Genomic DNA, 94,411 nt, shown 5'->3' with positions numbered 1-94,411 from the left:
CATCCGCTTAAAGTTGATCAAGATTGCATCAAAGATAATCCGATCAGCAAGATATATTACATTCAAACTTTGTAGCAGCTGCCCATATAAAGAGGAATTCTACGAAACCTTTGAAAACATAAGGCGACTCCCAAAGTTTGAATAGCAAAAACAGTGAACCTTGGCAATTTCAAAACGGGAAAAATAACCCAAAAACAACTATTACGGGATAAGTCTACCCTTTTTTAGGAACTTTTTCCTTTATATAGATTTTTAAAACTGATAAAACTCAATTTTGAGGGTCTAAATTCATTTTTTAGATCTTCATGAATAATTCAGGTGGAATGCTCTATTTTCAAAATTTATACGGTTATGAGAATCAGTGATAATCTGGAAAAAAGTATTTCTTCCTTCTACGGAGAACTGCTGGGAATTAAAAGGATCGTTGAAGCTACAAAAACGGAAGGACAAGTACTTTTCCTACTGGATGAAATCTTTAAAGGCACCAATTCCCATGATCGCCACATGGGTGCTAAGCTGTTAATCCGGCAGCTTTACGATAATGGAGCCATTGGGTTAGTCTCTACGCATGATCTGGAATTGGGTGAATTAGAAAGGGAGAGTCATGGAGCAGTAAAAAACTATCATTTTCAGGAGCATTACAAGGACAATCAAATCTACTTTGATTATAAGCTGCGGCCGAGTATATCCACTACACGCAACGCTCTTTATCTCATGCGGATGGCAGGAGTGGAAGTTGAGGATAGAGAAGACTGGTCAGGAGAAAAGCATGGATCTAGGGGGCAGGCTGTGACGCCCATCGGTTGACAATAATGATTCTGTTGTGATAAATATTAAATAGACTAATGGATAATGCAATCGCAAACAAAAGGAGGACTTATGAATGTCACTCAATAGCTTTTTAAAATTAGTAGAGATTCAAACAAAGGCTGCCAGCATGATTCCATTTTCTCTGGGAAGCTTGTACGCATTATATCGGTTTCAGCAGTTTAACGGGAAGAACTTTCTATTGATGTTTATTTCCTTACTGGCCTTCGATATGGTTACCACGGCAATCAACAATTATATGGACTATAAGAAAGCCATTAAAACCTATGGATTTAACTATGAAAGCCATAATGCCATCGTAAAATACAAGCTGAAGGAATCCACCGTTATAGGGGTCATTGGCATTTTGTTAGCTATTGCCGTCATTATGGGTTTTCTGTTATACTTAAATACCAATATAGTGGTACTGCTGTTAGGGGTGGTCTCCTTTATGGTGGGCATACTGTATTCCTTTGGGCCGGTACCCATATCCAGGATGCCTCTAGGAGAAATTTTTTCCGGGCTTTTCATGGGCTTTGTCATCGTATTTGTTTCTACCTACATTCATATCTATGATCAGAACATCATCACGTTATTTTACAGCAATGGGATGCTGCGTCTGGAGATGAATATCATTGAACTAGTATATCTCTTCCTTATTTCAGTGCCTGCAATCATGGGGATTGCCAATATCATGCTGGCCAATAATATTTGTGATATAGAAGATGATATGGAGAATAAGCGGTATACGCTGCCGATCTATATAGGGAAGGAAAAAGCACTGAAGTTATTCAAGGCCCTGTACTATATTACCTATATAGATATCCTGCTGCTGCTGGTGGTAGGAGTAGAACCGGTCATTTCTCTATTGATGCTGCTAACATTGATGCCTGTCAGAAAGAATCTAAAGATCTTTGATGAGACCCAGACAAAAAAGGATACTTTTGCATTATCTGTAAAGAATTTTATCCTCATCAATGTGAGTAGAATTTTTGCCATTGGGACTGCTTTATTGATCAACTTTTTTCTAGTCCATTAGAAGGGATTGTTAATATGAGTAAAATTGTGGTGCTGGCAGAAAAACCTTCTGTTGGAAGGGATATCGCCAGAGTTTTAAATTGTACAAAGAAGGGAAACGGGTATTTTGAGGGAGAAAAGTACATTGTTACCTGGGCATTGGGACATTTGGTAACCCTGGCAGATCCGGAGGTCTATGATCAAAAGTATGCTGCCTGGAAAATAGAAGATCTGCCTATGCTGCCCCAGCATCTGAAGCTTGTGGTGATTAAGGAGAGCGGTAAGCAGTATCATATCGTTAAGGAGCAAATGAGCAGAAAGGATGTCCATGAAATCGTCATCGCTACCGATGCAGGGCGGGAGGGAGAGCTGGTAGCCCGATGGATCATCGAAAAAGCACAGATTAAGAAGCCCATTAAAAGGCTTTGGATTTCCTCTGTTACCGACAAGGCTATCCGGGAAGGCTTTCAAAAACTGAGAAAGGGAAAAGAATATGAGAATCTCTATGCTTCAGCAGTAGCCCGGGCAGAGGCTGATTGGCTGGTAGGCATTAATGCAACCAGAGCCTTGACCTGCAAATATAATGCTCAGTTGTCCTGCGGCAGAGTACAGACACCTACCTTAGCCATCATTGGGAAGCGGGAACAGGAGATTCAGAATTTCCAACCAAAGGTCTTTTATGGTATTACTGCAGATGCGGGGAAGCTGAAGCTGATCTGGCAGGATAGGCAGTCAAAGGACATCAAGAGCTTTGATAAGGAAAAGGTAGATAGAATACTAACGTCACTAAGGGGAAAAGATGCTCGGGTGGCTGAGGTGGATAAGGTTCATAAGAAAAGCTATGCCCCACAGCTTTATGATCTGACGGAGCTTCAAAGAGATGCCAATCGGATCTTCGGCTACTCAGCCAAGGAAACCCTTTCTATTATGCAAAAACTCTATGAGCACCATAAGCTTTTGACCTATCCGAGGACAGACTCTAGATATCTTTCATCAGATATCGTAGACACCTTAAAAGACAGGATCAAGGGCTGCAGTGTGGGACCCTATGCAGCGATAGGGGGAAAGCTCTTAAGACAGCCAATAAAGGTTAACAAAGGCTTCGTTGATGATAGTAAGGTTTCCGATCATCATGCCATCATTCCCACGGAACAGCCATCATTTCTGGGAGATTTGAATGATCAGGAGAGAAAGATATATGATCTAGTTGTAAAACGATTTTTGGCTGTGCTTTACCCACCCTTTGAATATGAACAAACCACGGTTAGGGCTGCAATCGGTGAAGAACGGTTTATTGCAAAAGGGAAAAGGGTGATTGCCCAGGGCTGGAAGGAAGTCTATGGAAATCAGTTTGAGGAAGAGGAGCAAAAAGAGGAGATTGCAGAACAGCTTCTGCCTGTTGTAAACCAGGGTGATCAGCTCCATATTACGAACCTTGCACAGACAAAGGGACAGACCAAGCCCCCAGCCCCCTTCAATGAGGGAACCTTGCTTTCCGCTATGGAAAACCCGGTAAAATATATGGCAGGAGAGGATAAAGAATTGATTAAAACCATCGGCGAAACCGGCGGCCTAGGCACTGTGGCCACCCGGGCGGATATTATTGAAAAGCTGTTTAATAGCTTTTTGATTGAAAAACGGGGTAAGGATATCTGGATCACCTCTAAGGGCAAACAGCTATTAGAGCTGGTACCGGAGGATCTTAAATCCCCAGCCTTGACGGCCCAATGGGAGCAGAAATTAGGTTCCATAGCGAAAGGGGCTCTGAAGAAGGATCATTTCCTTCAGGAGATGAGAGGTTATGCCAAGGAAGTGGTACAGGAGATCAAAAGCAGTGAAGAAAACTTCCGCCACGACAATCTTACCAAGACAAAGTGCCCGGAGTGCGGCAAGTACATGCTGGAGGTAAAGGGAAAAAAAGGGAAGATGCTGGTTTGCCAGGATCGGGAATGCGGACATCGAAAGCGTCTTGCCACCGTTACCAATGCCCGGTGTCCAAACTGCCATAAAAAGCTGGAGCTGCGGGGAGAAGGGGAAGGCCAGATATTTGTCTGCCCCTGTGGTCATCGAGAAAAGCTTTCGGCCTTCCAGGAACGGAAAAAGCAGGACAGCAGCAAGGTGTCCAAGAAGGATGTGTCTAAGTATCTGAACCAGCAGAAAAAAGCACAGGAAGAGCCGATCAATACGGCACTGGCCGAAGCATTGGCAAAATTGAAGTTAAAATAGATGATTGCCCCTTTTTATAAAGGGGTAATATTTTATGGGACATATAGAATGAACGTGTGCTGCATTGATTGATATATGCTATCTTTGTTCAATTCACCTTTGTTTTTTGAATTTCTTCATAGGCTTATTCCTATCTTAACTCCCTTTATAAGGATGATCTTCTTATACTGTTTCAGAGAATATTTTATCATAGAATTTATCTCCCCACTGCAGCATTAATTCCTACAATATATGGATAGAAAGCCCTTGTACTTTGTTCCCAAACCTATTCAATAATTTTTAACTCTTTACTGAACTGATTCAATACCTCGCAGCTATCCTCCGTGACCATTACCAAATCCTCGATTCGAACACCAAACTTTCCAGGCAGATAGATGCCCGGTTCAATGGAAAAGATCATTCCCGGCACTACAGGGTTGGTATTAACTGCAGAAACATCTCCAAAATCGTGGACCTCGATACCAATAGAATGGCCTGTGCGATGGGTAAAATATTTACCGTAGCCTTGTTCCTCTATGTAACTTCGGGCAGCGGCATCAATGTCACAAAAGCGTACTCCCGGCCTTACTGCAGCAATGGCCCGGGCATTGGCTTCTTTAACGATATGATAAACCTTTACTGCTTCTTCTGAGGCAGATTGATAGAAAACTGTTCGTGTCATATCTGCACAGTAGGAGGAGGCTTTACAGCCGATGTCGATAATAATGCTGTCACCTGGCTTTAGTGCAGCATGATCGGGACTGTGGTGGGGATCGGCCCCATTAGCGCCGTAGGCAATAATCGGATCAAAAGAGGGGCCTTGGGTTCCCAGCTGCTCGTATATTTCCAACAACTGCTGTGTCATTTGTTTTTCTGTATACTTTGGAGAAATGACTTTTTGGATGTTTGCCATTGCCTGATCGTTCAGGCGGGATGCCTGACGCATCCATTCTATTTCCTGAAGGTCCTTTACGGCACGAATACTATCGATAATAGGAGAACAGTTGACATAGCTGCAGTCGGGTTTTTGTTCCATCAGCTCCAGCAGAAATTGGGCTGGCCAGCTTTTGTCAATGCCTACCACATTTTCATCCATGAGATGCTGGGCCAGCAGGGAAATCGGCTGATCCGTATCCTTAAACCAGACTTTCTCTACTCCAAGATCCTCAAATACAGGAAAAAGTTCATTAATAAATAATTTGTGATTTCCTTCGAGATTTAGATAAAGAGCCAGCATACGCTTGCCAGGGTGAATCCATTTTCCCAGCAAATAGAATATGGATGCAGGATCTGTGATGACCAGCTGAGCTAAATGCTGCTGTTCCATTGCCGACAATACCTTTTTTATACGTTCTTGATGCATTTTCCTCAAGCCTCCTTAAGAATTTATAGAAAGGTTTTATCTTAGTTTTCTAGATAGATTTGAAATCTCCTTTAAAATGTTAGCAGCGATATTTCTGAGGGGGCTTCATTAATTTTATTTATGGGATAAATCCTTCAAAAACAGGTATATTTCTGTAAGAATTGAACATCCTATCTATTGATCTTATCCTGCTTATGTTGTAAAATATTACTAGTACAGAATAAAGGGGTTTATTTGATGAGTGAGTTTGTTCTTAACTAACAAATTCAATAGAGTGGTTGTAGAAGTGGGCAAAAGCCTGGAAGACCAGGTTTATTTGGCGTACCCTTCAACCGCTGTTAGTTAAAGAACACGAAATAGCCGCCTTTATGAACCGATGTTTTTGTCATTGGCAAATATGCGATTTCTACCGTGCTCTGCACGGTATTTTTATGTCTATAAATCCTACAGATATGATTAAGGCCGCGGGTGAACTGTGTTCATTTGCTGCCTTTTTCTATTTTCCTATTCAGTGGAGGTGTAAATATGTTGCCGGTGAGATAAAGGAGGAACCTGCATAAAAAAAGAATGGAGAGATTTAAAATGAACAAAAATGCTATGGAATTGATGGAATACGTAAAAATCAAAGAACAATTAAAAGGCTTTGCCCTTTCAGAGGCAGCGCAAGAGATGATTGATAAACTGCAGCCCTATGCAGATCTTCCAACCATTGAAAGACTATTAAGAGAGACAACGGAAGCAAGGGCTATTGTCAACATTACATCCAGCATCCCATTACACAGCCTAAAAGGTATGACAAAGCTGAGGGCAGGGTTAGAGAAGGGTGCTATTCTCTCTCCGGAAGAATTGGAGATGCTATCGGGCTTTATGCGGGAGGGCAGAAGACTTAAAAGATTTATGAAGGATAAGGAGCATGCAGGACCCAATATCAGCAAATATGCCCTGTCTATTGCGGAGCTTGAAGCGGTCACAGAGGAAATTGACCGATGCATAGTCCGAGGGCAGGTAGATGACCGGGCAAGCAGTGACTTGGCCAAGATCAGAAAAAGAATCACTCTTGTAGAAGGAAAAATCCGAAGCAAGCTGGATCATTACCTCAAAGGCAGCGCCTACAGCGGATACATGCAGAGTCAAACCGTCAGTCAAAGAGACGGCAGATATGTGATTCCTGTAAAAAGTGAATACAAGAGAAATATCGAGGGAAATGTGCTGGATACTTCGGGCAGCGGGTCAACGGTATTTGTTGAACCTGCAGAAGTCAAAAAGCTTCAGGATGAGTTGAATACCCTGCGCTTTGAAGAAGAAAAAGAAGTCTATAGAATTTTGGCTGCCCTAACCGGTTATGTATTTCAATACCAGCGGGAAATTTCCATCAATATGGAGACCATGATTCACTATGACTTACTCTTTGCCAAAGGTAAATTCAGCAAAGCCATCGATGGCAGAAGTGCTGCAGTCAACGATCATCAATTTATTCAGATCAATCAGGGACGCCATCCCCTTCTGGGAAACGATGCAGTACCATTGGACTTTACTATTGGAAACAGCTATCGAAGCCTCATTATTACGGGGCCTAACACAGGAGGAAAGACCGTGGTGCTAAAAACCGTCGGACTGCTTACCATGATGATCCAATCGGGGCTCCATGTACCGGTGGAGGAGGGCAGCAGCTTTGCAGTATTCACCGATATCCTTGCAGATATCGGTGACGGTCAGAGCATTGAACAGAACTTGAGCACCTTTTCCGCCCATGTCAAAAACATCATCAGCATCCTGGCCAAAGCCAATAAGCATACCCTGGTGATACTAGACGAGGTAGGGGCAGGAACAGATCCGGGAGAAGGGATGGGTATCGGTACTGCGGTGCTGGAGGAGTTGTACAGAAAGGAAGCAACCATACTGGCCACGACCCATTACAGTGAAATCAAAGACTTTGCCCTTAAGCAAAAAGGTTTTATCAATGGATGCATGGAGTTTGACATTAGAACCCTAAAACCAATGTACCGCTTAAGCATTGGGAAGGCAGGAGAAAGCAACGCTTTTCTGATCGCCTTAAAGCTGGGGATGGAAAAAGGATTGATTGAACGGGCCCATCAGATCACCTATAAAGAAGAGAAGAGCTATTCTCTAGAGGAATCAGATAGTACGCCTATGGTGGAAAGCAGTATAGCAACAGTTCGACAGGAGTCGGTCCAAGAAAGACTGGAGGAGCCGGGACACCGGGCCGCTGCCAAAAAGCAAGAAACCAGGCAGCGGTTCAAAGTAGGCGACTGCGTGTATGTCAGCACCATGGACCGTACAGGGATTGTCTGTGAAGCCGAAAACAACAGGGGCGAAGTAGTTGTAATGGTAATGAAGAAGAAGTTTAAGATCAATCATAAACGGCTGTCACTCTATATCGGCGGCGAAGAGCTGTATCCCGAGGATTATGATTTTGACGTCTTGTTGGAAAGCAAAGAAAACCGTAAAAAAAAGAAATTAATTGAGAAAGGGGCAGGGGAAGGCATACGAATAGAATATAAGGAGTGTTAGGGTAGAACCCCCGAGGTTAAGTTGACACCTCGGGGGTTCATTTAAATATCATTTTGCAGCAAAAGAGTGCCAATAAGCAATAGAGCTGCACCAGAAAAAATCATTACTGAAACAAGGGATAAGTGATTGAGTACGATACCGGAAATACCATAGGAAATAGGCAGCGTAATATTTCCAATCATCGAGGATATACTGAAAACTCTACCGGTCATAGAAGGCGGTGTATTTAGCTGAAGCAGGGTTTCCCAGTAAATAGAGGCATTTGCAATGAGAATGCCGATGCAAAATACTAGCAGCCCATAGGGGAAAAAGATGTGAAGATCTATGAATCGAAGCATACCCAGGAGCATGTAGCAAACACCGATTAGCAAAATCACCAGGAAAAGGGATTTGGTATGAATGATCTTCTTTACCTTTGCATGAATATAAACTGCACCGAGAAGCATGCCCAGTCCCAGCATCATCTGCAAGTAGCCCATATGCTGCAGCGGATTCCCCGACAACGCTTTTGCAATAAAGGGCAAAGAAACCTGTAAGCTGCCTACAAACAGATGGACAAGGCCAATAATATATACCACCAGCAACAGCTGTCTTTGCAGCTTGATAAACCGCAGTCCTTGCTGGAGCTCAGACAGAATCGAGTTTTTGTCTTTTGCTGCCATAGATTCCGCAGAAGGAACATGAATGAAGCTTTCAAAGAAAGCAGATAGAAGATAAGAAATGCCATTGATTAGGAAAACCAGAGTAAATCCCATATAATTTACAAAGACTGCACCCAACACAGGACCGAGAACCATACTTGAAGAGCTTACCATTTGACTGAGGGAGTTGGCCCGGGAAATATGTTCCTCAGGGACAATTTGGGGAACTACTGCCTGAACCGTCGGATCAAAGAAAGCGGAGGCAAGGGAGATCATGACAGCCGCCGCAAAGATCTGCCACACCCTTAGCTGATTGCAGTAAGATAGGTGGGCAACCATTAGGACAAGGATACCTCTCAGCACATCCGCCAGAATAATGATATTCCTGCGATTCCAGCGGTCGATAAATACGCCGGCGAAGGGGCCAATCGCTAAACCCGGCAGTACAGATGCTGCCATGAAAAAACCCATGATCATTGGAGACTGGGTCTTTTCCAAAAGCCACCAGGCCAAGGCGATGCCATAGAAGCGATCCCCTATTTGAGAGACGATTTTTCCCGTCCAAAGCAAAAAGAAATCTTTATTGATAAATAGCCGATGAAACATTGAATCTCATTCCTTTACTATAGAATTGATACAATGTCATCTTAAACTATAAAGCTGTAGTCAGGTCAACAGGATTTATGATTTTTCTGAAAAATTCTTTGAATAGGTTCGAATTTTTTTCTATTACTTCTATATATTCTTTGTCGTCCAGGATTCACAGTTCCAGACATCTGTAGTTACATCCCGATAGAATTCCGGCTCGTGGCAGATCAGCAAAATACTGCCTTTATACGCTTTTAAAGCTCGTTTTAACTCTTCTTTTGCATCTACATCCAAGTGGTTGGTAGGCTCATCCAGGATCAATAAATTGGATTCTTTGTTGATCAGCTTACACAGTCTTACCTTCGCCTGTTCCCCACCGCTGAGTACCAGAACCTTGCTTTCAATATGCTTCGTCGTGAGACCGCATTTTGCAAGGGCAGCCCTTACCTCATACTGGCTGTAGGCGGGGAAGTCCTTCCACACCTCTTCAATACAGGTATTGTAGTTAGCTTCCTTGATTTCCTGCTCGAAATAACCGATGTACAGGTATTCACCCAGCTCTACGGAACCGGATAGGGAAGGGATAAGTCCTAAAATACTCTTCAGTAATGTGGTTTTTCCAAGACCGTTGGCACCCGTTAATGCGATCTTCTGACCTCTTTCCATACGAAGGTTAAGGGGCTTTGTCAAAGGATCATCGTAACCAATTACAAGGTCCTTTGTTTCAAAGATCAGCTTTCCAGAGGCACGGGCTTCTTTAAAATTAAACTCAGGCTTCGGTTTCTCCCTTGCCAGTTCGATTACATCCATCTTATCCAGCTTCTTTTGTCGGGACATTGCCATGTTTCTTGTAGCTACCCGTGCTTTGTTTCGCGCTACGAAATCTTTTAACTCGGCAATTTCCTGCTGCTGCTTTTTATAGGCAGATTCCAGTTGCTGCTTTTTCGCTTCGTAAACCTGCTGGAAGTTGTTATAGTCTCCTACATATCGGTTTAATTCCTGGTTTTCCATATGATAGATCAGATTGATTACACTATTTAAGAAGGGGATATCATGGGAAATCAGTATAAATGCATTTTCATATTCCTGCAGATAACGCTTCAGCCATTCTACATGCTGTTCATCCAGGTAGTTGGTAGGCTCGTCTAACAGCAAAATATCCGGCTTCTCTAACAAAAGCTTAGCCAATAATACCTTCGTTCTCTGACCGCCGCTGAGATCATTCACATCCTTATCCAGGCCGATGTCCTCCAGGCCTAAACCTCTGCCGATCTCTTCTACTTTAGAATCGATAATGTAGAAATTATTATTATCCAAAAGATCCTGAATGGTACCCATGTCTTCCAACAGGCGTTCCAACTCCTCTGGAGAAGCATCTGCCATCTTGTCGCATATTTGATTCATTTCTGCTTCCAGATCAAATAAATACTGGAATGCACCCTTGAGTACATCCCGGATGGTCATTCCTTTTTCCAAAGCGGTGTGCTGGTCTAAGTATCCCACACGGACACGCTTTGCCCACTCAATTTTTCCCTCATCAGGTTCTAGTTTTCCCGTTACGATATTCATAAAGGTCGATTTTCCTTCACCATTGGCCCCAATGAGACCAATATGCTCACCTTTTAGTAGGCGGAAGGATACATTGTTAAAGATAGCTCGGTCCCCGAAACCGTGGCTAAGATTTTTTACGGTTAAGATACTCATTGCGGGCTCCTTTCCTTTTTATATATCAGTTGACTGTAAGATCAAATTACTTGAAAGTACATGCTGTGATTTTGTGAAAACATACATAATAGATTATATACGAGATAGCCGCCGATTCAAAGAGAAATTTGTTAAAAAAAACAGGAAAGTTCAGGGTAATCATTATGGAGGTAAAATGAAAGATATGAGCGTAAAAAAAGTTAAAAAAATATTAAAAATTTAGAGGAATTTTCTTAATTTTCTATAATATACATAGTATGGTTGTATTCAAAACCGATGCGAAGAAAGACTTCTAATTCAACTTACTAAAAATGGGGGTTATGTGTATGAAAAACTTGCATTATTGTATGGATTGCAGAAGGATCGCTGCTTTTAACGGAGAATGCAGTTACTGTCAATCAACGAATTTTAAAGACCTTGTCAAAAAAGCACCGGTAAATGTTATTGGAACAAAAATCAAAGGTAGAGTAATGAATGTAAAGGATCAAATGGTAGAACTGGTCTGTGTAGATCAGGGCAATATTAAGTCCTTAAAGCAGTTTGAAGCAGAAAAACTGAGAAAAATATTATAGGTCAGTTAGAAAACCAGCCTCTTATCTTCACCAAGATAGGAGGCTTTTATTTTGTAGTGAAACGAATAAAAGCAATACAAAAAACAGGAAAAAGTCAGCATATGTCCAAATAATCATACGATAGGGCGTTAATGGAAATACTACGCTGTGCAGGGAGTCAATTTGATCCTGAGATGGCTCTGTTGTTTGTAGAAATCATGAAGGATAGGCTGAATTAGCATTGAAGAGAAAATGAATACAGGAGGAGAGCCATGAAGGAAATGATTGCCATTGCAGAAGGAATCAGACAGTATATTTTTGTAGAAGACGAAGACAAGTCGCTGATGGATGTAAATATAACTGTGCTGGTAGATGGAAAACGAGCCTTGCTGATTGATACGGCGTATCCGGAGCAGGCAAGCAGGGTTTTGGAGTTGCTACATCAGGAAGGAATCACACCGGATGAGATCATATTGTCTCACTATCATCCCGATCATGCTGCCGGAGCCCATGTTTTTGAAAAAGCGAACCTGTCCTGTAGCATGCATTATGAAGAAAACTATCAAAAATGCAGTGAAATATGGGACCCGGAAAACACCTATCTCAAACCCAATAGATTGGTAAAGGATCAGAATGAACAGAATTTTGGCCCCTTTCATATTTCATTTTTTCATGCACCGGGGCATTGCAAATGCAGTCTGATTACGGTGATCAATAAGGAAATAGCCCATTGCGGGGACTTAGTGATGCAGGCTTCCGACGACAGACCTGCGCTGCCTTATCTGTGCAGGGATGGAGATTATCAGGAACATATAGACAGCCTTGAAAGATTAAAATTCCTGGATTTAAAGCAGCTGATCCTGCCCCATGGGAGGCCGATCCTAGGGAAAGACCAAATTCATCATGCCATCGATGCTAGAATCCATTATCTTAAGAAGGTACTGGAAAGCAAGGGAAAACTGGCGGTAGAGGAATGCTTATATGGAGAGGCTGAGGATTGGGCTTTCTTAAACTATCATAAGGATAATATTACTTTATTGGATAAAGTCTAAGACAATAAATAATAGCAGGGGATATAAATCGAATAGGATAGAAGATGACTTATCAAATCATTTTTTCCAAGGAGAATTTAAGATGCGTTGGATTGTGTTTACGATTAGTGCTGTGGGCGCTTACATTATTTTTTCCATTCAGTTGGGAAGACCGGGAGGACTGCTTGAAATCTCACTGAGTCTTTTGCTGGCCGGGGTATTCCATGTATCCAGGTCAAAGCTTCGCAGGGAAGCAAAGACATCACCTAAGGGAAAGAAGAAAAGAAAATGAAGCAGGATTAGAGATATTCATTCAGAGCGTAATTGAATAACAGAGTAGAGCTTGGAACCAGCCGATTGTGTATAAGACAATCGGCTGGTTTTTTATATAATAGGAAAGTTCTGCTTTCCTATTATATAAAAAGAGGGGTTGTAGGGGATGAAATCCCCTGCTGCTGTAAGAGGGGTGCTCAGGCTGCTTTGCAGCCGTCGAAGGGGAACTAGGTTCCCCTAGCGAAGCACATTGCGTGTGCTTTTTTAGTAGGCCACACAAAGGACAATATGGAGAAGCTAGGCTGACAACTGAACAGCAGCGGAATCACTGATAAAATAAATCTAATATTACAAGATTTCAAAAAGTATTGACAACTAAGAAAAAGATGATAAAATAAAAGCAAGTAATTACTTGCACGCATTGCATTGATAATGAGGTCATTTGTTAGTAGGGGGGATAACAATGGAAATAGAAAAAAATGTTGGAATTGTAGGGATTGGACTTTATATACCTAAAAATATCATGACTGCAAAAGAGATATCTGAAGCAACAAAAGGTGTATGGAGCGAAGACGCGGTCATACATAAGCTCGGGATCATCCGGAAAACGATACCAGGAGAAAGAGATGGAACACAAGAAATGGGGGCGCTTGCTGCTCTGGATGCTTTAAACAATTCAGATATCTCACCAAAGGATATTGATGTAATCCTATGCATGGGGGAAGAATGGAAGGAGTACCCCTTAACAACCTCTGCCTTATACATCCAAAATCGAATAGGAGCAGAGAATGCTTGGGGTATAGACGTGCAGAATAGATGCTGTACCACAGTTTCAGCTATGAAAATGGCAAAGGATATGCTGATCGCTGATGATGAGATTAATACAATCATGATTGTCGGGGGATACAGAAACGGGGATTTTGTAGATTACACAGATACGGACATGTCTATGATGTATAATCTGTCCGCAGGTGCAGGCGCATTAATTCTAAAAAAGAATTGCGGCAAAAACATATTATTGGAGTCTCATATCATTGCAGACGGGTCCCTTGCAAGGGATGCAGGCGTAGAAATTGGCGGGATTGCCAACCTCATAACAGAAAAAAATCTGGAACTGGCTTATAAATCCCTTCGTGTAATGGAGCCAGAGCATATGAAAAATAGGCTGAACGAAGTTTCACTGCCTAATTGGTTTACCTGCATAGATCGGGCTCTGGAAAAATCAAAAATGACTAGAAAAGATATTGATTATTTGGCCGTACTACATTTTAAAAGGTCAATGCATGATTATATGCTAAAAGAGCTGGGCCTAAAAGAAGAACAGTCAATATATCTCTCTTCTTATGGGCATATGGGTCAAGTAGATCAGATTTTATCTCTTAAGCTGGCACTTGATGCGGGAAAAGTAAAGGATGGTTCTGTTATCCTTATGATCGCAGCCGGAATAGGCTATGTATGGGCGGCTAACGTTATTCGTTGGGGGGAGTGGAATTAGATGTCGACTTTTTTACAATTGTTGTTCAGCAGTTTGGAAACAGGGAGTGTATATGCCCTTGCGGCGCTGGGAATTATTATTATTTTCAGAACCAGTAAAACCACGAATTTTGCACAAGGCTCGTTAGGTATGTTTAATGCCTTTGTGGCAACTATTTTTCTTATGTCAAACAATATTTCGCCATTAGTCGCTGCAGTCGTTGGTATGATCTCAGCTTTTACTACCGGTGTGGTAATAGACCTAATCATTATGAGAAGGGCAAAAAATATTTCACCCCTATCTAAGCAAATCATAACCTTTGGTCTTATAATGCTATTATCTGGAGTAGCACCGATGGTTTTTGGAACGAGCCCCTTATCATTTCCCCGGTTTATTCAATCCGGGACATTGGAGATGGTCAGTGCATCCATTACCCACAATGCATTTTTAAATATAGGTATAGGTATAGCGATTATGCTTTCATTATTTTACTTTCTACAGAAAACAAAATGGGGACTCGCAGTACGTGTTACAGCTTCAAATGAGCAGACCGCCAGACTAATGGGCGTACCTACCAAGACTGTAACCATGGGGGCATGGGCAGTTGCTGCGGCCTTGGGAACACTATCCGCGCTGATGCTGGCTCCGGCTATTACAGTAAATATTTCTATGATGGATAATGTCCAGATCAATGCGTTGATAGCCTGTGTATTGGGCGGATTTCAAACCTTCTATGGCCCGGTAATCGGGGCTTATATTATAGGGCTGAGCAAGAATATGCTGGTATATTATGTATCCTCTACATGGGGTGATGCGATCTTATATACTTTGATACTTGGGTTTATGGTATTCAGACCAAATGGAATTATTGGCAAGAGGATTATAAAGAAGGTGTAGGAAGGGGGAAGCGAAGCAGAATGAAAAACATGATCAATAGCGTTTATGGAAAATATATATTGTTTGGAATTGCACTATGCCTTACACCTATGCTCCAATCCTTTGGATTAATAAGCAGCGCTACGGTAACGATCTTTGGAACGATAATATTTTATGCAATAGTAGGTATTGGCTTAAATGTGCTGCTGGGATATTCAGGATTAATATCTCTTGGAACGGCAGGCTTTATGGGATTAGGAGCTTACATATCCGCTTACCTAACCAATGATATGAAGGTGCCCTTTATTATTTCGTTGATTGTATCCGTTACAATACCACTGGTTATTGGACTGATTATTGGCTTGATTTCCCTAAGGATAGAAGGTTATTACTTAGCCATTGCGACCCTAGGTGTTGCAGAAATATTTAGACAGGTATTTATTGAATTTGAAGTGATTACAGGAGGATTTTCAGGTAAAAGTGCAAGCTATCCTAAACTGTTTAATTTGATACAGCTGGATAGAGCCCTTACGTTTATACTTATGTCAGTAATTCTAGTCATTATTATGATTTTAACCAATAACTTCATCCATGCCCCTACAGGTAGGGCCTTACTCACCATGAGAGGAAGTGAAGCAGCAGCGCAAGCCATGGGCATAAATCTTCTAAAATATAAGCTGATAGCTTTTGCAGTAGCTACTCTGTATGCTGGACTAGGTGGTGTACTGTATGTTCACTTTATCAGATTTGCTTATCCGTCCACATGGAGTCTGACACTGTCTTTACAGGTTCTGGCCATTATTGTAATAGGTGGTATGAGAACCATAAGCGGATCGATTATAGGATCCTTTATTGTCTTCGGAATTCCTGAGCTGGTTTTAAAACGACTGCCGGTAATCGGCAACATAGACGGCCTATCATTTATATTCACTGGAATATTAATTATCACAGTAGTGTTATTCTATCCAAGGGGACTTGTATACTTCGGCAGTGATATAAAAAAAGCAATCCGCAGCAAAAAAGCAGCTGATGTGTCCTTTAAAAAATGAGAAGAAAAGGTGAACGAAGATGGATAAAAAAAAGATTTTAAGTGTTGAAAATTTATCAATAGCCTTTGGAGGGCTAAAAGCAGTGGATAATCTTAGTTTTTCTATAAATGAAAGAGAAATATATGGATTAATCGGCCCTAACGGAGCAGGAAAAACAACAGTATTCAACTGCATTACACAGTTTTACAGACCGAATGAAGGCCAGGTGCTTTTCACTAAAAAGGATGGGGAAGTACTGGATTTAGTTGGTAAAAAAACCCATGATATCATAAAGCTGGGGCTTGTAAGAACCTTCCAAAATGTTGAACTTATACAAGAGCTTAGCCTGATAGACAATCTGTTGATAGGGGCACATATAGAATTCAAAACTGGAATAATTTCACAGGCCCTAAGGCTGAGAAGTGCAGTAAAAGAGGAAACAGAGTTGAGGGCAAAAGCACTTGGCATTCTGGAATTTTTAGAACTAAAAGATAAGAAGGATGAGCTGGCCAGCGGACAGCCTTATGGGGTACTAAAAAAGATAGAACTTGGGAGAACGCTTATGGGACATCCAAAACTTATTATATTAGATGAACCGGCGGCAGGGCTTAATGACACAGAAACAAATAAACTGGCAGACCTTATTAAATTAATTAGAGATCAGTACAAGTGCAGCATCCTGCTAGTAGAGCATGATATGAGGCTGGTAATGGATATTTGTGATCGTATATGTGCAATTAACTTTGGTAAGAAGCTGGCTGAGGGTACTCCTAAAGAAATCCAATTGAATAAGGAAGTTCAGGAAGCATACCTAGGAAAGGAAGAGTAACATGGTGCAGATGGCATTAGATATTGAAAATTTAGAGGTATCCTACGGAAACATAAGGGCTTTAAAAGGGATAAATATTAAGGTTCCACCAGGAAGTATTGTAGCATTATTAGGGGCTAATGGCGCCGGTAAAACCACTACCCTGAAAGCAATCTCAGGTATCGTTGCTACCCGGGGAGGAAGGATAAAACTATTTAATAGTGACATTACGAATACTCCGGCAGAAAAGATTACAGCCTTAGGGGTTATACAGTCACCGGAAGGGCGGCAGGTATTTCCGGATTTGACAGTAGAAGAAAATCTGAGAATAGGGGCTTTTACTGTAAAAAGCAAGGCTGAGATAAAGCGAAATCATGAGAGAGTTTATAAGTATTTCCCCAGGCTCAAGGAAAGGGAAAAGCAGATGGCAGGGACCCTAAGCGGTGGAGAACAGCAAATGCTTGCGATTGCCAGAGCATTGATGGCAAGTCCAAAAGTACTTCTACTGGATGAGCCTTCGCTTGGACTAGCTCCGCTTATTGTACAGAATATATTTGAGATTGTTAAAGAAATCAATAAAGAGGGAACAACGATCCTTATAGTAGAACAAAATGCGCTGCAAACCTTAAAGATTGCCGACTATGCCTATGTGTTAGAGGTTGGAGAAATAAATATGGAAGGGAAAGCAAGTGAGTTGATTCAGGATAAAAGATTGATCGAAGCCTACCTGGGAGGGCATTAAAAATCGTTAATTATGTGTAACGCTGTTATACATAAAGCTAATAAAAAAAATATAAGAGGGGGAGAAAAATGAAAAGAAAGTTGTTGTTAATAATGGCAGCATTTTTAGTAGTTTCCGTATTCTTAACAGCATGTGGAGGAAGAGTGGAAACAGCACAAGGAGTAACAGAGAGTACAATAAAAGTAGGAAATAGTGCAGCTACGTCGGGACCTTTAGCCCCAGTGGGCGTACCTTTTAAAGCAGGAATAGAGGCATATTTTAAGATGGTTAATGAAGCTGGGGGAGTGAATGGCCGTAAAATAGAATACATACATCAGGATGATGAGTTTAATCCTGAAAAGGGTAAAGCTGCTCTGGATCGATTGATCAATGATGAGAAAGTATTTGCACTGGTGGGTCACTTCGGAACACCGATTGTAGGTGCTACACTAAATGATATTAAAGAAGCAGGCATACCAGCAGTATATTTTGCAACAGGTACAGGTATTCTTTATAATGAAAATGCTACAGGAAAAGATCGAGGAATATACCCTGTACAGCCGGTTTATCCAATGGAAGGGCGTATAATGGCGGCATGGGCAAAGGGAGAATTCAAAGGGTCAAAAGTAGGCGTTATTTATACAAATGATGATGCAGGAAAAGACCTATTAAAAGGTATCAAGCAAGAGGCTGAAAGCATGGGTGATTTGGTTGTAATTGAGCAGCAGGTTGCACCTGGAGCAGAAAACGTTTCAGCTGCTGTAACAAAGCTGAAGGATGAAAATGTAGACGTTGTTATTATTGCTGCAATTCAGGGAACTTTCCCACAAATAGTCAAAGAGCTTGCAAAACAGGGAATGGATAAACCAGCAATTACAACTTACGTTAATGTAGACCAACGTATGACAGAAGCTGTAAAAGCAGATATTGCCGGTAAATTTGATATCTTTGGAAATGCATGGGTAGATATGTCCAAGCCAGAAATTGAAAACTATAGAAAATGGATTAAGGAAACCTCTAAAGAAGATTTAAGCAGTAATGCATATGCTATGACCGGCTGGATAGCAGCTCATTTCTTTACAGAAGGCTTAAAGCGTGTTGACGGCGACCTAACTTGGGAGTCTTATATGAACGCTCTTGAGTCTGCTCCAATACAAAATCCATTTGGTGGTACAATTGATTTTTCAGAGGGAAAAAGACTAGGAACACAGCAAATGTCTCTTTCAAAAATGAACCCTAGTGCTGCCTCAGGATGGGAATCATATATCGGGTTTAAAGGCATCGATGAAATATTGGGTAACTAGTATTCATTAGGATTCATCAAATGATTGGGCTCGGCTGTTTTCAAAGCAGCCTAAAGCAAGATGCCCTTTGCAAACAGCCGGGCATAAGCAAAATTTGTAACAAGGGGGAGGGATTACATGGATTTTAGAGATAAAATTATTTCAGTTGAAACTGCTTTACAGAAAATTAAATCTAATGATATGATTGTAACGGGTTTAGCTGCGTCAGAAGCTAGAGAAATGCTGTCTAATCTGCACAAAATTGCAGGTGATGTGGAAAATATAACAGTAACTACGTGTTTACCCATGGCAGATGCAGAGTATTTTACAAATGCCCAGTATAAAAACACCTTTAACATGGAGGGATGGTTCTATACAGGTAATATGAGAAAGACACATAAAAATGGAAATATCTCATTCATTCCAAATCACTTGCATTTAGCAGCTACAAAGAGACTTGCATATACAAAACCAAATGTATATATAGGAAATGCGACGCCGCCGGATCAGCATGGATTTGTATCACTATCTTTAAGCAATGTTTATGAGAAAAGAATGATTGAAGCGGCAGATTTAGTAATACTAGAAATCAATCCAAAACTTCCCCGTACTTTTGGGGATGTAGAGGTTCATGTAAATGATATAGATTATATGATTGAAGTATCCTATGATGTACCAGAACTTCCAGATGCTGAGCCCAATGAAAAAGATTTAAAAATTGGTGCATATATCTCTGAATATATTCATGATGGTGACTGTATTCAGCTAGGTATTGGAGGTATACCAAATGCCGTTGCAGCTTCATTAATGAGTAAAAAAGACCTTGGCGTTCACACTGAAATGATGACTACAGGTATGATGAAGCTCGCCAAAGCAGGGGTTATAACCGGCAAACACAAGAATTTCAATAAAGGAAAGATTGTTGCTGCATTTGTATTGGGGACTAAAGAACTATATGATTTCGTAGATAATAATCCATCTGTAATGATTATAGATGGGCACTGGACAAATGACCCATATATCATAGGGAAAAATGATAACCAAGTCTCTATCAACACAACCATAGAGGTAGATCTTACAGGACAATGCGCTTCAGAGTCCCTAGGCTCAATTCAGTTTAGTGGGACAGGCGGTCAAGCAGATACTGCTATCGGTGCCCAGCGAGCAAAAAACGGACGCTCCTTTATAGCTCTTTATTCTACTGCAAGCATTAAAGATGGAGAAACAGGGAAACGAATGGAGATTTCTAAAATCGTACCCCAGCTTAAACCTGGTGCTGCAGTTTCTCTATCTAGAAATGATGTTGATTATGTTGTTACAGAATATGGGGTAGCATCATTAAGAGGGACATCTATTAGAGACCGGGTTAAGAAGCTCATCGATATTGCACATCCCGAATTTAGGGAAGCACTATATCGAGAAGCTGTAAAAATCGGATTAATTAATAAATAAGAGGTGATAAAATGCCAGAAATGCTGTATGGCGATAAGAAAATACATTATGAGATTTATGGTGAGGGAGAACCGCTTATATTATTAAATGGTATTATGATGAGCTGCTTAAGCTGGCAATTATTCATGCCTCAATTATCTAAAGACAAAAAAGTCATATTGTTTGACTTTTTGGATCAAGGGAAATCCTCTGCGCTCTCTGATAATGAATATACACACGAGCTGCAGGTAGAGGTGCTGAAGGCATTAATAGACCATTTAAATATTCAAAAAGCAAATATCCTTGGGATATCCTATGGAGGAGAAATAGCGCTGCAATTTGCTATAAAATATCAGAAGTACATCAATAAGCTTCTGGTATTTAATACAACAAGTTATACAACTCCATGGCTAAAGGACATCGGCAGAGGCTGGATAGGGGCTGCCAGAACTTTTGACCCAGAAGTCTTTTATCATGTTTCAATACCCTATATATACTCTCCATGGTTTTATACTGAAAACTATCAATGGATGGAGACCCGTAAAAAGGTACTGGGCAGTGTGTTTACAAGAGATTTCTTAGAAGCTATGATTAGACTCATTATTAGCTCAGAGGGATATGATATTAGGCAAAGGTTGTGTGAAATTGAAGCAGATACATTAGTAGTTGGATCAGATTATGACTATGTTACACCATGGTTTGAACAGGAATATATTCATAATCATATTAGAGGATCAAAATTTGTGGTAATAAAGAATTGTGGTCATGCCTCAATGTACGAAAAACCAAACGAATTTATATCACTTATCAATGGTTTTTTAAGTTTAAAAAAGAGCTTGTCAATAGTATAGGTAAACCCTATGTGGAAATTGGAAAATACTAAAAAATTTAATTAAATTTTAAAAAATGTAAATGGAAGGTAAAAGTTGATTCTTTAAATAGGTGATTAAACATGGATAAAAAGAATGATACAAGAACAAAGATTATGAATGTAGCTCTAAAGCTATTCTCTGAGCAGGGCTATGACTCGACCACTACAAGCCAGATCGCTAGTGAAGCAGAGGTAAATGAAGTAACCATTTTTAGACATTTTAAAACAAAAGAAAATCTATTTCAGGAGACTACGCAAAATTATGTACGAGAAATCCATCTTGATGAAATGATAAAACAGCTGGATGAAAATGACTTTTGCGGAAATGTACAGATACTATCTAGTAAATTCATGGAGCTGTGTTTTACGAATGAAAAGTTGTATAAAGTTCAGATGAAACTACCTGATGGAGAGACACAGTTTGTCAAGTTGAAGCTATCTCGTGAATTTCAAAAAGTAATAGCAGATTATTTTAGGGAATTGAAGCGAAAAGATATCATAAATGGTAATCCAGATTTGATGGCAGTGACACTTATCAATAGCTTGCTAGGAGCCTTCACCATATATGTTCTTACAGATAATACTTTCACAGACATACCCATAGAGAAAATGGTCGATGAGCATGCAAAACAGTTTGCGGCATTCTATAAAAAATAAAATGGAATGATGTTCATATAATTTAGGGAGATTTAGGGGGAAGGGAATAATTATCATGGCTGCTGTTTTAAGTATGGATGGACAAGTCCTACTATAAAAGTTTCCATGCAAACAGAAGGCAGTATATATCAAGAAAAGATAAAATAGATTGTTGACCTAATGGTAATGAACTGGAATAATCTATCCTAATAAAAATACCTCTTGGTAATTGACAAGAGGTATTTTTATTAGGATAGATTTTATTTTGGAAAAAATTTAACCCTAAGAAACATAATACGGTCATGATTGACAGATAATGGATAGCAGGGTACGATGGATTTATGATGAGCTAAAGACAGCAAGGGGAGGATATTCCATGAGAAAATTATTTTCATATCTAAAGCCCTATTGGAAGGCTGCATCATTAGCGCCGCTGCTGATGATGGTTGAAGTAATCACAGACCTGATTCAGCCTATACTCATGGCTAATATTATTGACCGCGGCATTGCTGCGGGAGATGTGGATTATATTATCAGGACAGGAATAGGGATGGTGGGTATTGCCATCATAGGACTGGCTGGAGGATTCGGGTGCGTTATTGCATCAGGGATCGCCAGTCAAAGCTATGGTGCAGACTTGCGATCAGCACTGTTTAAGAAGATACAGAGCTTTTCCTTTGCCAACCTGGATCGGTTTAAAACCTCTTCCCTCATTACCCGGATGACTAACGACGTTACCCAGGTACAGAATATGGTAATGATGTCCTTGCGAATCATGGTGCGGGCACCCCTTTTATCCATAGGCGGCATTATTATGACCGTGAGTATTAACCCCCGGTTAGCCAGTATTCTTTTTATTGCCATTCCGATTATGGCCTTCGTGCTGGTCATTGTGGCACGTAAAGGCTTTCCTTTGTTTTCTGCGGTGCAGTCCAGACTGGATCGTGTAAATGATGTGATGCGGGAAAATCTGGCAGGGATTAGAGTGATAAAGGCCTTCGTAAGGAGTGACTTGGAACAGGATAGATTTCGTACGGCTAATGAAGCATTGATGGACGTTACCGTAAAAGCATCACGCATTATGGCATCGACTATGCCTTTTATTATGCTGATCATGCATCTCAGCATTGTGGCCATTATCTGGTTTGGCGGCATTCAGGTGAATAATGGGCAGATGCAAGTAGGGGAAGTGGTTGCTTTTATTAGCTATATGACTCAAATTTTGTTTTCTCTCATGATGGTGGCCATTATTTTTATTATGTTTTCCAGAGCAAAAGCTTCCGCAGATCGTATTCAAGAGGTGCTGGAAACAGAGGTAGATCTGAAGGATCTATTTGTAGAAAGTCCAGGCTTTATTGAACAAGGAAGAGTAGTTTTTGAAAATGTCAGCTTTCGCTACAGTGATGCTAAAGGGGAACCTATATTGAAGAATATCAGTTTTACTGCGGAACCAGGACAAACCATTGCTATTCTGGGTGGGATCGGCTCAGGGAAAAGTACTTTGGTGAGCCTGATTCCACGCCTATACGATGCAACAGAGGGGGCAGTGCTGATTGATGGGCAGAATGTGCGCAATATTCCTCTGGAGCGATTAAGAAGTTCCGTGGGATTTGTGCTGCAGGAATCCATCCTGTTTACCGGTTCCATTCGAGAGAATCTGCGTTGGGGGAAAGAGGATGCGACGGATGAAGAAATGGAAAGGGCTGCACGGATGGCCCAGGCCCATGAGTTTATTATGAGTTTTCCCCAGGGCTATGACACATTGCTGGGACAAAAGGGTGTGAATCTTTCTGGGGGGCAAAAGCAACGCTTAGCCCTGGCAAGGGCTATACTAAAGGAACCTCCCATACTCATCCTCGATGACAGTACCAGTGCAGTAGATTTAGGCACGGAGTCAAAAATTCAAGCAGCCTTAAATCAAATGCAGAGAAAGCCGACGATTTTTGTGATTGCCCAGAGAATCAGTTCTGTAATGGATGCAGATAAGATTTTAATCTTAGAAGATGGCAGAATTGCGGCAGAGGGTATCCATCAACAGTTGTTGGAAACCAGTGAAATTTATCTGGATATCTATCAATCGCAAATGGGAGAGGGGGCAATCCAGCATGAGAAATAACAAGTCAGAAAGAGATTCCTCAGTGAGTGAAGGGAGATGGTCGGGAGCACGACCGGCAGGTATGGGCAATCGGCATCATGGTATGGTGATGGGTCCCATTGTAAAGGCTAAGGACATCAAGGGAACATTGAGAAAACTCTGGTACTATTTGGATCGGCAGAGGAGAACACTTATTATCGTATTTGCTCTTGTATGGATGGGGGCATTGTTAAACCTGGCAGGTCCCTATTTGATAGGCGTGGCCATTGACCGATATATACTGCCGGGAGATTTTGAGGGACTAAGATGGATTGCACTGCTGATGATGGGGATTTACGGACTCAATGCCATAAGTACATGGCTGCAGAATTACTGGATGATCGGAATGGCACAGCATATCGTTTTACATATGCGCAATGACCTGTTCGGCAAGCTGCAAACCCTACCGTTAAGTTTTTTCGACAGCAGGCCTCACGGGGAACTAATGAGCCGATTAACCAATGATATTGAAAACATCAGCAGCACCTTAAACACCAGTACAACCCAGGTTTTTTCCAGCGGAATTACCATTATAGGTACATTTCTATTTATGCTGTGGCTTAGTCCGCTGTTGACATTGCTCAGTGTTATTGTCATACCGCTTATGGCAATATGTACGAAGCTCATTGCAGGAAGGACCAGAAATTACTTTTCCGAACAGCAGAAAAATCTGGGGGAATTAAATGGCCTCATTGAAGAGACCATTTCAGGACAGCGGGTAGTAAAGGTATTCTCAAGAGAAAAAAATATCATAGAAAAGTTTGATGCCCATAATCTTCATTTGAAGGAAGCAGGGATAAAAGCCCAGGTCTTTTCTGGCTTAATTCCGCCCCTGATGAATGTACTCAATAACCTAAGTCTGGCCATTGTGGCCGGTGCAGGAGGCTGGTTGACAGTAAAGGAAATCATAACCGTAGGAACGATCGCCAGCTTTATCAGCTATGCCAAGCAGTTTACACGCCCTCTCAATGAATTGGCCAATCAGTTCAATATGATTCAGTCGGCGATTGCAGCGGCCGAAAGAGTTTTTCAGATTATGGATCAAGAGCCGGAAACAGAAGATTCACCAAATGCAATAAAGCTGGAAACCATTGCTGGAGAAGTAGACTTTGATCGGGTTTCTTTCGCTTATAAGGAGGGGGTTTTGGTGCTCAAAAACATCAATCTCCAGGTAAAAGCCGGTCAGACCATTGCTTTGGTAGGGCCTACAGGAGCAGGCAAAACCACGATTATTAATTTATTAATGCGGTTTTATGATGTAAATCAGGGATGTATTAGGATTGACGGACAGGATATCCGAAATATCAAGAGAGCAGCGCTGCGTACCTCCCTGGGTATTGTACTGCAGGATACCTATCTATTCTCAGAATCTGTGAGAGAGAATATTCGCTATGGCCGTCTGGATGCAACAGAAGAGGAGATTGAGAGAGCTGCCAGGTTGGCCAATGCCGATGGATTCATACGCCGATTGCCTCAGGGTTATGATACCATCCTCTCAGAGGAGGGCGGGAACTTGAGTCAGGGACAGAAACAGCTATTGGCTATTGCCCGGGCTATATTGGCAGATCCCGCCATACTGATACTGGACGAAGCCACCAGCAGTGTGGATACCCGTACAGAGGTACATATTCAGCAAGCCATGCTCAACTTGATGAAGGGTCGTACCAGTTTTGTGATCGCCCACCGTTTAAGCACCATACGGGATGCGGATAAAATCGTAGTAATCGATGGGGGAGAGATCCGGGAGCAGGGCACCCATGAAGAATTATTAAAGAAAAAGGGCTTTTACTACCGCTTATATATGAGTCAATTTCACCGTCAGGTTTCATAAGCACCATTCTCTTTTCAATGGCATAGGATGAAAATATATATTTTGCGAAAAGAGGGTGTAATATGAGCTTGATTAAAAACCCCGTTCAAGTGATTACACAGAGGATGGTATCAGCCAATCAACGACTAAAGATTGATTATCCAGTAATTGTAGGCATGGCCAATACTGCTGTGCAACAGCAGATGAATACAGCCATCCGCGGATTAGTAAGCCGATTGATTATTGATCAGGGCTACTATCAGAACCACCAAACCACAGTTAGCGGCTGGTATGAACTCAAAAATAATCAGCGAGGGATTTTGAGTCTGAACATCATAAACTATGCCTATGCACAAGGGGCCGCTCATGGTTTAACGGTTATAAAATCTCTTATCTTTGATATCGAGACTGGAAAAGCATATATCCTTGCGGAGCTGTTTAAGCCCGGCAGCAACTATGTAAAGGTTCTTTCTGACATTATCCGGAGGCAGATCAAAGCTAGAGATATCATTCTGCTGGATGAATTTAAAGGGATCAGACCGGATCAGGATTTTTATATTGCTGATAAATGCCTTGTAATCTACTTCCAGCTTTATGAATTGACAGCCTACGCTTTTGGATTCCCGATGTTCCCAATTTCAGTTTATGAGATACAGGATATTATTCGGGATGACGGCCCATTAGGGGTTATGGCTACCAATGACTAATAGCGGATCAAAATTGAAAACAACATTATATAAGCCGAGAATATCCCCATGATTCTCGGCTTTTTTGTTTATTGATCTCTACGCTTCTTTTCGAATATATTTAGCTTGCTAACGAGTAAAATAAGCATTTATGTCAGGTAGATTTCGTGATAACATAATATTAGGTAATCGAAAGATTGAAGAATCCAGACAAAAGAGGGATATAATGGACTTGATTATTAGTATGGGAATCGCATTTGCCGCATTGATTTATGGTGTATATAGTGGAATTTTTATTGGATATATTCTTATTGCATGTCTGTTTTTATTTGCTGTGGCAGCCTGGAGACGAGGCTTTACCATACAAAAGATTGTTGGGATGGCTTATGGCGGTGGGAAAAAGGCTCTGATTGTACTGCGAATATTTTTATTAATTGGGGCCATTACTGCAGCATGGATGGCATCGGGCACCGTTCCGGGAATCGTATATTATGGGATAAAGTTTATGAATCCAAACTATTTTATCCTATATGCATTCCTGATCAGTTCCATCGTTTCATTTCTATTAGGGACTTCCCTGGGAACCATCAGTACCGTAGGCATTTCTTTTATGATGATGGCCAAGGGCGGCGGCGTGAATACGGCAGCAGCTGCCGGAGCATTGATTGCAGGTGCTTATTTTGGAGACCGCTGTTCTCCCATGTCCTCTAGCGCCCATTTAGTGGCTAATCTAACGGAGTCAGATCTTTATATCAATATAAAAAATATGTTCAAAAGTGCGGGAATTCCTCTGCTTCTTGCTGTTATTTTTTTTGGAATCCTATCCTTTCAACAGCCCTTGGATTTTTCCGGTTCTTACATCGACCAAGAGATTTATAGGATATTTGCCATTCATTGGAGTGTACTGCTGCCCGCTTTGATCATCCTGATACTGGCGGCTTTTCGGGTGGATGTAAAAAAATCCATGTTCATCAGTATTATAACTGCTGCGGTACTTGGCATGATGCTGCAATCCTATTCAATGAGAGAAGTGCTTCAATATATTCTATTTGGTTTCCGGCTTTCCGGTGAAAGCGCGCTGCAGGGCATCATCAAAGGCGGAGGTGTTCTATCCATGTGGAAGCCCTCGCTGGTTGTAGCTGTATCCTGTGCTTTGGCAGGGATTTTCGAGGGAACAGAGATGCTGCAATATATCGAAAAATTCCTATTAAAAACAAAGACCCGGCACACGCTTTTCCTTTACACTATCCTGGTGAGTATGGCTACCGGAGCCTTTGGCTGCAGTCAATCCATATCTATTGTGCTAACAAATCAGCTTATGAAGAATTCTTATCGTGAGAAGGGATTGGACCGGCATCGGCTGGCCCTGGACATCGAAAATACCAGTGTGGTGCTGTCTCCTTTAATCCCATGGAATATTGCAGCCCTCGTGCCGACCACAACCATGGGTGTAAGCAGTACTGCCTATCTGCCTTTTGCCAGCTACCTTTATTTGATTCCCATTTGGAACTTATTATGCTATTGGATGTCAGAGCGGAAGTATCAGCCAGCAGCGAAAACTGGAGAAGTGTAAGACTGCATTTGAGTGGAAAATAAGAAAACGGGGTATATTGATATACAGAAGGATGAATCTGATAGGAAACTGTGACGGTTTCGAAAGGAGCTTTTATATGAAAGAAATAGTATTAGCGGGAGGATGCTTTTGGGGTGTAGAGGCCTATTTCTCTAGAATTGAAGGCGTGGTGGAAACAAAGGTAGGCTACGCCAATGGACATGTGGAAAACCCTACCTACAGACAGGTTTGTACTGCAGCTACAGGACATACAGAGTCCTGCTATATAAAGTATGACGAAAAAATCATCAGTCTGGAAAAACTTCTAAACCGGTTTTGGAAGATTATCGACCCTACCCTTTTAAACCGGCAGGGTCCCGATATAGGGCCACAATACCGGACAGGAATATATTATATTGATAAAGAGGATCTGGAAAGGATTCTGCAGACAAAAAAAGAACAGGAGAAGCTGTATTCTATGCCTATTGTGACAGAAATAGAGCCATTACAGTGCTTCTACCCGGCAGAGGAATATCATCAGAGATATTTGGAGAAAAACCCTGGGGGATACTGCCATATTGATTTAGATGCCCTGGGGGAATAAATCTGATATAATATAGGTAGTGGAATCATAAAGGGGATGGAACTAGTCTTATGGATGATTTTTTAACCAATGGAAGAACCCGGTCCAGGCGCACGCGGAAAAAAGAAAAAAAGGTTTTACCGTGGCTGACTGTTTTTATTGGCTTACTGGGGATACCCCTTCTTTCACCGCTATATGCATACTTCTACTGGACACCCCTTTATCTGGCAGGGCTTCTGCTCTCAGTCAAAGGCTGGCAAAACAAGAAAAATACCGTTAATTTAATCGGAATCCTATTAAACAGTATCTCACTGCTATGGACCTTGGTGGCCTGGGGATTGGTGATAAGCCTGTGGCTAGGAATATAAAGCGGCAGAGCAGCAGTCTCTGCCTTTTATTTTGGCAGTCTGCCAGCAACCGGCATATCTGCTGTATTGTGACATATATTTAGGATTAAACAATTTCATTCCCAATAAAACAGTATTGCAGGAGAAAACCAAGACCAATCAAATAGAAAGGAATTATAAAATGAGAATAAAAAAATCTTTTATTTCGGTTCCTTTGGTATTAGGTGTTATGATACTGGGGTTAGCTGTATGGATGATAGGAGGTCCTTTGCTGCCTGGAATCAGGGAAGGGCAGGACCGAATTGTACAGGCGGATGGAAGCACTGTCCAAGAGGAAGGTCTTCTAAAGGAGATCTCAATGTTGGAAGTACTAGAAAGGGACCAAAGTAAAGGGACGATCGAGGACTTGAAGGTACTGGCACAAAGAAAAGATGCAGTAGGCTACCGGGCTAATCTTCTGCTGGCAGAGAGGGCAATGGCCTTAAAAGAGGATTCTATCATCTATTACCGTCAGGCTTTGGATTTATATGAAACGAAGGAAGTACGTTACAAGTTAGCAAGGGAACTGTTGATTCAGGGAAAAAGAGAAGAAGCTGCGGAACAATATAAGCTGCTGCTTCCTGACGAAGAGGCTTATTTAGCCTTGCTTCAGATGGAAATAGAACCGGCTGCAATAGGAGAAATGTTGTTGGAACGTAAACAGTGGAAAAGCGCTGCTGATTTTTTAAAGCCTTATTTAGAGAAGGCAGGGGATCATCCGGGAAAATTAATGCTACAAAAGCAGTATGCAAGGGCATTGGGGGAACTGGGACTCTATAAGGAGACATTGCAGGCTTTAGAGCCTTTAATGGCTTCAAATCTATGGGATCAAGAGCTGCAGTGGTGGTATGGCCGGGGGCTGGAGGGGACAAATCAAGGGAAGGAAGCAAAAAAGATCTATCAGTCCCTGGGAGCCCGAGGCGCATATCGGTTGGGCTTGCTGCTGGAAAAGGAAGGGGCATTGGAAACAGCAGCAGCAGTTTTCAGCAGCAGCAATGAAAACCTGTCCCGGTGGAGAGGTGCCCGTCTTTGGGAAGAACTGGGAATGCGGGAAAAAGCGCTGGAGATATATCTGAAACTCTCGAAGGAACAGGATATCCATCAGGATGATGCAGCCTATCGGGCCTATATATTGATGGAACGAATGGGGAAAAAAGATAGGGATACTCTGCTTTCTTTCTTGAAAAAGCATCCTGCTTGGGCTGCCCGTTTGAATAAAAAAGCAGAATGGGAGACGATTCCCGTAGTATCCTATGAAAGACCTGAGTTTATTGACCGGGTAGAAGTCTACCGGGAGAGCGGCAGAGGGAAACTGGCAGATATTGAGTTGTCAATCGGAGAAAGACTGGCAGACAATTCAGCAAAGCTGGCCCTGGGTGATTGGTATCTGGAACAGGAAAGATATTATCAGGCAGTGCTTTGGGGAATCAGAGCCTTAAGAGAGCAGCCCAGCAAGAGGGCCTATGAGCTGGCCTATCAGCGCCCCTATGAGGAAGCCGTAAGAGCTGCTGCAAAGGAATTTAATTTGGATCCTAATATCATCTGGGCAGTGATGCGGGAAGAAAGTCATTATAGAGCCGAAGTATACTCTCCTGTAGGTGCAGTGGGATTGATGCAGGTTATGCCTGCTACTGGAAAGGATATTGCGGGACGGCTTAAGGTACCCTTTGAAGATGGGGATTTGTTAAAGCCGGAAGTGAATATCCGTTTTGGCGCATACTATCTGCGCTCGATGCTAAAAATGTTTGGAGACGATGAAGATAAAGCATTGGCGGCCTACAATGGAGGCCCGGGGAACGTACGGCGTTGGAGTGAAAGCAAGCTTGGAAAAACAAAAACTGACTTTCCTACCGCCATTACTTTCCAAGAAACCAGGGAATACATTACGAAGGTAAAGAATACCCATCATATCTACCGATGGCTTTATGAAAAATAGCATATGGAATAAAATAGGAAACAGCCAAAAATTGGCTGTTTTTCATATAATAGGAAAGTTCTGCTTTCCTATTATATGAAAAAAGGGGTTGTAGGGGATGAAATCCCCTGCCCGCATTTAGGAAGGTGCTCAGGCTGCCGCGCAGCCGTCGAAGGAAACCTAGGGTTTCCTAGCGAAAGCATCGAAGATGCTTTTTTACATATTCATAAACTTTTGCTATTAAATTCATGAGAAATGAAAGTAGGCCTAGATTGTAAAAGATTAGGGAATGTATTATGATAAATAATATACAAATTGTCGAAATTGTAAATATTGTAAAAAAAGTACAACAGAATAGACTTATCAGCAATAAAATGAGCAATACCCACCAAGGGGGAGAGGACTCTGTGAGAAAATATATTTTAATAACTCTGTGTACATTTATGTGTATATTTTTAATAGTAGGAGATGCCCTGGAAGGGGATCTTAAACACTCAGTAAAGTTAACAGATCAGGAGAAGCAATGGCTGCTGGAGAATAAGGGTCGTGTACTGATCATGGGGTTAGTGCCCTATTCAGGGACAGATTATTATCAGTATAACGGAGAAAATAGAGGATATCTGTTGGGACTGCAGAAATCCCTCCAAGAGGAATTGGGTTTAGTGATAAAAATAGAAGCTTCCAAAAACTGGGCCCAAATTTATCAGGGCTTGCAGGATGGGGATATCGATATCCTATGTGGGGCTAACGAAACCCCCGAGCGGAAAAGGTTTATGTCCTTTACCCGTCCGGTCCATAAGTATCCCTATGGGATTATTGGAAAGGCAAACAGCAATATCCATACCATTGGCGACATCGACGGTAAACGGGTGGGATTTATCGATGGCGATGTGGTAGCAGACTTATTGCCTCAAAAATATAAAAACATCAAATATGGGCAAAGAGACTTTGCCACTCAGGAGGAAGGCATCCAAGCTTTACTGGAGGATCGGATTGATGCTTTCATTATAACCGGCGGAGCGGTGATCAATGAATTTATATATCGTTATCCTGATCTAAAGCAGGTTGCATCTATTCGTACCATAACCTCGGATATGACCTTATCCACAAGAAAAGAAGATGAGATCCTGGCACGAATTCTGGATAAGAAAATTGCCCAGATGAATAACACTATACTGCCAAAACTTATCCATGAGGCAGAGGTAGGCTACTACAAAAAAATTATGAACCTCACACCGGAAGAGGTAGAGTGGCTAAAAAAAGATGGGGTAGCAGTTTACGGCATTACCAAGGATTATTTGCCCTTCGATTATTATAAAGACGGTCATTACATGGGCATTAGCGGACAAATCATTCGTGAAATTTCAAGGATTACAGGGATTCAATTTATCGGTAAATATGAAGATTTTGATGTGCTTTATGATCTGCTGGAAAAAGGGGAAATAGACCTCCTAAATATCGCTAAAACAGAAGAAAGAATAAAGCGATTTCATTTTCCGAGACCCTACAGCACAGAACGGGATGTGATCATCGGAAGAAAGGAAAGCGAAGACGTATTGGATGTATATGGTTTGGAAGGCAAAACCGTTGCCGTCATCAAAGGTTTTTGGCATGGAGAGCACCTGATCAAAAACCTTACAGATGTGAAGATTGTTGAAACCAATAATATTCAAGAATCCTTAAGGCTTGTACATAATAAAAAAGTAGACTATCTTATTGAGAACCCTACGGTTGCCCGATACTATATTGAGGACCTGAGACTCTATGATCTGACCGAGAAAGGAGTTACCAGTACAGACTCATACCTATATTATGGGGTTGCCCAAGGCCAGCCGGAATTGGCGGGTATTATCGACAAGGCAATTCCTCTGCTGGACATTGATGCACTTTTCAAAGAAGGATATAGAGAAGTACCTCACCGATACGACCCAGAATCCTATAGACGGCTCATTACACTCATCATAGGCCTAGGTGTGCTGTTGATTGCGGTCATACTCTTTGTCATCAAGCTGATCAATGACCTCATTAAAGAAAAGACAGAAACAGAGCTGCTGCGGCAGCGGGAGCAGTTCTTGTATACCGACGCATTGACAGGACTCTATAACCGAAACTATTTCAACCGGAAGGTTAAGGAGCAAATGGATCAGGAAAAGTATCCTCAGACCGTTATTATCTGTGATATTAATAACCTAAAGATCGTAAACGATCAGCACGGACATCATGTGGGGGACGAACTGCTAAAGACCTTCGCTGATTCTGTCAAGTCTGCCTGTCCTGAGGACAGCGTGATTATCCGGCTGGGTGGCGACGAGTTCCTTATCCTTTTAACCGCTGTAGAAGAAAAGGATATAGAGCAGATAATTGAGGAAATTAAGCAGCTTAATAACAATAAACCTATAACCACCGAAAAGAACAATCAGATTGTAGTGGAATCAGCCTTTGGATTTGCTGCCAGGTATTCTTCTCAGGTACACATAGAGGAACTCATTCAGTTAGCGGATAAAAACATGTACAGCGATAAGAGAAAAGAAAAGAAAAATTATATATAAATATTGACGATTTTGAATATTGTTCGTATAATAAAATTGAAAACAGAATAAGTAAAGCTTTAGGTGCCCCAAAATGTGGGAGAATAGGGAATCGGGTGAAAATCCCGGACGGGCCCGCCACTGTAAAGAGGGAGTAAATGCCAGGAAGCCACCTCACAAAGAGGGAAGGCGGCATAAGACGATGATCTTGAGTCAGGAGACCTGCCTAAAATGAACCAGTCGATTCGTGTGTAAAGTCGGCTCTGGTGAGGATGATGGAAAATCCACGCCTTTTATTGGTGTGGATTTTTTTATTTTTTATTGTATAAAAAAGGAGGCTGTATAATGGAAAGACTAAAACAAACCCTAGAAAAGATTCAACCATTAGACCAACAGGCAATGGAAGAAGCCAGAAATCGGATTGACCACCTGATCAAACCTCAAAGAAGCCTTGGAAAGCTGGAGGATATTGCTGTACAATTATCAGGGATTACGGGAAAGCTGCATCCAAAGCTGGACAGCAAGGCCATTATTGTCATGGCTGCAGACAATGGTGTATGTGAGGAAGGCATATCTGCAGCACCCCAGGTAGTGACACAGATGATGACAGGCTACATCGCCAATGGGGTGAGCGGTGTTTGTGCCTTGGCGGCTCAGGCAAGAGCACAAGTGGTTACTGTCGATATAGGTGTGGCAGGGGAATTATCAGATCCTAAAATTCTACATAAAAAAGTTAAGTTCGGTACGAATAACATTGCAAAGGGCCCTGCGATGACGAGGGAAGAAGCTATAAAGGCCATTGAAGTAGGTATTGAGATTGCAGAGCAGGAAATCCAAAAGGGTAGAAATCTGTTAGGCACAGGAGAAATGGGTATTGGTAATACTACCCCAAGTACGGCTATCCTGTCGGTGATGAGCGGTACAGACCCTGGAGAAATCACAGGTGTTGGCGCCAATCTGCCAAAGGAACAGCTGGATAATAAAATTGCAGTAATACGAAAGGCCATAGAGATCAACAAGCCGGACAAGAGAGATGGTATTGACGTGCTGGCTAAGGTGGGCGGACTGGATATCGCTGGAATGGTAGGCGTGATGCTGGCAGGAGCGGCCAATCGTGTACCTGTAGTGGTAGACGGATATATTTCTACAGCGGCGGCAATCATTGCAGTAACCATTGAACCTAAGGTTCGGGATTATTTGATCTGTTCCCATGCTTCTGAAGAAAAAGGTGCAGCAAAAGCTTCTGCTTTCCTGGGCTTTGAGCCAATGTTAAACCTTGATATGCGGTTGGGGGAAGGTACGGGTGCCGCCTTAGCCTTTAATATCATAGAAGCAGCAGCCTTTATGAGTGAAAAGATGATTACCTTCCAAGAAGCAGGGATTGGTGTAGTTTAAAATTGAAGTGAAATCACATGGTTAGGGGTGCACGTCACAAGCTTACCCATTACACCTGAGAAGGTATTGATGGAAATCATAAAGAAAAAATAGATGATTTGAAACAATAGAACGGGAAAACCGTCCTATTTTGCAATTTTGTAGATTTTTATCTATAGAGGTATAGAATATGCCATAGAATAGAAAAATAGTCACAGGAGGTGTTTTCTGTGACCATAAAAATAACATAGGATGAGGCAGACTGAGGCAAAAACCGTAGCAGTCTGTCTTTTACTATATAGATTAAGAAGGAATATCACAGGGGACTTGCGCATCATGTATACATTGTGTATTATTATAATAAGTTTATGCGAAATTCAAATATTTGATAGATAGATCATAGGAAATTCTACCTGGGGAGGAGTAAAGACATGAGTATGTCAAAGGAAGAACTGAACAGGAATAAAGGAGAGCAAGCAGAGGAAAACGGAAAATCCGGTTTTGTGCCCTCAACCAACTTTATTCAAAGCATTATCAACGAAGATTTAAAAGAGCATGTGTATGATCGTGTACATACCCGTTTTCCACCGGAGCCTAACGGATATCTGCACATCGGACATGCGAAATCCATCGCTCTAAATTTCGGTATTGCTGCTGATAACAAGGGGTTATGCAACCTGCGTTTTGACGATACCAACCCAAGCAAAGAGGAAGTGGAGTTTGTAGAATCCATCCAGGAAGATGTGCGGTGGCTCGGCTTTGATTGGGAAGAGAGACTTTACTACGCTTCCGATTACTTTGAGCAGCTATATGATTATGCGGTACAGCTGATTCAATCAGGCAATGCCTATGTCTGTGACTTGAGTGCACAGGAAATAAGGGAGTATAGAGGTACTTTGACAGAGCCGGGAAAAGAAAGCCCTTACAGAAATCGTTCCGTTGAGGAAAACCTTGACCTATTCCGGAGAATGCGTGCCGGGGAATTTCCTGATGGCTCAAGAGTACTTCGGGCGAAAATAGATATGGCATCACCCAATATGAATATGAGGGATCCTGTATTATACCGAATTATGCGTTCCCATCATCACCGTACGGGAGATGCATGGTGCATCTATCCAATGTATGACTATGCCCATCCGCTGTCCGATGCCATCGAAAATATTACTCATTCCATCTGTACCCTGGAATTTGAAGACCATAGACCTCTTTATGACTGGACGCTGGATACGCTGGGAATCAAACCAAGACCAAAACAAATCGAATTTGCCCGGTTAAACCTAACCAATACCATTATGAGCAAACGTTATCTTAGGGAATTGGTAGAGCAGAACTATGTAGATGGTTGGGATGATCCAAGGATGCCTACCATTTCCGGTCTGAGGAGAAGAGGCTTTACACCCGCATCTATTCGCGACTTCTGCGACCGGATTGGTGTAGCTAAGAGCAACAGCATTGTAGATGTGGCCTTATTGGAGCACTGTATCCGAGAGGATTTGAACAGCAAAGCCCCAAGGGTTATGGCAGTACTGCGGCCATTAAAACTCGTATTGACCAATTATCCAGCGGGTCAGGAAGAGCTGCTGGATGCGGAAAATAATCCTGAAAATCCGCAGATGGGCTCAAGAAAGCTGCCTTTCTCCCGGGAGATTTACATTGAGCAAGATGATTTCATGGAGGATCCCCCTAAAAAATTCTTCCGCTTGGCCCCAGGTCAAGAGGTGCGCTTAAAGCATGCCTATATTATTAAATGTGAAGAAGTCATTAAGGATGAAAGCACAGGAGAGATCCTGGAACTTCGCTGCACCTATGATCCTGAAACAAAGAGCGGTGGAGCCAACAGCGGCAGGAAAGTAAAGGGGACCTTACATTGGGTATCTGCTCTTCACGGTCTGCAGGCTGAAGTCCGCTTATATGACTATCTGATTTTAGATGAAGAACAAAAGAAAGACGAGGAAGTGGCTGATTGGAAGGAGCGATTAAATAAAAACTCCTTAGAAAAGCTGACAAACTGCTATGTAGAATCCAATCTTGCCGGTGCAGAACCAGGCAGCCGTTATCAGTTTCTGCGTCAAGGCTACTTCTGTGTAGATACCAAAGAATCCTCCAGGGATAAGCTGATATTCAACCGAATTGTTGGATTGAAGGATTCCTGGTCAAAAATTACAAAAGCATAATGCAAGATGCCCTTGGAAAATATTTTTCTAAGGGCTTTTTATATAAGAGGACTCAATTGTGGGCAGGCACAGAGACCTGCCCCTACAGTAAAGGCATGATAGGAAGACAATTATTTCACAGGCAGAGTGATTCGTACAGTGGTACCTGCCTGCAGAGTGCTGTCAATCTCAATTTTTCCCTCATGCTTGTCGACGATGAGCTTGGCAATGGACAATCCCAATCCATGTCCGCCGCTTTCCTTGGTCCTGGATTTGTCTGCGCGATAGAATCTGTCAAAGACATGAGTCAAATCCTCCTTAGGGATGCCCTGACCTGTATCGGTGACCTCAAGGATGAGCTGCTTTTTTCGCAGATAAGAAGAGATTTTGATGCTTCCATTTTCCGGTGTATATTTTACACTATTGTCTACCAGTATGCGAAGAGCCTGCTTTAACAGCTTTCGATCTGCATTAAGCCGCATATCATCAGCCACTGTGGTGTAAATCTGATGCTTGCTGTCAATCAATCGGGTTTCCTTGGCGATTTCCTCAATGAGTTCGCTCAGGAGAAAATCTTCTTTTTCCAGCTTCAACAAATTTTTATCATTTCTCGCCAGAAAAAGCAGCTTTTCTGTTAAATCCTTCATATTTTCTGACTCGCCCTTTATAGCACTGATAGATTCCTCTAAAACCTCCCGATCGTTTTTGCCCCAGCGGTCCATGAGACTGGCATATCCCTGTATGACTGATATGGGGGTGCGCAATTCATGGGAAGCATCTGAAACAAAACGGTTTTGCTGCTCATAGGAGGCTTGAATACGGTCAATCATGGCATTAAAGGTTTCTGCCAGGTCTTTTAATTCATCCTGTGAACCCCCTACATCCAAACGCATGTCTAAATCCTGAATGGTGATGGCCTTAACGGTTTCTGTCATCCTGGCGATGGGGCTGAGCATTCGTCTGCTGACCTTGGACCCTATCAGGGTGGTAATGAGGATTCCAATACCGTTGGTAAAGAGCAGTATTACAAAGAGAATGGCAATATAGCCATTTTCCCGGTCTAAATCCTTATAAACCTGTAGATAGACATTTTCTCCTTTCCATAGGATCTGCCGATTGGACAATATGATTTGTCCGGCTTCCAGCTTCAACAAAGAAGGCGAAACCGGGCCTTCTAAAAATCCCTTAGTATTCGCTTTTGATGTACTATTGTAGAGGGATTTTCTTTGAGGATCAAAGATGGAGATGGATGTATTATTGCGCCGGGCCAATTCCTCCAAGGGTGCCTGGGGGATCTCCTGATTTTGGTGAAGATAATCTTCCACAATCCTGCTGGTGGTATCTACCGATTGCCGTACCTGTTCAAATAGGAAAAAACGAAAGCCCAGCAATATCATAGTGGTGGATAAAAACAGCAGCAGTGCGATGATAAAGCTGTACACCACCGTGATCTTGAAGGTAATAGAGAAGCGAAACAGCTTTTTAAATTTTCCCAGGGCAGGACTTAATACCTTTCCCAACAGAGTGAAGATGCCCTTTAATAGGAAAGGAATAATTTTCAGAATGAATTTTAGCAGCAGCCAGAGCCAGATCAATAGTTGCTTAAGGAATCCTGATTTATTTTTGCGGTTCATCTTTTAAAAGATATCCCACCCCTCGTATGGTATGGATTAGTTTTTTATTATACTTTTCATCGATTTTGCTGCGCAGATAGCGAATATAGACATCTACCACATTGGTATCTCCTAAATAATCATATCCCCATACGGTTTCTAATATTTTTTCCCTGGTTAATACAATATTTTGATTTTCTATAAGGTACTGAAGCAGGTCAAATTCCCGTTTGGTTAGCTCAATAGGCTCCTGATTGAAGGTAACAAGGTGTTTATCCAAATCCAGCAGCAGACGGTTGCAGTGCAGTGCTTTTGTTGAAGCGGGGACTGCACGCTTTCTTTTTAAGGCTACACGGATACGGGCCAGCAGCTCTTCAATGGCAAAGGGTTTTGTAATATAATCATCGGCGCCAAGATCCAAGCCCATAACCTTATCGGTGATTTCATCTTTTGCGGTCAGCATAATGATCGGTACCTCAGAAGATTGGCGAATACGACGGCATACCTCCATGCCGTTTAAGCCTGGAAGCATTACATCTAAGAGCACTAGGTCGATATCCGGCTGCAGGGCTTTTTCTAAACCGCTTCTGCCATCATGGGCCTGTTCCACCTGATAGCCCTCATATTTCAACTCCAGCTCTATAAATCTGGCAATTTTCAATTCATCTTCTATCAGCAGTATTTTATAGGATTCCATTTAAATGCCCCCTCAGGTCGAAGGTTTTCTTTTTCTCAATTATAACGTATTTTTTCACAGAAAACATAGATAAAACCTTTAACTTAAAGAAAAAACCTACACGTTTATGTAGGTTAATGCTTCTCTTCTGCCGGTTGATCCTCAGAAGTAAATTTTTCTGCTGCGCTGCTGACTGCAGAGGACATTTTATTCAAAATTTGATTGACCTCTATATCTTTACCGTCTTTTTTTTCGATTCGTATTTTGTGATTGGTCAGAAGTGCTACAGGAATACCTACGATGACAACGGGAGTCGCTACGATGGTGATCAATACTGCAGCAGTCATAGGAATGTTGATCAGATTATCCTCTTTTCCTGCGATAACCAGCTTTGTTTCATTTCCTTTTTTGATCACGGTTTTAACCTTGCTGCAGAATTTACTTTCACAGGAAGCCTTTTTCTCCGGTTTTACCTTATGACCCTGCTCTAAGTATACAAGTGCATCTACGATATCATTGTTGCAGCGTTCTAGTGCTTCCTTGGCATCCTGGTAGCTTACGTTTGCCCTTTCCCTCAATAAATCAATTTTTTCCAATGTAATACTCATAATAGATCCCTCCGTTTATTTTTTTTAGGAAACCCTCTCTGAGTTGCCAAAGCAATGCTTTAGAAGGATTTTCCCTTTCCATGCTTTTATTATAAGCGGCACCGATTAGAGGATTCTTAAAGAAAGATTAGAATTAGATTAGAAAAAACAGGTTTAGACCCATAGAATATTAAAAAATATGCTATCCTAATGGTAGGAGGCTATCGCTATAGTTTCTAAAATGGCTTTAATATAAATACATGACTGAGAATTCTAATGAATATTCGGAACGACGAGGGCGTCGATCCCTACATTTCTATTGAGATTTGTGTAGGGAACGGTCTCTGTGCCGTTCCATTGAATGTTAAATTTCTTAATCACACATCTATATAGAAAAGAGGATGAAGAAAATGCGCGTATTTATTGCCATAGAGCTGGAGGATGAAATAAAACAATATCTAAGCCAGCAACAGAGTATCCTCCAGAAGTACAGCAAGAAGGGAAACTTTACAAGAACAGAGAACTTACATTTAACTTTGCGGTTTATTGGCGAAGCTGATCTCCAAGGGCTTGAAAAGATAAGTGCAGCTATGGAGAGGGCTGTGAAGGGTAAAACAGCCTTTACAATGAAACTGGGACCATTAGGAGAGTTTCCCAGAGGAAATAAGCGAATTGTATGGATGGGAATCTCAGATGGACTCCGCCCCCTAAAGGATTTGTTTGAGGATCTGGAGTCTGCTTTAGAGGAGCAGGGATTCTCCAGAGAGAGTAAAGAATTAACCCCTCATATTACTTTGGGAAGGGAAGTAGTACTGGATAAAAAAATCTGTGATCTAGAAAAGGAAATAGATCCCCAGCCAATGGAACTCAGGGTAACCAGGATTTCACTCATGGAAAGCACACGGGTGAATGGCCTGTTGCGGTATTTACCAATCTTTATCAGTACATTTAAGTGACGGCGATAGTTGAAATGCTAAAAGATAAATGTAGGGAACACCCCCTGTGGAGGCCACTGAAAAAGTTCAGGTTCTGTCATTCTGAGTGAAACGAAGTGGAATGAAGAATCTTTAAAAGCGCTTAATTACTCAGATCCTTCGCTGGGCTCAGGATGACAAACTCGAATTTTTGCCGTATTTTTGACTTTTTCAGTGGCCTTCCCCTGTGGTGTTCCGTAAAAGGATAGACCCGGCCACTTGTTCCTAAAAAATAAAAAGTCTTAGAGAAGGATTTATAATCTCTCAGAAAAACAGACAGGTGCAGGGTTTGCATATACTAGTAAAATATATTCAAAAAACAATCAGGGAGTGGTTAGGATTGAACCTGAAAGAAAAGGCAAAACTGCTGCCGGAGAAGGCGGGAGTTTACCTTATGAAGGATGCAATGGATCATATTGTCTATGTGGGGAAATCTAAAAACCTAAGACAGCGGGTGAAGCAATATTTTCAAAACAACAAGGCCCATTCTCCAAAGGTTGTACGTATGATGGGCGTGGTGAAGGATTTTCAGTATATCGTTACAGATACAGAATTGGAGGCTTTGGTGCTGGAATGCAGGCTGATTAAGGAAATAAAGCCCTTTTACAATCGTTTAATGAAGAATGACCAGGGCTATGTGTATATTTGTCTCTCTATGGAGAAACATACAAAGCTTTCCGTTGTTTACGATCCGGAGGGTTATGACCGCTGCTTCGGCCCCTTTACCAAAAGAAGCATGGCAGAGCAAATCCTGGAACTAATTCACAAGTATTATTCAGTCAGAAGATGCAGCAGTCACTCTGAAAGGAAAAGAGAGGGATGTTTAAACTATCAGTTAAACAACTGTCTGGGACCCTGTAGAGAGGACACTGACCCGGAGGCTTACAGCCAAGAAATTGAAAGGGCAGTCTCATTTCTGGAGGGGAGGGACTCTAGTCTGCTGACATTATTGCAGGAAAAAATGATGGAGGCTGCAGCCAGACAGGAATACCATAAAGCAGCAATCTATCGCGATGAATTAGCTGTTGCAAATATGCTGAAAAAACGGCAAAAGGCCTTAGGCGCTGTGGAAGATATAAAAGATATACTGGCAATGGAACGGATTGATGAGAAACAGGTGAAGGCTTTTTTTATCCGCGATTACAGGCTGTGGCAAAAAAGGAGAATATCATTGGATGGAAAAAGCATAGAAGCTGTCATAGAAGAGCTGCGGGAATTTATTTACCCTCAACTAAAGAAAAGGCATAAAAGGGAAAGAAAACCACTAGAGCATGAGGCCATCGATGAGGCACAGATTTTATATCATTATCTGCAAGGAAAGAGAAAGAATTTATTTTCTTTACACTTACCTATAAAGCTGCCCAAAGAGGGAAACAACAGTAAACTGGAGCGGGACTTGAGAAAACTTGTGGACAAGCTGCACCTCCAGTCAGATCACTCATAACAAAAAAAGAAAAAAAAAACTTAGCAGCACGCTAAGATTTTGATGAAGGCATTGCATCAATACTATAAATATGCAATTAAGCAAATAGAAGGATTAGTCCCAGCACAGATCCCAACAAAGCTCGTCGGCTTTAGAACCGGCGCCCCAATAATTCACTGAGTAGCTGTTTGTTTGCTCATAGGCTTTTGTATGCAATTCTTTTACAGCAGCACAGTTTTTGTCCTGCTGTTTTTGTTCTTTTAAAACTACCTCATTGTTTTCATTTTTCATTTGAGCCATTGCCATAGAAATTCCTCCATTCTTGTGATTGTTTGTTGTTGCTGAAAAGCCTATATAAAACTCCTTAAGTCCTATTTAAATTCCCCCTTTCCATGTCCTACCCATATAAAAAGCCCATCCTTACAATAAATCTATATTGCAAGGACGAGCTGTTCACCCGCGGTACCACCTGCTTTGCATTTCTGTCTGATCAAAGAGAAATGCCCCTTTCTTCGGTTCATAAAAACCTAAGCCGATATCGAGGCTAGCCGGTATCCACTACTGGGTTGGCTTTCGCAGATACTGCTCAGGAGTGATTCGTATCAAGAACCAGTATCGGTTTACAGCAGCCACCGACTCTCTGGGACTGGTATTCAAAATACTTTTCTCCTTCATCACGTGAAAATATTTCGATTAAATGTATTGTATCAGGGATTATAAGCAGTGTCAATAGCAAATTTTACAATATTTAAAATTTTCAGAAAAAACGTTTTCCTCGGGACAAGCATGATATGAAAAATATACCAATTTTATATTTTTAAAGGTTTAAGCTGCATATATTTGTTATAATAAATTGACTGAGTTATAAAGACAACATTTCCCGATGGATATAATAACGGTGTTATCGGGAATACGGAAAGGGTGTTGAAGATGGAGAAAATCATTACGGCTGTCATATTGGGGATTATTGAGGGGTTTACAGAGTTTCTGCCCATATCCTCTACCGGCCATCTTATCATTGCAAATCAATGGTTTAATTTAGAGGGTAGTTTTGGAAATATGTTTAACGTAGTCATCCAGCTGGGAGCCATCCTGTCGGTTGTAATATATTTTCATGATAAATTGATTCCTTTTTCAAGAAATAAGACTCTGCGGCAGCGTAGAGATATCTGGAACTTATGGAAGAAAACCGTCGTAGGGGTGATCCCCGCATTGGTATTAGGCGCACTTTTTGCAGACCTGATAGAAGAATATCTTTTCAATCCCTATACTGTTGCCATTGCCCTGGTGGTTGGGGGCGTGATTCTAATAGGGATGGAACGCCGCAGAAAGAGCTATCGTATCAATTACTTAGAAGAATTAGGATATGGAACAGTTTTTCTCATTGGGATCTTCCAATGTCTGGCCATGATTCCCGGAACCTCCAGATCTGCAGCGACGATTATCGGGGCTATGGCCCTGGGAACGTCACGAAATGTGGCAGCAGAATTTTCCTTCTTTTTAGCTATTCCGACCATGGCCGCCGCCTCCGGTTACTCCTTGCTCAAGTCTGCAACGATGATGACCGGCGAACAATGGGTGCTTTTAGGCATCGGTTTTGTGGTATCCTTCTTGGTAGCTCTGGTGGTGATATCTCTGTTTATGGGATACATTCGGAGAAAGGATTTTAAGCCCTTTGGCTATTACCGGATTGTTTTAGGGGTATTGATCCTGGCACTGCTTCGGTAGAACAGTTTTCATAGGCATAGTAGTTGGCAACCCCCTCCTAAGATCCTCTCGACTCCGTGACAAGGCCACTTTCTCTGAAATAATATGTTGAAAAAAGTGACCTCGTCAAAGTCGCTGTGCGGAAGCTTATGAGGAGTTTGCTTGTAAATATTACTTTATTATCAGTCTGAAGCAGCTTCATTAGGGAGGCTGCTTTTGCTGTTTGTAGACGTCAGATGAAAGTTTTATGGGATTGCTGCATAACCTAGAAAGTAGAGGATTCCGGCATAAAAGGAATGTTTAAAATACCTGCCTGGGGATATGAATGTATTAAGTATGTAAAGCCAGGAATTAATACATAAAAGGGAGTGGGAAGATTGAAAATAGGATTGATTGGTTTGGGGAAGATGGGTTATAACTTGGCATTGAATCTAAGGGACCGGGGCCATGAGGTAATTGCTTACAACCGAAGTACTGATAAAATCAAGAAGATTGAAGAGGAAGAGGGAATAAAGGGGGCTTTTTCATTAGAAACGCTGACTGGAAGTTTGGAGGGAAGAAAAATCCTGTGGATGATGATTCCTGCCGGGCCGATGATAGATATTCTGATAGAATCCCTTATACCCCTTTTAAAACAGGGAGATATCCTGATCGATGGGGGAAACTCCAACTATTTGGATACGCTCCGCAGGGCTGAACGGCTGAAGATGGAAGGGATTGACTACGTAGATGTAGGCACCAGCGGAGGCGTCGAGGGGGCACGAAATGGAGCCTGCATGATGATTGGCGCGACAGAGGAAGTATTTGATTATCTGAAACCGATTTTTCAAGATGTCTGCTTAGAGAAGGGCTATGCCCATGTAGGAAAGCCTGGTACAGGACACTATGTCAAGATGATCCACAATGGGATCGAATACGGTATGATGCAGGCCATTGGTGAAGGCTTTGAAATTTTAGAAAAAAGCGGTTTTGATTTTGATTATAAACAGATTGCCCAGGTTTGGAACCATGGCTCTGTCATCCGGGGATGGCTTATGGAATTAACCCAAAAGGTATTTGAAGAAGATCCTTCCTTAAAAAGCATTAAAGGCGTGATTCATTCTTCCGGAGAGGGGCTTTGGACTGTTGAAGAGGCCTTGCGGCTAAAAGTGCCTGCTCCTGTAATAACAGACTCTTTGTTTGTTAGGTATCGCTCAGAGCAACAGGATACTTTCTCAGGAAAATTGATTGCCGGATTAAGATATCAATTTGGCGGGCATAGTGTTGAGAAGGCATAAGGGGGACGATGATTTTGATCATAAATCAATCCTGCAGCATGATTATATTTGGAGGGACTGGGGATCTAACCCACCGAAAGCTGATTCCTGCTTTATACCACCTGATGTACCAAGAAATGCTTCCAGAGGGCTTTGCAGTGATATCTGTGGGGAGACAGAAAAAAAATAACGAAGAATATCGGGAAGAACTGTATCAGTCGGTGCTAAAGTATTCAAGGTTTCCCATGGACAAAACAATATGGGATCAATTGTGCGAGAAAATATATTATCGGGCTTTCTCCTTTGATGAGGGAGACGGCTATGAAAGCCTGAAGGCAGATTTGCAGCAGATGGATCAAGTTCATCATACAAGAGGAAACCGCCTATACTATTTGGCAGTTTCTCCGGAGAATTTTGCACCCATTGTAGAAAAGCTGAAGGAACATGGAGTAACAGCTAAAAGGGGATGCTGGCAGCGGGTGGTCATAGAAAAACCCTTTGGACAGGATTTAGCTTCTGCCCAGCAGCTGAATAACAGAATCGGAAAGGTTTTTTCAGAACAGGATACTTACCGGATTGATCATTATTTGGGTAAAGAAATGATTCAGAATATCATGGTGATCCGATTTGCCAACACCATTTTTGAGCCCTTGTGGAATCATCAATATATCGATCATATACAGATTACGGCGGCAGAAACAGAAGGTGTAGGCAGCAGGGGTGGTTATTATGAGAAAGCAGGGGCTCTGAGGGATATGGTACAGAACCACTTGCTTCAGCTGCTGGCCATAACGGCCATGGAGCCTCCGGGAAAAAATGAGGCAGAAGCCATACGGGACGAAAAAGTGAAAATATTAAAGGCTATTCACTTTCCAAAGGACTCTATAGTTCATCAGCATGTAGCGCTAGGGCAATACCGGGGTTACCATATGGAGGAAAAAGTATCACCCCAATCTACTACGGAAACCTACGTAGCCCTAAAGCTGTTTTTAGACTGTGATCGTTGGAAGGGGGTGCCCTTTTATATTCGCACGGGCAAGAAGCTGCAGCAGAAGACCTCACAAGTAGTGATACAATTTAAGCAGCCCGATAAAACTTTCTATAAGGAATGTGAAAGCGGCTGCAATCCTAATTTGCTAGTCATTAAAATCCAGCCGGAGGAGGGGACGCTGTTGCAGTTTAATGCGAAAAAACCAGGAAATCTCCAGCAAATCCTTCCTGTGGGCATGAATTTCTGTCAAAACTGCAACCTGGAAAACAACTCACCGGAAGCCTATGAAAAATTGCTGCTGGATGTTATGGATGGGGATGCATCACGCTTTACCCGTTGGGATGAGGTGGAGAATGCATGGCGGCTTATCGATGAAATTTCTAGCAGCTGCGAAGCTGCCTTAGTAGAGGAATATTTGCCGGGAGGATGGGGCCCGGAAGGGGCTCAGCAGTTGATTGAGAGAAGCGGGCACCGATGGTGGAACCTATAGAGGAGGGTGCATTGTTATGAAAATTTATGATATCTCTATGCCGATTCATCAGGATATGCCGGTTTATAAAAATAAGGAAGAAAAAAGGCCAAAGCTGGAAATAATAAGAGATTATAAGAATTCTTCTGCCTATGAGTCTAGGCTTTCACTGGAGATGCATACCGGAACCCATCTGGATATGCCGCTGCATATGCTTGAGGGGGGGGAAAGGATCCAGTCCCTGGACTTAAGCAAAGTCATCAGACCCTGCAAGGTATTGGATTTTACAGCGGTTTCTGAGAAGATATCAAAGACTGATTTAGAGAAAAAGCAGATTCAGGCAGGAGATTTTTTGCTCTTTAAGACGCAAAACTCCTATAAAGAAGCTTTTGATTTTGAATTCATTTATCTAGATGACTTCGGTGCCGCTTACTTACTTGAAAAGGGAGTTGTTGGGGTAGGGATTGATGCCCTTGGTATTGAGAGGGCGCAGCCTAACCATGCCACCCATAAAATCCTGTTGGGGGCAGAGATCGTTATACTGGAGGGTTTGAGACTGTCGGAAGTCCATGAGGGTGAGTATTTTCTCATTGCTCCTCCCTTATTGGTTCCGGAAGCTGAAGCAGCACCGGTTCGAGCCCTTTTATTGGAGAATTTTTTACCTTTAGGAGAAGGAAATGAAATCCATTAAACAATATGACAAAACGGGATGGCTGCTTCTGTTTATAATGGCAGCCTCCCTCATACTCAGTCAAACCCGGCTGGCCCACTGGATTACCCTGGAAAATCTACAGCAAAATAAAGAAATGTTAAAGAATTATGTAGAACAGCATTATGTCATTTCCGTGATAGGATATATTTTGCTCTATATTCTTGTGGCTGCTACTGCGATTCCCGGTGCCATTCTGTTAAATCTTGCAGGGGGATTTTTATTTGGCATTCTGCCTGCTATCCTCTATGTAAATATCGGCGCCACAGGAGGAGCTGTTTTTTGTTTTTTAGTGGCTAGGTATCTGGGGAAAGATTGGGTCTACAGGAAGTACGGAAAAAAGATTTCAAAGCTCAATCGAGAGCTGGACAATTACGGGAAAAACTATTTGCTGACTGTGAGGTTTATTCCTATTCTCCCTTTTTTCTTGATTAACATTGTGGCGGGGGTTACCAATGTATCGGCTAAGACCTTTTTATGGGCAACCGCTTTAGGAAGTCTTCCCGGATCAGTGGTTTATGCGGTTGTGGGAAAAAACCTGGGCAATATTCAATCCAGCAGGGAATTGTTTTCTCCTAAAATCATAGGAATATTTGTTATACTGGCAGCTTTTTCACTGTTCCCAATTTTTATGAAAAAGAAGAAAATGAAAAAATGATTAATCAGAGGAATAATGGGGAAAAAAGAGAAATAAATATAGTAGACAAGACTGCCGAGTAGAAGGAGATGAGGAGAGGAAGTTTAATAAAGGAGGAACAATAATGAAAAACTTAATGGAACATAGCAGCAGGATCGTTGAACTGCCTATGAAAGAAAGGATTCACCGGACAAAGCCTATCATGGAGCAAGGAATTTTAAATAAGCATGAGGGAGAAAGACAAGTCAGAGTACCCTATGAAATGATGCTAATCGATGAAACCTACCTAGAAGAGGTATTGGCCCTACAGGCCTATGTAAGCAGTACCTTAGAAAATGTACAAACCTTTGTGGCAGATTCAGAAGCTTTTATGCGTGAGGAGATTCTGGCGCCGGAAAGAGGGAAGATGATTGGTGTTTTTGTGGAAGGAAAGCTGATTGCCTATCGGAATATTTCTTTTCCTAAGCCGGATAGTGAGTACAATCTGGGCAGAGAGACAGATCTTCCTGAAGATGAACTCAATAAGGTTTCAATTTTAGAAGCTACTGTTGTACATCCCCAATATCGAGGAAATAGGCTGCAGGCCAGACTGTTAAATCATACGATTCCACTGATAGATGAATTAGGATATTTTCATGTTTTTTCTACCATTTCTCCCTACAATTATCCCAGCTTAAAAAATGTAATGGATGCAGATTTGGTTATAAGAGATTTAAAGAATCGCGGCGGCGTATATGAAGGTAAATTAAGGTTTTTATTGGCTAGAGATATTCGAAAACCTTATAGTATAGATTTTACCGAAAAGATAGTCCTCTCAAACAGTGATATTGAAAAACAGCAGGTGCTGCTGAAAAAGGGCTTTATTGGATATAAACTGGAGAAAAAAGCAGAAGGCTTTAATATATTCTATGGAAAACTGATCAAATAAAGCATAGAAATACCTCCTATAGCGATAGGAGGTATTTCTATGCCTCAAATAAATAGCTGCATATCTGCTTCTAAAGCATCTTTCAAATATTCCTTTGCATCTACGATTTCCAGCTCTGGGATCATTTCTTCTTGCTTAAAGCCCATGATTTCCATGGACAGCTTGCAACCATAGAATTTAACCCCTTTTTTCAATGCACCCTTTAGAAAATCAGAGAGATGGGGCGCTTCATTGTCATCCATCATTTCTAAAAGCATCTGCTTGCCGATGCCGCTCATATTCATTTTGGAAAGGGGAAGATCTTCAGGGCCCTTTGGAGTCATCATACTAAACATTTTTTCGTAGACACTTTTTTCCTCTAAGGTAAAGGTTTCCGGATTGCGCAGCAGGAAAAGACCCCAAAAAGAGAAGAACATGGTTACTTCAACATCCATTTCCCGTGCACTGTTTGCTAAAATCAATGCTGCCAAAGCTTTGTCATAGTCTCCGCTAAACATCAGCAGATTCATCTTTTTATTCAAAATGATGCCACTCCCTTTTCTTTTATCTAATAAGATTATTGTGTCCCAAAAGCTGAATTATATCAGAAAATGAACAGAAAATAACCCTTCGAAGGAAGGGCAGTGAAGAAAACAAACAACTAATGAATAGGAGGGGAGATGGTTTGGTATTTATTCAAATAAGCTTTTTTATGAAGTACTATGTGCTGCAATAAAGCAGCCAGGACATCTATTTCCTCACGGGTATTATATAATCCAAAGCTAATCCGTACTACGCCGGGGTGAGGTGCCTGGGGATCATCAATTCTCCCCTTGATTTCCTCAGGAGGAATCTTTAGCAGGCGCTGTACATAGGGCTGAGCACAAAAGCAGCCGCTTCTGACCGCTATGCCTCCTTCATAGGAGAGTATGGCTGCGGTTGTGCCGTGAGGAATGCCGGAAATATTAAAAGGAATAATGGCCACACGATTTTGATGTTCATGGCTTCCTAACAGTTCGATACCGCGAATTCTGCGGAGCTTCTCAAGTCCATAGTATAAAAGGGAGGTTTCATGCCGATCTATTTGATGCATCCCGAGCCTGGAGAGGGTACGCATCGATTCCATCAAAGCCACAACACCCATTACATTGGGTGTACCAGCTTCCTCTTTCTGTGGAGGCGGTGCCCAACGTATATAGTCATGGGTGACCAGGTCAACAGTACCCCCTCCCTGATAATCGGGGCAGCTTTCTTCAAAAACGGATTTTGGGCCTATGAGCACACCAATACCAAAGGGTGCATACATTTTATGGGCGGAGAATACTAAGAAATCAATATGCTCCGGAGAATCTGCAGGCTTCATGTCAAAAGGAGCATGGGGGATCAGCTGGGCACCGTCCACAAGGATTCTGGCCCCATGTCGGTGAACCATCTCAGCTATTTGGTGGATAGGATTGCGGTAGCCTGTCACATTGGAGGCACCTGTTACTGCAACCAGCTTAACACGACCCTTATAGCAGGTTAGCTTTGCTTCTAAATCCAGAAGGGACAATCTGCCCTGTTGATCGATATCGATATAATCCACCTTATATTTATCCCGCCAAGGCAGGTCATTGGAGTGGTGCTCCATGCAAGAGGATAAAACAACATTATCTTCTGCTTTGCTGCATAGACGGTAGGAGAGCTTGTTGATGGCTTCTGTAGTATTTTTTACGAAAATAACAATTTGAGAACCTTGATCGGCTCTAACAAAATTGCAAACCATCTTCCTTGCTTCTTCATAGAGCATCGAGGAAAACTGAGATTTGTATCCTGTACCCCGGTGGATAGAGGAGTACCAGGGAGAAAAATCTACGATAGCTTTTATAACAGAGACAAAGGGCGGGGTTGTAGCTGCATTGTCAAAATTTATGGCTTTTGTCATTTGCCCATTCACCAAAGGAATCTGTGTATCGGCACCAACAACATAGTCCCGGTAGCTATGAACAGCCTTCATGTCTTTTCACCTACTCATTTTGTAGCGTTAATAATTATTTTATGCAGCAGAAAAAGAAGTGTGATAGGATCAAAAAAAGATATGTTATAATATTTGAGGGGTATTTAGAAAAACGAAATAACTACAGGGGAAGGAGTATAATATATGATTCGCAGATTTTCCAAATATTATCGTGCCCATTTACCATTGTTTTTTCTAGACTTTGGATGTGCTTTTATGATGGCGGGCTTGGATTTGGTATTTCCTATTGTTGTAGGAAAGTTAATTGATGATGTTTTGCCCGGCAAAAATCTTACTTTAATGCTGAGCATAGGTGTGGGACTGTTGATACTGTATATATTAAGATATTTTTTAAACTATGTGGTAGATTATTACGGACATGTACTGGGAGTCCGCATGGAATATGACATGCGGAAGGATTTGTTTAACCACATCCATAAGCTTTCCTTTACCTACTTTGATAATACGAAGACCGGTCACATCATGTCCAGGCTGGTCAATGATTTAAACGAGATCTCAGAGCTGGCCCATCATGGTCCCGAGGATTTATTTATTGCTACGGTGACCTTAGTCGGTGCTTTTATTATCCTGCTAACAGTTCACTGGCCTTTAGCCTTGATAACCTTTACCATAGTACCCATCATGCTCTGGTTTGCTATCTCAAAGAATAAGCATATGCAAAAGGCCTTTAAAGAAATGCGCCTAAAAGTGGCAGATATTAATGCTCAGGTAGAAGACAGCATTTCCGGAGTCAGAGTGGTTAAGTCCTTTACCAATGAATGGTATGAGGAAGAGAAGTTTGAAGTGGGCAATGCCAACTTCCGGATATCCAGGGAAATCGCATTTAGGGTAATGGCCCAGTTTTTTTCGGGGATTAACTTCTTTTCTAACCTGATCAGTTTGGTGGTAGTAATTTTTGGCGGAATATTCATTTACTATGATCAATTAACGGTTGGGGAGTTGATAGGCTTTATATTGTATGTCAATATGTTTCTGCAGCCTATCCGCAGAATCACTACTCTGGTGGAGAATTTCCAAAAAGGAATGGCTGGCTTTAACCGTTTTACAGAGACCTTGGATATTCAGCCGGACATCCGGGATGACAAAGATGCTGTGACCGTAGGGAGAATTCAGGGGGATATCCGATTTGAAAATGTAACCTTTAGCTATAATGAGAAAAAAGATGTTCTCCGTGATATCACCCTTCAAATAAAGGCTGGAGAAACCGTAGCTTTAGTGGGACCTTCCGGCGGCGGAAAGACGACTCTTTGCAGCCTCATCCCCCGATTCTACGAGATTGACCACGGGAGTATTCGGATAGACGGGATGGATATAAGAAAAATCACACAAAAGTCTCTGCGGGATAATATCGGTATTGTACAACAGGATGTATTCCTGTTTTCAGGCACTATCAGAGAAAACATTGCCTATGGGAAAATAGGCGCCAGCGATGAAGAAATCATAGCGGCTGCAAAGCTGGCTAACGCCCATGAATTTATTATGAGCCTTGAAAAGGGCTATGAAACCTATATCGGTGAGCGTGGCGTAAAGCTATCGGGGGGACAAAAACAGCGGTTGTCCATTGCCAGGATTTTTCTAAAGAATCCTCCTATCCTGATTTTGGATGAGGCTACCTCTGCTTTAGACAATGAAACAGAGCAGGTAATCCAGGAGTCCCTGTACCAGCTATCAGAAAACCGTACTACCCTGATCATCGCCCACCGCCTGGCTACCATCCGGAAGGCCGACCGTATTATGGTGCTGACCGACGAAGGTATTGTTGAAGAGGGCAGTCATGAAACCTTGCTAAATAACAATGGCATTTATGCCAGATTATACAGAGCACAATTTGACGGGTTTATCCCTGATGTAGCATGAGAAACTTCATGAGTATAATATAATGCAAGAATCTTAAGTTTATTAAAAGCATTTGGATTATGGATTATGCGGCAGCTGATGTACCCATTTCTGTATGACTATGAGATTTTCTAAAGAAAGGGTCTCTATGCTGTAAAGCTGAAGGGTAGATTTCTTAATCACACATCTATATCATAGGCGTCAACGTAATCCAATTATTTCCAAATAAACCTTAGAAGCATGTCATTCTGAGCGTTAGCGAAGAATCTTATAGAACATAAGCAAGATTACTTTTGATTATCAGAATATATCATCTAGCTTAAAGATCCTTCGACTCCGTTTTACTCCGCTCAGGATGACAAATTATGGGTTAAGTTGACGCCTATGACATCTATATAGATTTATACCATTAAAATGAAAAATACATGCAGGAGCAGACCTAGGTGGGATCCCAAAAAAGCAGGCAGACACCTAGCGCTGCTCCTCAAAATAACATCTTGTTATAGATGCGTAAACCTATAGCAAAAATGTATTCTTTTTATAAAATATTGACAGTTAAGAAAAAATCATGATACAATTACAGCAAAGTTGCGTTCCATACCGGTTATATATACATATAATGGAAGCTGTAGACATTATCCTAAGCCGAGCCTTCATTAAAATGAAATGCCCAATGGAATGGGGTGTTAAGGATTAATCATTACTGTTCAGAATCATTCAGAATAGTATTTTTTTAAAGCATGTTATGATAATGATTATCGTTATTAAAATATTAATAAGGAGGGAAGTCTATGCCTCTAACCATGTTGCCTATAGGGAAGGAAGCGGTTGTCAATAAATGTGTAGCCAAGGAGGCTACGAAAAAGTTTCTTGAAGGGTTAGGAATTTTACCAGGTACAGCCATATCCGTATTGGCTGAAGTAAATGGTGATTTAATTGTATGCATTAAAGGATCGAGGGTGGCCCTAAACAAAGGTGTTGCCCAACAACTTTTCGTGCGGGTATAGGACAAAAAAATTTTACACTTCAAATGATAATGAATTTTGATATCAAATCATTATGAATATCACTTAAGGGGGATTATTATGGTAGTTTCTTTAAAAGACTTAAAACCTAATGAAAGCGGCATCATCAAAAGTATTGGCGGCAGTGGACCGATTCGGAGAAGGCTCATGGATATGGGTATAACACCCGGTGCCAAGATTATTATGAAAAAGGTGGCACCCCTAGGAGATCCCATTGAAGTAAACGTAAGGGGCTATGAGTTGAGTATTAGAAAAGCTGAGGCCGATCAGGTTACGGTAGAAAAGATATAATGAATAAGGGGGAGAAAAGATGGCTTACCGTTTTGCATTAGCGGGAAACCCAAATAGCGGGAAAACAACGCTTTTTAATAATTTAACCGGAAGTAACGCACATGTAGGGAACTGGCCTGGTGTTACAGTAGAGCGAAAAGAAGGAAAGTGTAAAAAAACAAAAGAAGATATTCATATTATTGACTTACCCGGCATTTATTCACTTTCACCCTATACACCGGAGGAAGTAATTGCACGGGATTATCTTTCACAAGAGGCACCGGACCTTATTATTAATATCGTAGATGCCACAAATATTGAACGAAATCTTTACCTGACAACACAACTGATTGAACTTGGAATACCCATGGTAATTGCGTTGAATATGATGGATGAGGTTAATAAGCATGGTGATGTAATCAACACTGAAGGATTGGAGAAAGAACTGGGTGTGCCGGTAATTCCAATCACTGCTGTAAAGGGACAAGGGATTAAGGAACTCCTTGAGAGAGCAGTAGCATTTGCAAAAAATCCTAAGCCTCATGGTAAAACGGCATTAGAGAAGACCCAGCTGGGAGATGCCATTGAAGGTATTAGAGAAATTCTAAAAAAATCCGGATACGGCAATACCCTCTATTATGCAATAAAATTACTGGAGAAAGACAGCATTATAAAGGACAAATTAAAATTAGACCAGGGGTTTTCAAAGGCGATTGATGAAATAGCAGCAGCAGAGGAAGGAAAAGCTGAAGAAGAAACAGAAACCATAATCGCTGATTTAAGGTATCGCTACATCAGTGAAATTGTTTCAAAGCATATTAAAAAAGGCAGAAAACAAGAAGAGCTTTCTTTCTCCGATAAAATTGACAATATCGTTACAAGCCGCATATTAGGCCTGCCTATATTTTTTCTAGTGATGTATGCAATTTTTCAAATTGCTTTAGGACCTATCGGTACAGCCATTGCAGACCCTTTTGCGGAGTTTACCGGCGAAGTGGTACCAGAAGCAGTAGCAGGTTTTCTGGAAAGAATCGGAGTTTCAGATATTCTGATGAGTCTTGTGGTCGATGGTATATTTGCAGGTTTAGGAGCACTACTAGGCTTTTTGCCTTTAATTCTGTTATTGTTTTTATGTCTTTCTCTATTGGAAGACAGCGGATATATGGCAAGGGTTGCTTTTGTAATGGATAGAGTATTCAGACCCTTTGGGCTGTCAGGAAAAGCATTTGTTCCGCTGCTGATGGGTTATGGTTGCGCAATACCTGCTATCATGGGTACAAGAACCCTAGAGGATGAAAAAAGCAGACGGCTGACAATCACACTCATGCCCTTTATGTCTTGCGGGGCCAGAATACCGGTATATGCCGTATTTGCAGGAGCTTTTTTTGCATCAAATCAAGGAACCATCGTGTTTAGCATCTATGCTTTAGGTGTGGTGGTGGCCATGCTGTCCTGCGTTTTATTAAACCGTACCGTATTTAAAGGGGAGGCGCCTCCCTTCGTGATGGAGCTTCCTCCCTATCGGATTCCTAGTATCAAATCTGTTCTTATTCATACCTGGGATAAGGCAAAAGGATATGTTATAAAAGTTGGTACAGTTTTACTCTCAATGATGGTGATCATTTGGTTCTGCCAAACCTTCGATTTCTCCCTGCAGATGGTTGAAGACTCTGCCGATAGTATTTTCGGTATCATTGGCGGGTGGCTGGCTCCTCTGTTTACCTTAAATGGCTTTGGCGTGATTAAAGGAACCACAGAGATTCATTGGCAAATTGGAGCCGCATTACTTGCTGGCTTAGTGGCAAAAGAAGCAGTTGTAGGTACATTAGGCATTCTTTATATTGGTCAGGAGCTGGAGGAATTGACCGGGGCCTTGGGAGCAGCACTCGAAGCTCATTTTACTCCATTGGCAGCCTATTCATTAATGGTATTCGTTCTGCTTTATGCCCCTTGCTTCGCAGCAATTGCTACAGCAAAAAAAGAGTTGGATTCATGGAAATGGACTTTGTTTACTGTGGCTTATCAATGCGGTGTAGCTTGGATTGTATCTATGCTTGTATATCAGATAGGAAGTTTATTGGGCATTGGTTTAGCATAGGTTCGTGATTAAAGAATAATAGATTCTTATCTATAAAGATTTGAAACTATAGCACCTTCTAAATCTATAAAAGGGAGAGGAAGAAATGGCTGATTTTGTTGTTGGCGGATTGATTGCTGCCATTGTGGCTTATAGCATATATCGTTATATCAAAAGGCAGAAGTCCGGCGGAGGCTGTGACAGTTGTGGCGATTCTTGCAGCATATCGAATGAATGTGAAAGCCATCAATCCCATAAATAAAACTTCAGGGGACAAAGAATGCTGCTAAGATATAGAATGTGGAGGCGGCCTTTTACCTGTAATTTCCGGATAAACACTAAAAAGGACCTGCATAGGTCCTTTTAATATAGGAAGGGTTTTTAGAGCATATTTCTAGAAACTCAGGCAGACAGGATCTGGTTTTTACCCAGGGATTTTGCTTCGTAGAGCAGTTGATCTACAGAATCTAAAAACCCATGCTGCTGACAGGAGGGACTAAAGCAGGAGCTGTTTCGAACCCCGCCGCTGATGGTTACCCTAAGGATTTTATCATTGACATAAAAAGAGTGTTTTTCAATAGAGCTTCTGATTCTTTCACAAATGAATTTAGCCTCATCTAAAGAGGTATTAGGAAAAATGATGGCAAATTCTTCCCCTCCATATCTGGCAGCGATATCCGTTTGCCGGATATTATTTAAGATCAATAGAGAGATTTCCTTTAGAATCATGTCACCGGCGAGATGACCGTAAGTATCATTGATTTTTTTAAAATTGTCTATATCCAGCAGTGCCAGACTAAAGGGAGAATTGCTTATCTCTGTTTTTTTAATGAATTCACAAAAATGAAAATAGAAGCATTTATGATTATACATATTGGTTAAAAAGTCCTTATTGGCCATCTCACTTAATTGCTGATTTTTTTGGGTTAACTCATTGTTCATAAAAGAGATGTTATACTCCAATCGGTTGATTTCATTGATTACAGTGGATAATATGTAACCTAAAAGATAGAAGAGGACTATATGAATGACGGATTCATAAGTAAATAGATGGCTACGATTATTTAAAAGCGTTAAAAGTGAATAACCAATGGCCGCCAAAGTACTAAAGATTGAATAGCTTTTGTGATGAAACAAAATGCTCTGAAATGTAATATAGAAGTAAAATAAATGGGAGAGAATATGAAAATAGCTGTTTGTAAAATGCAAAAAGAAAGTTAAGAAGAGCATATCCAAAAGAGCAATCAGCAGGCTTGTGAACTCATCGCCCGGCTCATCCTTCTGACTTTGAAAATAAGCTTTACGAATATAATAAAGCAATTTAAACAGAATGTAAATACCGTATAAATAAACGAAAACCCTGATCTGAAAGTTAGAAGCCTCATCAAATAGTTTAAATATATTTAAAATTACAAGAATCATGACAATACTCATGATTTGAACACCTAAGTAGAATTCGTAAATCTTTCGCGTTCGAAGATTGTGGATTTGCGTCATACAATACTCCTTTCTTAAATGAAAATGATAATTAATATCATTATAACTTTGTGCTTTGAAACTGTCAATAAATAATGGGCTGAGTAAACAGATGATCAACACCCAGTAAAGAACCAAAACTTGCTGGACAAAGGAGAATATTATATGAAGTTGAAGAATAGTACTTCCAGAGTATCTAGGAAAGAAGAGCTCATATATCAAATATTTAGGCAAAAAGAGGGTACAGCACTTAGTGTGTATGATATTGAAGCTGCCGTAAACATTGATAAACAAACCATGACAATAAGAACGATCTACAGAGTAATGGATCAACTGCTGTCGAAACGAATCATTTATTGCAGCACATTGAAAGATGGAACTAGGTATTTCATGTTATCCAACTATTATGATATTGAGCTGACCTGCCATATGTGCGGATGGAAAAGTAAAACAGCTGCCAGCGTTAAGCTCCAATATCCAGATAATCCTTTATCAAGTATCTGTGTCATGGGAGGAAAGATTGATCTTCTAGGAGTATGCCAAGAATGCAGTAAGTTGGTTGGATAGCACTTACAATGAGACAATTTTTTTGTAAAAGGGGACAGAATAAATGAAATGTATTGCAAAAGAAATCTATCATGATGTGATAGAATGCCTTGTTGGGGCACTAGAAGCAAAAGATATATATGTCAGCGGGCATTCTAGCAGAGTGGCAGATATGGCCTATGACTTAGCAAACAAGATAGGAATAAAGGGCAGAGCACTAGAAGATATCCATATAGCAGCCCATCTACACGATATAGGCAAGATTGGAATTCCAGATCATATCTTAAATAAAACAGAGAAATTGACGGTTGAAGAATGGTTATCTATTAAAAAACATCCGGAAATAGGATATAACATTTTAAACCGTTCAGACAGTCTAAAGGACATTGCCAATATTGTTCTATATCATCATGAGCGGTGGGATGGCAAAGGATATTGCAAAGGGCTTATTGGAGAGCATATACCCCTGGGATCGAGAATTATTGCAATCTGCGATGCTATAGATGCAATGGCTTCCAATAGATCCTACAGAAGTGCACTTTCGTGGGAAAAATGCAAAAAGGAGGTCGAAATAAATAAAGGATTGCAATTTGATCCATTTTTAGTGAGAGAAATAGGAGATCTATGGTATACATGGGAGCAGTTATCTAAATCTGCTTTTAAAAATATTACAGCCATTTAAACATGGATACATGCTCTCAAAGTTTGACAAATGTAGAGAGTGATTTCAATTGCTACGGAGAATAGATTCTCTACTACAGAGATAAAAAAATCATTTATATAAGCAAGTAATCTATATATGAATAAGAAATAGAACATTCAGCGGAATGGCACAAGGGCCAATGTCGTCAACTTAATTTGTATAAATATGGTAATGTTTAACGTCATACTGTCCCTATATCGTTCCTAAAATAGTTTTTTGTTGGTGCGCCCATATTTAGGGTTATGCCTTGTTGGGCGCTCAAACTTCCTATCCCTTCGGATGGCTACTACATGTTTAGATAGTTTTTTTACGAATTTTTCATACAACTTCATGGCCTTTTGAAGATCATCCTGTAATAGAACATGTAGCAAGTCCTCTTTTAAATAGGCGATAGCCATTCGTTGGTTTATTTTATACTCATGTTTCTTTTGGCTGTTTTGATGCAACTTATCATACTCTTCTTGTGCGTCAGCAATCATTATACTCGCCAAGTTACTGATATATATGCTGGCATAGAAATCCTGCTGTACTGCTCTATCGGTATCGCCTGTAAATTTTTCTAACTTTATTCCATTTTTGAGTAGATTGTATTTTGTTTCGATTCCCCAGTGCATGTTATAGATCTCTTTTAGTTCTTTTAGATCTGCCTCTGCAGGATCTAAATTGGTTATAAGGATTTCTTCATCTTCTGTTTCTAGCTTTATTCGTGCACATCTTAGGTTGAAATTTACAGGTCCCTCCACATCTTTTATTTTATTTTGATTAATTCTATGTTTTACCATATTAACACGAATGATTTTATCGTCATTACAATTGCTCATACAGAATTTGATTTTGCGAGATTGATTTGAAAATATTGTAAATATAAATCACAGAAAAAGGCAGAGACGTACTTTTTTCTGTGATTTTTTAAGATACTGGAAAAATTTGATTCAAATCACAGCATGTTTTTTTTCGCAGGTGCTATACTAAAGAAAAAACAAGGAGGATTATTATGGAAATACAAAGCTTAATTAAAAATATGCCCTTTTCACAAGCGGTGGATATGGCATCCTTGATTGATTATCAGGAGGGAAGAGTCGTAAGCAGAACCTTAGCACAAAGATTGGATTTGAGCATGACTTTATTTGCGTTTGACAAAGGAGAGGGAATCAGTTCTCACTCGGCAGCAGGCGATGCATTGGTATATATTATAGACGGAACAGCAGAAATCACTATCGGAGAGGAGAAAATCAAAGCTTCTGCAGGAGAAGTTGTGGTTATGCCTGCCAATATCCCCCATGCCTTAGATGCCATAGAACGGTTCAAAATGTTTTTAGTAGTAGTAAAACCGCAAATAAGGTAATGAAAAAACCCATAGAAATATGGGTTTTTTCAATGTTATAATTATAGATATGTGACTAATAAATCTAATGTTTATTTGGAACGACGAGGGCGTCGATCCCTACTGTTTTTTCTTTGGTAGGGGCAGGTCTCTGTGCCTGCCCGTTAAACTTCCTGGTCGCTACCTGAGCTAAGATATACTATCTCCTGGGTTCAGCAGGCTTATCCTATGAATAGGCCTTTTATCCAACAGCGGCATGAGTAAGAATACTCCTACACAAACTAACCACTCCATATAAATAACGTGCGGCAAAATTCTTACAGCAGGTACAAACTGCCACAGAATCAGTACCGACATTCCTGTCAGTGTTGTATAAAAAGTAGAGTTTTTCTCCAAAGGCCAGGTGCGAAAATAGTAAAGAGGAAAACCACTGTAAATGCTGTTGTTAGGCTGAGGCCTTTTAAAATGCCTACAACGGTAAAAGCCATGAAAAGGGTTAGAATTCCGAGTACGCAAAACAGGAATGTATTTCACTATAATCATCAACCGATTTTCATCACCCATCGGCTCTCTGTATGAATCCTATAACTACTTTTTTCCATCACTATTTTTCCGATTATTATATTGAAAACTAGTATATATAAAAGACGAGCATACTAACAATATGTAAAATATGAAATATTTTAGAAATAGCTCTGTTTTCTTCCATAGATTTCATTCCTTAAATTCGCCCTATAACTCAAAGTTAACATTTTAAAACTATACACTGATAAAGCAATAAAACAAATAGGTTCGTTCCGTGACAAGATTTATCATGCATGATAAACTAAAAATAGAAGATGAGTAAAGGAGAGGTGGGTGTTATCGCAGGTTTCATGCATTTCTTGAGTACGATTATTACTTTGCTTGCAGTTTCATATTTTGGTATTCTGTCAATGAAAAAAGTACAGACATCACAGGATTTTTCGGTAGGGAGCAGAAAACTCAATCGATATCAAATTTCAGGCAGTATTTTAGGAACGGTGGTAGGCGGCGCTTCTACAATTGGCACTGCCCAACTGGCTTTTCAACGTGGCTTTAATGCCATGTGGTTTACATTGGGTTCAGCGGCAGCCTGTTTGCTGCTGGGATTTCTGATAGCAGGGCCTTTACAACGGGCACAGGTAGATACAATTCCTGAGTTTTTGTCCCAGAGCTATGGTGAAAAAGCAGGTTTTGCTGCCAGCATCATTACTTCCTTTGCCATATTCATTCATGTAATTGGACAAATACTTTCTTCTACTGCTATTTTCACTTCAATGTTTCATGTTTCTACGGCAATCGCTCTATTGGTTACGATTGGATTTATATTATCCTATATATTTTATGGAGGATTCCTGGGAACCAGTAGAATTGGGATCATAAAGACTTTTTTATTGTACTTTGCTCTAATTATGAGTGGAATGGCAGTGTATTTGCATTTCAATGGGGTAGAAGGAATGCTGCATGCTTTTCCAGACAGACAATGGTTTAACCTTTTCAGTGGGGGTATTTTTGCAGGGGCTGCACAAGGGTTTTCCATGGTAATTGGTATTGTATCCACACAGACTTACCTACAGGCTATGTTTGCCGGAAAAGATGAGAAAGAATCACAAAAGGGTGCTTTTATTGCGGCTTTATTGATTCCTCCTGTTGGATTGTTATCTACAGTGATTGGAATGTACATGCGGGTTGCCCATCCTGAGACAATACCGAAGCAGGCTTTGATCGTATTTATTTTAAAATATCTGCATCCTGTGGTGGGAGGGGTTGCTATTGCAGCGCTGATCATATCCGTGCTAGGTACGGCATCCGGTTTGATTCTGGGGATCGCTACCATGATAACGAGGGATATTTATTCAAAAAAAATAAATTCTTGCGCCGATGACCGACAGCAGTTGGCATTTTTTAGATACTGTATTTTAGGAATATCTGTGATCTCAGGATGTTTTGTCTGGGGAAATGCAGACTCCCTCATTTTAGAATGGGGTTTTTTATCAATGGCTTTGCGTGGTACGACAGTCTTTATTCCATTATTGGGTGTCATATTTTATAAAAAACGCATATCTGCAGAAGGCGGATTGAAGGCGATCTTGGTTGCGCCTATTCTCGCGTTGATGTGGGGAATCTACGGTATAAAGACCGTAGATCCCTTGTATGTGGGAGTACTGGCCAGTATCGGCATCATGATGGGATATTCGGTAAAAGAGAAAAAGAAGAGCTTTCCTGCCTCTTAAGGGAAATGCTCTTCTTTTTATATCAACCTGTTTTATAGTCCGAGCAGTTTGACGGAAGCATCAGCTTCCTTGGACAGTACCATCCGCAAGTGCTTTTTTTCCTCAGCCAGAACAATATTGATTTCTTCCGGTGCCAGATCCGGGAAAAGAAGCTTCAATTCATTGATATATAGGATGGCATCTCGTTCAATTTTTTCCGCAACATGCAGGGCATCTTCTTTAGCATATTTTCCCTGCATCTTCGCTAATACATCTTCGCTTTGTGAAAACATATCGGTTTCGATCAATAATTCTATGTAAGCTGCATCGTCCTCAGTCAACTCTAACCTGCCTTCGTTAGGCAGACGGTTGAGAAGGCCTGTATAAATCCTCTCGTGCTTCAACTCGTCTTGGGCGAGGGACTCAAATAATTTTTTGCCTTTTCCCTCTTCCATCTGTGCCGCCAGATTGGAATAGAATTCCGCAACCTTTGCTTCGTTACGAATGATAATTTGCAGTAATTTACTGCCGTCAAATTGAATCGCCATATGTTCACACTCCTTAATTCATTTTGTATAATTATACCCCCGCCCCTTTAGACAAAACAAAATTATGATATAATAGTTGGAAAGAAAAAGAAAATATAACAAATTAAAGGACAATAAACTAAGATTGGATTTGCATCGCTTTTTATTTATCGAGGAAATCATAGCAGAAGGGATGCAGGTTCTATAACGCAGAAGGAGGAATGAACATGAAACACTATAAAATGTATATTAACGGTGAATGGATAGAAGCTCACAGCCAAAAACGGCTGGAAGTGCTTAACCCGGCCACCGGTGAGATTTTAGGAACAGTACCTAAGGGAGGCGCTGAGGAAGCAAAGGCTGCTATCCATGCAGCCCATGAAGCCTTTCCCGTCTGGTCGGCTATGACTGCCGGCAGCCGCTCTGCTTATTTGAGAAAAGCCTATGATCTTATGATGGAACATCAGGATGAGATTGCAAAAATTATGACCTTAGAGCAGGGTAAGCCCTTTGCAGAGGCAAAGGGGGAGGTAGCCTATGCTGCCAGCTTTATGGAATGGTATGCTGAGGAAGCCAAGCGGATCTATGGAGAAATGATCCCTGCATCAAAGGAAAATAAAAGAATTATGGTATTGAGACAGCCTGTGGGGGTAACGGCTGCTATAACCCCCTGGAATTTTCCGGCTGCTATGGTGACCCGCAAACTGGCGCCTGCTTTGGCAGCAGGCTGCACAGTTATCTTAAAACCTGCATCACAAACTCCTCTGACAGCGGTGAAGATCTTTGAATTGCTTGAAAGAGCAGGACTGCCAAAGGGAGTAGTCAATTTGGTTACCGGATCTGCGGGAGAGGTAGGCAATACACTGATGGAAGATTCGAGGGTGAGAAAAATTACCTTTACCGGTTCTACAGAAGTAGGAAAAGTATTGATCAAACAATCTGCGGATACGGTAAAAAGAGTATCTATGGAGTTGGGAGGACACGCGCCTTTCATCGTATTTGATGATGCTGATATAGACCAGGCGGTAGAGGGCGCATTAGGATCTAAGCTGCGCAACTGCGGTCAGGTATGCATTGCTTCCAACCGATTCTATGTGCAGGAGGGTATCCAGGAAATCTTTGTGGAGAAGCTGAAGCGCCGTCTGCAGCATTATAAGATTGGCAATGGGATGGAGGAAGGCGTATTGATCGGCCCGATGATTGATCGCAAGGGCTTTGAAAAAGTAGAGAGCCATATCCGGGATGCGGTAGAAAAGGGAGCAAAGATTGCAGTTGGGGGTCAAGGCTGCCATCGTGCAGATCACGAGGATGCAGGCTACTTCTTTGAACCTACCATATTGACAGATGTGAAGGAAAATATGGCAGTGATGTCGGAAGAAACCTTTGGACCGCTGATTCCTATTGTGACCTTCAAGACAGAGGAAGAAGTACTCCGAGCGGCTAATGACACGCCCTACGGCCTTGCCGCCTATTTGTTCACTCAATCCCTGTCCCGTGCCTTTAGAGTATCAGAAAGATTGGAGTATGGGATTATTGGCGTAAATGACGGCGTGCCATCTACTGCCCAAGCACCCTTTGGAGGCTTTAAAGAAAGCGGCATAGGCAGAGAGGGAGGGCATTACGGCATCGATGCCTTCCTGGAAACCAAGTTTATATCTATAGGGTTATAAGATGATATCTTAAGCAATAATTAAGGATACTATTGCGTAAAATAACCTTGACAAAAACAATCAAAAAGGTTAGAATTCTAATAATTAGAATTCTAACCTTTTTGTTTTCGAAAGATCACAGAAGGAAGGAAAGAAAGGAGTGCATTGATCATGCGTGAAAAGAATCTAAAAGAGATTTATCAGGGCCTGATGGAATTCACAGCCCTATTCCATCAAAAATTTGGTCATGTTTTCCGCAACAGCTGTCATAAGGAATATCCCTGTACCAAGAGTCAGAACAAAACCATTATGATATTGGGCGATAAGGGATCAATGACCTCAACCATGTTGGGACATTGTCTGGATATGAAAAAAGGCAGTCTAACCACAATGATTGACAGCCTGGAAGAAATGGGACTAATCTTTCGGCAAGCCGATGAAATTGACCGAAGAAAAACATGGATTGGTCTGACTGCCCAAGGGAGGGAATATAGGGATTCTAAGATGAAAGAGTTTGAAAAAAGCATTACAGCCATGTTCAATATTCTGGAAGCTGATGAAATAGAGGAATTCGCAGCCAATATCAAAGCAGTTGTAGAAACAATGAAGAAGGTTAAGGAGTGATAGAATGGAAGATCGAGCGAATCAACTGGGAGAGGAACGGATTTGGAAGCTGCTGTTGAAGTTTTCAATTCCAGCTATTGTAGGGATGCTGGTGAATGCATTGTATAATATCGTAGACCGGATATTTATTGGCAGAGGTGTAGGAACCCTGGCCATTGCCGGGATTACCATAGGATTCCCGGTGATGACGATTCTTATGGCTTTGGGAATGCTCATAGGATTAGGAGCTACTTCTCTTGTTTCTATTCGACTGGGGGAGAATAAGCGGGATGAGGCGGAGCTGATCATGACCAATGCCCTTGTTTTATTGGTGTCAGTCTTGCTGGGAGCATCGGTGTTGGGACTGATATTTCTCAATCCAATGCTGAGACTTTTTGGTGCAAGTGCAGAGGTGCTGCCCTATGCGAAAGCATATTTGAGAATCATTTTGATCGGTGCAGTATTCCAAGGGGTAGGCTTTGGCATGAACAATATGATACGGGCCCAAGGAAATCCCCATGTGGCTATGATGACCATGCTGATAGGAGCCATACTAAACACCCTGCTGGATCCACTTTTCATTTTTGTATTTGGATGGGGCATTGAAGGGGCTGCTCTGGCTACCATTCTCTCACAGGCAGTTTCCGCTGCATGGGTGCTGCGCTATCTTTTTAGTGATCAGAGCTCCTTGAAAATGCACATGAAAAATGCAAAATTGCAGAGGGAAATCGTAATAAAAATCATAGCCATCGGTTCAGCTCCTTTTATGATGCAGGTTGCTGCCAGCGCAGTTATGACGCTGCTCAATCACCAGCTGAGAATTTTCGGAGGAGATGTTTCTATTTCAGCCATGGGAGTTATTTATAGTATTGCTATGATGATTATGATGCCCATCTTTGGTATCAATCAAGGATCACAGCCGATCATTGGATTTAATTACGGAGCGAAGAAGTTTGACCGGGTGAAAAAGGCACTTACCTTAGCCATTGGTGCGGCGACAGCCATTGTATTATTAGGCTTTATCATTGTTCAGCTATTCCCTGAAAATTTATTTCGTTTGTTTAATAACAAGGATATAGAACTCATTGCTTTTGGTACACAAGGCATTAGGATCTACTTGATGATGCTTCCCATCATTGGGTTTCAGATTGTAAGCGCCAATTATTTTCAGGCGGTGGGAAAGCCAAAGCAGGCCATGATTTTAAGCTTATCCAGACAGGTGCTGGTGTTTATTCCTGCATTGCTGATCCTGCCCAGATTTTATGCACTGAAGGGTGTTTGGGCTGCTGCTCCTACGGCTGATCTGGTGTCTTCTATTATTACAGGGATCTGGCTGGCCTTTGAAATGAAACATTTGAATGACAGTCATGCAGACATTCAAATTAAGCGTGGAACAATACAGCCTGAGCAATAAGCAAACAGGTTTGTCGGCCATAATCTATAGTATTTAAGAAATAGACTAGACTTTGTGGTGGTTGAATTGAAATAAATCAAAAAAAGGAGCAGGCAGAGTAGTAACATACTGGTGCAAGCTCCTTTTGTTTAGGGGACAAGATTTATACTTCTTAAAAAACACTTCTCAACCTGATCTGCAGGTAAAGGCCGGCTAAGGAAATATCCTTGCGCCTTGTCGCAAAACCGGTTTCGCAGAAATAACAGCTGCTCTTGGGTTTCCACTCCCTCTGCTGTTACTGAGAGATTAAGATTGTGAGCTAGGTTGATGATCGCACGTGCAATAGCTTCTTCCCTAGGATCTTCCATTATACCGCTGATAAAGGATTTGTCGATTTTAATGGTATCTATGGGAAGCTGCTTTAGATAGTTTAGTGAGGAGTAACCGGTGCCAAAATCATCTAGTGCAATGCGAATCCCCATGCATTTGAATCGGTGCAGCACATCGGTGACAAGCTCAAGATTATGTAAGACGATTCCTTCGGTGATTTCTATTTCCAAACAAGAGGGTTCCACTTGACATTCATTTAGTACAGCAGTTACCATTTCTACCAGATTGCTTTGTTGAAATTGGCGGGCCGATAGATTAACTGATACAATCATTGACGGGAAGCCCTGATCCCGCCACTCTTTTAACTGCCTGCAGGCTGTCCTCAATACCCATTCGCCAATGGGAAGAATCAGATTGGAGGCCTCCGCCAGCGGTATAAACCGCATGGGTGCAATGAGACCCATATCGGGATGCTGCCAGCGGAGGAGTGCTTCTACACCAATAATATTCCCAGTGGTCAAATCTGCAAGGGGCTGGTAATGAAGGACAAATTCATCCTTTCGGAGGGCAGATCGTAAGTGGTTTTCCAATTGAAATTTCTCCATGATAGGAATATTTAATTTATCAGAATAAAATTGAAAGCAGTTTCTGCCTTGACCCTTGGCATAACACATGGCCGTCTCAGATTTTTGAAGTAAGTCATAGCCTTCAAGGCTGTCCTCAGGGTAAATGGCGATACCGATACTGGCAGTGATATATAGCTCCTTTTGATTGAGCAGCCAAGGGTTTTCAAAAAGCTTTAGAATTTTGCTCCCCACTTCCGCCGCACTTTCAGGGTCATGGATAACCGGCAGGAATATAGCAAATTCGTCTTTACTGTAGCGGGTGAGGATATCTATTTCATGGAGACATGTTTTTAGGGCAGTGCCTACCTGTATCAGCAAATCACTGCCTGTATTATGGCCCATTGTCTCATTGATGACCTTGAAATAATCGAGGTCCAAGTATAAAAGTGCAGCCTTATGTTTTTTTGATTCAGCCTGGAAAAGGGCTTGAGTGACTCTATCATGAAAAAGTGTTGGATTGGGAAGTCCGGTCAGGGGATCATAGTAAGACAAATCAAAAACCCGGGCTTCACTGAGCCGTAATGCCTCTTCGCTTTCCTTCAACTTTTCCAACTGCAGTTTTTGTTCTTCTTCTGCCGCCAGCAGTTCTTCTGTCGCTGCTTCCAGTTCCTCATAACTGCTCATAAGCTCCCTGGACCAATAAAGGGTATTGTCTATATGACGATAAATCAATGCATATAGCATTGAGGCCGTAGCCAGCACGTAAAACCACCCCTTAAAGGTTTGCAGGGTGGACAGCAGATCAACATCTTGTACAACCCGATTCAAGGCTGTGTCAGAGAATAGGATCCATAAGGCGCCAACGATGGCATAAATCATGGTTATTTTGAACGCTGAATGGCCCGGATTGGGAACATGATTCCCCCTCAAGCTGCGATCCTGCCCATAGAATAAGGCGCTCATATATTTGGTTTTCATAATGATACTATTAAAATATTCTTGTATTCTCCATGGCATGAGCGGATCACCCCAGAAACATAAATTAAACATTATGCAGATATATACCCAAATAAAGGAGCAGAAAAAATAATAATGAGAAATCATGACAAAATAATTACTGATTCTCTATAATTCTACAAAAATGTAATTTTACCCTCTGATTTCACAAAAAATAGGGAAAAAGTAGGATGGAAATACAAGGAAAATTATTATTGTATCTGAAGGATAAATGAAATATAGTTTATATACAGGGTATATTATTATGAGCAGGAGGAGATAAAAATGGATTTTAAGACATTGATAACGGAAAGCGTGAATCCAAACACCCTTACCATTGACCGAGTTTCTACGGAAGAGATGATCCGCATGATTAATGAGGAGGACAAAAAGGTAGCTTTTGCCGTTGAAAAAGAAATTCCTATGATTGCAAAGGCTGTGGAACTGATCGTAAAACAAATCCGGCAGGGAGGCAGGCTGATATACATAGGAGCAGGAACCAGCGGACGTATTGGAGTGCTGGATGCCTCCGAATGTCCTTCAACCTACGGGGTAGACCCTTCGCTGGTACAGGCCCTCATAGCAGGCGGCGTGGAGGCTATTTATCTGCCAAGGGATGGTGCAGAGGATTTGGAAGAAGAAGGAATTGCAGATTTAAAGCGCATTAACTTTGATAAAAAGGACGTACTGGTGGGGATTGCAGCCAGCGGAAGAACACCCTATGTAATAAGGGGTATGGCCTATGCCAGAGAACTGGGTGCACCTATTATCACAGTAACCTGTAATCCCCAGTCAGAAATGGCTCAGCTTGCAGACATTTCTATTGCACCGGTGGTAGGCCCGGAGGTGATTATGGGGTCTACACGGATGAAAGCAGGAACTGCACAGAAAATGGTGGTGAATATGCTTTCTACCGGAACGATGGTCAAGCTGGGGAAAGTATATAAAAATCTAATGATAGATGTGGAAGCCAGCAATGAAAAACTAAAGGATCGGTGCAGAAGAATGGTTGCATTGGCCGCCAACGTAACGGAGGAAAGAGCGGAGGAACTGCTAAAAGAAACGAATTATGCGGGCAAATTGGCAGTTTATATGGGTTTGTCAGGTCTACCTCTGGAACAGGCAGAAGAAGCTTTAAGAAAACACAGAGGGAAAATTCAGGATGCCCTCGGAGAATAGTAAAAAAGTTATTGCATTTCCGGAAAAAGGTGGTAGAATATAAATAAAGTGGTATATACAACATGTCAACATAGCAGGAGGAAATAATGAAAAGAGTAAATAAACATTCTTTTGTTCCACTGTATTATCAGTTAAAGGATATTATTACAGAAATGATCGAAAATGAAGAATTAAAACCTCAGGACCCTATACCATCAGAGCGTGAGCTGTGTGAATACCACGGCGTTAGCCGCATGACTGTAAATAAGGCTATCACCAGCTTGGTTTCAGAAGGATTGTTGTATAGGGAGCAAGGCAAAGGAACCTTTGTTGCCCGTCCGAAGGAGAGACACTCCCTATCGGAACTGCGAAGCTTTACGGAGGATATGCGGCGTCAGGGTATGACGGTGGAAACAAGGATGATCTCTTTTCAAAAAAGGCCTGTAACTAAAAAGTTGGAAAAAGCTTTACAACTAAGAGAAGGCCAGCAGGTATTTGAAATTCGGCGGCTGCGAATTGTATCAGGAGAACCTTATGCCCTGGAAACAGCCTATATTCCGACACATCTGTGCGAGGATTTAACTGCTGAAAAACTGGAGAACAACTCACTCTATGCCATTCTATCTGAAGTGTATCAGCTGGAAATGGCCTATGCCTACCAAACCATAGAGCCAGTGATCATTGATGATTATGAAAGTATGCTGCTGCAGGTAGAAAAGAACAGCCTGGGACTGCTCTTCTCCAGAAAGACATATCTCCAAGATCATACCCCAATGGAGTTGACAAAAGCCATCTATAGAAGTGACAAATATAAATATGAAGTGATGTTAAAACGTTAGATTTGTGCTATAAGCGCATAAAATAAATAAAAAGGGGGATACATCATGAGTAAAAATGCATTTGCACAACTGTCAAGGCTAGGCAAAGCAATGATGCTGCCGATTGCAGTACTGCCGGCTGCTGCACTGTTGTTGCGGCTAGGGGCGCCGGACGTTCTAAACATTCCTTTTGTCATGCAGGCAGGAGGCGCTGTATTTGATAACTTGGCCTTATTATTTGCTATTGGTATTGCTGTAGGTATTGCTCACGACAACCATGGTGCGGCAGGAATTGCAGGTATGATTGGTTATTTCGTATTGGTCAATGGATTAAAAACCATTAATCCGGATTTAAACATGAGTGTATTGGCAGGTATCTTAGTAGGGGTATTAGCAGGGGGACTTTATAATAAGTTTTATAATATTCAGCTTCCCGAATTCCTAGGATTCTTTGGAGGTAAAAGATTTGTACCCATTGTTACTGCTGCAGCCTGTATTGTAATGGCGGGCGTGTTTGGCATCATTTGGGCACCTATCCAGAGCGGTATCCATGCAATGGGAGAATGGATCATTGGCGTAGGAGCAGTAGGTGTATTTGTATTTGGATTTCTTAACCGTCTATTAATTCCTGTAGGATTGCATCACGTACTTAACAGTTTTATCTGGTTTGTATTTGGAGAATATACAGATGCGGCTGGAAAGGTAGCTACAGGAGACTTGCATCGATTTTTTGCAGGAGACCCAACTGCAGGAAATTTCATGGCTGGATTTTTCGTCATCTTTATGTTTGCTTTGCCAGGGGCAGCATTAGCCATGTATAAGTGTGCAAAACCTGAAAATCGCAAAGCAGTAGGAGGCGCTCTCCTATCCGTTGCATTTACAGCATTTTTAACAGGGATTACAGAGCCTATCGAGTTTATGTTCCTTTTCCTAGCACCAGTGTTGTATTTCTTCCATGCACTGTTTACAGGCTTAGCACTAGTGGTATGTTATACCTTTGGAATTCTTCACGGGTTTGGCTTCTCGGCAGGATTGATTGACTATGCACTCAACTTCGGTTTAGCTACAAACGCCGTCATGATTATCCCAGTAGGGCTTGCCTTTGGCGCATTGTACTATTTTGTATTCCTATGGGCCATCAATAAATTTGATATTCCTACACCGGGACGGATGGATGAAGACACAGGAGAGGCTTTTGACAATGTCAGTGAGGCTGCAGTACAACTATTAGAGCGATTAGGCGGAGCTGGAAATATTGTAAGTCTGGACGCTTGCATTACACGTCTTAGACTAACCGTGAAAGATGCTGCAGTAATAGATGAGAGCAGCTTAAAAGCAATAGGTGCTAAAGGGATGATTCAGAAAGGCAATAATCTGCAGATCATTGTAGGCACGAAAGCGGAGATTATTGCTGATGAAATGAAAAAGGCTATGCAAAAAGTAAAAGCATAATGGAGAATGGTGACCTTTTGTCACCATTCTTTTTGAAAAAAGTCTGGAGGAATCTAAAAGAAGGGTGAAAACAATGAAAGCCATCGGAAATATAAGAATAATCAATGATAGGAAATCAGTATCCGGAAGAGCACTAATTTTTGATGAAAAAATACAGGACGTTATTCCGGAGGAGAGACTACCCTTCTATCAAATAGAAGATTGGATAGATGGCGGGGGAGCTTATTTATCAGCGGGATTTATGGAGCTTCATATCCATGGCTGTGCCGGCCGTGATGTGATGGACGAGGAGGAATCCTCCCTGTCAGAGATCAGAAAAGCCATTCTTTCTACAGGGGTTACCTCTTTTCTTCCCACAACCATGACCATGGAATTTGAAAAAATTGAAAGGGCTTTAGTACGAATCCGAAGGGCTATGGGAATACAAGAGGGCGCTGAAATATTGGGCTGTCACCTGGAGGGTCCTTTTATCAATCCAAGGTATAAGGGGGCTCAGGATGAAAGCTTTATCCTCCCTCCTAACTTCAAACAAATCGAAGCTTATAAGGATGTAATAAAGATGATAACCTTTGCACCTGAGCTGGATGCGAAGGGGACCTTCATCCAATGCTGTAAGGATCACAATATCGTTGCATCCATCGGACACAGTGATGCCACCTATGAGGAAGCCATGGAGGCGATCAGAGCCGGAGTACATCATGTGACCCATATATTCAACGGCATGGCTCCCTTTCACCATAGAAGTCCCGGTGTCGTCGGTGCAGCCATGGATTCAGAGGTAACCTGTGAACTGATTGCAGACAATATTCATTCCCATGAAGCTGCGCAGCGGATATTGTTCAAGGTAAAGGGTTTGGAGAAGATCGTGCTGGTTACCGATGCCATGCGGGCTTGTTTATTGAAAAACGGCATCTTCGACTTGGGAGGACAGCAGGTTGTGGTGGATGAGAAGTCTGCCCGTCTGATGAATGGAACCTTAGCTGGCAGCATACTAACCATAAACAAGGCTGTAAAGAATTTCGTTGAAACGTCGAGAATCTCTTTAGAAGAGGCCGTCGAAATGGTTACCATGAACCCTGCCAGAATTTTGGGGTTAGAAAAGCAAAAGGGCAGTATAGAAGCGGGCAAGGATGCAGACATCATTCTGTTCGATGATGACCTAAATATTCAGCGAAGCTTTGTAAGGGGAAGAGAGGTCTACAGGCGGGAAATATAGAGGAATACGGGGGGATTATATGGATCGGATTTTAGACATGAGACCAAAGGATTTGGTGAAGCTGGATGGAAAGCAGCTGTTAGACAGCATACGGGCGGCAGAGGGGAGAACGATTATTTGTGAAATCCTCTGCCCTGTGATGCCCTTATTGTTTGATGTGACCAATGCTGAGCTGGTAGCAGCCTTTGGGGCAGATATTATTCTGCTGAATTTTTACGATACACAGAAGCCTGCAATATTTGGCATAACGCCTCAAGAAGGGGAAAGCCCTATAGAAGCGGTTAAAAGGCTTTCAGGCAGGGCTGTCGGAGTCAATCTTGAGCCGGTGGATCCCAATAAAGAAGTATTGGGACAAAGGAGTATTCTAGAGCCGGGTAGGATTGCTACCCGGGAAACCATGCGAAGGGCCTATGAACAGGGTGCACAGATCATTACCTTAACGGGCAATCCTAAGACAGGGGTTTCCAATGATCAGATTGAAAGGGCTATCCGAGAGGCTAGGGAGGAATTGGGAGACCGGATAATCATTATTGCAGGAAAAATGCACAGTGCAGGTACCGGGGGAGAAATGAGCGAAGGCATTGTCAATAAATCAGTGATAGGGAGCTTCCTCAATGCCGGTGCCGATATCATACTGCTGCCTGCCCCGGGAACAGTTCCCGGAATTACATTAGAATTCGTAAAAGAAATGGGCGATTTTATCCATCAAAGAGGGGGAATGCTCCTGACGACTATTGGGACTTCCCAAGAGGGATCTGATGGGGATACGGTCAAGAGCATTGCCCTTTATGCAAAAATGGCAGGGGCAGATTGCCATCATATTGGAGATGCAGGCTATACAGGCATTGCAGTACCTGAAAATATTATGACCTACTCTGTGGCAATCCGGGGCAGAAGACACACCTATAGACGGATGGCCATGCGAGGATAGTTTGCAAAATTTATACAATTAGGGAGACGAGAATATGTTAAATTTGTTTAAGAAGAAAGAAAAGAAAGTAGTTCTCTACAAGCCGATTCCCGGTAAGGTAATGGACATAGACGAGGTACCTGATGAAGTATTTTCTCAAAAATATCTGGGAGACGGCTTGGCGGTGATGCCCGATGAGGACATCATCCTAGCGCCCTGTGATGGTACTGTACTGCATCTGGCCAATAGTTTCCATGCAGTAGCTGTAGGAACAGCAGAAGGGTTGGAAGTACTCATTCATATCGGTCTGGATACGGTGCTCTTAAAAGGGAAAGGATTCACGGCTTTTGTAAAAAACGGAGATCCAGTGAAAAAAGGCGATAAGCTGGTTACTTTTGATAGAGATTATATCGAAGCTCAGGGCAAGTCTTTGATTACACCGGTGGTAATCACCAATATGGCGGAGAAAGTAAAAAGCATTACAAAGCGTAAGGAATCTTCAGATATATTGATGGAAGTGTATCTTAAGTAAGGAGATATGCTGTGAAAAAGCACTGGAGGAGAGCGTAGAGGCTCAGGAAATGTTATTCTGAATGCGACGATGTGAAATGAAGAATCTGTAGAAGTGTTAGCATATCTAGATCCTTCGTAAGCTCCTTCGCTACCGCTTAAGACTAAAGATTCAGGATGACAATCTTTTATGCCGATAATAATGTATAGTTTTAATAGGGACTTTTCTTTTGCCGTTCTGCGCAGATAGTGTGTATAAGGTTTGCAGTCTTATAACAAGAAGTACAGGATGAAGCCGAGGTGAAGCGTTGTGAAGATTTATGTGGAAGAGAATTATCAAAAGCTAAGTAAAAAGGCGGCATATATCCTGGCCAGCCAAGTCAGACTCAAGCCTGATAGCGTACTGGGATTGGCCACTGGAGATACTCCCCTGGGCATGTACCGGGAGCTGGCTGCCATGCACCAAGAGGAGGATCTGGATTTTAAAGAGGTAAAAACCTTTAATCTGGATGAATATTATGGTTTGGAGAAGGAAAATCCTCAAAGCTATCATTATTATATGATGGAAAATTTCTTCAAATATGTGAACATCCAGGAGAAGAATATTCATATTCCAGATGGTCAGGCACCGGACATAGAAGAAGCCTGCCGCCGTTATGAGCAGCTCATCAGGTTGATGGGCGGCATCGATCTTCAGGTATTGGGAATCGGCAGAAACGGACATATCGGGTTTAATGAACCGGACGTAAAGTTTGAGGCTACCACCCATCTTGTACAGCTGGATGAGGATACCATACAGGCTAATGCCAGGTTTTTTGATTCTATCCACAAGGTACCCACCCAAGCCATTAGTATGGGAATCAAAACCATTATGCAGGCGAAAAAAATTGTGCTTCTTGCAAGCGGACGGGAAAAACGGGAAGTGATTCAGAGGGCGCTGGAGGGAAAGATTTCGCCGGAGCTGCCGGCCTCTGTGCTGCAGCTGCATAACGATGTAGTGGTCATATTGGATCGGGAGGCCGCTGGCGGGTTAAAAGAAATATAGATTCATAGAATGTGACAGATTAACAAAAACTAGTGCTGCATCTAAAAAGAGAACAGCACTTTTTTACGTAGAGAAACTATAAATTTTTGATATAATAAAGGTATGCAAAAGCGAAAGGAAGAAGCCATATATGGATGATATAAGGGAACTTATAGACGGGATCTTCGGTCAGGAGACTCTGATCTCTGGGATATTCAGCAATCTGCGGAAAAAAGAGGGGGCCGAATATCAAAAAGTAGATGTGAGACCGGTTGTCATAAAGGGTCAGAAGGTATACCAATTTAGCTATCACTACCCGAAGAAGGTGACCCATGAAAATCTTGAGGCCAAAGCATCCGCCGATAAAATTAAAGCGCTTATGTCGGGATACTTTAGACAGGGACAGATCTATACAGCGGAAGGGGATTATCAAATCCTGATTAGCAAGAAGGGCAGCGGTAGGATACTAAAAAAGCCCCCTTCAAAAAAAGCCCAAGACCTCAGTCACAATCGTAAAAAAAGCTATATTATCCCTGAGAATGAGCCCTGTCCATTCATGAAGCGGTTAGGTGTCATGAATGATAAAGGAAAGGTTCTTGCCAATAAATATGATAAGTTTCGGCAGATAAACCGCTTTCTGGAGATGGTATCGGATGTTGTGCCCTATCTGAAGAATAAAGGTGAGCCCCTTCAAATCGTAGATTTTGGCTGTGGGAAATCTTATCTTACCTTCGCCCTTTATCACTATCTTACAGTGATCCTGGGGATGAAGGCAAATATACTGGGATTAGACCTAAAGGAAGATGTGGTGAACCACTGTAACACCATCGCCTCTGATTTAGCCTATGAGCAGCTCTGGTTCATCACCGGTGATATCCGGCAGTATACCGGAAAAGACAAAATCCATATGGTGGTCAGTCTTCACGCCTGTGATACAGCCACAGACGCAGCACTGGTTAAGGCTATAGAGTGGGATGCAGAGGTGATTCTATCCGTACCCTGCTGCCAGCATGAGCTTTTAGGGCAAATACATCATCAGGTTATGAAGCCTATGGAAAAGCATGGAATTATAAAGGAACGGCTATCCTCTCTGGTTACCGACAGCATACGGGCCAACATTTTGGAGATCATGGGATATACTACCCAAATCCTCGAGTTTATCAGCATGGAGCATACGGCTAAAAATTTATTGATTCGTGCTGTAAAGGGCAGCAGGAATGCAAGAGAGGCTGTGGAAGAATATATAAGCTTCAAAAGCTTTTGGAAGGTGGAGCCCTATCTTGAAAAAGCACTGGGGGCAAGACTCCAGGAGCGGTTAATGAGGAAAAGGGAGGAATAAGATGGATCGAAAAAATATGTTTCAGTGGATTATCAGGGAAAGGTGTGACACCTATGAACGAAATTAAAAAGATCGATAGCAAAGATAAAGAGAAATTTTATAATTATTTAAACCTGAAGCTGACAGGCTTAATCTGTGAGGAGCCCGATTGGCTGGCCAATTTGTCCAATGCAGCTGCTTTACTCTATCTGCTGCTGGATGACATCAACTGGGCCGGATTTTACCTTTATAAAAACGGGGAGCTGGTATTAGGTCCTTTTCAAGGAAAGCCGGCCTGTACGCATATCGCACTTGGAAAAGGGGTTTGCGGGACAGCTGCCCAGGAAAGAAAAACCCAGCTGGTTCCTGATGTACACCTGTTCCCTGGCCACATCGCCTGTGATGCGGCTTCTCAGTCAGAGATCGTTGTACCGATCCTTCATGAGGAACAGCTCATCGGTGTGCTGGACATAGATGCACCCATTAAAGAACGGTTTGATGAAAAGGATGCCCTTGGGCTGCAGAAGTTCGTAGATATCCTCAACAGGTATGTGAATTGGTCGCAAATCTGTTGATAATTATATAAAAAAGAGAAAGCTATCCACAGAAAATGGATAGCTTTCGTTTTTAGCTTAGTCTGATCTGATGATATACTTTCTTGCCTTTTTTAATCATCAATGCGCCATCGGAAAAGTCAGAAAGCTGGATGATGTGGTTGGCGTCCTCGATTTTCTGATCATTGACCGCAATACCGCCCTGCTGAACAAGCCGTCTGCCCTCGCTTCGGGATGGAATGAGACCTGCTTTAGCCAACAATGTCAGCAACTCCATACCTTCAGAAAACTCGCCCTGGGAAATCTCTGTGAAAGGAACTGCTTCAGACATAGCCCCTTTTCCAAAAAGTGCTTTCGCAGCTTCTTCTGCCTTCTTCGCTTCTTCTGTACCATGAACCAGTTGGGTCACCTCAAAGGCCAGGATTTCTTTAGCCCTATTGATCTCAGATCCTTCCAGGGCTCCTAGGCGTCTAACTTCATCCATCGGCAGGAAGGTCAGCAGCGCAAGACATTTTTCCACATCACGGTCATCTACATTTCTCCAGTATTGGTAGAACTCATAAGGTGAAGTCTTCTTAGGATCAAGCCAAAGGGCACCGGATTGGGTTTTGCCCATCTTATTGCCGTCGCTGGTAGTCAGCAGGGTAAAAGTCATGCCGTAGGCCGAAGCCCCTTCCACTCTGCGGATTAAATCAGCGCCATGAATAATGTTGGACCATTGATCATCGCCCCCTAGCTGAAGCTTACAGCCATACCTTCTGTAAAGCTCCAGGAAGTCATAGGACTGCATGATCATATAGTTAAACTCTAAAAAGGACAAGCCTTTTTCCATACGACTCTTAAAGCACTCTGCCGCCAGCATACGGTTTACAGAAAAATGTCTTCCGATTTCTCTTAAGAAAGGAACATAGGTAAGATTCATCAGCCAATCAGCGTTATTGGCCAAGATGCCTTTTCCCTCGGAAAAATCCAGGAAATTGCTGCACTGCTGCTTAAAACATTCTCCGTTATGCTGGATATCCTCAGGTGTCAGCATTTTTCGCATGTCAGTTCGTCCTGAAGGATCTCCTACCATCGCAGTACCGCCGCCGATCAAGAGGATAGGACGGTGGCCTGCCCGCTGAAGATGGGCCATGGCAATCAGCTGCAGAAAATGACCTACATGGAGGCTGTCTGCGGTAGGATCATAGCCGGTATAAAAGGTCACGGATTCCTTTCCAAGCAATTCGCGTATTTCGTCTTCATGGGTGGTTTGCTGTATAAAACCACGTTCCTTCAGTACATCATATACATTTGTCATCGTAAGCCCTCCTTACTTTCCATAATAAAAAAGAGCCTGTTCATCCATATATAAGGACGAGCAGACCCGTGGTACCACCTTAATTCGCATATAAATGCCTCAGGCCATGATAACGGATGGGAACCCGTCGAAGTTTTGCTTCGAAACTCCGGAGGTGTATTTCGTCTGTTCATGTACTGCAGATCTCTCACCGACCGATCTGCTCTCTGGGTTGTAACCATGAGGACTACTGGACTCCTTCACTGTTTTTCCACTGTCACTATTTTATCCTATATTATCATAAGTATGAGCATTATGACAAGATTTAATTACAGAAGTTTATAAAGTCAACTGCTTTTCTCCAATAATTTGAAAGAAATAATGCCATAATTTGGTTTTCAAACACTGGCAATTGGTATATAATAGAATGTGCTTAGGGGAAATTGAGAAAAAAATTGGAGGAGAGATTATGAAAAACAAAAAAATTGTTTTGCTGTTGGTGATGACGCTGATCCTATCAGCAACAACAGCAGCCATGGCCCAGACAGAAGTGGGTTACATGAACCGATTGGACTTTACGAAAGAAGTACTTAAAACTTTCAATATTCAGCTGTTAGAGACCACTCAAACTGCATTCAAAGATGTAGCTATTGCAGATATACCTTATGTAGAAACTGCATACCAGAGCCGAATCATTTCAGGCTATGGGGATTCCTTCAAGCCAACCAGTCCGGTAACGAGAGAACAAGCTTTAATTATCCTGATAAAAGCAATGGGTGAGCAGGGTACCGTAAGCAAAATCACTGCAGAGGAAATGGGCAAGGTTCTGACTTTCCAGGATCAGCAGTTAGTATCTGCGTGGGCAAAGCCTTATGTTGCTTATGCGGTTGCAAGAGGTATTACAACACCTAAAGATGGTAAGTTAAATCCCCAAGCGCAGCTGACTCATGAGGATGCCAAGAGCTACCTTGAAAAAGCAAAGCAGTATTATGATGCAAATCTTACCAGAGAAGGCCTGAGTGCGGCAGCTATGCTGCAGAAGGTAAATGAGAAATTTACTGAATTTAACACCTATAAGTATCGTGGGGTCTTCGATATGGAGACCAAAGCGGAAGTGCCCGGACAGGGTCAGCAAGCCATGAAAATGGAAATGATTCAAGAGGGAATGTTCCAAAAACCAATGCAGGTCTATGTAAAAACTATTGCGAAGGTTGCAGGGATGGAAATGCCTGGAGGAGATCAGGCAGCTGAGGTGTACATGACAGACAATGCAATGTACATTCGTGTACCGCAAGAAGAGAAATGGGCGAAGATGGATATCAATCCAATTATGCAGGAGATTCAAAAGCTGACAGGAAATCAGGATATAGGTAATGCTGTAATGTCAAAGGATCAGATGGCTGCCCTAGGCATGTATGCAACCTATAGCCCAGATGTAGTAAAAGATGGAAAAACCTATTATGTGATTAGTGCCAGCATCGATAAAGAATCCTTTAAAAAGATGTTCAACGAAATCATGGAAAAAGTCTTTTCTTACGTAGCCGATGCGGCAGCAAAGGAAGCCGGAGCTCAGCCCCAGGTTGACCAGGAAATGATCAAAAAGCAAATGATGGAAATGGTAAACATGATGGAAATCGAAATGGATTATCAGATGTTTATTGACAAAGAAACCAAGTTGTTTGAGGATATGAAAATCTTCCAAACTATTCATATGAATATGGGAGAAATGAAAAGTCATGTGACCAGTATAGGAAACTTCAAGTACTATGACTTTAATGGCCCGGTAACTTTCCCGGAGATCAAGGGGGAAGATATCCAGCAACTGAATACCATGCAATAAAATTAGGACAGGAAAATTTTCCTGTCCTAATCTTTTGGAAAAAGATTTATGATCGTGATGTAGATCTATGCCTATAATACTCCTGCTCCAGCATAGACATGATTATCATTGAACGATAACCTGTGTTGGATTTTTTACATTCTCGTAGAGTCCCTTCCTGTATAAATCCCATTTTCTGATATAAACGAAGAGCTCGGTGATTGTCTTCAAACACATCCAGCCATAGCCGATGGCAGCCGTAGTTTTCAAAGCATAGCTTTAAAATAAGTGCTAAGGCCATTTTCCCATATCCCTGACCTGTGATACTCAGGGCAATCCTGCGAAACTCTATAGATCGATCTTCATTGGTAAGGCCTGACAAAAGGACGTAACCAATGATTTTTTCAGAACCACACTCTTTTAAAAGCAGATGGGCTTCATCGGGGTTTGTTATAGCCTCTTGATGTCTTGCCCTAGGCCATGAGTAGACAAATTTTTCAGCATCTTGGCTATTTTCTATGGATAGAACAGTATCCAGGTCTTCAAAAGCCGTTTCAGTAAGAAAGATTTTATTAGATTGAGCAATGGACGGGCGCATAATTACCTCCTATATCTAACTTGAGTATTTATCATAGTATTCTATAGGGAAGGGATGAAACCCTTTCTAAAGGTAACCAGGGATAAATATCGTAAAGATTATTAATAAAAAAACAGTCAAATACAATCGTCTATTGCCAAAAGACATGAAAAATATGGTAAAATGAAAAACAGTAATAGGTTTTGGGGGTATTGGCAATGTGGGAAACAGAAAGAACCATGGCATCGCTTATGGCAGAAAATGAAGCTTTAAGACAGCATGTTTTAAAACTGGAAGAAAGTCTTATAATGCAACAGCAAAAAGAGGATTATTTGAAACAGGAACTTGCTTTTTTACAACAGATAATGGATCAAGTACCTTTACTTTTATGGCAATCAGATTTCCATGGGAAAGTGGTATTTTGCAACAAAAACTGGCTGGACCTTGTAGGATTAGAGAAAGACAATGTTTTAAGTGGTAAATGGAAAGAAGTCATACATCCTGAGGATTGGACAAACTTTAAACGTATCTACCAGGATGCGGCCCGGTTCCAGATTCCATTTACCAGAGAGTACAGATTAAGAGATCCCCAGGGACAATACCGTTGGATGCTTGATAGGGCACAACCTGTACTAAATAGTGAAGGAAAGTTTCAAGGCTATATAGGAGCTAGCTGCGACATTACTGAGCATAAAGATAAAGATCAGAAATTGCAAGTAAATGAGAAAAAATATAGAGAACTTTTCCAACAGTCAAGCAGCGGGATTATTTTGCATCAGACTACAAATAACAGCAGTTTTGAGTTTATTGAAATGAACGATCAGGTATATAAGATGTTGGGGTATACGAGAGAAGAACTGATGAAAACTGATTTCTCCAATATTTGCTGCGACAGTAGCAAAGTAAAAGAAATTGTGTGTGAGTTGATGTCAGATGGCTACAGTTCAGAGGAAATACTGCTGGAAACCTATCTTAGTGCAAAGTCAGGACGGCATATACCTGTAGAAATAAGATTTAAAAATTTTGCGGTTTATGATCAGCAATATATACTATGGATTATACGGGATATTTCCCAGCGAAAAAAGATAGAAGAGTGGTTCAGGCAAAGTGAGTTGAGATATCGAAAGCTGTTTAAATTTTGTCCGGAAGCTCTCTTTGTTGTAGATGAGGAAAAAATATTGTTGGTCAATAAGGCTGCCGCAGAGTTGCTAGGTGCTAAAAAAACAGATGAACTAATAGGAAAGGCCAGTTGGGAATTTGTTCATCCTGATTATTATGCCTTCTGTATGAACAGTATCAATCTGATGAAGAAGGAACGACGGAATGTGCCGCCCATGGAAGAAAAATTCATACGACTGGATGGTTCCCTTGTTGATGTTGAGGTGACAGGCACCTATATCTATTATGAAGAAAAAATGAGTTATTTATTTATTGCTAGAGATATTACTGATAGAAAAAAGCTGGACAAGCTGAAATATGAAGTAGACGAAAGCAATCGCAGACTGATCGAAGCGGTAGAGTATGACAAGCTTAAGAGTGAATTCTTTGCAAATATATCTCATGAGCTTAAAACACCCTTAAATGTAATATTGGGTGCGGTTCAGCTCCAAGAGTTTTATCTTGATAAAGACAAAGAACTTCTACTGGAAAACACTCCGAGAAATATAAAAATGATTAAACAAAACAGTTATCGGTTAATTCGCTTAGTCAATAATTTGATCGACATAACAAAGATTGACTGCGGCTATATGCAAATGAAGCTGAAAAAAGAGGATATGGTGACAATAGTACGGAATATCACAAATTCTGTACAGGATTATGCAGGGCTTAAAGGCATAGACATTGAATGTCATATAAGCATCCCGGAAAAAAGAATGTCCTGTGATGCAGACCATATTGAACGCATACTGCTGAATCTCATATCCAACGCCATTAAATTTACAGACAAGGGCGGTAAAATTGATGTATCTCTCAGCGAAGACCAAGTGGAAGGATGCATTGTCCTTGCCGTCAGAGATACCGGTATTGGCATTTCTCAGGACAAGCAGGAAATCATATTTGAAAGATTTAGACAGGTAGATAAATCCTTATCCAGAAATCAAGAAGGAAGCGGTATTGGCCTCTCTATTGTGAAAGCGCTGGTAGAAATGCACGGGGGAAGTGTCGGTGTAAAGAGCGAATATGGAAAAGGCAGTATATTTACTGTAAAACTACCTATAAGGCATGAGGAAGAAAGCCAGGATGAATCCCTGGAGGAAAGTGGCTGGAGCAATCAGATCGAGCGGATTAACATAGAGTTTTCCGATATTTATTTTTAGTACAGCTGTATACCTCACCTTATATCTTCAAAGACTATGTATGAGGTGATGGATTCGTGAAGAAAGCAAAAAAAGAAACAGACATATTCTTAGAAAACCGATTTGCTGAACCTGGGGCGGTGGAAGATATTTGGGAGCTGAAGCTTCCCGGAGCACCCCTAAAATCAGGGGCTATCGCAGGAACAGAAAGCCAAATCAATACAGCCGGCGCTACCAGCAGCACACCGGAAGAAAGAAAATAAATCATATAACGATAACAGCCCTCTAGGATAGATAGGAAAGAGGGTTTTTTTGTGACCATTGATCAGAAGATAGGACGATCTAAATCAATAATGCGATAGACCACCTTATTTATCGGAGTATATATGACCTGATAACTTCTATTTTGATAAAACTCACGATTCTTCACCAGTCTATAATCAAACTCGTAGATTTTATTGTAATTTATCACAAGACTGCTGGATTTTCCAGGGACTTTATTGTAATAAATATGGGTGATCTGGCCAATTTCAGAAGGAAGCTCATAAACGCCGATCCAATGACCTATGACAGATAGGGCGTCCAAGGTAGCAGTGAAAAAAATCAAAGCAGTCATCAGCAGAAGAATAAATATAAGCTTCTGGGTTTTGTGAAAGCCTTTTTTAAACAGATATACAAGGTTGAAGATAAAGAAGCTATTGATAATCGCCGGCATAAAGATTAATTCCATATTCATCCCTGCTTCCCGGAGCATTTTATGGATATAGTATAACATATGGAAGGATCATTATTTTCTATATCCTGTAAACCATTGAAAAAAACTTTTCATTGTGACAGAATTGTGCTATATTTATAGTCTAGTCAGTTCGAGACCATCCTGACTTAAAACAAAACTATGGAGGTTGAAAAAATGAAAAAAACAGTATTTTTGGTGCAGGCTGCACTAATCGGGGCGATATACGCCGTGATCACTATTGCCTTTGCGCCCATCAGCTATGGGGAGATTCAGGTTCGGGTATCAGAAGCCTTGACCATCTTGCCGTACTTTACACCGGCAGCTATACCTGGATTATTTGTAGGCTGTATCGTAGCCAATATCTATGGGGGTGGAGGACCGATAGACATCGTATTTGGCAGTCTGGCAACCCTATTGGCCGCATTTTTGTCCTATAAGATGCCGGAGAAGTGGATGGTGCCCATCCCGCCGATTGTTGTAAACGGTATTGTAGTAGGGTTTATCCTAAATTATTTGTATCAGGTACCATTGCTGGCAGCCATGGGCTGGGTGACGCTGGGACAGTTGATTGCATGCTACGGATTGGGATATCCTCTGATTGGGATGTTAGAGAAATATAAAGATAAGATATTTAGATAAAAACAGAGGTTGGACTTAGGTCTGGCCTCTGTTTTTATGTGGAATACTTCAGCGAAGAAATCAATAAATATTCTAAACAAAATATGGTTTTCGCTAGAAGGAAATTCCTTGCAGATATCGAATTGATATTTAATTATCGTAAAAAAACTTTGATAGTTTTCCAGTAATGAACCATGGAAATTAATCAAATCAAGGGATGGAGGCTGCTGTGATGAAAGCTTTATTTGTATTTGCAAAGTACTCGATTTACTGGATTCCTTTTGTTATCCTGTTATTTGTCAAGAACCTTGATACAAATCGAATGCCTGTCTTTTTTCTCCTGTATATCTTTTTCTTATTTCTATTTGACCTATATACAAAAACAAAGAATCTCAAAACTACTGAGACTTTAGTAAATGCCATTGAGGAAATGGCAAAGGGAAACCTGCGTTTAGATATTTCCATTGGAGCCAGTACCAAGAGGAATTTAACAAAAATTGAAAATCATATGATACAACTAGTCAATACATATTATCAAAGCGGTTACAACATGCAAGTGATTGATGAAAAGCAGCGGAGCATGCTCTCAAGATATAAGGAGATCGCTGTATTTTTTATCACCGACAAATCAGGACAACAGATCTATAATTCCTTAGGGAAAAACCTAATGAATAATGGAGATCGAGAATATTTTGCAAATGCAAAAAAGACGGGTAAGCCGCAAATCTCGGATATGGTCATTTCCAAAACAACTGACAAACTGGCAATCATCATTGCGATACCCTATTACCGTCAAGAAGAGTTTATGGGTGTTTTCGGTGCAGCTATTGATATGCAGGCTGTTAGTACACCAGAAGAAAAGCTGGGAAATGCCTTGTTAGGTACCATCGGCAACTTAAAAGAATTAATCCGTTCTTCACAACACATGGCAGGACAAGTGGCAAATTCTGCAGCAGTGCTGTCTACTATTGCGCAACAGTCAGCCGAGGGATCGGAAAGTGTTGCGGCATCTTCGTTAGAAGTGGCGAAAAGTGCGGAAGAACAATTAGCGGAAGTATTAGGTGCCGCATCGGCGATCCGGCAGATGGCAGCCAATATACAAGAGATTTCGGAGAATGCTGAGGGAATTAACCGCTTAAGCCAACGAACAAATGAAAGTGCTTTATTAGGCGAAAAAGAAGTGAAAAGTGCCATATTAAGCATGGAAGATCTTCAAAAAAGCAGTGAGAGGACAAATCAGTCTTTGGAAGAGATCAATAAGAGCTCAGCTAAAATGGATGAAATACTCAAAACAATCCAATCCATTGCAGAACAGACAAATCTGCTGGCCCTCAATGCATCCATTGAGGCAGCCCGGGCGGGAGAAGCCGGAAAAGGGTTTGCTGTTGTAGCCGATGAAATCAGAAAGCTTGCCGAAAGTTCCAAAGAATCCACGATGCAGATTAATGATTTGATTCAAGAAATTCAGCAGAAAATTGATGAAACAAACCGTTTAGTAAGTGAAGACAGCAGGATTGTAAAAACCGGTACAGAGACGGTAAATCAGGCAGGTCAAGCCTTCAATGAGATTATTGGTTTTATCAATACCATGAATGCCCAGATCACCAAGATCACAGAATTTATTCATGAAGTTGCTCAAGGAAGTCAGCGTATTGCTTCATCCACCGGTGTGGTTCAGTTGAAAAGCAAAGCGGTATCGGAAGAAATCCAAAATGTATCGGCCGCAGCAGAAGAACAAACTGCGGCAATGCAGGAAATAGCAGCAGCCAGTCAGGATTTAACAAGATTATCCCAAGATCTGCAAAAGTCATCGGGTCGATTTAAAGTATAATAAAGAGTAAAACCCTCTGGATTGAGCGAGAATTCAGAGGGTTTTTGTTGTTTTAAAAATATTTTTAAAAATCTAAAATCAAACAGGAAATATAGGAAATGATGACGAATAAGGTAAAATATTACATAATTGGAATTGAGGAGAGGAATTTCTATGTACATAGCACATACACGAGAGATTGATTCAGAGGTTCAAAGTCTAAAAGAGCATCTAGAGAAAACTGCTGCTAAAGCAAGACAATATGGGGATAGCTTTAATAATGGAGATTATGCCCATATATGTGGACTACTTCATGATCTCGGGAAGTATTCTAGGGAATTCCAAAACAAAATTAAAAACAATTTAGATGATAGAGTGGATCACTCCACAGCTGGCGCAATCGAAATTGATAGAAAGGTTGAGTTATTCGGTAAATTGCTGGCGTACTGCATAGCAGGGCATCATGGAGGATTACCAGATGGTGGACATAGGAGTGATACGGCTGTAGAAGTAACCTTAAATGGTCGGTTAAAAAGAACAAAACAGCTTCCGGTCTATTCTGATTTTGAAAAAGAGATAAACTTAGATGATATTTTGCCTGTGAACATGCCAAATATTAAGCCCTTGAACAAAGGCGGATTTTCCATTGCTTTTTTTATAAGAATGATATACTCCTGCCTAGTAGACGCTGATTTTTTAGATACGGAAGAATTTATAAATGGTGGACAAGTGGACAGAAGTATTAAATATGATTTTAGGCTATTTAACAATAAATTAAATACACATATTGGGAAATTTCATAATAAGGAGCGAGAAATCAATAAAAAAAGAGCTGAGATTTTAGAAAACTGTATCGAAAAATCAAAGCAAAAAAAGGGTTTATATACGCTTACAGTACCCACTGGTGGGGGAAAGACGCTTTCATCACTTGCATTTGCGATGGGTCATGTGCTTGAGCATGGTATGGATAGGATTATTTATGTAATCCCATATACCAGCATAATAGAACAAACAGGAAAGACTTTCAAAGATATATTGGGATTTGAAAATGTGTTAGAGCATCACTCAAACTTTGATTTTAAGGATGATGAATACTCAACAGACTATAAACTTAAATTGGCTTCAGAAAATTGGGATATCCCTATTGTTGTGACTACAAATGTTCAATTTTTTGAATCCTTATTTGGAAATAGATCTTCAAAATGCAGGAAGCTCCATAACCTGGCAAATAGTGTGATTATTTTTGATGAAGCACAAATGATTCCTACACAGTATTTAACCCCTTGTATTGCTTCAATTTCAGAACTGGTAAAGAACTACGAAGCCACTTGTATATTATGCAGTGCTACTCAGCCATCCCTAAAGGATAGATTTCCAAAGGAAATATCAATAAGTGAAATATGTGACAATACAGAAGAATTATATCATTTCTTTAAACGAATTAAAGTGGTTAATAGGGGAAAAATGGAAGTGGATCAAGTATCGGAAGAACTAAACAACTGTAACCAGGTGCTTTGTATTGTAAATAACAAAAAACATGCAAAAGAGATATTCGCAAAGATAAAGGGTGAGGGAATATTTCATCTATCAACAAGGATGTGTCCTAAACATAGAAAGGACGTACTAGCAGAAATAAAACAAAGACTCGAGGATAAATTGCCCTGCAAGGTTGTGTCTACCCAACTAATTGAGGCAGGGGTGGATGTTGATTTTCCTATTGTATATAGGGCTATGGCTGGAATTGATTCCATCGTTCAAGCTGGCGGTAGATGTAATCGAGAGAGAAATTTAGAAACAGGTATAGTATACCTATTTGAACCTGAAAGCACTTATACAAAAAATATGCCAAGTACGATTAAACGGCCTATTGCTGTGGCTAAGACTATTATGGAAAGGTTTGAAGATATACTTAGTCCAGAAGCAATAAAGACATATTTTGATGAATTATATGTGTTTGAAGGTGAGCAAGGATTAGACATAAAGAATATATTTGAGAAAATGGAGAAAGGTGCAGAGGGTTGCAATTTTAATTTCAACTTCAAGCAGGTAGCAGAACAATTCAAATTAATTGAGGAAAATACGGTACCTGTGATCATTGAACTTGATAAAAACTCAATGGAATTAGTAAATAAGCTTCGCTTTATTGGTGAGTATAAGAGTATATTAAGAGCCATACAACCCTATACAGTGAATGTTTACGAAAATGAATTTGAAAAAATGTCAGGAGCAAATATGATTGATGTTATAAAAGAAGGGATTTATGTATTAAAGGACATAAATATGTATAGCGAGAAAACCGGTCTTGAATTTACTGTGGAAACAGGCATAGGAATTTTTGTATAAAAAACGAGAAGAGGAGTGATAAAAATGGGATATGGTATAGCACTTGAGGTTTGGGGGGCCTATGGTCTTTTTACCCGACCAGAAATGAAAGTCGAACGGGTGAGCTATGACGTACTAACACCATCTGCAGCACGAGGAATTATCGAAGCAATCTATTGGAAGCCTGCCATTTCTTGGCATATAGATAGGATTCATGTTTACAATCCAATTGAATTTACAAATATCCGAAGAAACGAAGTAAGTTCAAAAATATCTGCTAGTATAGTGGATTCTGTTATGAAGGGTAGTGCAAAACCCTTATACATAAATACAAATGCTGATAGGCAGCAAAGAGCATCTATGGTGCTTAAAAATGTTCGATACATCATACAAGCACATTTCGAGCTGACAGATAAGGCAGGAGAAACAGATACGGTTGAAAAACATTATAACATCGCTCTTAGAAAGATGAGAAATGGCCAGTGTTATCATAATCCTTACTTCGGATGTAGAGAGTTTCCGGCTAACTTTAGGCTGGTAGAGGGGGATTTTCCAAAATCCGGTCTGACAGGAGAAAGAGATTTAGGATATATGCTCTATGATATAGATTTTACGAATCTAGAGGATATCAAACCAACGTTTTTCAGGGCTATTATGCGCGATGGTGTTATTGATTTATCTGATTGTGAGGTGTTTAGATGATTTTACAGTCTTTGGTCAATTATTATGAGATTTTAGCAAGTGATGCAGATAGTGATATACCCAGATTAGGTTATGGTAAGGCCAATGTCTCCTATGCAGTCAATTTATCTGCAGATGGGGAATTGCTAAATATTATTCCATTGAAAATCAATGTTCAGAAGGGTAAAAAGTTGGTAGAAGTCCCGCAAAGTATGGAAGTTCCAGAACAAGAAAAAAAATCGGTCGGGATAAAATCTAATTTTCTATGTGAAAATTCAAGCTATATGTTTGGCATAGACAATAAAGGAAAGCCTGAAAGATCAAAGGAGTGCTTTAAAGCATTTAAGGAGCTGCATATCAATATTTTGCAAAATATAAACAATGCTGCGGCAAAAGCTGTCATTAGCTTTGTGAACAATTGGGATATCGATCAAGGGTTGGAGCATCCTGCTTTACAAGAGTATCTAGATGAAATATTGTCTGGTGCAAATTTGGTTTTTAAAATGGACGGAGGAGAATTTGTTCATCAAAACAAAGAAATTAGACAAATTTGGGAGAAGCACAAGAGTAGCTCAGAAAATACAAATGTTATGCAGTGCCTAGTAACCGGTAAAGAGGAAACCATAGCAAGATTACATCCAAGTATTAAGGGTGTCAAAGGAGCACAATCTGTGGGAGGTTCAATTGTATCATTTAATGACAGAGCATATGAGTCCTATGGTCGATATAAAGAACAGGGTTTGAATTCTCCTGTTAGCGAGTATGCTACCTTCGCTTATACTACAGTTTTAAATTATCTGTTAGCTGATGGTTCTCACAAAATGTATCTAGGGGATGCAACCATCGTATTTTGGGCAGAGAGCCCCAAGAAAATTTATCAGGATTTTATGTCTCTATATATGAATGGAGGAATGGTAAACAATGATGAAAGGATGGTGAAAGATGAAGTTGCTGCGAGAGAAGTAAGATCTGTTTTTGAAAAAATAGCCCAGGGTAAACCTATTGATGATTTATCTGATGTTTTCGATGAAAAAACTAATTTTCATATATTAGCCCTATCGCCAAATTCGGCAAGATTAGCAGTAAGGTTTTTTACTTCAAATTCCTTTGGCAGTCTCATAAGGAAAATCGCAATGCACTATCAGGATCTTAGAATGGAAAAGCAGTATGCTACGGACGCCGATGCTATTTCAATATGGAGATTGTTAAATGAAACGGTATCTCCAAAGTCCAATGATAAAGCAGCTTCACCATTGATGGCAGGTGCTACATTAAAGGCAATTATTACAGGCTCTCCTTATCCTGCTAGCTTGTATAATGCCATTTTAATCAGAATAAAGGCGGAAAAGGAAATTAATTACTATAAGGCAGCTATTATAAAAGCCTATTTATTAAGAAATACCAATAAATTTAAGGAGGTATTAACAATGTCACTCAATGAGCAAAGCCCAAATAGGGCCTACATCTTAGGGCGATTATTTGCAGTTTTAGAAAAAGCACAGCATGATGCAAATCCAGGAATAAACGCAACGATTAAAGACAGGTATTTTACATCAGCCTGTGCAACGCCAGCTTCAGTTTTTCCAGTTTTGCTAAGACTATCCCAACATTATATTTCAAAAGCAGAATATGGTTATGTCAGTGATAGAAAAATAGCAGATATACTGGAAAAGTTGGATATTAATAATCATCCTTTCCCGTCAAATTTATCGCTTGAAGAACAAGGTGTGTTTATTCTGGGCTATTATCATCAAAGAAATGCATTTTATCAAAAAAATAATAAAAAAAGTGAGGAGAACTAATTATGAGTGAAATTATCAAAAATAGGTACGAATTTGTTATTTTGTTTGATGTAGAGAATGGTAACCCCAATGGGGATCCCGATGCAGGAAATATGCCTCGAATAGATGCTGAAACAGGCTATGGCATTGTAACAGATGTATGTTTGAAAAGAAAAATAAGAAATTATGTTGAAACAGTGAAAGCGGACAGTGAAGGCTATAAGATATATATAAAGGATGGAGTACCTTTAAACACCAGTGATAAGTTGGCTTATAAAGAATTAGGAATCACAGAAGAAGAAGCACAAAAGAGCAAAGGCGAGAAAGATAGTAAAATTAGGGATTTTATGTGCGAGAATTTCTTTGATATTAGAACCTTTGGGGCTGTGATGACAACCTTTGTAAAGGCAAAATTAAATTGTGGACAAGTTCGAGGTCCTGTTCAAATTGGGTTTGCAAGAAGTGTAGATCCTATAGTCCAACAAGAAATAACGATTACAAGAGTCGCAGTAACGACGGAAAAAGACTTTGAAAAGAAGGACAATGAAATGGGTAGAAAACATATCATCCCCTATGCTTTATACAGAGCAGAAGGATATATCTCCGCTAACCTAGCAAAAACGGTTACCAAGTTTTCAGAGAAGGATTTAGAGCTTCTATGGGAAGCTATTATAAATATGTTTGAACATGATCATTCTGCTGCAAGAGGAAAAATGAGTGTCAGAGAATTAATTGTATTTAAACATATAAGCGAATTTGGCAATACCCAAGCCTATAAGCTGTTTGATACCGTAACCATAAAACGTAATGATGAAACAAAGCCAGCTAGAAAGTATGCAGACTATACAGTAAGTGTGGATATTGAAAAAATTCCAAAAGAAGTACAATGCATTAGGATGATATGATGGAATATAAAGAAGAAGATTTTTTACTATTGTCAGGGATACAGCATTTTTCCTTTTGCAAACGTCAATGGGCATTAATCCATATTGAACAGCAGTGGCAAGAAAACCTTCGCACCGTTGAAGGCCACATCTTTCATGAGAAAACACATGATAATAGCATAAAAGAAAAGCGAGGAGATTTGATCATATCACGTGGTATGGGGATTTTTTCCCGTTCATTAGGTTTAACAGGAGCTTGTGATGTTGTTGAGTTTCATAGGGCACCAGATGGGATAAGCATATTCGGGAGAGAAGGAACCTATAAGCCTGTACCAATAGAGTATAAAAAGGGTAAGCCAAAGGAGGACGAGTCCGACGTACTGCAGCTATGTGCGCAGGCGATGTGTCTTGAGGAAATGCTATTATGCAAGATCCCGGAAGCATTTTTATTCTATGGAGAGACGAAACGCAGGCTAAAAATTATACTTGATGATGAACTGCGTGAGAGAGTAAGAGCAATAGTTAGAGAAATGCATGAACTATATGACAAGAAACATACACCTAAAGTTAAAATATCTAAAGCCTGTAAAGCATGTTCACTGGCTGAGATTTGTATGCCAAAGTTATGCAAAAATCCCTCCGCTACTTATTATATTAGGAAGAATCTTATGGAGGTAGATGGATGAGAAAGTTACTAAATACACTCTATGTTACTTCGCCGAATACATATTTGTCTTTGGATGGAGAAAATATTGTAATTTTGAAAGAAGACATAGAAGTTTCAAGAATTCCACTGCATAATCTCGAGGGTATTGTTGCATTTGGGTATACAGGTGCAAGTCCGGCATTGATGGGGGCATGTGCAAAAAGGAATATTGCATTAACTTTTATGAAGCAAAGCGGTAAGTTTTTGGCAAGGGTAGTCGGTGAAGTTAGGGGGAATGTTGTTCTTAGAAAGACTCAATATAAGTTATCAGACAGCACAAAGGAGAGTAATAAGATTGCTAAGAATTTTATCTTGGGGAAAATTTATAATACCCGTTGGGTAATTGAGCGTGCAACCCGTGATTATGCAATGAGACTAGATGTTGATAAGCTAAAAGAAGTTTCTCAAGCCCTTTTTAGAACATTGAAATTAGTTGACGAAAGTGAGAATTTAGAACAACTCAGGGGGTACGAAGGAGAGGCCGCATCACAGTATTTTAGTGTATTTGATGACTTGATTTTACAGCAAAAAGACTCCTTTTTCTTTCACTATCGCAATAAACGACCTCCGCTGGATAATGTGAATGCAATGTTATCCTTTGTATATACGCTCTTAGCCCATGATTTTACGGCGGCATTGGAAACTGTTGGACTGGATCCTTATGTAGGTTTTTTGCATCGGGATAGACCAGGGAGAGCTTCTCTTGCCCTAGATATGATGGAGGAGCTGCGCTCTGTCTATGCAGATCGGTTTGTAATATCATTAATCAATAAAAAAGAGGTAAACTCAAGCGGATTTATGCAGAAGGAAAATGGTACGGTTGTTATGAATGACGATACAAGAAAAGTTATATTAAAGGCTTGGCAAAGTAGAAAACAAGAGATAATCACACACCCATTTTTGCAGGACAAACTACAATGGGGCCTTGTTCCCCATGCTCAAGCATTGCTGTTAGCTAGATATATTCGAGGTGATTTGGATGCATATCCGCCGTTTATGTGGAAGTAGGTGAAAAAAATGTTGGTACTAATAACCTACGATGTAAATACCGAGACAGCACTTGGGAAAAAACGTTTGCGTAAAGTAGCAAAACTATGCGTCAATTATGGTCAGCGGGTACAAAATTCAGTATTTGAGTGTGTATTAGATGCAGCAAAGTGCCGTGAGGTAAAGCATAAGCTTGAACAAATTATCGATAAAGACAAAGATAGCTTAAGATTTTATTATTTAGGGAACAACTATAAAAACAAGGTTGACCATATAGGCGCAAAGCAGTCATTTGACGTTGAGGGTACACTTATTGTTTAGTGCGAATGGTTAGCAAACATAAAAACATAAAATCATTCGCACCGTGAATATTGTCTAAATTCTGTTCCCTAGTTACATAATACGTTCAAAAAAGACGAATGTGAAACAAAAAAGTGCAAGAAAGTGCAAAGAATGTCCAAAAAATGATGGA

Annotated in this window: 84 protein-coding genes, 1 riboswitch and 2 other annotated features; of the genes, 68 read left to right on the top strand and 16 right to left on the bottom strand. The window is 41.1% G+C overall.

What is annotated here, in order from left to right; all coding sequences use genetic code 11:
- From BUB56_RS04710 to BUB56_RS04695, 4 genes are all read left to right on the top strand, one after another.
- A partial coding sequence (locus BUB56_RS04710) for a transposase (RefSeq protein ID WP_190014205.1) occupies window positions 1-145 on the top strand: 145 nt, incomplete at its 5' end.
- Window positions 146-318: 173 nt separating this feature from the next.
- Entirely contained in the window at window positions 319-807 is a 489-nt protein-coding gene (locus BUB56_RS04705; RefSeq protein ID WP_330392553.1) for a MutS-related protein, read from the top strand.
- A 76-nt stretch (window positions 808-883) separates the two neighbouring features.
- Window positions 884-1,846, top strand: coding sequence for a 1,4-dihydroxy-2-naphthoate polyprenyltransferase (menA, locus tag BUB56_RS04700; RefSeq protein ID WP_110940218.1), 963 nt, complete (start codon window positions 884-886; stop codon window positions 1,844-1,846).
- 14 nt (window positions 1,847-1,860) lie between these two features.
- A complete protein-coding gene (locus BUB56_RS04695; protein WP_110940217.1) occupies window positions 1,861-4,050 on the top strand; it encodes a DNA topoisomerase III in 2,190 nt (729 codons plus the stop codon).
- A gap of 265 nt (window positions 4,051-4,315) precedes the next feature.
- On the opposite strand, the gene BUB56_RS04690 is transcribed toward BUB56_RS04695, so the two are convergent.
- The gene (locus BUB56_RS04690) at window positions 4,316-5,392 is read right to left on the bottom strand and encodes a M24 family metallopeptidase (RefSeq protein ID WP_110940216.1); all 1,077 of its coding nucleotides are present in this window, start codon (window positions 5,390-5,392) and stop codon (window positions 4,316-4,318) included.
- 582 nt (window positions 5,393-5,974) lie between these two features.
- Here BUB56_RS04690 and BUB56_RS04685 point away from each other — a divergent pair.
- Window positions 5,975-7,924, top strand: coding sequence for an endonuclease MutS2 (locus BUB56_RS04685; RefSeq protein ID WP_207650397.1), 1,950 nt, complete (start codon window positions 5,975-5,977; stop codon window positions 7,922-7,924).
- A 41-nt stretch (window positions 7,925-7,965) separates the two neighbouring features.
- Here BUB56_RS04685 and BUB56_RS04680 read toward each other — a convergent pair whose 3' ends face one another.
- Both BUB56_RS04680 and BUB56_RS04675 read right to left on the bottom strand, forming a co-directional pair.
- Complete coding sequence (locus BUB56_RS04680) at window positions 7,966-9,171, bottom strand: MFS transporter (RefSeq protein WP_110940214.1); 1,206 nt, start codon at window positions 9,169-9,171, stop codon at window positions 7,966-7,968.
- Between the two features lie 129 nt (window positions 9,172-9,300).
- Window positions 9,301-10,857: an ABC-F family ATP-binding cassette domain-containing protein gene (locus tag BUB56_RS04675; protein WP_110940213.1), complete on the bottom strand. Its 1,557-nt coding sequence runs from the start codon at window positions 10,855-10,857 to the stop codon at window positions 9,301-9,303.
- 326 nt (window positions 10,858-11,183) lie between these two features.
- Here BUB56_RS04675 and BUB56_RS04670 point away from each other — a divergent pair, with 326 nt between their 5' ends.
- The 22 genes from BUB56_RS04670 to BUB56_RS04565 all read left to right on the top strand — a co-directional run bounded on the left by BUB56_RS04670 (window position 11,184) and on the right by BUB56_RS04565 (window position 36,982).
- Window positions 11,184-11,429: a hypothetical protein gene (locus BUB56_RS04670; protein WP_242946222.1), complete on the top strand. Its 246-nt coding sequence runs from the start codon at window positions 11,184-11,186 to the stop codon at window positions 11,427-11,429.
- A 251-nt stretch (window positions 11,430-11,680) separates the two neighbouring features.
- A complete protein-coding gene (locus BUB56_RS04665) occupies window positions 11,681-12,460 on the top strand; it encodes an MBL fold metallo-hydrolase (RefSeq protein WP_110940211.1) in 780 nt (259 codons plus the stop codon).
- An 82-nt stretch (window positions 12,461-12,542) separates the two neighbouring features.
- Window positions 12,543-12,731 carry a hypothetical protein gene (locus tag BUB56_RS04660; RefSeq protein ID WP_110940210.1) on the top strand — a complete coding sequence of 63 codons (189 nt, stop codon included), beginning with the start codon at window positions 12,543-12,545 and terminating at the stop codon, window positions 12,729-12,731.
- Between the two features lie 444 nt (window positions 12,732-13,175).
- Window positions 13,176-14,207: a 3-oxoacyl-ACP synthase gene (locus tag BUB56_RS04655; RefSeq protein ID WP_110940209.1), complete on the top strand. Its 1,032-nt coding sequence runs from the start codon at window positions 13,176-13,178 to the stop codon at window positions 14,205-14,207.
- Window positions 14,208-15,083 carry a branched-chain amino acid ABC transporter permease gene (locus BUB56_RS04650; protein ID WP_110940208.1) on the top strand — a complete coding sequence of 292 codons (876 nt, stop codon included), beginning with the start codon at window positions 14,208-14,210 and terminating at the stop codon, window positions 15,081-15,083.
- Window positions 15,084-15,103: 20 nt separating this feature from the next.
- Window positions 15,104-16,111, top strand: coding sequence for a branched-chain amino acid ABC transporter permease (locus tag BUB56_RS04645; protein ID WP_110940207.1), 1,008 nt, complete (start codon window positions 15,104-15,106; stop codon window positions 16,109-16,111).
- A gap of 19 nt (window positions 16,112-16,130) precedes the next feature.
- Complete coding sequence (locus BUB56_RS04640; protein ID WP_110940206.1) at window positions 16,131-16,919, top strand: ABC transporter ATP-binding protein; 789 nt, start codon at window positions 16,131-16,133, stop codon at window positions 16,917-16,919.
- A gap of 1 nt (window position 16,920) precedes the next feature.
- Entirely contained in the window at window positions 16,921-17,640 is a 720-nt protein-coding gene (locus BUB56_RS04635) for an ABC transporter ATP-binding protein (RefSeq protein WP_110940205.1), read from the top strand.
- 68 nt (window positions 17,641-17,708) lie between these two features.
- Window positions 17,709-18,923, top strand: a complete 1,215-nt coding sequence (locus BUB56_RS04630; protein ID WP_110940204.1) for an ABC transporter substrate-binding protein — start codon at window positions 17,709-17,711, stop codon at window positions 18,921-18,923.
- Window positions 18,924-19,040: 117 nt separating this feature from the next.
- Window positions 19,041-20,354, top strand: coding sequence for an acetyl-CoA hydrolase/transferase family protein (locus BUB56_RS04625; RefSeq protein ID WP_110940203.1), 1,314 nt, complete (start codon window positions 19,041-19,043; stop codon window positions 20,352-20,354).
- A gap of 11 nt (window positions 20,355-20,365) precedes the next feature.
- A complete protein-coding gene (locus BUB56_RS04620) occupies window positions 20,366-21,184 on the top strand; it encodes an alpha/beta fold hydrolase (RefSeq protein ID WP_110940202.1) in 819 nt (272 codons plus the stop codon).
- 101 nt (window positions 21,185-21,285) lie between these two features.
- Window positions 21,286-21,861 carry a TetR/AcrR family transcriptional regulator gene (locus BUB56_RS04615; RefSeq protein ID WP_110940201.1) on the top strand — a complete coding sequence of 192 codons (576 nt, stop codon included), beginning with the start codon at window positions 21,286-21,288 and terminating at the stop codon, window positions 21,859-21,861.
- A gap of 355 nt (window positions 21,862-22,216) precedes the next feature.
- The gene (locus tag BUB56_RS04610; protein ID WP_110940200.1) at window positions 22,217-23,956 is read left to right on the top strand and encodes an ABC transporter ATP-binding protein; all 1,740 of its coding nucleotides are present in this window, start codon (window positions 22,217-22,219) and stop codon (window positions 23,954-23,956) included.
- Window positions 23,946-25,805 (top strand): ABC transporter ATP-binding protein, encoded by a 1,860-nt coding sequence (locus BUB56_RS04605; RefSeq protein WP_207650396.1) that lies wholly within the window; start codon window positions 23,946-23,948, stop codon window positions 25,803-25,805. The genes BUB56_RS04610 and BUB56_RS04605 overlap by 11 nt, the downstream gene beginning before the upstream one ends.
- Window positions 25,806-25,867: 62 nt before the next feature.
- Window positions 25,868-26,491: a DUF3298 and DUF4163 domain-containing protein gene (locus BUB56_RS04600; protein WP_110940199.1), complete on the top strand. Its 624-nt coding sequence runs from the start codon at window positions 25,868-25,870 to the stop codon at window positions 26,489-26,491.
- 205 nt (window positions 26,492-26,696) lie between these two features.
- Window positions 26,697-28,043, top strand: a complete 1,347-nt coding sequence (locus tag BUB56_RS04595; protein WP_110940198.1) for a Na+/H+ antiporter NhaC family protein — start codon at window positions 26,697-26,699, stop codon at window positions 28,041-28,043.
- Window positions 28,044-28,140: 97 nt separating this feature from the next.
- The gene (gene msrA / locus BUB56_RS04590) at window positions 28,141-28,626 is read left to right on the top strand and encodes a peptide-methionine (S)-S-oxide reductase MsrA (protein ID WP_110940197.1); all 486 of its coding nucleotides are present in this window, start codon (window positions 28,141-28,143) and stop codon (window positions 28,624-28,626) included.
- A gap of 50 nt (window positions 28,627-28,676) precedes the next feature.
- Window positions 28,677-28,973: a hypothetical protein gene (locus tag BUB56_RS04585; protein ID WP_110940196.1), complete on the top strand. Its 297-nt coding sequence runs from the start codon at window positions 28,677-28,679 to the stop codon at window positions 28,971-28,973.
- A gap of 160 nt (window positions 28,974-29,133) precedes the next feature.
- Window positions 29,134-30,927 carry a lytic transglycosylase domain-containing protein gene (locus tag BUB56_RS04580; RefSeq protein WP_190014203.1) on the top strand — a complete coding sequence of 598 codons (1,794 nt, stop codon included), beginning with the start codon at window positions 29,134-29,136 and terminating at the stop codon, window positions 30,925-30,927.
- 386 nt (window positions 30,928-31,313) lie between these two features.
- On the top strand, window positions 31,314-33,455 hold the full coding sequence (locus BUB56_RS04575; RefSeq protein ID WP_190014201.1) for a transporter substrate-binding domain-containing diguanylate cyclase: 2,142 nt from the start codon (window positions 31,314-31,316) through the stop codon (window positions 33,453-33,455).
- 44 nt (window positions 33,456-33,499) lie between these two features.
- Window positions 33,500-33,678, top strand: a riboswitch (cobalamin riboswitch).
- A 101-nt stretch (window positions 33,679-33,779) separates the two neighbouring features.
- Window positions 33,780-34,829 carry a nicotinate-nucleotide--dimethylbenzimidazole phosphoribosyltransferase gene (cobT, locus tag BUB56_RS04570; protein ID WP_110940193.1) on the top strand — a complete coding sequence of 350 codons (1,050 nt, stop codon included), beginning with the start codon at window positions 33,780-33,782 and terminating at the stop codon, window positions 34,827-34,829.
- Window positions 34,830-35,245: 416 nt separating this feature from the next.
- On the top strand, window positions 35,246-36,982 hold the full coding sequence (locus BUB56_RS04565; RefSeq protein WP_110940223.1) for a glutamine--tRNA ligase/YqeY domain fusion protein: 1,737 nt from the start codon (window positions 35,246-35,248) through the stop codon (window positions 36,980-36,982).
- A gap of 110 nt (window positions 36,983-37,092) precedes the next feature.
- Here BUB56_RS04565 and BUB56_RS04560 read toward each other — a convergent pair whose 3' ends face one another.
- From BUB56_RS04560 to BUB56_RS04550, 3 genes are all read right to left on the bottom strand, one after another.
- Window positions 37,093-38,595, bottom strand: a complete 1,503-nt coding sequence (locus tag BUB56_RS04560) for a sensor histidine kinase (RefSeq protein ID WP_242946221.1) — start codon at window positions 38,593-38,595, stop codon at window positions 37,093-37,095.
- Window positions 38,579-39,271 carry a response regulator transcription factor gene (locus tag BUB56_RS04555; protein ID WP_110940192.1) on the bottom strand — a complete coding sequence of 231 codons (693 nt, stop codon included), beginning with the start codon at window positions 39,269-39,271 and terminating at the stop codon, window positions 38,579-38,581. The genes BUB56_RS04560 and BUB56_RS04555 overlap by 17 nt, the downstream gene beginning before the upstream one ends.
- Window positions 39,272-39,384: 113 nt before the next feature.
- Window positions 39,385-39,858 carry a DUF4342 domain-containing protein gene (locus BUB56_RS04550; protein WP_110940191.1) on the bottom strand — a complete coding sequence of 158 codons (474 nt, stop codon included), beginning with the start codon at window positions 39,856-39,858 and terminating at the stop codon, window positions 39,385-39,387.
- A gap of 389 nt (window positions 39,859-40,247) precedes the next feature.
- On the opposite strand from BUB56_RS04550, the gene thpR reads away from it, so the two are divergent.
- Window positions 40,248-40,793, top strand: a complete 546-nt coding sequence (gene thpR / locus BUB56_RS04545; RefSeq protein ID WP_190014199.1) for an RNA 2',3'-cyclic phosphodiesterase — start codon at window positions 40,248-40,250, stop codon at window positions 40,791-40,793.
- Window positions 40,794-41,151: 358 nt separating this feature from the next.
- Window positions 41,152-42,255 (top strand): GIY-YIG nuclease family protein, encoded by a 1,104-nt coding sequence (locus tag BUB56_RS04540; RefSeq protein ID WP_110940189.1) that lies wholly within the window; start codon window positions 41,152-41,154, stop codon window positions 42,253-42,255.
- Between the two features lie 93 nt (window positions 42,256-42,348).
- On the opposite strand, the gene BUB56_RS04535 is transcribed toward BUB56_RS04540, so the two are convergent.
- Complete coding sequence (locus BUB56_RS04535; protein WP_110940188.1) at window positions 42,349-42,540, bottom strand: hypothetical protein; 192 nt, start codon at window positions 42,538-42,540, stop codon at window positions 42,349-42,351.
- A 131-nt stretch (window positions 42,541-42,671) separates the two neighbouring features.
- Window positions 42,672-42,918, bottom strand: a binding site (T-box leader).
- Window positions 42,919-43,164: 246 nt separating this feature from the next.
- Between BUB56_RS04535 and BUB56_RS04530 the strand changes: the two genes are divergently transcribed.
- From BUB56_RS04530 to BUB56_RS04505, 6 genes are all read left to right on the top strand, one after another.
- Entirely contained in the window at window positions 43,165-43,962 is a 798-nt protein-coding gene (locus tag BUB56_RS04530; RefSeq protein WP_110940187.1) for an undecaprenyl-diphosphate phosphatase, read from the top strand.
- A gap of 356 nt (window positions 43,963-44,318) precedes the next feature.
- A complete protein-coding gene (gene gnd, locus BUB56_RS04525; RefSeq protein ID WP_110940186.1) occupies window positions 44,319-45,218 on the top strand; it encodes a phosphogluconate dehydrogenase (NAD(+)-dependent, decarboxylating) in 900 nt (299 codons plus the stop codon).
- 14 nt (window positions 45,219-45,232) lie between these two features.
- On the top strand, window positions 45,233-46,678 hold the full coding sequence (gene zwf / locus BUB56_RS04520; protein ID WP_207650395.1) for a glucose-6-phosphate dehydrogenase: 1,446 nt from the start codon (window positions 45,233-45,235) through the stop codon (window positions 46,676-46,678).
- A gap of 16 nt (window positions 46,679-46,694) precedes the next feature.
- On the top strand, window positions 46,695-47,348 hold the full coding sequence (locus BUB56_RS04515; protein ID WP_110940185.1) for a cyclase family protein: 654 nt from the start codon (window positions 46,695-46,697) through the stop codon (window positions 47,346-47,348).
- Window positions 47,335-48,024: a TVP38/TMEM64 family protein gene (locus BUB56_RS04510; RefSeq protein WP_110940184.1), complete on the top strand. Its 690-nt coding sequence runs from the start codon at window positions 47,335-47,337 to the stop codon at window positions 48,022-48,024. Before BUB56_RS04515 ends, BUB56_RS04510 begins: the two co-directional genes overlap by 14 nt.
- A 103-nt stretch (window positions 48,025-48,127) precedes the next feature.
- Window positions 48,128-48,931, top strand: coding sequence for a hypothetical protein (locus tag BUB56_RS04505; protein ID WP_110940183.1), 804 nt, complete (start codon window positions 48,128-48,130; stop codon window positions 48,929-48,931).
- Window positions 48,932-48,975: 44 nt separating this feature from the next.
- On the opposite strand, the gene BUB56_RS04500 is transcribed toward BUB56_RS04505, so the two are convergent.
- Entirely contained in the window at window positions 48,976-49,452 is a 477-nt protein-coding gene (locus tag BUB56_RS04500) for a DsrE/DsrF/DrsH-like family protein (RefSeq protein WP_110940182.1), read from the bottom strand.
- Window positions 49,453-49,571: 119 nt separating this feature from the next.
- Entirely contained in the window at window positions 49,572-50,906 is a 1,335-nt protein-coding gene (locus BUB56_RS04495; RefSeq protein WP_110940181.1) for an aminotransferase class V-fold PLP-dependent enzyme, read from the bottom strand.
- A gap of 144 nt (window positions 50,907-51,050) precedes the next feature.
- Between BUB56_RS04495 and BUB56_RS04490 the strand changes: the two genes are divergently transcribed.
- The 5 genes from BUB56_RS04490 to BUB56_RS04470 all read left to right on the top strand — a co-directional run bounded on the left by BUB56_RS04490 (window position 51,051) and on the right by BUB56_RS04470 (window position 56,397).
- A complete protein-coding gene (locus BUB56_RS04490; RefSeq protein WP_110940180.1) occupies window positions 51,051-52,784 on the top strand; it encodes an ABC transporter ATP-binding protein in 1,734 nt (577 codons plus the stop codon).
- 770 nt (window positions 52,785-53,554) lie between these two features.
- Window positions 53,555-53,770 carry a FeoA family protein gene (locus BUB56_RS04485; protein WP_110940179.1) on the top strand — a complete coding sequence of 72 codons (216 nt, stop codon included), beginning with the start codon at window positions 53,555-53,557 and terminating at the stop codon, window positions 53,768-53,770.
- 78 nt (window positions 53,771-53,848) lie between these two features.
- Window positions 53,849-54,079 carry a FeoA family protein gene (locus BUB56_RS04480; RefSeq protein ID WP_110940178.1) on the top strand — a complete coding sequence of 77 codons (231 nt, stop codon included), beginning with the start codon at window positions 53,849-53,851 and terminating at the stop codon, window positions 54,077-54,079.
- Between the two features lie 19 nt (window positions 54,080-54,098).
- The gene (feoB, locus tag BUB56_RS04475) at window positions 54,099-56,156 is read left to right on the top strand and encodes a ferrous iron transport protein B (RefSeq protein ID WP_110940177.1); all 2,058 of its coding nucleotides are present in this window, start codon (window positions 54,099-54,101) and stop codon (window positions 56,154-56,156) included.
- Window positions 56,157-56,241: 85 nt separating this feature from the next.
- Window positions 56,242-56,397, top strand: a complete 156-nt coding sequence (locus tag BUB56_RS04470) for a FeoB-associated Cys-rich membrane protein (protein WP_110940176.1) — start codon at window positions 56,242-56,244, stop codon at window positions 56,395-56,397.
- Between the two features lie 140 nt (window positions 56,398-56,537).
- Here BUB56_RS04470 and BUB56_RS04465 read toward each other — a convergent pair whose 3' ends face one another.
- Window positions 56,538-57,632 (bottom strand): GGDEF domain-containing protein, encoded by a 1,095-nt coding sequence (locus BUB56_RS04465; RefSeq protein WP_110940175.1) that lies wholly within the window; start codon window positions 57,630-57,632, stop codon window positions 56,538-56,540.
- Between the two features lie 144 nt (window positions 57,633-57,776).
- Between BUB56_RS04465 and BUB56_RS04460 the strand changes: the two genes are divergently transcribed.
- Together BUB56_RS04460 and BUB56_RS04455 are read left to right on the top strand one after the other, a co-directional pair.
- Entirely contained in the window at window positions 57,777-58,178 is a 402-nt protein-coding gene (locus BUB56_RS04460; RefSeq protein WP_110940174.1) for a transcriptional repressor, read from the top strand.
- A gap of 43 nt (window positions 58,179-58,221) precedes the next feature.
- Window positions 58,222-58,839 (top strand): HD-GYP domain-containing protein, encoded by a 618-nt coding sequence (locus BUB56_RS04455; protein WP_110940173.1) that lies wholly within the window; start codon window positions 58,222-58,224, stop codon window positions 58,837-58,839.
- Between the two features lie 224 nt (window positions 58,840-59,063).
- On the opposite strand, the gene BUB56_RS04450 is transcribed toward BUB56_RS04455, so the two are convergent.
- The gene (locus BUB56_RS04450; RefSeq protein ID WP_330392555.1) at window positions 59,064-59,693 is read right to left on the bottom strand and encodes a transposase; all 630 of its coding nucleotides are present in this window, start codon (window positions 59,691-59,693) and stop codon (window positions 59,064-59,066) included.
- Between the two features lie 161 nt (window positions 59,694-59,854).
- Here BUB56_RS04450 and BUB56_RS04445 point away from each other — a divergent pair, with 161 nt between their 5' ends.
- Both BUB56_RS04445 and BUB56_RS04440 read left to right on the top strand, forming a co-directional pair.
- Window positions 59,855-60,205, top strand: coding sequence for a cupin domain-containing protein (locus BUB56_RS04445; protein WP_110940171.1), 351 nt, complete (start codon window positions 59,855-59,857; stop codon window positions 60,203-60,205).
- Between the two features lie 818 nt (window positions 60,206-61,023).
- Window positions 61,024-62,439 carry a sodium:solute symporter family protein gene (locus tag BUB56_RS04440; RefSeq protein ID WP_110940170.1) on the top strand — a complete coding sequence of 472 codons (1,416 nt, stop codon included), beginning with the start codon at window positions 61,024-61,026 and terminating at the stop codon, window positions 62,437-62,439.
- Window positions 62,440-62,471: 32 nt separating this feature from the next.
- Here the strand turns inward: BUB56_RS04440 and BUB56_RS04435 are convergent, their stop codons facing one another.
- A complete protein-coding gene (locus BUB56_RS04435) occupies window positions 62,472-62,966 on the bottom strand; it encodes a ferritin family protein (protein ID WP_110940169.1) in 495 nt (164 codons plus the stop codon).
- 206 nt (window positions 62,967-63,172) lie between these two features.
- Here BUB56_RS04435 and BUB56_RS04430 point away from each other — a divergent pair, with 206 nt between their 5' ends.
- The 3 genes from BUB56_RS04430 (at window position 63,173) to BUB56_RS04420 (ending at window position 66,611) form a co-directional block, all read left to right on the top strand.
- Entirely contained in the window at window positions 63,173-64,615 is a 1,443-nt protein-coding gene (locus tag BUB56_RS04430) for an NAD-dependent succinate-semialdehyde dehydrogenase (RefSeq protein WP_110940168.1), read from the top strand.
- A gap of 150 nt (window positions 64,616-64,765) precedes the next feature.
- A complete protein-coding gene (locus BUB56_RS04425; RefSeq protein ID WP_110940167.1) occupies window positions 64,766-65,218 on the top strand; it encodes a MarR family winged helix-turn-helix transcriptional regulator in 453 nt (150 codons plus the stop codon).
- A 4-nt stretch (window positions 65,219-65,222) separates the two neighbouring features.
- Window positions 65,223-66,611: an MATE family efflux transporter gene (locus BUB56_RS04420; protein WP_110940166.1), complete on the top strand. Its 1,389-nt coding sequence runs from the start codon at window positions 65,223-65,225 to the stop codon at window positions 66,609-66,611.
- 128 nt (window positions 66,612-66,739) lie between these two features.
- Here the strand turns inward: BUB56_RS04420 and BUB56_RS04415 are convergent, their stop codons facing one another.
- The gene (locus BUB56_RS04415; RefSeq protein ID WP_190014195.1) at window positions 66,740-68,503 is read right to left on the bottom strand and encodes a putative bifunctional diguanylate cyclase/phosphodiesterase; all 1,764 of its coding nucleotides are present in this window, start codon (window positions 68,501-68,503) and stop codon (window positions 66,740-66,742) included.
- A gap of 225 nt (window positions 68,504-68,728) precedes the next feature.
- On the opposite strand from BUB56_RS04415, the gene murQ reads away from it, so the two are divergent.
- The 9 genes from murQ to BUB56_RS04370 all read left to right on the top strand — a co-directional run bounded on the left by murQ (window position 68,729) and on the right by BUB56_RS04370 (window position 77,463).
- A complete protein-coding gene (gene murQ, locus BUB56_RS04410; RefSeq protein WP_330392554.1) occupies window positions 68,729-69,661 on the top strand; it encodes an N-acetylmuramic acid 6-phosphate etherase in 933 nt (310 codons plus the stop codon).
- A gap of 86 nt (window positions 69,662-69,747) precedes the next feature.
- On the top strand, window positions 69,748-70,479 hold the full coding sequence (locus BUB56_RS04405) for a GntR family transcriptional regulator (protein WP_110940163.1): 732 nt from the start codon (window positions 69,748-69,750) through the stop codon (window positions 70,477-70,479).
- A gap of 45 nt (window positions 70,480-70,524) precedes the next feature.
- A complete protein-coding gene (gene nagE / locus BUB56_RS04400; RefSeq protein WP_110940162.1) occupies window positions 70,525-71,910 on the top strand; it encodes an N-acetylglucosamine-specific PTS transporter subunit IIBC in 1,386 nt (461 codons plus the stop codon).
- 73 nt (window positions 71,911-71,983) lie between these two features.
- A complete protein-coding gene (gene nagA, locus BUB56_RS04395) occupies window positions 71,984-73,126 on the top strand; it encodes an N-acetylglucosamine-6-phosphate deacetylase (RefSeq protein ID WP_110940161.1) in 1,143 nt (380 codons plus the stop codon).
- Between the two features lie 19 nt (window positions 73,127-73,145).
- Window positions 73,146-74,057 (top strand): DUF7916 family protein, encoded by a 912-nt coding sequence (locus BUB56_RS04390; protein ID WP_110940160.1) that lies wholly within the window; start codon window positions 73,146-73,148, stop codon window positions 74,055-74,057.
- A 34-nt stretch (window positions 74,058-74,091) separates the two neighbouring features.
- Entirely contained in the window at window positions 74,092-74,568 is a 477-nt protein-coding gene (locus tag BUB56_RS04385; RefSeq protein ID WP_110940159.1) for a PTS sugar transporter subunit IIA, read from the top strand.
- A 288-nt stretch (window positions 74,569-74,856) separates the two neighbouring features.
- Window positions 74,857-75,591 carry a glucosamine-6-phosphate deaminase gene (gene nagB, locus BUB56_RS04380; RefSeq protein WP_110940158.1) on the top strand — a complete coding sequence of 245 codons (735 nt, stop codon included), beginning with the start codon at window positions 74,857-74,859 and terminating at the stop codon, window positions 75,589-75,591.
- 130 nt (window positions 75,592-75,721) lie between these two features.
- Window positions 75,722-76,909, top strand: a complete 1,188-nt coding sequence (locus tag BUB56_RS04375; protein ID WP_110940157.1) for a class I SAM-dependent methyltransferase — start codon at window positions 75,722-75,724, stop codon at window positions 76,907-76,909.
- 53 nt (window positions 76,910-76,962) lie between these two features.
- Window positions 76,963-77,463, top strand: a complete 501-nt coding sequence (locus BUB56_RS04370) for a GAF domain-containing protein (protein WP_110940156.1) — start codon at window positions 76,963-76,965, stop codon at window positions 77,461-77,463.
- Window positions 77,464-77,515: 52 nt separating this feature from the next.
- Here BUB56_RS04370 and tyrS read toward each other — a convergent pair whose 3' ends face one another.
- A complete protein-coding gene (tyrS, locus tag BUB56_RS04365; RefSeq protein ID WP_110940155.1) occupies window positions 77,516-78,742 on the bottom strand; it encodes a tyrosine--tRNA ligase in 1,227 nt (408 codons plus the stop codon).
- 49 nt (window positions 78,743-78,791) lie between these two features.
- Window positions 78,792-78,994: a binding site (T-box leader), on the bottom strand.
- A 196-nt stretch (window positions 78,995-79,190) separates the two neighbouring features.
- Here tyrS and BUB56_RS04360 point away from each other — a divergent pair.
- Window positions 79,191-80,561 (top strand): S-layer homology domain-containing protein, encoded by a 1,371-nt coding sequence (locus BUB56_RS04360; protein WP_190014193.1) that lies wholly within the window; start codon window positions 79,191-79,193, stop codon window positions 80,559-80,561.
- Between the two features lie 46 nt (window positions 80,562-80,607).
- On the opposite strand, the gene BUB56_RS04355 is transcribed toward BUB56_RS04360, so the two are convergent.
- Window positions 80,608-81,138 carry a GNAT family N-acetyltransferase gene (locus BUB56_RS04355; protein WP_110940153.1) on the bottom strand — a complete coding sequence of 177 codons (531 nt, stop codon included), beginning with the start codon at window positions 81,136-81,138 and terminating at the stop codon, window positions 80,608-80,610.
- 197 nt (window positions 81,139-81,335) lie between these two features.
- Between BUB56_RS04355 and BUB56_RS04350 the strand changes: the two genes are divergently transcribed.
- Both BUB56_RS04350 and BUB56_RS04345 read left to right on the top strand, forming a co-directional pair.
- On the top strand, window positions 81,336-83,435 hold the full coding sequence (locus BUB56_RS04350; protein WP_110940152.1) for a PAS domain-containing sensor histidine kinase: 2,100 nt from the start codon (window positions 81,336-81,338) through the stop codon (window positions 83,433-83,435).
- A 56-nt stretch (window positions 83,436-83,491) separates the two neighbouring features.
- A complete protein-coding gene (locus tag BUB56_RS04345; RefSeq protein ID WP_110940151.1) occupies window positions 83,492-83,677 on the top strand; it encodes a hypothetical protein in 186 nt (61 codons plus the stop codon).
- A 62-nt stretch (window positions 83,678-83,739) separates the two neighbouring features.
- Here BUB56_RS04345 and BUB56_RS04340 read toward each other — a convergent pair whose 3' ends face one another.
- Window positions 83,740-84,144 carry a hypothetical protein gene (locus BUB56_RS04340; RefSeq protein WP_110940150.1) on the bottom strand — a complete coding sequence of 135 codons (405 nt, stop codon included), beginning with the start codon at window positions 84,142-84,144 and terminating at the stop codon, window positions 83,740-83,742.
- A gap of 180 nt (window positions 84,145-84,324) precedes the next feature.
- Between BUB56_RS04340 and BUB56_RS04335 the strand changes: the two genes are divergently transcribed.
- From BUB56_RS04335 to cas2, 9 genes are all read left to right on the top strand, one after another.
- Window positions 84,325-84,789, top strand: coding sequence for a QueT transporter family protein (locus tag BUB56_RS04335; RefSeq protein ID WP_110940149.1), 465 nt, complete (start codon window positions 84,325-84,327; stop codon window positions 84,787-84,789).
- 211 nt (window positions 84,790-85,000) lie between these two features.
- Window positions 85,001-86,599, top strand: a complete 1,599-nt coding sequence (locus BUB56_RS04330; protein WP_190014191.1) for a methyl-accepting chemotaxis protein — start codon at window positions 85,001-85,003, stop codon at window positions 86,597-86,599.
- Between the two features lie 153 nt (window positions 86,600-86,752).
- A complete protein-coding gene (cas3, locus tag BUB56_RS04325) occupies window positions 86,753-88,921 on the top strand; it encodes a CRISPR-associated helicase Cas3' (RefSeq protein WP_110940147.1) in 2,169 nt (722 codons plus the stop codon).
- A gap of 24 nt (window positions 88,922-88,945) precedes the next feature.
- The gene (cas5c, locus tag BUB56_RS04320) at window positions 88,946-89,602 is read left to right on the top strand and encodes a type I-C CRISPR-associated protein Cas5c (protein WP_110940146.1); all 657 of its coding nucleotides are present in this window, start codon (window positions 88,946-88,948) and stop codon (window positions 89,600-89,602) included.
- A complete protein-coding gene (gene cas8c / locus BUB56_RS04315; RefSeq protein WP_110940145.1) occupies window positions 89,599-91,383 on the top strand; it encodes a type I-C CRISPR-associated protein Cas8c/Csd1 in 1,785 nt (594 codons plus the stop codon). Before cas5c ends, cas8c begins: the two co-directional genes overlap by 4 nt.
- Before the next feature lie 2 nt (window positions 91,384-91,385).
- A complete protein-coding gene (gene cas7c / locus BUB56_RS04310; protein ID WP_110940144.1) occupies window positions 91,386-92,267 on the top strand; it encodes a type I-C CRISPR-associated protein Cas7/Csd2 in 882 nt (293 codons plus the stop codon).
- On the top strand, window positions 92,267-92,932 hold the full coding sequence (gene cas4 / locus BUB56_RS04305; protein ID WP_110940143.1) for a CRISPR-associated protein Cas4: 666 nt from the start codon (window positions 92,267-92,269) through the stop codon (window positions 92,930-92,932). Before cas7c ends, cas4 begins: the two co-directional genes overlap by 1 nt.
- Window positions 92,929-93,960, top strand: a complete 1,032-nt coding sequence (gene cas1c, locus BUB56_RS04300) for a type I-C CRISPR-associated endonuclease Cas1c (RefSeq protein WP_110940142.1) — start codon at window positions 92,929-92,931, stop codon at window positions 93,958-93,960. The genes cas4 and cas1c overlap by 4 nt, the downstream gene beginning before the upstream one ends.
- Before the next feature lie 9 nt (window positions 93,961-93,969).
- Window positions 93,970-94,260: a CRISPR-associated endonuclease Cas2 gene (cas2, locus tag BUB56_RS04295; protein WP_110940220.1), complete on the top strand. Its 291-nt coding sequence runs from the start codon at window positions 93,970-93,972 to the stop codon at window positions 94,258-94,260.
- Window positions 94,261-94,411 lie beyond the last annotated feature (151 nt).

The sequence above is a fragment of the Geosporobacter subterraneus DSM 17957 genome (genome assembly GCF_900142145.1).
GTDB lineage: Bacteria > Bacillota > Clostridia > Peptostreptococcales > Thermotaleaceae > Geosporobacter > Geosporobacter subterraneus.
Note: the sequence above shows the minus strand (reverse complement) of the source record. Positions and strands in the feature narration are given on the sequence as shown.

Excerpts from the sequence above, each read along its gene's own strand:
- menA (WP_110940218.1), top strand. The coding sequence starts at position 884 with ATGTCACTCAATAGCTTTTTAAAATTAGTAGAGATTCAAACAAAGGCT.
- BUB56_RS04695 (WP_110940217.1), top strand. The coding sequence starts at position 1,861 with ATGAGTAAAATTGTGGTGCTGGCAGAAAAACCTTCTGTTGGAAGGGAT.
- BUB56_RS04690 (WP_110940216.1), bottom strand. The coding sequence starts at position 5,392 with ATGCATCAAGAACGTATAAAAAAGGTATTGTCGGCAATGGAACAGCAG.
- BUB56_RS04685 (WP_207650397.1), top strand. The coding sequence starts at position 5,975 with ATGAACAAAAATGCTATGGAATTGATGGAATACGTAAAAATCAAAGAA.
- BUB56_RS04680 (WP_110940214.1), bottom strand. The coding sequence starts at position 9,171 with ATGTTTCATCGGCTATTTATCAATAAAGATTTCTTTTTGCTTTGGACG.
- BUB56_RS04675 (WP_110940213.1), bottom strand. The coding sequence starts at position 10,857 with ATGAGTATCTTAACCGTAAAAAATCTTAGCCACGGTTTCGGGGACCGA.
- BUB56_RS04670 (WP_242946222.1), top strand. The coding sequence starts at position 11,184 with ATGAAAAACTTGCATTATTGTATGGATTGCAGAAGGATCGCTGCTTTT.
- BUB56_RS04665 (WP_110940211.1), top strand. The coding sequence starts at position 11,681 with ATGAAGGAAATGATTGCCATTGCAGAAGGAATCAGACAGTATATTTTT.
- BUB56_RS04660 (WP_110940210.1), top strand. The coding sequence starts at position 12,543 with ATGCGTTGGATTGTGTTTACGATTAGTGCTGTGGGCGCTTACATTATT.
- BUB56_RS04655 (WP_110940209.1), top strand. The coding sequence starts at position 13,176 with ATGGAAATAGAAAAAAATGTTGGAATTGTAGGGATTGGACTTTATATA.
- BUB56_RS04650 (WP_110940208.1), top strand. The coding sequence starts at position 14,208 with ATGTCGACTTTTTTACAATTGTTGTTCAGCAGTTTGGAAACAGGGAGT.
- BUB56_RS04645 (WP_110940207.1), top strand. The coding sequence starts at position 15,104 with ATGAAAAACATGATCAATAGCGTTTATGGAAAATATATATTGTTTGGA.
- BUB56_RS04640 (WP_110940206.1), top strand. The coding sequence starts at position 16,131 with ATGGATAAAAAAAAGATTTTAAGTGTTGAAAATTTATCAATAGCCTTT.
- BUB56_RS04635 (WP_110940205.1), top strand. The coding sequence starts at position 16,921 with ATGGTGCAGATGGCATTAGATATTGAAAATTTAGAGGTATCCTACGGA.
- BUB56_RS04630 (WP_110940204.1), top strand. The coding sequence starts at position 17,709 with ATGAAAAGAAAGTTGTTGTTAATAATGGCAGCATTTTTAGTAGTTTCC.
- BUB56_RS04625 (WP_110940203.1), top strand. The coding sequence starts at position 19,041 with ATGGATTTTAGAGATAAAATTATTTCAGTTGAAACTGCTTTACAGAAA.
- BUB56_RS04620 (WP_110940202.1), top strand. The coding sequence starts at position 20,366 with ATGCCAGAAATGCTGTATGGCGATAAGAAAATACATTATGAGATTTAT.
- BUB56_RS04615 (WP_110940201.1), top strand. The coding sequence starts at position 21,286 with ATGGATAAAAAGAATGATACAAGAACAAAGATTATGAATGTAGCTCTA.
- BUB56_RS04610 (WP_110940200.1), top strand. The coding sequence starts at position 22,217 with ATGAGAAAATTATTTTCATATCTAAAGCCCTATTGGAAGGCTGCATCA.
- BUB56_RS04605 (WP_207650396.1), top strand. The coding sequence starts at position 23,946 with ATGAGAAATAACAAGTCAGAAAGAGATTCCTCAGTGAGTGAAGGGAGA.
- BUB56_RS04600 (WP_110940199.1), top strand. The coding sequence starts at position 25,868 with ATGAGCTTGATTAAAAACCCCGTTCAAGTGATTACACAGAGGATGGTA.
- BUB56_RS04595 (WP_110940198.1), top strand. The coding sequence starts at position 26,697 with ATGGACTTGATTATTAGTATGGGAATCGCATTTGCCGCATTGATTTAT.
- msrA (WP_110940197.1), top strand. The coding sequence starts at position 28,141 with ATGAAAGAAATAGTATTAGCGGGAGGATGCTTTTGGGGTGTAGAGGCC.
- BUB56_RS04585 (WP_110940196.1), top strand. The coding sequence starts at position 28,677 with ATGGATGATTTTTTAACCAATGGAAGAACCCGGTCCAGGCGCACGCGG.
- BUB56_RS04580 (WP_190014203.1), top strand. The coding sequence starts at position 29,134 with ATGAGAATAAAAAAATCTTTTATTTCGGTTCCTTTGGTATTAGGTGTT.
- cobT (WP_110940193.1), top strand. The coding sequence starts at position 33,780 with ATGGAAAGACTAAAACAAACCCTAGAAAAGATTCAACCATTAGACCAA.
- BUB56_RS04565 (WP_110940223.1), top strand. The coding sequence starts at position 35,246 with ATGTCAAAGGAAGAACTGAACAGGAATAAAGGAGAGCAAGCAGAGGAA.
- BUB56_RS04560 (WP_242946221.1), bottom strand. The coding sequence starts at position 38,595 with ATGAACCGCAAAAATAAATCAGGATTCCTTAAGCAACTATTGATCTGG.
- BUB56_RS04555 (WP_110940192.1), bottom strand. The coding sequence starts at position 39,271 with ATGGAATCCTATAAAATACTGCTGATAGAAGATGAATTGAAAATTGCC.
- BUB56_RS04550 (WP_110940191.1), bottom strand. The coding sequence starts at position 39,858 with ATGAGTATTACATTGGAAAAAATTGATTTATTGAGGGAAAGGGCAAAC.
- thpR (WP_190014199.1), top strand. The coding sequence starts at position 40,248 with ATGCGCGTATTTATTGCCATAGAGCTGGAGGATGAAATAAAACAATAT.
- BUB56_RS04535 (WP_110940188.1), bottom strand. The coding sequence starts at position 42,540 with ATGGCAATGGCTCAAATGAAAAATGAAAACAATGAGGTAGTTTTAAAA.
- BUB56_RS04530 (WP_110940187.1), top strand. The coding sequence starts at position 43,165 with ATGGAGAAAATCATTACGGCTGTCATATTGGGGATTATTGAGGGGTTT.
- BUB56_RS04515 (WP_110940185.1), top strand. The coding sequence starts at position 46,695 with ATGAAAATTTATGATATCTCTATGCCGATTCATCAGGATATGCCGGTT.
- BUB56_RS04510 (WP_110940184.1), top strand. The coding sequence starts at position 47,335 with ATGAAATCCATTAAACAATATGACAAAACGGGATGGCTGCTTCTGTTT.
- BUB56_RS04505 (WP_110940183.1), top strand. The coding sequence starts at position 48,128 with ATGAAAAACTTAATGGAACATAGCAGCAGGATCGTTGAACTGCCTATG.
- BUB56_RS04495 (WP_110940181.1), bottom strand. The coding sequence starts at position 50,906 with ATGAAGGCTGTTCATAGCTACCGGGACTATGTTGTTGGTGCCGATACA.
- BUB56_RS04490 (WP_110940180.1), top strand. The coding sequence starts at position 51,051 with ATGATTCGCAGATTTTCCAAATATTATCGTGCCCATTTACCATTGTTT.
- BUB56_RS04485 (WP_110940179.1), top strand. The coding sequence starts at position 53,555 with ATGCCTCTAACCATGTTGCCTATAGGGAAGGAAGCGGTTGTCAATAAA.
- BUB56_RS04480 (WP_110940178.1), top strand. The coding sequence starts at position 53,849 with ATGGTAGTTTCTTTAAAAGACTTAAAACCTAATGAAAGCGGCATCATC.
- feoB (WP_110940177.1), top strand. The coding sequence starts at position 54,099 with ATGGCTTACCGTTTTGCATTAGCGGGAAACCCAAATAGCGGGAAAACA.
- BUB56_RS04470 (WP_110940176.1), top strand. The coding sequence starts at position 56,242 with ATGGCTGATTTTGTTGTTGGCGGATTGATTGCTGCCATTGTGGCTTAT.
- BUB56_RS04465 (WP_110940175.1), bottom strand. The coding sequence starts at position 57,632 with ATGACGCAAATCCACAATCTTCGAACGCGAAAGATTTACGAATTCTAC.
- BUB56_RS04460 (WP_110940174.1), top strand. The coding sequence starts at position 57,777 with ATGAAGTTGAAGAATAGTACTTCCAGAGTATCTAGGAAAGAAGAGCTC.
- BUB56_RS04455 (WP_110940173.1), top strand. The coding sequence starts at position 58,222 with ATGAAATGTATTGCAAAAGAAATCTATCATGATGTGATAGAATGCCTT.
- BUB56_RS04445 (WP_110940171.1), top strand. The coding sequence starts at position 59,855 with ATGGAAATACAAAGCTTAATTAAAAATATGCCCTTTTCACAAGCGGTG.
- BUB56_RS04440 (WP_110940170.1), top strand. The coding sequence starts at position 61,024 with ATGAGTAAAGGAGAGGTGGGTGTTATCGCAGGTTTCATGCATTTCTTG.
- BUB56_RS04435 (WP_110940169.1), bottom strand. The coding sequence starts at position 62,966 with ATGGCGATTCAATTTGACGGCAGTAAATTACTGCAAATTATCATTCGT.
- BUB56_RS04430 (WP_110940168.1), top strand. The coding sequence starts at position 63,173 with ATGAAACACTATAAAATGTATATTAACGGTGAATGGATAGAAGCTCAC.
- BUB56_RS04425 (WP_110940167.1), top strand. The coding sequence starts at position 64,766 with ATGCGTGAAAAGAATCTAAAAGAGATTTATCAGGGCCTGATGGAATTC.
- BUB56_RS04420 (WP_110940166.1), top strand. The coding sequence starts at position 65,223 with ATGGAAGATCGAGCGAATCAACTGGGAGAGGAACGGATTTGGAAGCTG.
- BUB56_RS04415 (WP_190014195.1), bottom strand. The coding sequence starts at position 68,503 with ATGCCATGGAGAATACAAGAATATTTTAATAGTATCATTATGAAAACC.
- BUB56_RS04405 (WP_110940163.1), top strand. The coding sequence starts at position 69,748 with ATGAAAAGAGTAAATAAACATTCTTTTGTTCCACTGTATTATCAGTTA.
- nagE (WP_110940162.1), top strand. The coding sequence starts at position 70,525 with ATGAGTAAAAATGCATTTGCACAACTGTCAAGGCTAGGCAAAGCAATG.
- nagA (WP_110940161.1), top strand. The coding sequence starts at position 71,984 with ATGAAAGCCATCGGAAATATAAGAATAATCAATGATAGGAAATCAGTA.
- BUB56_RS04390 (WP_110940160.1), top strand. The coding sequence starts at position 73,146 with ATGGATCGGATTTTAGACATGAGACCAAAGGATTTGGTGAAGCTGGAT.
- BUB56_RS04385 (WP_110940159.1), top strand. The coding sequence starts at position 74,092 with ATGTTAAATTTGTTTAAGAAGAAAGAAAAGAAAGTAGTTCTCTACAAG.
- BUB56_RS04375 (WP_110940157.1), top strand. The coding sequence starts at position 75,722 with ATGGATGATATAAGGGAACTTATAGACGGGATCTTCGGTCAGGAGACT.
- BUB56_RS04370 (WP_110940156.1), top strand. The coding sequence starts at position 76,963 with ATGAACGAAATTAAAAAGATCGATAGCAAAGATAAAGAGAAATTTTAT.
- tyrS (WP_110940155.1), bottom strand. The coding sequence starts at position 78,742 with ATGACAAATGTATATGATGTACTGAAGGAACGTGGTTTTATACAGCAA.
- BUB56_RS04360 (WP_190014193.1), top strand. The coding sequence starts at position 79,191 with ATGAAAAACAAAAAAATTGTTTTGCTGTTGGTGATGACGCTGATCCTA.
- BUB56_RS04355 (WP_110940153.1), bottom strand. The coding sequence starts at position 81,138 with ATGCGCCCGTCCATTGCTCAATCTAATAAAATCTTTCTTACTGAAACG.
- BUB56_RS04350 (WP_110940152.1), top strand. The coding sequence starts at position 81,336 with ATGTGGGAAACAGAAAGAACCATGGCATCGCTTATGGCAGAAAATGAA.
- BUB56_RS04340 (WP_110940150.1), bottom strand. The coding sequence starts at position 84,144 with ATGGAATTAATCTTTATGCCGGCGATTATCAATAGCTTCTTTATCTTC.
- BUB56_RS04335 (WP_110940149.1), top strand. The coding sequence starts at position 84,325 with ATGAAAAAAACAGTATTTTTGGTGCAGGCTGCACTAATCGGGGCGATA.
- BUB56_RS04330 (WP_190014191.1), top strand. The coding sequence starts at position 85,001 with ATGAAAGCTTTATTTGTATTTGCAAAGTACTCGATTTACTGGATTCCT.
- cas3 (WP_110940147.1), top strand. The coding sequence starts at position 86,753 with ATGTACATAGCACATACACGAGAGATTGATTCAGAGGTTCAAAGTCTA.
- cas5c (WP_110940146.1), top strand. The coding sequence starts at position 88,946 with ATGGGATATGGTATAGCACTTGAGGTTTGGGGGGCCTATGGTCTTTTT.
- cas8c (WP_110940145.1), top strand. The coding sequence starts at position 89,599 with ATGATTTTACAGTCTTTGGTCAATTATTATGAGATTTTAGCAAGTGAT.
- cas7c (WP_110940144.1), top strand. The coding sequence starts at position 91,386 with ATGAGTGAAATTATCAAAAATAGGTACGAATTTGTTATTTTGTTTGAT.
- cas4 (WP_110940143.1), top strand. The coding sequence starts at position 92,267 with ATGGAATATAAAGAAGAAGATTTTTTACTATTGTCAGGGATACAGCAT.
- cas1c (WP_110940142.1), top strand. The coding sequence starts at position 92,929 with ATGAGAAAGTTACTAAATACACTCTATGTTACTTCGCCGAATACATAT.
- cas2 (WP_110940220.1), top strand. The coding sequence starts at position 93,970 with ATGTTGGTACTAATAACCTACGATGTAAATACCGAGACAGCACTTGGG.